This window comes from Streptomyces sp. NPDC086519 (genome assembly GCF_040686075.1).
GTDB classification, from domain to species: domain Bacteria; phylum Actinomycetota; class Actinomycetes; order Streptomycetales; family Streptomycetaceae; genus Streptomyces; species Streptomyces shenzhenensis.
In genome coordinates, this window is sequence record NZ_JBFBJL010000037.1 from 1 (window position 1) to 91010 (window position 91010).

General features: G+C 71.5%; 75 protein-coding genes, 2 pseudogenes, 1 CRISPR repeat array and 1 riboswitch. Of the genes and pseudogenes, 35 read left to right on the plus strand and 42 right to left on the minus strand.

The window, feature by feature from the left end:
- Together AB0P24_RS29905 and AB0P24_RS29910 are read right to left on the minus strand one after the other, a co-directional pair.
- On the minus strand, nt 1–5049 hold a 5049-nt coding region (locus tag AB0P24_RS29905), incomplete at its 3' end, for an AMP-binding protein (RefSeq protein ID WP_365799356.1).
- Between the two features lie 135 nt (nt 5050–5184).
- On the minus strand, nt 5185–6012 hold the full coding sequence (locus AB0P24_RS29910) for a shikimate dehydrogenase (protein WP_365799358.1): 828 nt from the start codon (nt 6010–6012) through the stop codon (nt 5185–5187).
- Between the two features lie 134 nt (nt 6013–6146).
- Between AB0P24_RS29910 and AB0P24_RS29915 the strand changes: the two genes are divergently transcribed.
- Nucleotides 6147–6557, plus strand: coding sequence for a helix-turn-helix domain-containing protein (locus AB0P24_RS29915; protein ID WP_365799360.1), 411 nt, complete (start codon nt 6147–6149; stop codon nt 6555–6557).
- On the opposite strand, the gene AB0P24_RS29920 is transcribed toward AB0P24_RS29915, so the two are convergent.
- The 4 genes from AB0P24_RS29920 to AB0P24_RS29935 form a co-directional block, all read right to left on the minus strand.
- Complete coding sequence (locus tag AB0P24_RS29920) at nt 6524–9358, minus strand: AAA family ATPase (protein ID WP_365799362.1); 2835 nt, start codon at nt 9356–9358, stop codon at nt 6524–6526. The two genes, AB0P24_RS29915 and AB0P24_RS29920, sit on opposite strands and share 34 nt — an antisense overlap.
- Before the next feature lie 269 nt (nt 9359–9627).
- Nucleotides 9628–12807, minus strand: a complete 3180-nt coding sequence (locus AB0P24_RS29925) for a BTAD domain-containing putative transcriptional regulator (protein ID WP_365799364.1) — start codon at nt 12805–12807, stop codon at nt 9628–9630.
- Nucleotides 12808–13102: 295 nt separating this feature from the next.
- Nucleotides 13103–14869 carry an HAD-IA family hydrolase gene (locus AB0P24_RS29930; protein ID WP_365799366.1) on the minus strand — a complete coding sequence of 589 codons (1767 nt, stop codon included), beginning with the start codon at nt 14867–14869 and terminating at the stop codon, nt 13103–13105.
- A complete protein-coding gene (locus AB0P24_RS29935) occupies nt 14866–16029 on the minus strand; it encodes a DegT/DnrJ/EryC1/StrS family aminotransferase (RefSeq protein WP_365799368.1) in 1164 nt (387 codons plus the stop codon). Before AB0P24_RS29935 ends, AB0P24_RS29930 begins: the two co-directional genes overlap by 4 nt.
- Nucleotides 16030–16230: 201 nt before the next feature.
- On the opposite strand from AB0P24_RS29935, the gene AB0P24_RS29940 reads away from it, so the two are divergent.
- A complete protein-coding gene (locus AB0P24_RS29940; RefSeq protein ID WP_365799370.1) occupies nt 16231–16665 on the plus strand; it encodes a type II 3-dehydroquinate dehydratase in 435 nt (144 codons plus the stop codon).
- A 66-nt stretch (nt 16666–16731) separates the two neighbouring features.
- Here the strand turns inward: AB0P24_RS29940 and AB0P24_RS29945 are convergent, their stop codons facing one another.
- Nucleotides 16732–17805 (minus strand): 3-dehydroquinate synthase family protein, encoded by a 1074-nt coding sequence (locus tag AB0P24_RS29945; protein WP_365799372.1) that lies wholly within the window; start codon nt 17803–17805, stop codon nt 16732–16734.
- Nucleotides 17802–18584, minus strand: coding sequence for a hypothetical protein (locus AB0P24_RS29950; protein ID WP_365799374.1), 783 nt, complete (start codon nt 18582–18584; stop codon nt 17802–17804). Before AB0P24_RS29950 ends, AB0P24_RS29945 begins: the two co-directional genes overlap by 4 nt.
- A gap of 223 nt (nt 18585–18807) precedes the next feature.
- Between AB0P24_RS29950 and AB0P24_RS29955 the strand changes: the two genes are divergently transcribed.
- Both AB0P24_RS29955 and AB0P24_RS29960 read left to right on the plus strand, forming a co-directional pair.
- Complete coding sequence (locus AB0P24_RS29955; protein WP_365799501.1) at nt 18808–20016, plus strand: 3-deoxy-7-phosphoheptulonate synthase class II; 1209 nt, start codon at nt 18808–18810, stop codon at nt 20014–20016.
- 176 nt (nt 20017–20192) lie between these two features.
- On the plus strand, nt 20193–21602 hold the full coding sequence (locus AB0P24_RS29960; RefSeq protein WP_365799376.1) for an MFS transporter: 1410 nt from the start codon (nt 20193–20195) through the stop codon (nt 21600–21602).
- 140 nt (nt 21603–21742) lie between these two features.
- On the opposite strand, the gene AB0P24_RS29965 is transcribed toward AB0P24_RS29960, so the two are convergent.
- Nucleotides 21743–22519, minus strand: a complete 777-nt coding sequence (locus AB0P24_RS29965; RefSeq protein ID WP_365799378.1) for an alpha/beta fold hydrolase — start codon at nt 22517–22519, stop codon at nt 21743–21745.
- A gap of 180 nt (nt 22520–22699) precedes the next feature.
- Between AB0P24_RS29965 and AB0P24_RS29970 the strand changes: the two genes are divergently transcribed.
- Nucleotides 22700–24232: an FAD-dependent oxidoreductase gene (locus tag AB0P24_RS29970; protein WP_365799380.1), complete on the plus strand. Its 1533-nt coding sequence runs from the start codon at nt 22700–22702 to the stop codon at nt 24230–24232.
- 29 nt (nt 24233–24261) lie between these two features.
- Nucleotides 24262–25212 (plus strand): ROK family protein, encoded by a 951-nt coding sequence (locus AB0P24_RS29975; RefSeq protein ID WP_365799382.1) that lies wholly within the window; start codon nt 24262–24264, stop codon nt 25210–25212.
- Nucleotides 25213–25327: 115 nt separating this feature from the next.
- On the opposite strand, the gene AB0P24_RS29980 is transcribed toward AB0P24_RS29975, so the two are convergent.
- The 17 genes from AB0P24_RS29980 to AB0P24_RS30060 all read right to left on the minus strand — a co-directional run bounded on the left by AB0P24_RS29980 (nt 25328) and on the right by AB0P24_RS30060 (nt 42306).
- On the minus strand, nt 25328–25537 hold the full coding sequence (locus AB0P24_RS29980) for a DUF5988 family protein (protein WP_365799384.1): 210 nt from the start codon (nt 25535–25537) through the stop codon (nt 25328–25330).
- 107 nt (nt 25538–25644) lie between these two features.
- A complete protein-coding gene (locus AB0P24_RS29985; protein ID WP_365799386.1) occupies nt 25645–26862 on the minus strand; it encodes a cytochrome P450 in 1218 nt (405 codons plus the stop codon).
- 172 nt (nt 26863–27034) lie between these two features.
- Nucleotides 27035–27745 carry a DsbA family oxidoreductase gene (locus AB0P24_RS29990; protein WP_365799388.1) on the minus strand — a complete coding sequence of 237 codons (711 nt, stop codon included), beginning with the start codon at nt 27743–27745 and terminating at the stop codon, nt 27035–27037.
- A 78-nt stretch (nt 27746–27823) separates the two neighbouring features.
- Entirely contained in the window at nt 27824–28195 is a 372-nt protein-coding gene (locus AB0P24_RS29995; protein ID WP_365799390.1) for a MarR family transcriptional regulator, read from the minus strand.
- Nucleotides 28196–28327: 132 nt separating this feature from the next.
- Entirely contained in the window at nt 28328–29752 is a 1425-nt protein-coding gene (locus AB0P24_RS30000) for an MFS transporter (protein WP_365799392.1), read from the minus strand.
- Nucleotides 29753–29895: 143 nt separating this feature from the next.
- Nucleotides 29896–31164 (minus strand): acyltransferase, encoded by a 1269-nt coding sequence (locus AB0P24_RS30005; protein ID WP_365799394.1) that lies wholly within the window; start codon nt 31162–31164, stop codon nt 29896–29898.
- Between the two features lie 45 nt (nt 31165–31209).
- Nucleotides 31210–32193 (minus strand): PDR/VanB family oxidoreductase, encoded by a 984-nt coding sequence (locus tag AB0P24_RS30010; protein WP_365799396.1) that lies wholly within the window; start codon nt 32191–32193, stop codon nt 31210–31212.
- Complete coding sequence (locus tag AB0P24_RS30015) at nt 32190–33080, minus strand: fumarylacetoacetate (FAA) hydrolase (RefSeq protein ID WP_365799398.1); 891 nt, start codon at nt 33078–33080, stop codon at nt 32190–32192. The genes AB0P24_RS30010 and AB0P24_RS30015 overlap by 4 nt, the downstream gene beginning before the upstream one ends.
- Before the next feature lie 110 nt (nt 33081–33190).
- Nucleotides 33191–34498: a pyridoxal phosphate-dependent aminotransferase gene (locus AB0P24_RS30020; protein WP_365799400.1), complete on the minus strand. Its 1308-nt coding sequence runs from the start codon at nt 34496–34498 to the stop codon at nt 33191–33193.
- 165 nt (nt 34499–34663) lie between these two features.
- Nucleotides 34664–36343, minus strand: a complete 1680-nt coding sequence (locus AB0P24_RS30025; protein ID WP_365799402.1) for an AMP-binding protein — start codon at nt 36341–36343, stop codon at nt 34664–34666.
- Entirely contained in the window at nt 36340–37482 is a 1143-nt protein-coding gene (locus AB0P24_RS30030; protein ID WP_365799404.1) for a Glu/Leu/Phe/Val dehydrogenase dimerization domain-containing protein, read from the minus strand. The genes AB0P24_RS30025 and AB0P24_RS30030 overlap by 4 nt, the downstream gene beginning before the upstream one ends.
- Before the next feature lie 77 nt (nt 37483–37559).
- The gene (locus AB0P24_RS30035) at nt 37560–38123 is read right to left on the minus strand and encodes a gamma-glutamyl-gamma-aminobutyrate hydrolase family protein (protein WP_365799406.1); all 564 of its coding nucleotides are present in this window, start codon (nt 38121–38123) and stop codon (nt 37560–37562) included.
- A 33-nt stretch (nt 38124–38156) separates the two neighbouring features.
- The gene (locus AB0P24_RS30040; protein ID WP_365799408.1) at nt 38157–38957 is read right to left on the minus strand and encodes an acetylglutamate kinase; all 801 of its coding nucleotides are present in this window, start codon (nt 38955–38957) and stop codon (nt 38157–38159) included.
- Nucleotides 38954–40021, minus strand: coding sequence for an N-acetyl-gamma-glutamyl-phosphate reductase (argC, locus tag AB0P24_RS30045; protein WP_365799410.1), 1068 nt, complete (start codon nt 40019–40021; stop codon nt 38954–38956). The genes AB0P24_RS30040 and argC overlap by 4 nt, the downstream gene beginning before the upstream one ends.
- Complete coding sequence (locus AB0P24_RS30050; RefSeq protein WP_365799412.1) at nt 40018–40866, minus strand: RimK family alpha-L-glutamate ligase; 849 nt, start codon at nt 40864–40866, stop codon at nt 40018–40020. Before AB0P24_RS30050 ends, argC begins: the two co-directional genes overlap by 4 nt.
- A gap of 31 nt (nt 40867–40897) precedes the next feature.
- Complete coding sequence (locus AB0P24_RS30055; protein WP_181806726.1) at nt 40898–41083, minus strand: lysine biosynthesis protein LysW; 186 nt, start codon at nt 41081–41083, stop codon at nt 40898–40900.
- A 68-nt stretch (nt 41084–41151) separates the two neighbouring features.
- Nucleotides 41152–42306 carry an isopropylmalate synthase gene (locus tag AB0P24_RS30060; RefSeq protein WP_365799414.1) on the minus strand — a complete coding sequence of 385 codons (1155 nt, stop codon included), beginning with the start codon at nt 42304–42306 and terminating at the stop codon, nt 41152–41154.
- A 296-nt stretch (nt 42307–42602) separates the two neighbouring features.
- Between AB0P24_RS30060 and AB0P24_RS30065 the strand changes: the two genes are divergently transcribed.
- Both AB0P24_RS30065 and AB0P24_RS30070 read left to right on the plus strand, forming a co-directional pair.
- Nucleotides 42603–43379: an arylmalonate decarboxylase gene (locus AB0P24_RS30065; protein WP_365799416.1), complete on the plus strand. Its 777-nt coding sequence runs from the start codon at nt 42603–42605 to the stop codon at nt 43377–43379.
- Complete coding sequence (locus AB0P24_RS30070; protein ID WP_365799418.1) at nt 43376–43852, plus strand: nuclear transport factor 2 family protein; 477 nt, start codon at nt 43376–43378, stop codon at nt 43850–43852. The genes AB0P24_RS30065 and AB0P24_RS30070 overlap by 4 nt, the downstream gene beginning before the upstream one ends.
- A gap of 290 nt (nt 43853–44142) precedes the next feature.
- Here the strand turns inward: AB0P24_RS30070 and AB0P24_RS30075 are convergent, their stop codons facing one another.
- The gene (locus AB0P24_RS30075; protein WP_365799420.1) at nt 44143–44778 is read right to left on the minus strand and encodes a TetR/AcrR family transcriptional regulator; all 636 of its coding nucleotides are present in this window, start codon (nt 44776–44778) and stop codon (nt 44143–44145) included.
- A gap of 526 nt (nt 44779–45304) precedes the next feature.
- Between AB0P24_RS30075 and AB0P24_RS30080 the strand changes: the two genes are divergently transcribed.
- From AB0P24_RS30080 to AB0P24_RS30095, 4 genes are all read left to right on the plus strand, one after another.
- Entirely contained in the window at nt 45305–46489 is a 1185-nt protein-coding gene (locus AB0P24_RS30080) for a transposase (protein WP_365799422.1), read from the plus strand.
- A gap of 311 nt (nt 46490–46800) precedes the next feature.
- Nucleotides 46801–47736 carry a response regulator transcription factor gene (locus AB0P24_RS30085; protein ID WP_365799424.1) on the plus strand — a complete coding sequence of 312 codons (936 nt, stop codon included), beginning with the start codon at nt 46801–46803 and terminating at the stop codon, nt 47734–47736.
- Between the two features lie 208 nt (nt 47737–47944).
- On the plus strand, nt 47945–48547 hold the full coding sequence (locus AB0P24_RS30090; RefSeq protein WP_365799426.1) for a sigma-70 family RNA polymerase sigma factor: 603 nt from the start codon (nt 47945–47947) through the stop codon (nt 48545–48547).
- A 101-nt stretch (nt 48548–48648) separates the two neighbouring features.
- Nucleotides 48649–49860 (plus strand): MFS transporter, encoded by a 1212-nt coding sequence (locus AB0P24_RS30095; RefSeq protein ID WP_365799428.1) that lies wholly within the window; start codon nt 48649–48651, stop codon nt 49858–49860.
- A 150-nt stretch (nt 49861–50010) separates the two neighbouring features.
- Here the strand turns inward: AB0P24_RS30095 and AB0P24_RS30100 are convergent, their stop codons facing one another.
- The 3 genes from AB0P24_RS30100 to AB0P24_RS30110 form a co-directional block, all read right to left on the minus strand.
- Nucleotides 50011–50781, minus strand: coding sequence for a glucose 1-dehydrogenase (locus AB0P24_RS30100; RefSeq protein WP_365799430.1), 771 nt, complete (start codon nt 50779–50781; stop codon nt 50011–50013).
- 210 nt (nt 50782–50991) lie between these two features.
- Nucleotides 50992–51777: an SDR family oxidoreductase gene (locus AB0P24_RS30105; RefSeq protein WP_365799432.1), complete on the minus strand. Its 786-nt coding sequence runs from the start codon at nt 51775–51777 to the stop codon at nt 50992–50994.
- A 185-nt stretch (nt 51778–51962) separates the two neighbouring features.
- Nucleotides 51963–52592 (minus strand): ScbR family autoregulator-binding transcription factor, encoded by a 630-nt coding sequence (locus tag AB0P24_RS30110; RefSeq protein WP_365799434.1) that lies wholly within the window; start codon nt 52590–52592, stop codon nt 51963–51965.
- 120 nt (nt 52593–52712) lie between these two features.
- Here AB0P24_RS30110 and AB0P24_RS30115 point away from each other — a divergent pair, with 120 nt between their 5' ends.
- Together AB0P24_RS30115 and AB0P24_RS30120 are read left to right on the plus strand one after the other, a co-directional pair.
- The gene (locus AB0P24_RS30115) at nt 52713–53660 is read left to right on the plus strand and encodes a ScbA/BarX family gamma-butyrolactone biosynthesis protein (protein ID WP_365799436.1); all 948 of its coding nucleotides are present in this window, start codon (nt 52713–52715) and stop codon (nt 53658–53660) included.
- A gap of 242 nt (nt 53661–53902) precedes the next feature.
- Entirely contained in the window at nt 53903–54043 is a 141-nt protein-coding gene (locus AB0P24_RS30120) for a hypothetical protein (protein ID WP_365799438.1), read from the plus strand.
- Nucleotides 54044–54120: 77 nt separating this feature from the next.
- On the opposite strand, the gene AB0P24_RS30125 is transcribed toward AB0P24_RS30120, so the two are convergent.
- The 6 genes and pseudogenes from AB0P24_RS30125 to AB0P24_RS30150 form a co-directional block, all read right to left on the minus strand.
- A complete protein-coding gene (locus AB0P24_RS30125) occupies nt 54121–54516 on the minus strand; it encodes a hypothetical protein (protein WP_365799440.1) in 396 nt (131 codons plus the stop codon).
- 53 nt (nt 54517–54569) lie between these two features.
- Nucleotides 54570–55460 (minus strand): IS5 family transposase, encoded by an 891-nt coding sequence (locus AB0P24_RS30130; protein WP_365799442.1) that lies wholly within the window; start codon nt 55458–55460, stop codon nt 54570–54572.
- A gap of 99 nt (nt 55461–55559) precedes the next feature.
- Nucleotides 55560–55997: a cytidine deaminase gene (locus tag AB0P24_RS30135; protein ID WP_365799445.1), complete on the minus strand. Its 438-nt coding sequence runs from the start codon at nt 55995–55997 to the stop codon at nt 55560–55562.
- 21 nt (nt 55998–56018) lie between these two features.
- On the minus strand, nt 56019–57152 hold the full coding sequence (locus tag AB0P24_RS30140) for an IS630 family transposase (RefSeq protein WP_365799447.1): 1134 nt from the start codon (nt 57150–57152) through the stop codon (nt 56019–56021).
- Between the two features lie 83 nt (nt 57153–57235).
- A pseudogene (locus tag AB0P24_RS30145) lies at nt 57236–57448 on the minus strand (IS5/IS1182 family transposase); the annotation flags it as partial.
- Nucleotides 57449–57513: 65 nt separating this feature from the next.
- Complete coding sequence (locus AB0P24_RS30150) at nt 57514–58233, minus strand: hypothetical protein (RefSeq protein ID WP_365799449.1); 720 nt, start codon at nt 58231–58233, stop codon at nt 57514–57516.
- A 122-nt stretch (nt 58234–58355) separates the two neighbouring features.
- Nucleotides 58356–59544: direct repeats of the CRISPR family, unit length 29 nt; unit sequence GGGAACATCCCCGCGGGTGCGGGGAGCAG.
- Between the two features lie 369 nt (nt 59545–59913).
- Between AB0P24_RS30150 and cas3 the strand changes: the two genes are divergently transcribed.
- Genes cas3 through cas2e form a run of 8 tightly spaced genes read left to right on the plus strand, consistent with a single transcriptional unit; the run spans nt 59914 to nt 69130 of the window.
- Nucleotides 59914–62718 (plus strand): CRISPR-associated helicase Cas3', encoded by a 2805-nt coding sequence (gene cas3 / locus AB0P24_RS30155; RefSeq protein WP_365799451.1) that lies wholly within the window; start codon nt 59914–59916, stop codon nt 62716–62718.
- A gap of 16 nt (nt 62719–62734) precedes the next feature.
- Nucleotides 62735–64453, plus strand: coding sequence for a type I-E CRISPR-associated protein Cse1/CasA (casA, locus tag AB0P24_RS30160; RefSeq protein ID WP_365799453.1), 1719 nt, complete (start codon nt 62735–62737; stop codon nt 64451–64453).
- Nucleotides 64450–65127, plus strand: coding sequence for a type I-E CRISPR-associated protein Cse2/CasB (gene casB, locus AB0P24_RS30165; RefSeq protein ID WP_365799455.1), 678 nt, complete (start codon nt 64450–64452; stop codon nt 65125–65127). The genes casA and casB overlap by 4 nt, the downstream gene beginning before the upstream one ends.
- Nucleotides 65124–66317, plus strand: a complete 1194-nt coding sequence (gene cas7e / locus AB0P24_RS30170; protein WP_365799457.1) for a type I-E CRISPR-associated protein Cas7/Cse4/CasC — start codon at nt 65124–65126, stop codon at nt 66315–66317. Before casB ends, cas7e begins: the two co-directional genes overlap by 4 nt.
- A complete protein-coding gene (cas5e, locus tag AB0P24_RS30175) occupies nt 66314–67033 on the plus strand; it encodes a type I-E CRISPR-associated protein Cas5/CasD (protein ID WP_365799459.1) in 720 nt (239 codons plus the stop codon). The genes cas7e and cas5e overlap by 4 nt, the downstream gene beginning before the upstream one ends.
- A complete protein-coding gene (gene cas6e / locus AB0P24_RS30180) occupies nt 67033–67821 on the plus strand; it encodes a type I-E CRISPR-associated protein Cas6/Cse3/CasE (RefSeq protein WP_365799461.1) in 789 nt (262 codons plus the stop codon). Before cas5e ends, cas6e begins: the two co-directional genes overlap by 1 nt.
- Nucleotides 67821–68798, plus strand: coding sequence for a type I-E CRISPR-associated endonuclease Cas1e (gene cas1e, locus AB0P24_RS30185; protein ID WP_365799463.1), 978 nt, complete (start codon nt 67821–67823; stop codon nt 68796–68798). The genes cas6e and cas1e overlap by 1 nt, the downstream gene beginning before the upstream one ends.
- Nucleotides 68795–69130 (plus strand): type I-E CRISPR-associated endoribonuclease Cas2e, encoded by a 336-nt coding sequence (cas2e, locus tag AB0P24_RS30190; protein ID WP_365799465.1) that lies wholly within the window; start codon nt 68795–68797, stop codon nt 69128–69130. Before cas1e ends, cas2e begins: the two co-directional genes overlap by 4 nt.
- A 1310-nt stretch (nt 69131–70440) precedes the next feature.
- On the opposite strand, the gene AB0P24_RS30195 is transcribed toward cas2e, so the two are convergent.
- The 4 genes from AB0P24_RS30195 to gcvT form a co-directional block, all read right to left on the minus strand.
- Nucleotides 70441–71808: an L-serine ammonia-lyase gene (locus tag AB0P24_RS30195; RefSeq protein ID WP_365799467.1), complete on the minus strand. Its 1368-nt coding sequence runs from the start codon at nt 71806–71808 to the stop codon at nt 70441–70443.
- Nucleotides 71809–71864: 56 nt separating this feature from the next.
- Nucleotides 71865–73127 carry a serine hydroxymethyltransferase gene (gene glyA, locus AB0P24_RS30200; protein ID WP_365799469.1) on the minus strand — a complete coding sequence of 421 codons (1263 nt, stop codon included), beginning with the start codon at nt 73125–73127 and terminating at the stop codon, nt 71865–71867.
- A 39-nt stretch (nt 73128–73166) separates the two neighbouring features.
- The gene (gcvH, locus tag AB0P24_RS30205) at nt 73167–73544 is read right to left on the minus strand and encodes a glycine cleavage system protein GcvH (protein WP_365799471.1); all 378 of its coding nucleotides are present in this window, start codon (nt 73542–73544) and stop codon (nt 73167–73169) included.
- A gap of 123 nt (nt 73545–73667) precedes the next feature.
- The gene (gene gcvT, locus AB0P24_RS30210; protein WP_365799473.1) at nt 73668–74795 is read right to left on the minus strand and encodes a glycine cleavage system aminomethyltransferase GcvT; all 1128 of its coding nucleotides are present in this window, start codon (nt 74793–74795) and stop codon (nt 73668–73670) included.
- Nucleotides 74796–74953: 158 nt separating this feature from the next.
- A riboswitch (glycine riboswitch) is annotated at nt 74954–75052 on the minus strand.
- 189 nt (nt 75053–75241) lie between these two features.
- Here gcvT and AB0P24_RS30215 point away from each other — a divergent pair.
- The 3 genes from AB0P24_RS30215 (at nt 75242) to AB0P24_RS30225 (ending at nt 77796) form a co-directional block, all read left to right on the plus strand.
- Complete coding sequence (locus tag AB0P24_RS30215) at nt 75242–75910, plus strand: AAA family ATPase (protein ID WP_365799475.1); 669 nt, start codon at nt 75242–75244, stop codon at nt 75908–75910.
- A 117-nt stretch (nt 75911–76027) separates the two neighbouring features.
- Nucleotides 76028–76819 (plus strand): enhanced serine sensitivity protein SseB, encoded by a 792-nt coding sequence (locus AB0P24_RS30220; protein ID WP_365799477.1) that lies wholly within the window; start codon nt 76028–76030, stop codon nt 76817–76819.
- 179 nt (nt 76820–76998) lie between these two features.
- The gene (locus AB0P24_RS30225) at nt 76999–77796 is read left to right on the plus strand and encodes an enhanced serine sensitivity protein SseB C-terminal domain-containing protein (RefSeq protein WP_365799479.1); all 798 of its coding nucleotides are present in this window, start codon (nt 76999–77001) and stop codon (nt 77794–77796) included.
- A 66-nt stretch (nt 77797–77862) separates the two neighbouring features.
- Here the strand turns inward: AB0P24_RS30225 and AB0P24_RS30230 are convergent, their stop codons facing one another.
- Nucleotides 77863–78186: a hypothetical protein gene (locus AB0P24_RS30230; protein ID WP_365799481.1), complete on the minus strand. Its 324-nt coding sequence runs from the start codon at nt 78184–78186 to the stop codon at nt 77863–77865.
- Between the two features lie 655 nt (nt 78187–78841).
- Here AB0P24_RS30230 and AB0P24_RS30235 point away from each other — a divergent pair.
- From AB0P24_RS30235 to AB0P24_RS30265, 7 genes are all read left to right on the plus strand, one after another.
- Entirely contained in the window at nt 78842–79849 is a 1008-nt protein-coding gene (locus AB0P24_RS30235; RefSeq protein ID WP_365799483.1) for an ABC transporter permease, read from the plus strand.
- A 71-nt stretch (nt 79850–79920) separates the two neighbouring features.
- Nucleotides 79921–81714, plus strand: coding sequence for an ABC transporter substrate-binding protein (locus tag AB0P24_RS30240; protein ID WP_365799485.1), 1794 nt, complete (start codon nt 79921–79923; stop codon nt 81712–81714).
- 110 nt (nt 81715–81824) lie between these two features.
- A complete protein-coding gene (locus AB0P24_RS30245; protein WP_365799487.1) occupies nt 81825–82823 on the plus strand; it encodes an ABC transporter permease in 999 nt (332 codons plus the stop codon).
- Complete coding sequence (locus AB0P24_RS30250) at nt 82820–83917, plus strand: ABC transporter ATP-binding protein (RefSeq protein ID WP_365799489.1); 1098 nt, start codon at nt 82820–82822, stop codon at nt 83915–83917. Before AB0P24_RS30245 ends, AB0P24_RS30250 begins: the two co-directional genes overlap by 4 nt.
- Complete coding sequence (locus AB0P24_RS30255; protein WP_365799491.1) at nt 83914–85191, plus strand: dipeptide ABC transporter ATP-binding protein; 1278 nt, start codon at nt 83914–83916, stop codon at nt 85189–85191. Before AB0P24_RS30250 ends, AB0P24_RS30255 begins: the two co-directional genes overlap by 4 nt.
- A gap of 847 nt (nt 85192–86038) precedes the next feature.
- Complete coding sequence (locus AB0P24_RS30260) at nt 86039–87430, plus strand: M1 family metallopeptidase (RefSeq protein WP_365799493.1); 1392 nt, start codon at nt 86039–86041, stop codon at nt 87428–87430.
- 47 nt (nt 87431–87477) lie between these two features.
- Entirely contained in the window at nt 87478–88137 is a 660-nt protein-coding gene (locus tag AB0P24_RS30265; RefSeq protein WP_365799495.1) for a trimeric intracellular cation channel family protein, read from the plus strand.
- Here AB0P24_RS30265 and AB0P24_RS30270 read toward each other — a convergent pair.
- Complete coding sequence (locus AB0P24_RS30270) at nt 88046–89281, minus strand: alpha/beta hydrolase-fold protein (protein ID WP_365799503.1); 1236 nt, start codon at nt 89279–89281, stop codon at nt 88046–88048. The two genes, AB0P24_RS30265 and AB0P24_RS30270, sit on opposite strands and share 92 nt — an antisense overlap.
- 164 nt (nt 89282–89445) lie before the next feature.
- On the opposite strand from AB0P24_RS30270, the gene AB0P24_RS30275 reads away from it, so the two are divergent.
- The 3 genes and pseudogenes from AB0P24_RS30275 to AB0P24_RS30285 all read left to right on the plus strand — a co-directional run.
- Nucleotides 89446–90324, plus strand: a complete 879-nt coding sequence (locus AB0P24_RS30275; RefSeq protein WP_365799497.1) for a thioesterase family protein — start codon at nt 89446–89448, stop codon at nt 90322–90324.
- A gap of 203 nt (nt 90325–90527) precedes the next feature.
- Nucleotides 90528–90917 carry a hypothetical protein gene (locus AB0P24_RS30280; RefSeq protein ID WP_365799499.1) on the plus strand — a complete coding sequence of 130 codons (390 nt, stop codon included), beginning with the start codon at nt 90528–90530 and terminating at the stop codon, nt 90915–90917.
- Nucleotides 90916–91010: pseudogene (locus AB0P24_RS30285) on the plus strand (tyrosine-protein phosphatase); the annotation flags it as partial. The gene AB0P24_RS30280 and the pseudogene AB0P24_RS30285, both read left to right, overlap by 2 nt.

Sequence of the window (91010 nt, forward strand, 5' to 3'; positions counted from 1 at the left end):
GATGCGGGCGGCGTCGGTCAGGGTGAGGGCGCCGGCGATGTGGGCTGCGGCGATTTCGCCTTGGGAGTGGCCGATGACGGCGTGGGGGGTGATGCCGTGGTGTTGCCAGAGGCGGGCGAGGGCGATCATGAGGGCGAAGGTGGTGGGTTGGACGACGTCGACGCGGTCGAGGGTGGGTGCGCCGGGGGTTTGGCGGATGACGTCGGTCAGGGACCAGTCGACGTATGGGCTCAGGGCTTGTTCGCAGGCTTCGATGGCTTGGGTGAAGACGGGTGAGGTGTCGAGGAGGCCTGCGCCCATGCCGGCCCATTGGGTGCCCTGGCCGGGGAAGACGAAGACGAGTTTGCCGGTGGTGAGTTGGCCGTCTCCGGTGATGAGGGATCGGTCGGGGGTGTGGTTGGCGAGGGCGGTGAGTCCGCGTGTGAGTTCTTCTCGGTCGGTGCCGATGATGACGGCGCGGTGTTCGAGTCGGGCGCGGTGCAGGAGCGAGCTGCCGATCTGGGTGGGGGTGTGCTCGGGGTGGGCCTCGGCGTGTTCGGCGAGTCGGCGGGCCATGTCGGCCAGTGCGGCGGGTGTCTTCGCCGAGAGCACCCACGGGACGATCGCGGGCTCCACGGCGGTGTCCACCGAGCCGTCCGCCGAGTCGGTCTGAGTGTCCGTCGTATCGTCGTCAGCGGGTGCCTCTTCGAGGATCACGTGCGCGTTCGTGCCGCTCACCCCGAACGCCGACACGCCGATCCTGCGGGGCCGCCCGTCACCCGGCCACGGAACCGGTTCCGTCAGCAGCTCGACGCGGCCGGAGGACCAGTCGACGTGGGGGCTGGGCTCGTCCACGTGGAGGGTGCGGGGCAGGGTGCCGTGGTGCAGCGCCAGGATCGACTTGATGACGCCGGCGACTCCCGCGGCGGCCTGGGTGTGGCCGATGTTGGACTTCAGGGAGCCGAGCCACAGCGGCCGTTCGGGGGAGCGGTCCTTGCCGTAGGTGTTGATGAGGGCCTGGGCCTCGATCGGGTCGCCGAGCACCGTGCCCGTGCCGTGTGCCTCCACGGCGTCGACATCGGCGGGGGACAGCCCGGCGTTGGCGAGGGCCTGGTGGATGACGCGCTGCTGGGAGGGGCCGTTGGGGGCGGTCAGGCCGTTGGAGGCGCCGTCCTGGTTCACGGCCGTACCGCGCACCGTGGCGAGGACGGTGTGCCCGTTGCGCCGGGCGTCCGACAGGCGCTCGACGAGCACCACGGCGACCCCCTCGGACCAGCCCGTGCCGTCCGCCGCCGCCGCGAACGGCTTGGGGCGTCCGTCCGGGGCCAGCCCGCGCTGTCGGGAGAACTCCACGAACGAGGACGGCTGGGCCATGACCGCGACGCCGCCGGCCACCGCGAGGTCGGACTCGCCCGAGCGCAGCGACTGGGCGGCCAGGTGCAGGGCGACCAGGGAGGAGGAGCAGGCCGTGTCGATGGTGACGGCCGGGCCCTCGAAGCCGAAGGTGTAGGCGACCCGGCCGGAGACGACGCTCGCCGCCGTGCCGGTGCTGCGGTAGCCCTCGGTGTCCTCCGCCGCCCGGGCGAGACCGAGGTTGTAGTCCTGGTTCATCACGCCGGCGAACACGCCGGTGCGGGTGCCGTGCAGGGCCGTGACGTCGATGCCCGCCCGCTCGAACAGCTCCCAGGACGTCTCCAGGAACACCCGCTGCTGCGGGTCCATGCCCAGCGCCTCGCGCGGTGAGATGCCGAAGAAGCCCGCGTCGAACCCGCCGGCGTCCTGGAGGAAGCCGCCGTCCCGGACGTAGGTGGTGCCGCTCTGCTCGGGGTCGGGGTCGTAGATGCCGTCGATGTCCCAGCCGCGGTCGGCGGGGAACGGGGTGATCGCGTCCAGGCCCTGGTCCACGAGGGCCCACAGGTCCTCGGGGGAGGCGACGCCGCCGGGCAGCCGGACGGCCATGCCGACGATCGCGACCGGGTCGTCGTCCACGGGCGCCGTCGCCACCGGCGCGGGGTCGGACCGGTCCTGGCCGCCGGTCAGTTCGCCCAGCAGGTAACCGGCCACGGCCCGCGGGGTCGGATGGTCGAAGGCGAGGGTGGCCGGGAGCCGGAGGCCGGTGGTCTCCATCAGACGGTTGCGCAGCTGGACGGCCTGGACGGACGTGAAGCCCATCTCCTTGAAGGCCCGCTCCGGTACGACACCGTTCGGCGCCGCGCCCGTGACGTCCGCGGCCGCCGCGCCGACCGCGTCCAGCAGCCGGGGCAGCCGGTCACCGTCCGCCAACGCGGCTATCTCCGCGCGCAGTTCGTCGGCCCGTCCGGCGTCCGCGGAGACCTCCGAGGCGTCGATGAGTCCGCGGAGCACGGCGGGCACGGTGTCTCCGTACAGGGTGATGGTGTCCAGCCGCAGTGCGGTGGCCGCCGGCTCGTCCGTCATCAGGGCGGCGTCGGTGGTGGCGAGCAGGTCCCGGCGGGACAGCGTGCCCACACCCGCGGGCAGCGGTCGTACGGACGAGGTCGGGGTGTCGTCCTCGGCCCACGGCCCGACCGACAGCGCGACGGCGGGCAGTCCGCGCTCCCGGCGTCGCAGCGCCAGGGCGTCGCAGAACGCGGCGAACGCCGCCTCCTCCGGGTCGCCCGCGGTGCCGAGGGTGCCCGACGCCGTGGTGAGCAGGAGGTAGGCCGCCGGGGTGGTGAGGGTCCCGTCGTCGAGAAGGTCCTCCACGGCGAGGGCGCTCGCCGCGGCGGAGGCGAAGGACCCGGCGGCGGCGTGCACGACCGCGGAGACGGGACGCCGTACCGCGGAGACTGCCGCACCGAGGGCGGGGCGGTCGCCGGCGGTGACCGCCGCCACGGTGACGGACGCGCCCGACTCCCGTGCCTCCGCGGCGAGTTCGGCGACCGACGGGTCCTCCTCGCCGCGGTGGCCGACGAGCAGCAGGTGCCGGGCGCGGTGTCCGGCGACGAGGTGCCGGGCGACAGCGGCTCCGGCCGCGGTGTCGGCGCCGACGACGACCACGGTGCCCGAGGCGGGCAGCGCGGCATCGGCGCGGTCGACGATCGTGAGCCGTTCCAGGGCCGGCGTCAGGAGGCTGCCCGACCGGACGGCGAGCTGCGGGGCGTCGGCGGCCACCGCCGCGCCCAGCAGCCGGCCGGCGGCGTCCGCGGGGTCGTCCGTGTCGAGGTGCACCAGCCGGTCGCCGGTCTCCGCGCGCAGCCCCCGGACCAGTCCGGCCACCGCGGCCTGCGCCGGATCGGGGCGCTCGTCGGGCCGTACGGCCGCACCGTCCCGCGTGACCACCACCAGCCGTGCGGCCGACGGGTGTTCGGCGGCGGCCCAGGCTCGCACGCGTGCGGCCACCTCGGCCACCAGCGCGGCCGGGTCCGCCGACTCGGCGGCCCGGGAAGCGGGTGCCACGGGCAGCACCGTCACGTCGGCGGGCGCCGAGGGGGCGTTCCGGCTCCCCACCGACGGCACCGGCGTCCACTCCGTGCGGAACAGGCTCTCGTAGGTGCCGCTGCCCGCCGCGCGCAGCCGGGCCGGCCCGTCGAGGAGGACATGGCGGGTGACCTTGCCGGAGCGGGTGCGGGGGATGCGGGCCACCTCGTAGAGCTCCTCGGGGACCTTGAAGTAGGCCAGGCGCTCCCGGCACGCGGCGAACAGCGCGTCGGTGTCGAAGCCGTCCGGGCCCGGCACGAGGAAGGCGACCGGGACCTCGCCGAGCACGTCGTGCGGGCGGCCCGCCACGGCGACGTCGGCCACACCCGCCACCGAGCGCAGCACCTCCTCGATCTCGCCGGGGTGGATGTTCTCGCCGCCGCGGATGATGAGGTCCTTGATCCGCCCGGAGATGGTGAAGTAGCCGGCCTCGTCGCGGCGGGCGAGGTCACCGGTGCGGTACCAGCCGTCGCGCAGCGCCCGCTCCGTCTCCTCGGGGCGGTTGTGGTAGCCGGCCATCACGTTGGGGCCGCTGACCCAGACCTCGCCCTCCGCGCCGGCCGGCACGTCCTGGCCGGTCTCCGGGTCGACCAGCCGTACGTTCAGGCCGGGCACCGGCAGCCCGCACGAGCCCTCGACGCGGACCCCGCCGGGCCAGTTGACGGTGATGGAGCCGCAGGTCTCGGTGGACCCGTAGGCGTCCAGCAGCGGAACGCCGAAGGTCTCCTCGACCGAGCGGTGCAGCGCCGCCGACGTCACCGCGCCGCCGACCAGGCCGATCCGCAGGTCCGGCGTCCGCACCCCGCGCTGCCGCGCGGCCTGCACCAGCTGGTGGTACAGCGTGGGCACGCCCGCGAGGACCGTCGGGGACTCCTCCCGCAGCGCGGCGAGGACCTCCTCCGCGGACCAGCCGTCGATGATCCGTGCCGAGGCGCCGACCGCGGTCACCGTCAGCACGCACGCGATGTGCGACAGACTGTGGAACAGCGGCAGCGGCCACAGCACGCGGTCCTCGGGGGTGAGCTCCGTGACCGGCGCGTAGCAGGCGGCCACCGACCACAGGCAGTTGCGCTGCGTGGACAGCACGCCCTTGGGCTTCCCGGTGGTCCCGGAGGTGTAGAGCATCCAGGCGACGTCGTCCAGGTCCAGGCTGTCCCGGGCCGCCGTGACCGGCTCGGTGCCGGCCAGGGTCTCGAAGGACACGGCCCCGGCCGGCGGACGCTCGGCGCCGGTGACGACCAGCCGCGGGTGGTCGGCGCCGCCGAGCACCCGGGTCACCTGCCCGGCGTGCGCCGGGTCCGTGATGACGACCCGCGCGCCGCTGTCGGCGAGGAAGAACGCGAGCTCCTCGTCGGAGGAGTGCGGGTTGAGCGGTACGCCGATCGCGTCGGCCCGGGTGACGGCGAGATAACTCTCCACGGTCTCGACCCGGTTTCCGAGATGGATCGCGACCCGGTCGCCCGGATGCACGCTCAGCCCGGCCAGATGCCCCGCGAGGCGCCGGGTCCGCAGTTCCAGTTCCGCGTAGGTGACCTGACGCTGGGCATCGGCGAAGGCGGTCTTCCGGCCGAAGCGTTCCGCGTGTTCGACGAGAATCTCCGGCAACGGCCTGATGAGTTCCGTGCGCAGCATCCGATATCACTCCTCGGGAAAAGGCGAGCCGTGTATGAAAGCGCCTCAGAAATTCTTGCGTGCGTACCGGAGCCGGGATCCCCTATCAAATCCCCTATGCCATCCCTGAGTTATGGGTCGCTCGGCCGGTGCGGATCAGCGCCGGCCGAAGAATTCGCGATAACCGGGCACCTGTTGTTCGAGCATGTGGATTCCGTGGTGGACGGGCCGGCCGAGCGCGGCGGCGGTGCGCAGCAGCGCGGTCTCGTGCGGCTTCATGACGACGTCCGCGACCACGGCGTCGGCCCGTACGTCCGCCGGATCGAGCGGCAGCGGATCCGCCGGGCGCATGCCGAGCGGGGTGGCGTTGACGACGACGTCGGCGCCCGCGAGGTCCTCGGGTCCCGCGGTGTGCGCCCTGCCGGGCCGGCGGGCCGCCAGCCGGGAGAGCAGCCCGGACAGCCGGGCCGCGTTCGGATCGCGCAGGGCGACGCGGGCCGCCCCGGCCGCCAGCAGGGCCGCCGCGACGGCGCCGCCCGCGCCGCCCGCACCGGCCACGAAGACGTGCGCGTCCCGCACCGGCCGGCCAGCGGCCGCCAGGCCGCGGACGAAACCGAGCCCGTCGAAGTTCTCGGCGTGCAGCCGGCCGTCCGCGTTCTCGGCGTACAGCCGGCCGTCCGCCCGACGCCGTACCGCGTTCGCGGTCCCGGTGACCGCGGCGGTCGGCCCCGGCTCGTCGACCAGGGCGCAGACGGCCGCCTTGTGCGGCACGGTGACCAGCAGACCGTCCACGTTCCCGGCCCGCATCAGCCCGCGCACCACCTCGGCGAGCCCGTCGGGCCGCACCTGCACCGGGACCACCACGGCGTCCGTGCCGAGCCGGGCGAACAGGGGGTTGAGCAGGCCCGGCGCCCGCGCCTGGGCCACCGGGTCACCGAGGACCGCGTTCAGCCGCGTCGTCCCCGAGATGTCCGGGCCGGTCATGAGGCGCCCCCGCACGCCGCCCCGAACGGGGTGCCCGTGCCGGGACGGACCCCCGGCCCCACCCTCCATGGGTAACTTCTTGTAACAGAGGGAACGGCAGTGGCACCATGGAGGGGCCGAGAAGGAGGCGGACCATGCCGCAGACGAAGACACGGGAGCCGGGTGGCGTCGACACGGTCGACGACATCGTGGTGGAGGCCTGCCCCGTCCGTGAGGTGCTGGACCGGGTGGCGGGCAAGTGGAGCATCCTCATCATCGTGGCCGCCGCGCGCGGCCCGGTGCGCTTCACCGAGCTGGAGCGCTCGATCGACGGCATCAGCCGCCGGATGCTCACCCTCACCCTGCGCAACCTCGAACGGGACGGCCTGCTCAGCCGCACCGTGTTCGCGACGGTGCCGCCGCGGGTGGAGTACGAACTCACGGACATCGCACGGGAACTGCATCAGTCGCTCCTCTCGCTGACGGACTGGGCGGAACGCCATCGCGCGACCATCTCCGCCGCGCGGGTCGCCTACGACGCGGAGCGCCTCACCGAGGAGGGCTGAGTCCGCCGCCGGCGCCGGTGCAGCGTCATGGTCCCGAGGTCGGCCGGGAGGTCCCTGCGGCGCTTTACGTCGAGCTTCCGGTAGACCCGGGTCAGGTGCTGCTCCACGGTGCTGGAGGTGACGTAGAGCTTCGCGGCGATCTCCCGGTTGGTGTAACCGAGCACCGCGAGGTGCGCGACGCGCCGCTCCGACTCGGTCAGCCGCGGCTCGTCCGTCGCCCGGGGTTCGGCGGGAGGCGCGGGGTCCGGTACGGCGAGCAGTTCCTCGCCGAGCGGCGCGGCCCCGCAGGAGACGGCCAGATAGCGGGCCCGGCGCAGGGTCGTCCGGGCCCGGGAGCTGTCCCCGAGCGCCGAGTAGGCCCTGCCCAGATCGGCCAACGCCCGCGCCTGCGCGTACTGGTCGCCTGTCTCCTCGAACAACTCCAGTGCCTCCAGCAGGAGTTGGGGCCGCCGCTCGGGAGCGCTCACCGCGGCCAGCATCCGCAGGCTGCGGCCCCGGCCGCTGCCGTCGGCCGCGTCGGAGCGGGACAACTGGTCGCGTACCAGCCGACGGGCCCGGTCCTCGTTGCCGAGCCGCAGCCAGGCCTCCGCGGCGCTGGTCCGCCATGGCACCGGCGCGGCGATCTCCAGACCCAGGGACTGCACGAGCTCCCCGCAGGCCAGGAAGTCCGACAGTCCGGCGTACGCCCGTTCCGCCGCCAGATGGTGCAGGCCGCGGGCGTGCAGGTAGTACAGGCCGTAGCGGCTGGCGAACATCGCCTCCGGCGGCGCGAACGCCAGCTGCCGCCGGCCCTCCTCGAAGGCGCCGGACCGTATCGCCGCCGTGATCAGCGTGCCGAGCGGCAGCCCGACCGCCACGCCCCACGCGTGCGCCGGCAGCAGCGTCAGCGCCTCCCGGGCGCCGCGCAGCGCCCCGGTCAGATCGCCGCGGTGCAGCAGCGCCTCCGCGCGCAGCGCCCCCAGCAGGGCGTGCCACACCGGAGCCGCGGCCGGATCGCCCTCGGCGAGCACCGCGCAGTGCTCCAGTACCGCGTCCGGCAGGCCGGCGTCGAGCAGCGCGAGCAGCGCCAGGCCCGCGGACTCCTCGGCCCAGGGGCCGCCGCCGTGCGGGCGCAGATTGCGCAGGGTCTGCTCCACCCAGTCCGTCCGGTCGCCGACCCGGCCGCTCAGGAACAGCTCGGCCAGCGCGCCCGCGGTGGCGAGCCACGGATCGCCGCCGGACAGCGCCACCGGGCCGCGCTCCGCCGCCGACGGACCGCCGGGCGCCCACACGGGCGCCGACGCCGGGCCGCGCCGGGCCAGCCGGGGGTGCGTGAACGCCAGCCAGGAGTCCAGGTCCCGGCTCTCCGCCCGCAGCGCCGGATCGGCCGCGGCCGCCTCCCGCAGCCGGGCGAGCGCCGCCTCGGCGTCGGCCTGCCGGCCGTGCCAGAGCAGCCGTCGTATCAGACCGGGCAGCCGGTCGGGGCGCAGATGCCCGGCGCGCATCGCGGTGAGCAGCGCGGGCAGCCGTCGCTGGGCGAGGGACGGGTTGAGCCGCCACTCCGCCTCGGTGAGCCGGTCCAGTACGGCGGCACGGTCGGCCGGGTCGGCGGGACCCGCCTCGTGGGCCAGTTCGCCGTACCGGGCGGCCTGTTCGTAGCGGCCCGCCAGCAGTTCGTGCTCGGCGGCCTCCGCCAGCACCGGCACCGCCCACTGCGCCACCTGCTGCCGGGACCCGGCGAGGTGCCGGGCCACGGCCGGTGCCGGCTCGCCCAGGGCGTGCAGCAGCCCGGCCGCCCGGAGGTGCAGGGCCGCGCGCTCGGCGCCGCCGGCCGTGCCCGCCACGACCGCGGCGGCGACCGGGTGCGGGAACCGGCCCTCGCGCAGCACCCCGGCCGCGGTCAGCCGGGCGAGGGCCCGCTCCACCTGGCCGGTGCCCGGCTCCCGGCCGAGTCCGGCGAGCTCGGCCACCCGGTCCGGGCTGCCGTGCTCGCCGAGCACCGCGAGCGCACGGGCGATCCGCGCCACCTCGGGGTCCCAGCGCCGCAGCAGATCGACCACGGCGGTGCCGTAGCCCTGTTCGGTGACGGGGGCGGGGGCCGAGGCGGGGTCCGGCCCGGCCGCCGTGCCCGACACCGCGGCGAGGTCCGCCGTCCCGCCCCGCCGCCAGTCCTCCGCGAGCGCCTCCAGCAGCAGGGGGATCCCGCCGCTGAGCCGGTGGAACTCGGCGGCGATCCGCGGGGCCCGCGCACCGGCCGCGAGCCGCTCCTCGACGAAGCGGAGCGTGCCCGCGGCCGACAGCGGCCCCACCTCCAGCCGGTGCACCCGCGGATCGGCCACCAGCTCCGCCGCGAACGGCGACGGGGAGCCGCTGTCGTCCCGGCGGGCGGTGGCCACCAGCAGGACCGGCGAGGCACCCAGTCGGCGGGCCAGATACGACAGTGCCTGCACGGAGGCCGGATCGGCGTGGTGCAGATCGTCGACCGCGATCATCAGCGGGGTCCGCGCCGCCGTCCGCAGGATCCACCGGCAGAACACGTGGAAGTCGGGCACCTGGTCCTCGCCCGGTGCGTCCGGCACCGGCAGGCTGTGCGCCAGCTGGCTCAGCATGCCGCCCGGGACCTCGCTCTCCGAGGGCGCGCAGGCCGCCCGCAGCGTGACCATCCCGGCCCGCTCGGCCTGCGCCACCGCCTCACCCAGCAGCGCGGTCCGCCCCCCGGCTGCCACTCCCTCCAGGAGCAGCACCTGGCCCCGCCCGGCCAGGGATTCACCGGCCAGGGACCGGATCAGTGCCTCGTGGTCGTCTCGCTCGAACAAACGCATGAGTATCTCCACAGCAATCCAGGTACGGGGCCGCGGGGGCCGCGCCTGCCGGCCACCCCAGAGGTTCGACGCCTGTCAAACTAGGGAGCGGCGAGGTGCTGTTTCAAAGGGCTCTGAGCGAGGAGTGGACCGGCGATTACCGGCCGATTGGCAGGGGTGCCCGGCGTCGTCGGACAGTGGGCGACAGCGGACACCGGCCGCAGACGGACCCCAGGAACACGGCGGACTTCGCGAGGAACGGACCCGGGAAGGGGCCGCCACGGCACCTGTCAGGCCGGTGACTTCGCCTCGTGCGGCCGACGCAACGGCAGCAGCCACCGCGGCCGGCCCGAGGGCGAGAACTCCTGCGCCACACGGTAGTAGTACTCCGCGGCACCCGTGGCGCCCCGCTCGCGGGCCCGCTGCCCCGCGTCGAGGAGCAGGGCGCCGACGCGGCCGGAGACATCGCCGTCGGGACGCCGGGCCACCGTGGCGTGGTGCACCGCCCGACGGCAGTGGTGCAGCACCAGCGCCGGCGACCGGTCCGGCTCCCGGGCCAGCCAGCCCGCGGCCCGCAGGTGCTTGTCGGCGCGCACGGCGTGCGGCAGCCGGGCGTACGCGGTCTCGGCTACCAGGTCGTGCACGAACTGGTACTCCACGGCGCCGAGTTCGGGGCAGCGCCGGCAGCGCCGCACCAGCCCCCGGCGCTCCAGCGCGTCCAGGCCGTCCCGGACCCGGCGCTCGTCCGTGTCGCCCAGCGCGGCCAGTTCTCGGTCCAGGAAACTGCCCTCGAACAGCGAGGCGTCGTACAGCAGGGCCTTCTCCGCCTCGCCCAGGGTGTCGAGCCGTGCCGAGACGATCGCGTGCACCGCGGGCGGCACCGGGACCCGGCCGCCGGAGGTGCCGGCCCGCGCGGACCCCGGCTCCGCGCCGTCGCCCGTGACGGCGCGCGCGAACTCCAGGGCGAACAGCGGATTTCCGCCGGAGCGCTCCGCGAGCGTCGCGTGCAGTTCGGCCGTCCGGCTGTCCCGCGGCGCCGGCAGCACCTCCTCCAAGAGGGCGTCGACGGCGGGGCGCGGCAGCGGTTCGAGGGTGACGGTGGTGGCGTTGCGCCGGCCGCCGGACCGGTAGGCGGGGCGGTCGGCCAGTTCGAGCCGACCGGTCAGCACGACCAGCAGCGGTACGTCGTCCACGGCCTCGGCCAGCTCCACGGCGAAGGCGAGCAGCGCGTCGTCGACCCGTTCGAAGTCCTCCAGGACGACCACGAGCGGCTCCCGGGCGGCGAGTTCCGCCACGAACCGGCGCCAGGCCACCAGCATCGAGTCGCCCTCGGCCGAGGGCAGCGGCCGGCACGCCTCGCCGCCGGGCAGGCTGATCAACCGCCTCAGCCCGTCGGCCAGCTGAGCGGCGACGGGGCCCGGTCCGACGAGTTCTCTCACCGCGTCCCGCAGCCGGCGGTCCCGGCTCAGCGCCGGATCGGCGTCGGCGACACCGGCGTACGCGCGGACCGGTTCGGCCAGCGAGACGTACGGCTCCTCGGGGCGCAGCGCCCGATTGGTGCCCACCAGGCAGCGCGGCCCGCCGCCGGCCGCCAGCCGGCGTCGGAACTCGGCCATCAGCCGGCTCTTGCCGATGCCCGGCTCGCCGAGCACGGTCACCAGGTGCGGCCGTCCGCTGCGCCGGACCTCCTCCGCCCACCAGGCGAGTTGCTCCAGCTCCCGGTCGCGGCCGACGAACGGCGGCTCGCCGCGGGGGGCCGGCGCGGCGGGGGCGGACATCGTGACGTCATGGCCGCCGGCGGTCGTACGGGAGACCTCGAAACCGAAGCGGTCGCCGCACAGCCGGCGCGTGGTCCCGCACACCCGGACCGCGCCCGGAGGCGCCTCGAAGAGCATGTCGAGCCCGGTCTGGAACAGCTGCCCGGTGACGCCGAACGGCGAACCGGCCGTCGCGGCCCCGGACATCGGCGTCCGGCCCGAGGACCCGGCCACCTGTGCCTCGCCGGGGCCCCCGGCCACCCGTCCCTCGCCAGAGCCCGCGGCCACCTGTGCCTCGCCAGGGCCCCCGGTCACCTGTGCCTCGCCAGGGCCCCCGGTCACCTGTGCCTCGCCGGGCGCCCCGGCCACCCGTGCCTGGCCCGAGGTGCCGGACACCAGTGCCGGGTCCGCTGCCGCGGACGTCAGCGGGTCACCCGTGGCGCCGGTCACCAGTGCCTCGCCGGAGGCGACCGCGACCCGCAGCCGGAAGCCGGCGCCGGTGTGCCCGGCCAGCTCCACGGCGGTGCGGACCGCGCGCAGCGCGTCGTCCTCGCGGGCCCGGTCCGCCCCGAACACGCACACCGTCAGCGGCCCCAACTCGCCCTGGCCGCGCCCGCCGGCGCGGACGGCGCGGTTGCGGACGACGGCACGGGCCTGCGCGAGCACCTGCTCGACCACCTCGGGGGTGGTGGTGCCGGCCGGGATCTCGGCGCGCACGAAGACGGCCGTCACCAGCTTCTGCTCCTCGCCGCCGACGGGAGCGGCGGGCGGTGCGAAGGCCGCGGCGGCGGTGGTGCGGGGCCGGGGCGGCTCCGTCTCGGGGCGGCCCGCGGCCGTGCGGCGGGCGAGCGCGGGGGAGGGGGCCGCGCCCTTCGGCGGGGGTGCCGTGCGCGGGCCGGGGGCGCGCGGCGGCGCCGGGGACGTGGCGAGGCGGACCGCGGCACCGCCGGTGGGCAGCAGCGCCGGGTCGTGGTCGAGGATCGCCCGCTCCAGCTCCTGGAGCTCGGGCCCCGGGTCCAGCCCCAGCTCCTCCACCAACGCGGCCCGGGTGCGGCGGTACGCGCCGAGCGCCTCGGCCTGACGGCCCGAGCGGTACAGCGCCATCATCAGTTGCCGGCACAGGCGTTCGCGCAGCGGCTCGGCGCTGACCACCGCCTCCAGCTCGCTGAGCACACCGAGATGGTGACCGGCGGCGAGCGCCGCCTCCATGCGGTCCTCCAGCACGGTGAAGCGGTCGTTCTGCAGGGCGGTCAGCTCCGGCCAGTCGTAGCCGCCCTCGGCCAGGTCCGCCAGCGCCGGCCCGTTCCACAGGGCGAGGGCCCGGCGCAGCTGGTGGTCGGCCTCGTCCCAACGGCCGAGCGCCAGCGCCGTCTGGCCGCGCCGGGCCAGCTCCCGGAACTCGCACAGGTCGACCACGGCCGGATCGGCCCGAAGCACATAGCCGGGCGCGTGCGTGACCAGCAACTGCGAGCCCTCGGCGCCCAGTCCCTCGGCCAGCGCCCGGCGCAGCCCCGACACCGCGTTCTGCAGGATCTTGCGCGCGGTGGGCGGCGCCTCCACGCCCCACAGGGCCTGTAGCAGCCGGCCCGTGGAGATCACGTCGTTGGTGTGCAGCAGGAGATAGCCGAGGGTGGCGCGCCGGCTGATTCCCCCGAGCGGGATCGGGGTGTCGTTCCGCAGCACGTGCAGGGGGCCGAGCAGGCGAAACCTCATCGGAGACCGAACTTTCCTCGCGCTCACGGTTTTTCCCTGGTTATCCGGATCACGGTGACTGTAGCTGGCACGAGTTGTTTCCTCAACGGCCGGACAATGGCGTGGTCCGACCTCGGGAAATTCGCCGATCATTTGCTTCAGAATTTGTAAAGCGCTGACATTCCTCTGAGATTGCCGACGGCTGTCGGGGCTCCCCGAGGAATGCCGGCGCCGCACACCGGGCGCCGGACAGGGTCCTCAGGCGCCGGCCCGTGTCCTGAGCGCGGGAGAGCATCCTCAGCGCGGGAGCGCGTCCTCAGCGCAGGACCGCGTCCGAGGGCAGCACGCTCTCGGACAGTTCCGCGGGCTTGCGCACCGCGAGGTCCGGCTCCGCCGCCAGCAGCGCCGCCTCGTCGGTCTCGCCCCACAGCGCGGCCACCGCCGTGACGCCCGCGCCGCGGGCCGCCGCGAGGTCCGTCACCGCGTCCCCGACCATCACGGCCTCGCCGGGGCCGACCTCCAGCAGACGCAGGGCGCGCAGCACGATGTCCGGGGCCGGCTTGGCGCGCGGGACCTCGTCCGAGCCGATGACGTGGTCGAACAGGTCCAGCACACCGAGCCGCGCCAGCAGCGTCCGAGCCCGCCAGCCCGCCTTGCCGGTGGCCACCGCGGTGCCGATGCCGCGCTCGCGCAGCTGCCGCAGCAGCTCCTCCACCCCGGGGAACAGCGTGACCTGGTCGGCGAGGCGGGTGCTCTCCCGGACGAAGGGCTCCTCCATCTCCGGCGGCAGACCCATGATCCGCATGATGTCCGGGAAGTAGCGGCCCAGATGGCGGTTGTACTCGGCGAACGGCGGCTCACCGGCCCCGACGACTTCGCGGTAGGCGTGGGTGAACGCCTGCCGCATCACCCCGAAGCTGTCGACCAGGACCCCGTCGAGGTCGAAGACGACCGCCCGCGGCGGCGTGGGCAACGGCCGCTCCGGCAGCCGGTATCCGGACGGGCCCGGTGCGGGCAGCGCCCGGGGGGTCGCCGAGGCGTAGAGCCGCTCGATGGCGTCCACGGTCCGCCGCGCCTCGCGGATCGCCGCGCCGCGTGCCCCCGGGTCCGCCCAGCGCGTCGCCAGGTCGTCGAGCAGCCGGTCGTACTCGGCGCCCACCGGCTCCTCGCCGACCGGCACCGTCTCGACCTCGCCGTCGCGGGTCAGGGTCAGGACCGGGCCGCCCTCGCGGTCGGGGCTGAAGCCGAAGGTGCAGGTGAGGCTCACCGTGCCGGCGCTGCCCTCCACGACGACGGTGGTGACGTCGCTCGGCTGGTGCGAGGCCCAGCTCGCGGTGAGGGACACCGACAGGCCCGGGTCGGTCACCAGGAAGCCGCGGGCGGTGTCCTCGACGTCGCCCCGGCCGCCCAGGGGGGCGTCCCGGCGCCAGCCCGCGCGCAGCCGGGGGTCGTTGATGAAGTCGTCCGAGACCGACCCGACGACGTGCCGGAACGGGCCGGGCGGCAGCAGCGGCGCCACCACGTCCAGCAGATGCCAGCCGAGGTCGACCAGCGCTCCGCCCCCGGACAGGCTGCGCCGGGTGAACCAGCCGGCGCCGTCCGGGATGCCGCGCGCCCGCACCCAGCCGACGGACAGGTGCCGCAGGTCGCCCACGGTGCCCGCCAGGTCCAGCAGGGCCCGCACGTCGGCGCGGAACCGTGCGGCGCTGCCGGCCAGCAGCGGCGCACCGCCCACCGCCTCCGCCGCGGCCAGCCGGTCCACCTCGGCCGAGGTCAGACAGACGGGCTTCTCCACGAAGGCCGGGACCCCGGCCCGCAGGACCGTCTCCGCGACCGGCGCGTGCAGATGGTTCGGTACGGCCACGACGGCCAGGTCCACCGCGTCGGCCGGCAGGTCCGCGACCGAGGCGAACGCCGGCAGGGTGCCCCCGCCGGCCGCGGCCCGCGCCCGCGGGTCGGGGTCGACCACACCCGCGACGGTGAACGCCGGGTGCGCGGTGAGCCGGGGCAGCCAGATGGAGCGCGCCGCCCAGCCCGAGCCGATCACCGCCACCCGGACCGGGGGCGCGGTCCGCCCGGTCACAGCGAGCCCACCGTGTCGGCGACGATCTCGGCGATCCGGTGCATCTGGTCCTCGGTACCGAGCAGCGTGCGGTGGTGCAGCCAGACGGTGTCCGCGTAGACGGCCTCCGTGACGGGGCACAGGGCGGCGAGCTCGTCGACCGAGGCCCGCGGGGCGCCGGTCTCCCAGAAGCCGGGGCAGCGGTAGATCGCGCGGAACGCGGCGAAGGCCGGCAGGCCCCGCTCGATCAGCTCGTCGACCAGCCGGTTGCGGCGCTCCTCGGTGATGCCGGGGACGCGGAACATCATCATGTAGTGCGGGTCGCGGTCGCAGCGCTCGTCGCGGCTCTGCGCCACCACGCCGTCGATCTCGTTCAGCAGCCCGGTCAGCAGCGGCGCCCGCTGCTCACGGGTCTCGATCTGGCTGTCGAGCCGGGCCAGCTGGGCACGCAGCACGGCGGCGGAGAACTCGTTCATCCGGAAGTTGGAGCCGGAGGTCTGGTGGAAGTAGCCGCGGTCCGTCGGCGGACGGCCGCAGCTGTGCCGCAGGAAGGCCTCCTCGTAACGGCCCTGATCGGGGAAGGTCACGGCGCCGCCCTCGCCGGCCGTCATCAGCTTGCCGTTCTGGAAGCTGAACGCGGCGACCGAGCCGAACTCGCCGACCCGGCGGCCCCGCCAGCGGGCGCCGTGCGCGTGCGCGGCGTCCTGGATGATCGGCACCCCGCTGTCCGCGGACAGCTTCTCCAGCGCGTCCATGTCCGCGACGTGCCCCGCCATGTGCACGGGCATGATCGCGGCGGTCTTCGAGGTGACGGCCCGCTCGGCGGCGGCCGGGTCGATGCACAGCGTGCCGGGGTCGATGTCGACGGGCACCGCGACCGCGCCGAGGCGCTGCGCGGCCTGGGAGGAGGAGATGAAGGTGAAGGCCGGCACGATCACCTCCGTGCCGGGGCCGACGCCGAGGATCTGGAGGGCGAGCTCCAGGGCGTGCGTGCCGTTGGTCACCGCCAGCGCGTGCTCGGCGCCGTGGTACGCCGCGAACTCGCGCTCGAACGCCGTGACTTCCCCGCCGCCCATGCGCCACCACTGCCCCTGCTCCAGGGCCCGGCCCAGGGCGACGCGCTCGGCGTCGTCGAACTGTGGCCACTCCGGGAATTTCGGAAGCTCTCGGGAAACGTTCACAGTCCCAGTCCTTCTGCTCGCTTCAGACGCGTTCGGTGCAGAAAAGCTAACGCGGGAATTCAATACGCCCCCACCCCTACCACCCCCCTGAATTACCGCGACTTGTCCCCGGTTCCGGCGTGATGGCGGCTGCCGCCGACAATAATGAATTCACTGGAGCATGCAAAGTCCGTGGACGTGTCGATCGAAATGGGTGATGTCATGAGCCGACTGCTGCTGGTCAACGGCCCGAATCTCGGCATTCTCGGACGCCGTGAGCCGGAGATCTACGGGACCGACACCCTCGTGGACGTCGAGAAGGCGGTCGCCGAGGAGATAGCCGTCAAGGGCTGGACGCTCACCAGCGTCCAGGACGACTCCGAGGGCGCGCTCGTCCGGGCGGTCAACGACCACCCCGACACCGTCGGGGCGATCGTCAATCCCGGGGCCCTGATGATGGCCGGCTGGAGCCTGCGGGACAGTCTCGCCGCCTATCCCCGCCCCTGGATCGAGGTGCACATCTCCAACATCTACGCCCGGGAGAGCTTCCGGCACGACTCCGTCCTCGCCCCGCTGGCCCGCGGGGTGATCGTCGGCCTCGGCACCTACGGATACCGGCTCGCGGCGCGGGCCCTCCTGGAACTGGCCGAGGCCTGAGCACAGACGGCGGCCGGGACCCTGACGCGCTGTCAGGACCCCGGCCGCCGTGGTGTTCCCGCCCGCTCAGTCACGCGGCATGGCCGCCAGGCAGTCCCTTACGGCCCCCTCCGGCACGTCGTCCACGAGCTCCGCGCCGGCGGGCCCGTCCAGCACGAACGCCAGCCGGCCCGGCGCACCGGCCGCGGCCTTCTTGTCCCGGCCCATCAGGGCGACCAGCCGGTCCGCGTCGACGGCCGCGGGCAGCCGCCACGGAAGCCCGTAGTGCCGTACGACATCGAGGTGTTCGTCCACCCGGGCCGCGCCGATGCGGCCGAGGGCGCCCGCGAGCCGGCCCGCGAACACCGTGCCGACGGCCACGGCCTCCCCGTGCCGCAGGCCGAACCCGGTCTCCGTCTCCAGGGCGTGGCCCAGGGTGTGGCCGTAGTTGAGCAGATGCCGCAGGCCCGTGTCGCGCTCGTCCGACGAGACGATCTCGGCCTTGCGGCGCACGCTCGCCGTGATCTGCTCGACCGTGCCCAGGCCGCGCAGGTCGCCGGCGCCGATGAAGTGGCAGCGGGCGATCTCGCCGTAGCCGTTGCGCCACTCACGCTCCGGCAGGGTGCGCAGATGGTCGGTGTCGCACAGCACGGCCAGCGGCTGCCAGTACGCGCCGACCAGGTTCTTGCCCTCGGGCAGGTTGACGGCCGTCTTGCCGCCGGTGCTCGCGTCCACCTGGGCGAGCAGCGAGGTCGGCAGGTGGATGACGGACACGCCCCGGTGATAGAGGGCGGCCGCCAGACCGACGGTGTCCGTGGTGGTGCCCCCGCCGCAGGAGACCACCACGTCGTCACGGGTGAGCCCCGCGTCGGCGAACTGCCGGCACAGTGCCCCGACCGTCGCGAGCGTCTTGTTCTCCTCGCCGTCCCGCGCCTCGACCAGCCGGTACGGCACGCCCGGGTCCGGCACCAGATCCGCCGGCCGCGCCGAGACGATCACCGCCCGTCGCGCCCCGGACCGCGCGACCACCTCCGGCAGCCGCTTCCGGACCCCCGCTCCGATGCTCACGTCGTAGGAGCGCGGCCCCAACTCGACGCGGACCACCGCGGCGTCGGCGCCCTCGGCCTTCGGCTGCGTGCCGTTCACCGTTCCCGTGCTCATGCGCGCTCCCCGGCGGTCGTGGCCGGCACCTGGCCCGCGGTGAGCCGCGCGCGGACCGTGAGCGCCGCGGCGGCGCTCTGCGAGACGGGGATGCCGAGCCGGTCGTGCACGGCGGCGGACTGGGCGAAGACGAGATAGCGCTCCGGCAGGCCGCATCCGGGCCGCTGCCGCCGTATCGTCTGCCGGGTGCGGTGCACGTACCTCTCCAGCGCGGCCGTCAACCGCGGTGCCGGCGGCTCCGGTTCGGCCGGGTCCGCGCCGGCCGCCAGCTCCACCCGCCGCCCCGCGGACAGCCCGGCCGACCAGCGCTCCCAGCACTGGAACAGCAACCCGGCCCGACCGGACGGCTCGACCAACTCGGCCAGCGCCCGTAGATGGGCGACCGCGAGGTCGTAGGCCTCCCGCGGTCCGGGTGCCCCGTCCGGCCGTACCGAGAGGGCGAACTCGCTCGCCACCGCGGCCAGTTCGTCCGTCACATCCCGTTCGCTCTCGTGCGGATGGTGCACCGGGCGGTCCACCAGCCGCTCGGCGGACACCTGCCAGCCGGAACCCGGGGCACCTGCGCGCAGCAGGTCCGTCACCTCGCGCCGGGTACCGGCCCCGGCGTCGACCCACAGATCGACGGAGCGGCCCGCCGGGTGGTCGTCGCGGGAGAAGAAGAAGCACGCGTCAGGGTCGCTCACCCGGACGTGCCGGGCCACGCGCGAGACCACCGGGGGCAGGTCACCGGGGGCGTCGACGCCGCCGTAGAGGGAGACGGACAACCATTGCCGAGCCATAGCGGAATTCACCTCGACCATCATGTCGGGTCATCATGCGGGTTCGGATCCGCCGCCGACAGTAATAATTCCAGGGACGGGTGCGCAATTGAGGACCGGAGAGATCGGCGCACCCGCGGAAACTGAGGGAGTTGTTAGGGGTACGGGTAGGGGATCCCTCCGGAGTTCTAATGGCCGTGTGCATTCGACACTTTCCTTGCCAGCCGCCCCGCAGGCCGCCGACCTGCCGCGGGAATGGTCCGAGAAGGTCGCGGCGGCCCTGAGCCGGCCGGCGGCCCAGCAACCGCCGTGGCCGGACTCCGGACAGGTACGTTCCGTGTCCGCCTTCCTGGCCACCCTGCCCCCGCTCGTCACCCCCGAGGAGATCCGGGCACTGCGCCGGCAGACCGCCCGGGCCACCCGCGGGGAGGCCCTCGTCCTCCAGGGCGGCGACTGCGCGGAGACCTTCGACGCGACCCCCGAGCACATCGCGGGCAACGCCACCACCCTGCTCAGGATGGCTGCCGTCGTGACCGGGGGCAGCGGGCTGCCCGTCGTCCCCGTCGGGCGGCTCGCCGGCCAGTACGCCAAGCCGCGCTCCGACTCCGTCGACGGCCTCGGGCTGCCCGTCTACCGCGGCGACATCGTCAACGCCGCCGCCCCCGACCCCCGGGAGCGCGTCCCGGACCCGATGCGGATGATCGAGGCCCACCGCACCGCGCGCGCCACCCTCGACCAGCTTCGCGGCCGCTTCGCCGGCATCCACACCAGCCACGAGGCGCTGCTGCTCGACTACGAACGCCCCCAGCTGGCGGTGGACCCCACCGACGGGAAGCTGTACGGCACCTCCGCGCACTTCCTGTGGATCGGCGAGCGCACCCGTCAACTCGACGGCGCGCACGTCGCGTTCGCCGAACTGCTCGCCAACCCCGTCGGCGTCAAGCTCGGTCCGGGCACCACCCCGGCGCTCGCCGCCGAGTACGTCGAGCGGCTCGACCCGCGCGCCGAGGCGGGCCGGCTCACCCTGATCAGCCGCATGGGCAGCGTCCGCGTCCGGGACACCCTGCCCGCCCTCGTCGACGCCGTCGCCGCCACGGGCCGGCAGGTGGTGTGGATGTGCGACCCGATGCACGGCAACACCCGTGTCTCGGCGATGGGATACAAGACCCGGCACTTCGACGACGTCATGGACGAGCTGGAGGGCTTCTTCCAGGTGCACCGGGCGCTCGGCAGCCATCCCGGCGGGGTGCACCTGGAATTCACCGGCGACCGGGTGACCGAGTGCCTGGGCGGACCGCGCGCGGTCACCGAACCGGGACTCAGCGGCCGGTACGAATCCACCTGCGACCCCCGGCTCAACGCCGAACAGGCGCTGGCGCTGGCCGACCGTATCGCGCGGTTGTCCGGGAACCAAAGCGGTTGCCGGGCCACGGGAACAAAGGTGTTCCCGTAAAAGGAACACCGATGTGCCCGTGTCACAAGAAAGTGCCTTCTTCCGTGCCCGCACTGAGGCACGCATCATGGCTTCTGTAACAAACAATGCCCTATTGGAGGCGAACGGAAATGGGCCAGCCCGCCCCCCGTACGAACAGTCCCTGGCTGACCATTGCCTTACTGTGCATCGGTCAGATGATGATCGTCATCGACCAGAACATCGTCAATGTGGCGTTGCCGGCCGTCCAGAAGGGCCTCGGGTTCTCCGAGGCGAACCTGGTCTGGGTCGTGAACGCCTACGTCATCCCGTTCGGCGGCCTCCTGCTGCTGGCCGGACGGCTCGGTGACCTGGTCGGCCGCAAGACCGTCTTCCTCACCGGGGTCGCGCTGTTCGGCGCCTCCTCCCTGCTGTGCGGCTTCGCGGCCAACGAGAGCTCGCTCATCGCGTTCCGCTTCGTCCAGGGCGTCGGCGGCGCGATCGCGTCCGCCTGCATCCTCGGCATGGTCGCGACCATGTTCGCCGAGCCGCGCCAGCAGGCCCAGGCCATCGGCGCCTACAGCTTCGCCTCCGCGGGCGGCGGCGCCGTGGGCCCGCTGCTCGGCGGTGTGCTCACCCAGTTCCTCAGCTGGAACTGGATCTTCTTCATCAACGCCCCGATCGGCGCGGTGCTCGTCCTGGCCGGCCTGCGCTCGATCCCGAAGGACAAGGGCCAGGGCCTCGGCAAGGGCACGGACTTCCTGGGTGCCGCGCTGGTCACGGCCGGCATGATGCTCCTCGTCTACACCATCGTCGACGCCGAGAAGGTCGGCTGGACCTCCGCCCGGACCCTCCTGCTGCTCCCCCTGGCCCTGCTGCTGCTCGTCGGGTTCGTGGTCCGCCAGGCCACGGTCGCCAACCCGCTGCTGCCGCTGCGGCTGTTCCGCTCGCGCGGCCTGACCGCCGCGAACATCGTGCAGTTCATGATGATCGCGGGCATGTTCGGCCTGCTGTTCTTCGGCACGCTCTACGTCCAGCGGGTGCTCGGCTACAGCCCGCTCCAGGCGGGCCTCGGCTTCGTGCCCATCGCCGTGGTCATCGCCGGAGTCTCCCTCGGGCTCTCGGCCCGGCTCATCACCCGGTTCGGCCAGCGGCCCATGCTGTACTCCGGGATGGTGCTGATCGTCGTGGCGTTCCTGATGCTCTCCTTCGCCCGCGTCGACGGCACGTACGTGGTGGACTTCCTGCCCGCCAGCCTGGTCATGGGCCTCGGCTTCGGGCTGGCCGCCCCGGCGATGATGGGGCTCGGCATGTCGGCCGTCACGCCCGAGGAGTCCGGCATCGCGTCCGGTCTGTTCAACACCACGCAGCAGATCGGCGGCGCGATCGGCCTCACCGTGCTCAGCGCCTTCGTCTCCTCCCGCACGAACTCCCTCACGGCCGCCGGCAAGGACGAGGCGAGCGCGCTGCTCGGCGGCTACCACGTGGCGTTCCTGCTGGCCGCCGGGTTCGTCCTGCTGGCCCTGCTCATCGGCGCGGCGATGCTGCGGACCGGCCCGCGGACCGCCGAGGCCGGGCAGCCCGAGCGGAACGCGGCGACGGACAGCAAGGACGTCCCCGTCCTGTGACCCCCGGATGAGAGCGGCGGAGCCCGGTGACAGCGCGGGCTCCGCCGCTCTCGCACGCCCCGCACGGCGCACCCGGGAACGACGGGAGCTCCTGGCAGGCGGGTTGTCCCGCACGCCAGGAGCTCCCGCTACGGCGGCCCTCAGGCACCGGCGACGTCGCGCAGCACCTCCGCGAGTGCCGCCGTGACGGCCCGCTGCTGGTCCTCCAGGTAGAAGTGACCGCCGGGGAACGTGCGCACCTCGAAGGGGCCGGACGTATGGCTCCGCCAGGCGCGGGCCTCCTCCGGCGTGGTGTGCGGGTCGGCGTCCCCGACCAGCACGACGACCGGCGCGGCGATCGCGGCGTCCGCGGCCGAGCGGTAGCCCGCGACCGCCCGGTAGTCGCTGCGCAGCGCGGGCAGCACCATGCCGAGCAGCTCGGGATCCTCCAGGAAGCGCGCGTCCGTGCCGCCCAGTGCCCGGATGTCGGCGACGATGCTCGCGTCGTCGCGCGGTATGCCCGTCCCGGCGCGCACCCGGCTCGGCGCGCGCCGGCCGGACGCGAACAGCACCGCGGGGCCGCCGTCGCCCCGCTGTTCCATCAGCCGGGCGACCTCGAAGGCGACGAGTGCGCCCATACTGTGCCCGAACAGCGCGAGCGGCCGGCCCGTGCCGTCGAACCCGGCCTCGGCGAGGGCGTCGTAGGACTGCCGGGCGAGGGCGCGGACGTCGTCGACGGGTGGCACCCGGCGGCGCTCCTGGCGTCCCGGGTACTGCACCGCCAGTACGTCGACGGACGGCGCGAGCGCGGCGGCCAGCGGTGCGTAGTAGGGTGCCGAGCCGCCCGCGTGCGGAAAGCACACGAGGCCGACCCGGGCGGCGGGCGCCGGGTGATACCGGCGAATCCACTGCTGTGAGGCGGGCGTTGAAACAGGCATGCGTCGTCCCTCCGCGGACCGGGCGTATTCACCGCCAAGATGGCCCGGGAAAGAGGGGCCGACAACCCCTGAATGTCCCGGGCCCGGACAACTCCCGGAAGGACAAGGGGGAATTAGGGGTTATCCGCGCCGAATCCCGCTCCTTACGTTGGCCGTACAGCGACGAGAGAGCGGGAGAAAATGGCTACGCGCAGAGCATTCCTCACGTCCGCCGGCGGTCTCGCACTGGCCGCCGTGGGTGCGACGTCCGCAGGGCCGATCGCGTCCGCGCTGTCCACGACCGTGGGGGACGACGCCTGGGACCGACTGGCGGAATCGCTCGCCGGAGACCTGGTCCGCCCCTCCGACGCGGGCTACGCCCGGGCGAGGACCGTCTACCTCGGCGAGTACAGCGCGCTGCGGCCGCAGGCCGTGGCCCGCTGCCGTACGGTCTCGGACGTCCGGGCCTGTCTGCGGTTCGCGCGGGAGCAGGGCATCGAGCTGCGCACCCGCAGCGGCGGCCACAACCTGGCCGGCTGGTCGACCGGCGAGGGACTCGTCGTCGACGTGTCGGCCTTCAGGCAGGTGCGCACCGACGGCCGGACGGTCCATCTCGGCCCCGGTGCCATGTCGATCGAGGCGCTCACCGCGCTGGAGCCGCACGGCGTCCAGATCGTCACCGGCACCTGCCCGACCGTCTGCCCCGGCGGCTTCGTCTCCGGGGGCGGCATCGGCCACCAGACACGCAAGTTCGGCACCGCCTCCGACCGGCTGGTCTCGGCGCGGGTCATGCTGGCCGACGGCCGGCTGGCGCATGTCTCCGAGACCAGTGAGCCCGATCTGTTCTGGGCGCTGCGCGGCGGGGGCGGCGGCACCTTCGGTATCGTCCTCGACTTCGAGGTGGTCCCCGTCGACCAGCCGGGCGGGGTGTTCTTCGACACCGAATGGCCCTGGGACAAGGCCCAGGAGGTCATCGAGACCTGGCAGCACTGGAGCGTCGCAGGCCCCCACGACCTCGGCTCCGCGCTGCTCGTGGCGCTGCCCGACGCCGCCCCGGGCGCCACGCCCACCGTGCTGCTGTCCGGCACCTTCTGGGGCGACCCCCGCGACCTGGAGAGCGGCCTGGCCGAGCTGGCCGCGCAGTCGGGTGCCCGCCCGGTCCGCCGGGAGACCACCGAGCTGGCGTACGGCGACGTGATGCGCCGGGTGTACGGCTGCGGGCAGCTGACCGTGGACGAGTGCCATCTCACCGGCCAGAACCCCGACGCCAAGCTGCCCCGCAACGGTGTGCTGCGCGAGCGCACCAGGATCTTCGACCGCGCCGTCACCGGCTCCGTCCTGTCCGACTCGCTCGCCGCCTACGACCGCGACCGGCAGGCCGGGCAGACCCGTTTCCTGTCCTTCACCGCGACCGGCGGCCGGGCCAACGAGGCGGGCCGCACCGACACCGCGTACTGGCACCGCTCGGCCCAGTTCATGACCGGCTTCGCCGCCATGACGGCCGACGCGGCACCGCCCGCGGCCGTGGCGGCCGCCATGACGGACTGGGTGGACCAGGGCTCCGCGCTCCTCGCGCCGGCCTCCACCGGGGAGGCGTACGTCAACTTCCCGGACCCGCGGCTGACCGACTGGCGGCGCGCCTACTTCGGCGACAACTACACCCGCCTCCTCGAAGTCAAGCGCCGCTACGACCCGGCCGACGTCTTCCGGCACGCCCAGAGCGTCGGCAGCTGACCGCGCACGGGGGAGAGGCGAACAGTCACATGGGCATCTCGTCGTATTCCGGATACCTCGGCATCGACATCGGTGGCACGAAGGTCGCGCTGCGCGCCGTCGGCGACTCGGGTCAGGGCCCGGCCGACTCCGTCGAGGAGACCTTCCGCTGGCCGCCCGACGGCGACCCCGCCGCCGACCTCATCCTGCTCGCGGATCGCCTGCGGTCCCTGCTGCGCCGCCTGCCGGGCGGTGCCGGCGGTCTGCGGGGCGTGGGCGTGGCGCTCCCGGCGAGCTGCGACGCCGACGGCACGGTGCTCACCTGGCCGGGACGGCCCGGCTGGGTGGGCCTGGGCCTGCTCCCGGCGCTGCACCGGATGCTCCCCGGCGTCCCGCTGGTGCACGCCGACGACGGCGACCTCGCCGCGCTCGCCGAGGCGCGCGCGGCGGCCCGTGCCGACGTGGTGTACCTCGGGGTCGGCACGGGCGTGGGCGGGGGAGTGGTGCACGAGGGGCGGCTGTGGCCGGGCCCCGGGCGCGGCTCCTGCGAGATCGGCCATCTCGTCGTCGACCGGTCGGGACCGCGCTGCGACTGCGGACGCGCCGGCTGCGTCCAGGCCCTCGCCTCCGGACCGGCCACGCTGCGGCGGGCCGCCGAACTGCGCGGCGCGCCCGTCGACTTCACGGGTCTGACCACCGGGCTGCGGGCGGCGGAGCGGTGGGCCGTGGACGCGGTCGAGGCGAGCGCCACCGCCGTCGCCCTCGCCGTCGTCGGCGTCGCCGAGCTGGCCCATCCCCGACTGGCCGTCGTGGGCGGCGGGTTCGGCACCGGCGTACCGGGCTATGTGGCCCGGGTCGCCACCCGGGTACGGGAGTTGACCCGTCCCGGCGTGGCGCCCGTGCCGGTGGCGCCGGCCGCGCTGGGCGGACTGTCCTCGCTGGACGGGGCGGTGCTGCTGGCGCGGCAGACGTTCGGGCGGCGGGTTCCGGCGCCGCTGTGAACCGGCGGACGGCGACAGCTCCCCGACGACCACGCGAAGGTCCCGCGGCCCGGAAGTCCGGGGCGCGGGACCTTCGTTCGGTGCTCGGTGCGCGCCGTACCCGACGGCGTACGGGTCACTCGGCGATGGCCGTCCGCATGGTCCAGTGGAAGACCGCCAGCTCCTCGCCGTCGACGGTCCGGAACTCGCCCTGGTGCGCGAAGTGTTCGTACCCCGCCTCGAAGCGGTGCTTGACCTTCTCCGCGAGGGTGGGGACGAGCTGGACGCGATCCGTGGCCGGAAGAGCGGACGGGCCGCCGACCAGCAGAGCCTTGAAGTTCGGCACGGGATACCTCCGGTGTACGAGTCTGCAGGACTGCCATGATGGTCACCCGGCGGACGAACTCTGAACAACCCCTATTTATCCCGTTATTTCTGACCGGATCGAGGCGGTCAGCCGAAGCGCAGGGGCAGTTCGTTCGGACCGGTGATGCCGATGGCCGGACGCCAGGTGATCGGCCCGGCGACGGACGGTGGGCCGAGTCGCTCGGCGAGCGCCGGCAGCGCCTCGCTGAGCTCCATACGGGCCAGCGGGGCGCCCAGGCAGTAGTGGGGTCCGCCGCCGAACTGCAGGACCTGGTTCGGCCGGGCGACCGTGATGTCGAAGACGTCGCCGCCGGGGAAGGCCAGCGGGTCGCGGTGCACGGCCTGCACACCGATCGCGAACATGGTGCCCGGCGCGAACGTCTCGTCCCGGAAGCCGAAGCTGTCGCCCGCGTAGCGGTAGACGGCGTTCGACGAGGGGGACCAGCGCATGACCTCCTCCACGGCCTGCGCGGTGAGGCCGGGGGTACGGCCGAGCAGTTCCCACTGGCCGGGGTGCTCGGAGAACGTCACCATCGCGTTGGACAGTTGCAGGCGGGTGGTGTCGTGGGCGGCGAAGACCATGGTGACGATGAGATTGCGCAGCTCGTCCACGGTGACCGTGCCCTCCGCGCGCTGCACGGCGACCAGGGCGGAGATGAGGTCCTCGCCGGGGTTCTCGGCCTTGGCGGCCATCAGGCCGTCCACGTAGGCGTACAGGCCCGACACGGCGGCCTCCACGCGCGCGGGGATGTCGCCGCCGAGGGCCAGGCTGAAGACCAGACCGATGTCCGAGCTCCAGGTGCGGAAGGTCGGGAAGTCCTCGGCGGGCACCCCGAGCAGCTCGGTCATCACGACCAGCGGCAGGGCGTCGGCGAACTCCTCGAAGAAGTCGACCTCCTCGCGTCCCGCGAGCTCCTCGGCGAGCCGCCGCGAGGTGGCCCGGATGAGCGGGCGCAGGCCCTCCACCATGCGGGGCGTGAAGGCCTTGTTGACCAGGCCGCGCATCCGGCGGTGATCGGCGCCGTCGTGGTTGACCAGGGCCGGCACGAACCAGTCGTATATCGGCCCGTCCACGATGCCGTTCTGCTCCATGAAGCCCTTGCCGTTGTGGGTCAGCCGGCCGTCGCGCACGAGTTCGCTCGCCTCGGCGTAGCGCAGGACCAGCAGCCCGACCGGGGTGCGGGCGTACCAGTTGGCGGCGCGGGCGTCGGCCACGTCCGGGGTGTCGAATCGGAATGCGGGATCGAGGACGTCGAGAAACGGGATCTCCGGGGAGACCGTTGCGGCATCCGTGGGGGCTGTCATGTCTCATCCTCTCGTCGCGCCATGGTTTTCAAGGGACTTTATGAGCGGTGAATTGGACGGCCAAGAAAAGGCCGGGTATTGCGTTCGACCTCGCCAAGTCGGAATTCATGTCACGCCGGAAAAGGGCGGGAGGGCCATGCTGTTTCCTCCCGCCCGGGCCCGGCGGCGCCGGTCAGTGCGGGACCGGGCAGCCGTCCGGGCCGCAGGCGTCGCCGTGCGCCGCGCCGGCCACCACCGGGAGGGACGAGCGGCTCTCCCAGGCCTTCGTCAGCGCCTGGGTGAACACCTCGGGGCGCTGGGCGCCGGACACCGCGAACCTGCGGTCCAGGACGAAGAACGGCACACCGGTGGCGCCGACCGCCGCGGCCTCCCGCAGGTCGGCGTGGACGTCCTCGGCGTGGGCCGACGGGTCGGCCAGGACCTTCCGTGCCGCGTCGGCGTCCAGCCCCGCCTCGGCCGCGAGGTCGACGAGGCGCTCGTCATCGTCGTAGACCGAACGCTCCTCGGCGAAGTTCGCCCGGTAGAGCAGGGTGAGCAGTTCCCGCTGGCGGCCCTGTTCCTTCGCGAAGTGCAGGAGGCGGTGCATGTCGAAGGTGTAGCCGTGGTCGCGGCCCATGACGTACTTCAGCCCGAGCGCCGCCGACTGCCGGCTGAGGGTGTCCTCGTTGGCCTGCGCCTGTTCGCGGGTCCAGCCCTTGCCCCTCATCAGGAAACCGATGATGGGCTCGGCGTCGCCCTTGGTGCGGTGCGGGTCCAACTGGAAGGAACGGTGCACCACTTCGACGTCGGCGCGGTGCGGGAACGAGGCCAGTGCCTTTTCGAAGCGGGCCTGACCGACATAGCACCAGGGGCAGCTGATGTCGGTCCAGATCTCCACGCGCATGTGGGGGTTCTCCTTTCGAGGCAGGGAATCCGAGGAAGAGGGAATGCGGAGGTGACGAGCGGGGGAAGCCGCCGCGCGTCAGCCCTGGGCGGCCGGTACGAGGCCCAGGTGCGCGTCGAAGGTCGACGTGGCGGCGCGGGCCGTGCGGCTGCCGGACTCGGTGACGGTCAGATAGAGCGCGCGGCGGTCGTCGGTGCTGAACCGCCGTGTCAGCAGACCGTGCTGCTCAAGGCGGACGAGCATCCGGCTGACGGCGGAGGGGGACAGGCCGACGGCGTCGGCGAGGTCCTTGGCCCGCAGCCGGGTGCCCGCCCGGTCGAGCGCGCACAGGGCGAGGAACTCCGACAGGCTGATCCCGTGCGCGCGCACCAGGGCGCGGTCGAGTTCCTGTGTGATCCGTACGTGCTCCACGATCCGCTCGCGCCAGCGTGCCGACTCGATCGGCGTCATGAACTCGGGCTCCTCGCCTGTGGCGTTCCGACAGGACCGGGCAGCCGTAGGGCGGGTGCGGTGCCCCGGCTCCCCGGCCGGCGAGGCCGCCCGCTGTCGGCGGGGGGTACCGGCTCGCCGGCCGGGGTCCGGTCAGCCCAGCGCGTGCTCGCTCTCCGCCTCGGCGTGCACCGCGGCCTCCGGGGCGGAGGCCGCCTTCACCGAGGGCTGCCTCTTGATGGCCAGGGCGAGGAAGCCGCCCAGGACCAGGAGGCCGGCCCCGATCAGACCCGCGAGCCGCAGGCCCTCCACCACGTCCGCGGGGTTCGCGTCGGTGTAGCTGCCGGTGAAGGTGGAGTTGGCGACGGCGACCAGGACCGCGAGGCCCACGGCGCCGCCGACCTGCTGGGCGGTGGAGGCCATGGCGCTGGCCACGCCCTGCTCCTCCGCGTCGACGCCGGAGCCCGCCGTGGCGAACACCGAGACGAAGACCAGACCGCCGCCGACACCCCAGACGAACGAGCCCGGCAGCAGGGCCCAGAAGGACCCGCCGGTGGTCATGACGACGGCGGTGAGCCCGATGCCGATGCCGTTGACGATCATGCCGGTGAACAGGGTGATGCGCGGCCCGAAGCGCTCCATCATCTTCGGCGCCAGCCGGCCGGAGCCGATGATCGAGAACAGCGTGAGCGGCAGGAAGGCCAGACCCGCCTGGACGGGCGAGTAGCCGAGCACCGGCTGCACGTACGTGGTGAAGACGTAGTACGCGCCTGCCAGCGCCGTCTGGAACACCAGCAGGACGGCCATGGCGACCACCAGCGGCCGGTTCTTCAGCAGCCGCAGCGGCATGAGCGGGTTGCGGGTCTTCGCCTCGGTGACGAAGAAGGCCGCGAGCAGCAGGACACCGAGGATCAGGGACGTGGCCGGCAGGCTCGCCGTCCAGCCGTGGTCCGGGCCGGTGACCAGGCCGGTCACGATCGCGGAGACACCGACGGTGGCCAGCAGCGCCGCCGGCACGTCGAAGCCGCCGGAGGTGTTGACCGGGCCGTCGGGGCGCACCGCGCGCGGCGCCGGGATCAGGATGACCAGGGCCAGCGGGATGTTGACCAGGAACACCCAGCGCCATGACGCCAGGTCGGTCAGCACTCCGCCGAGCAGCGCGCCCGCGGCGAGGCCGAGCGAGCCGGCCGCACCCCAGACGGCGAACGCCTTGGTGCGCTGCTGCCCCTCGAAGGAGGTGGCGATCAGGGCGAGGACGGCGGGGAAGAGCAGCGCGCCGCCCATGCCCTGCACCAGGCGCGCCCCGATGAGCAGCGCCTGGCTGTTCGCCAGACCGCCGACCAGGGACGAGACCGCGTAGAAGGTCAGGCCGGTCATGAAGAGCCGTCGGGCCCCGAGCCGGTCGACCGCGCGCCCGCCGAAGAGCAGCAGGCCGCCGAAGGAGACGGCGTACGCCGACACCACCCACTGCAGGGACTGCTCGGAGAAGCCGAGGGCCTCCCCGATGTCGGGCAGCGCGACGTAGACGATGTTGAGGTCGACGGAGATGATGACCTGGGAAAAGGCCAGCAGGAACATTACAAGTCCCGCCTTTTTGGCCGGTGTTGCTGTCGTCACGAGACCCTCCTATAGGCCTGACGGTTAGTCAGCTTTCAAGGCTGTGCGTCGAGCTCCAACTGGGATCGCGAGGCCCGTCCTTCCCTTCGTCCGTGTGGCCTGGGTCACATTCGCGCGGGTTCGGGCACCCGCGCCGCGCTGCGCGCACGCGCCCGCCGCGAGCGGGAGAACCTGCGGGTCACCGGACGCTCGACGGTGACGTACAGCCCCCAGGCCAGCAGCACCGACACGACCAGCTGCCCGGCCAGCAGCGCGATCGTCGCGGGGGTGGTGAAGAGCCGGTCGCCGAGCAGCCGGCGGGTGAACTCCAGCACCGTGAAGTGCACGCAGTAGAAGGAGAAGGAGATGTCCCCGAGCCACACCGCGAACCGGCTCCGGAAGACGCTGGGCCGGTTCTCGCTGTCCGCCGTTGCCCCCGCCGCGATCAGCATCACGGCCGGCAGCAGGCAGGCCACCCGGAGGCCCCACAGCATCGGCACGTTCAGCGCGACGACGTACGACACCGCGAGCAGGACCCCGGACCACACCATGCCGACGTTGCGCCAACGGCCCAGCAGGACCGCGCGCGCCACCAGCATGCCGAGCACGAAGTCCAGCAGCCGGGTCGGCGGGAAGATGTACGCGAACCAGAAGTAGTTGGCCGAGTGCTGGGGCTCGTTGGGCACCACGGCCGAGCCCACCGGGACGATCGCGTACGTCAGCAGCGGCACCGCGCCGACGGCCAGCACCACCCCGCCGATCCAGTACTTGAGGCGCGCCGCGGGGATCCGGCGCATCAGCGGGTACAGCGCCGGGAACACGAGGTAGAAGAACGCCTCCGTGGACAGCGACCAGCCGACGTTGTTCACCGCGAAGTTGGTGGGCACGTCCGGCACCCACGACTGAAGCATGAAGAAGCTCAGGAAGCCCTGGGTGAGGGTGGTGTGCGAGCCGTCGACGCCCTCGACCAGCACCCGGGCGAGGATCCAGCCGGCGATGTACGGCGGCACGATCTTGACGTAGCGCCGCCGCCACCAGGCCGTCGCCTTCTCGTTCCCGCGGTACGACCACACCAGGATGAAGCCGCTGAGCGCGAACCAGAACGGCATGGTCAGGCCGCCGACCTGCGCCACGGCCCGGTAGAAACCGTGCGCCAGGGAGTCGTCGGCGAACAGCCGGATGCTCGCGAAGGGCAGCGCCGCGTGGAAGAGGAACACCGCCAGCGCGATCGGGGCGCGCAGCCCCGTCAGTGAGGGCAGCCGGGAGGCCGCGGCGGGAGAGCCGGCGGCCGCCCCGCCGGGTGTCCGGGACGGGACGTCCGCGCCGGCCGCCGCGGGCGTCACGGCGACCGGCGGCCCGGACTCGATCCGGCCGGTGAACTGTTCGGTGGTCATGGTCTGTCACTCCTAGTCAGGTCGCCGGGACTCGGCCCGGCCGCGTCAGAGATCGAGCACGAGACGCCGCGAGGTGCAGCGCGAGACGCAGATGAGCATCAGGTCTCCGGCGGCCTGCTCCGCGTCGGTGAGGACCATGTCCCGGTGATCGAGCTCGCCCTCGATGACCGGGACCTCGCAGGTGCCGCAGACGCCGTCGCGGCAGGAGGCGTCCACGACAACGCCCACGTTCTCCAGGGCGTCGACGATCGACTCGTCGGGGCCGACCGTCACGGTGACCCGGGACTTCGCGCACTCCACCTCGAACGCCGTGCCGCCGTCCGCGCCCGCGCCCGTCCCCGTGCCCGGGGCTGTGGCCGCGGCGAAGTGCTCGACGCGCAGCCGGCCGAGGATGCCGAGCGCCGCGCAGCCGGCGCGGACGGCCGCGGTGAGCCGCTCCGGGCCGCAGCAGTAGACCAGGGCGCCCTCCGGGACACCGGCGAGCACCCGGTCCAGGTCGAGGCGGCCGTCCTCGTCCTTCGGCCGCAGGACCACCGTGCGGTCCGCGGCGGCCAGTTCGCCGAGCTCCTCCGCGAACGCCATCGACGCCCTGGAACGGCCGCCGTACCAGAACTGCCAGGGCAGGCCGCGCCCCGCGGCCTCCCGGGCGTGCGTGAGCAGCGGGGTCACTCCGATGCCGCCCGCGACGAAGACGTACGACGCCGCGTCCGCGAGCTCGAAGTGGTTGCGCGGGCCGCCCACGGTGACCAGCGCGCCGGGCCGCAGCCCGCCGTGCACGAACGCCGAACCGCCCCGCGACGCGGGGTCCTTGAGCACCGCGACCCGGTAGCGGTCGGAGTCGGCCGGGTCGCCGCACAGGCTGTACTGCCGTACCAGACCGTCCAGGTGCAGGTCGATGTGCGCGCCGGGTGTCCAGGCCGGCAGCGGCTTGCGCTGCGGGTGCACCAGGTCGACGGAGAGCACGTCCGCCGCCTCCCAGGTCATCCGGTGCACCAGCAGGGCGGACTGCTCCTTGGCGGTCCCGCTCATGACGTGACCGCGCCGCCGAACCGGACGTCGTTGGCGAACATCACGTCGTGGCTCTTCACGTCGATCGTGATCCGGTCGCCGTCGGCGATCCGGAAGCCGTCGTGGTAGCTGGCCTCGTCGGCGCCCAGCAGCACGTAGTTCACCAGGCCGGGCCGCCGGACGGCCGGGAAGGAGAACAGGTGGTCGACCATGTCCCGCACCCGGAAGTACAGGGCGTCCTCACCGCAGTCGAAGCGGCCGTCCCACGCGGTCACCCCGTCCCGCTCGATGGTGACCCGGCCGGTCACCGACGCCGGCGGTTCGTCCAGGAACAGCCAGGGCGTGATCGCGGTGTCGCACAGCTTGCAGTACGGGTTCCAGCCCGGGTTCTCCCGGTGCAACCCGATGTCGCACAGGTCGTTGCCGAAGGTGTAGCCGGCGTAGTGCGGTTCGCCGTCGGCGTCGTTGACGTAGACGAGCGCGACCTCCGGCTCCTCGATCAGCGCGACCGGCTTGCGCGGCACGACGAGCGGCTCGCCCGGCAGCCGCAGCCAGGCGCCGAGGCCCTTGAAGAACCAGTTCGGCGGGACGAACTCCTCGTCCTCGCGCGGCGCGGTGTCGAACTTCGACCGGTGGGTCCGCATGAAGCCGCTGACCAGCGCGTTGCCGGTGGTCGTGGGCAACAGCGGGGGCAGCAGCCGCAGCTGCGGGTCGTCGGCGGCGACCGACACGGACGCGGCGCCCTCGGTGACGGCCGCGACGACGTCCGCCGGGCGGCCGGCCGTGACGAACTCCGTGCTCAGCCGGTTCTCCTGGACCTTGTACAGGGTCAGGGGCTCGCCCGGCGCCGGCTTGCCGATGCCGACGTGGCGCTCGCCGCGGTACTCGCTCTCGAACAGGATGGTCATGCTGACGGCCCTCCCAGGGGGCGACTCGGGCCGTAGACCGCGCGGAACCCCTGCGGCATACGGCGGTTGATGGTGCGTCAGTTACGGTTGTGGGGGTCTCCGGCGGCGCCCTACGCGGCCGGGTCCCGCCCCGCGGCCCACGCGTCCCGGCCGCCGGTCAGGTCGGCCAGGGCCTCGGTGACGCGGTCCAACGACGCCTGGATCCACGGCAGTCGCAGCGGGTCGGCGGCCGACAGGGCGGTCTCGCGTTCGCTGTCGCTGTCGCCGTAGAGCCGGCTGGTGGCGGCCCGCAGCCGCAGGGAGCGCTCGGGCTCGCCGAAGGCGCTCGCGGGCAGCAGTCCCACCCCGTGCCGGGTCACCAGGAGTTCGGCGATCCCGGCCCCGGAGCGCACCCCGTGCGCCCGCGCCAGGTGGGCGCGGAGGGGCTCGAAGTCCGGGTACACGTAGCAGGTCGCGCGGACGGGCGGCACGAGGGCGCCGGCCGCGGCGAACCGCCCGGCGACGGCGCGCACCACCGCCCCGTGCAGTCGGCGGCAGGCGGCGAGGTGCGCGACCACCTCCGGCGGTTCCTCGAAGGCGTAGGCCACCGCCTCCTGCACCGGCGCGGCGGCGCTGGACCAGATCTGGCTGGCGACGACGGTGAGCCGGTCGGCCAGCGAGCGGCCGGTCTCGCCGGCGGGCAGCCGGGCCGCGCCGAGCCGCCAGCCGCCGAGCGCCAGGTTCTTCGTCGGGCCGGTGGTGACGACCGTGCGCTCGGGGGCGTGCAGCGCCGGTGACTCGGCACGCACGTCCGGGTCGAGGACCAGGTCGCGGTAGATCTCGTCCGAGACGATCACGAGGTCCAGGTCGCGTGCCGCCCGCGCGAGCCGGCGCACCGTCTCCGGCTCGGCCACCGCGCCGGTCGGGTTGTCCGGCAGGGTGACCACGACCGAGCGCGGGTCGCGGCCCGCGGCCCGGGCGGCGGCGACCGCCGTGCGCAGCCGGTCCGGGTCCGGGAGCCCGCCCTGTCCGGGCGGCACCGGAACCGGCAGCGGGTGCGCGCCGGCCAGCCGGGCCTGCGCGGCGTAGCTCACCCAGCTCGGGCTGGGCACGACCACGTCGCCGCCGATGGCCAGCAGCAGCGCGAACAGCAGGGGCTTGCTGCCCGGACCGCACACGATCTGCCCGGGGTCGGTGTCGAGCCCGCGCCGGCCCCAGTACCCGGCGACCGCCGCGCGCAGCCGGGGACTGCCGGCCACCGGGCCGTAGGAGTTGAGGCGCGCCGCGGCGGCGAGCCGTTCCCGCAGCTCCGGCAGGACCGGCAGCCCGATCTCCCCGCTCGTCATCGGGATCACCCGCTCCCCGGCCGCCCGCCGGCGCGCGAGCGCCTCGTCGGCGGCCAGCGTGGCCGACATGGTCACCGAACCGGGCTGTGGCATGACTGACTCCCAGAACTTTGGAGGGTGAGAGGGGAGGTACGCGGGAGGGGGAGAACCGGGCCGGTGAGGGGAGCGAACACGGTGTGGGGGAAGGGGGCGCGGAGTGGGGGGAGCCGGCCGGAGCGGGGGTGCGGGAGCGCCGTCCGCTTCCGCACCCCCGCCGTCTCACGCGTCGCCGAACCGCTGCCGCAGGCTCGCCTTGCGGACCTTGCCCGTCAGCGTCTTGGGCAGGGCGTCGAGCGACTCCAGCCGGTCGGGCAGGAAGCGCTCGTCGATGTCGGCGGCCCGCAGGTGGGCGCGGACCTCCTCCAGGGACGGCACCTGGGTGCCCTTCGGCACGATCACCGCGAGGATCGGGTCGGAGACCCGGCCGGCGGGCCCGACCAGCGCGGCCTCGGCCACGTGCGGATGCCGGGCGATGATCGACTCCAGCTCTGCCATGGGGACGACCATGCCGTCCCGCATGATGGCGTCCTTGGCCCGGCACAGCACGCGGATGCCCCCGCGCCCGTCGTCCCGCGCCACGTCGCCGGTGTCGAACCAGCCGTCGTCGATCATCTGCTCCTGGAACACCGCGTCGCGCCGGTAGTACGTCAGCGCCTGCGACGCGCCCCGCACCCGCAGCCGGCCGACAGGGGCCCGCTCGGTGGGGTTCAGGCACTTGTCGATCCGGATCTCCATGGCGTCGATCGGCCGCCCGTTGCTGTGCGCCGCCCAGTCCTGGTTGTAGTCGAGGCGGGTGATGGTCACCGGACCGTTCTCCGACATCCCCCACAGCGAGTAGGTGCGGGCACCGAGGGTCTCCCGGAGCTCGTCCACCAGGGGCTGGAGCACCGGCGCCGAACCGGTCACCACGTGCCGCAGGGTGCTCACGTCACGGGGGTCGCGGCGCTGCGACTCGGCGATGTCGGTCAGGGTCGGTGGCGGGCCGTAGACCAGCGTGCCGCCGTAGCGCTCCACCAGGTCCAGCAGGACGTCGTTGCTGCGCTTGTCCTGGAAGACGATGGTGCCGCCCAGCATCACGCCGGCGAGGATGCCCTGCGCGAACCCCGAGTAGTGCACGAGCGGGGTGGTCACCACGGCGACCAGGCTGTGGTCGAGCAGGAAGGTGTCGGCGTAGCCGCGGATCGCCGCGTGCACGGTGTTCTGGCTGTGCAGCACGCCCTTGGACTCGCCGGTCGTGCCCGAGGTGAACAGCACGACGAACGGCTCGTCGGGCCGCAGTTCGAGGCCGGCCAGCTCGTCGTCGCCGTGCACGTCCTCCCAGGGGGCGGCGACGAAGTGGTCGTGGAAGTCGATCGCTCCCTCGGGCGCGTGCCCGTCGACCACGACGACGTGATCCAGGGTGGGCAGTTCGTCCCGCAGCCCGGTGACGATCTTGCCCAGCGGGGTGCCGTCCCACTCCGGGACCGTCACGCACACCCGCGCCTCGGTGAGCCCCAGCCGGTGGCGCAGCTCCTCCTCAGGGCAGATCGGCGAGATCGGGCAGATCACCGCGCCGATCCGGATGCAGGCGTAGATCAGCGGCACCATCTCCCACAGGTTGGGCAGCTGGACCGCCACGAAGTCGCCCCGGCGCACGCCCAGTTCGACGAGCGCGCCGGCGAACCGGTCGGTGATGCGGGCCAGTTCCGAGTAGTCCAGCGTGTCGGTGCGGGCCTGGGTGATCCGGCGGCCGGCCAGCGCCATCTTGTGCGGGCGCAGCCGGACCTGACGGCGCAGGTCGTCGAGGAACGTCTCGTCCCGCCACCAGCCGCGCTGCCGGTACAGCGCCTCACGGCTGGCCCGGTCGTGCGGCAGCGGTGTGGTGATCGCGACGGTCTCCAACGGCGGGGCGGTGGTCATCGGTGCTCCTTCCGACGTGCGGATATCAGGGCCGGCAAGGGGTCCTCGTGCGGGGCCGCGGCGGCGATCTCCAGCAGGTCCAGGGTGTTGCGCCGGACCCGGGTGCCGACCCAGTCGAAGACCCAGTTCTTGCGCTGGTCGCCGGGCAGCTCGAAGGGCACCACGCGGGCCAGCGCCAGGCCCGCCGCCGCGGCCCCGCCGACGTTGGCGACCACGTCCGGGACGAGCGTGGCGCCCGCGACGGCGAGCTTCAGGCGCGCCTCGGGGCTGACGGTGATGTTGCCGCCCTCGACCACGAGCCCGGCCCGCAGCCGGTGCACGTTGCCGGAGTTGACGGCGTTGTGGTTCGCGGCCAGCACCAGCACGTCGGCGTCGAGGTCCAGCCACGCCTCCGGCTCCTCGGAGACGGTGACGCCCTGCGGCAGCCGCGAGCGGTCGATCCGGCCGAAGCCGTCGGTGAGTTCCAGCAGGTCCTCGACCGGCAGCCGGTCCGCGCTGATGGTGCCCTGGATGTCGGCGACGCCGACGATCCGGTGCCCGCGGTGCTCCAGGAACCGTGCCACCGCCCGCCCGACACTGCCGAAGCCCTGGATCACCACCCGGCGCGCGCCGCCCGAGCCGTGCACCTGCTCCAGCGCGGTGACGGCGGCGACACCGACACCGTGGCCGGTGCAGTCCACCAGCGGCTCGTAGTACGTGCGCCAGTCGTACGGCATGTCGACGGCGCGGTTCTTGCGGCGCGGGTCGTAGCCCGCCTCCGCGAAGAAGACCTTGCGGTCGGCCGGCGTGACACCCATGTCGCAGCCCAGGTGGATGCCGCCGTGCAGCAGCGGCGCGACCGTACGGCCGAAGGTGCGCAGGGTCTCCTCACGGTCGCCGCCGTCGGCGACGATGCCGGCCTTGGCGCCGCCGATCGGCAGGCCGACCAGGGTGAGCTTGTGCGTCATGCCGCGGGCCAGCGCGCGTACCTCCGCCTCGGTGACGTCGGGGGTCATCCGGGTGCCGCCCATGGCCAGCGAGTCGACCAGGGAGTCGACCACGACCCAGCCCTTCAGCGGGCCGCGGGCGCCGTTGAGGGAGACCGTGAAGGCGGGCTCGCCGCCGCCCTCGCGCGCCGACCCGTCGTCCAGAACGCTCATTACGTGAACCTCACGATCGATCCGGTGGGAAAAGGAAGTTGGCCCGGCCACGGCCCCTCGCGGCGGCCTTCGGGCCTTCAGCGGTAGAGATCGGCGAATCCGCGCAGGATGTCCTTGCCGTCCTGGCGGAACTCGAGATGGGCCTGCGCCCCGTGGATGCGCCCGTCCTCGGAACGCAGGAACTCGACCGGAGCGAGCCTGGACCGCCCGATCGCGCGGAACCCGTCCGGGGCGGCACGCAGATACAGGGTGTGCCGTTCGAAGACCGTGACGGTCGGCTTGACGTAGGAGAAGAGGGGCTCCTCCGTGTCGACCTGGACGTCGAACCCGCCGACCCGCTGCGGCCCCTCGACCAGTTCCGCACCGTTCGCCACGGCGATGATCTGCATGCCGCCGCAGATCCCGAACACCGGGACGTCGGCGGTCATGACCAGGTCGATCAGCGGCCGGTAGTGGTCGCTGTCGTAGGCGCGGACCTTGGTGCCGCTCAGCACGATCGCCTGATAGCGCCCGGCGATCGTGTGCGGCACCGAGGCGGCGTCGACGGCGTCGGTCTCCGATCCCAGCTCCTCGAAACGCCTGCGCAGTTGCTTCAGCGACAGGGTTCCGTTGTTCACCACGAGAACCCGCGATGTGGCCACGAGTCGTCGCTCCTCTCGTCTCGTCCCGGGCGGTCAGGCCCGGGTGATGACCGTGCCGGTGCGGCCGGCCAGCAGTTCGGTGACCGGCGCGCTGCCGATGACGACCCGTTCGACACCGCCGTCCAGTGCCTCCCCGGCCGCCCGCAGCTTCTTGCGCATGCCACCGGTCGCCCCGCGGTCGCGGAAGCCGGCCGCCGCCTCGGCGGTGATCGAGGACACCGGTTCGCCGTCGATCAGCAGGTGCGTGACGTCGGTGACGAGCACCAGGTCGCCGGCTCCGGCCGCCGCCGCGACGGCCGCGGCCGCCCGGTCGGCGTCGGTGTTGACCTCCTGTCCGGCGCCGTTGCGGGCCAGCGGGGTGACCAGGTGGCTGTGGCCGGGCCGCAACTCGCCGAGCAGGCTCGCGTCGACCCCGGTGATCGGGCCGACGAGGTTCTCCAGCTCCACCAGCTCCTTGCCGCGCCACCACCAGCGCTCGCCCTCGCTCGCGCCGACCAGCCCGTCGCTGCCGATCAGCCGCTCGGCCGTCAGGCCCCGGGACTCCAGCCGGGCGATGACCTCCTTGCCGAGGTCCGCGCTGACGGTCTTGATGTCCTCGATGACCTCGGGCGTGGTCCACCGGCTCTGGTTGCCGTAGCGGTCCCGCAGGATCGCCGAGGGGTCGGTGTACCGGGAGCTGAGCCGCTTGAGCGGCTTCGACCAGCCGTGCACCAGGACCAGCGGGCGGACCCGGCCGTGCCCGGCCAGGTCGTCCCACCAGTCCTCGGCGAGGGTGTCCAGGCAGCTGCCGCCGAGCTTGACCACCAAGGGCGCGACCCGGTTCGCGGTGCTCATGCCGGCATCACGGGCTGCATGGTCAGCCCCGTCTCCTCCGGCAGCGCGAACCGCTTGTTGAGGGCCTGCACGGCCTGCCCCGCCGCGCCCTTGACCATGTTGTCCAGCGCGGCCAGCACGACGATGCGCCCGCCGTCCGGGTCGTGCAGCACGGTCACGTCGCAGTAGTTGGAGCCGAGCACCGCCTGCGGGTCCGGCACCGGGATCAGCGTCTCGGTGTTGCGCCGCACCCGCACGAAGCGGTGCCCCTTGTAGAAACGGAGATACGTCCGTTGCAGCGTGCGCGCGTCCACCTCGTCGTCGGTGAACACATAGGCGCTGGCGAGCAGTCCGCGCACATGCGAGACGCCGTACGCGGACATGGTCAGCGACTGCACGTGGCCCGGCTTGCCGCGCTCGAAGAAGTCGCCGACCTCGGCCGCGTGCCGGTGCCCCACCGGTGCGTACGGCGCGATGGCACCGTTGCGCAGCGGGTGCAGATCGGCGGTACGCAGCTGGAGGCCGCCACCGCTCGACCCGCTCTTGCCGTCCACGACCACCGTCCTCAGGTCCAGACCCAGCTCCAGGACCAGCGGGGCGAGCCCCAGGGTGATGGCGGTGGCGTAGCAGCCCGGCAGCGAGATCAGCGAGGCACCGGCCAGCTCCTCGCCGACCAGCTCGGGGACGCCGTAGACGAATCGATCCGCCAGGTCGGTCGCGCGCCGCACCTTCGGGTACCAGCGGTCGTGCAGCTCCGGGGTGCGGATGCGGAAGGCGCCGCTCAGGTCGAGCACACAGGGCACCCGGTCCGCGAGCCGCCCGGCCAGCTCGGCCGAGACCGGCGCGGGCGTCGCGAGGAACACCGCGTCGCACCGCTCGGCGAGTTCGGCGGGGTCCTCCCCGACCGGCTCGACCGTCAGTCCGCCGAAGTCGAGGCGCAGCCCCGGGTGCAGCTGCGCGGGCCGCTTGCCGGCGCTGGACGAGCCGCCGAGGAAGGTCAGTTCCAGCTCCGGATGCTGGACGATCAGCCGGATCAGCTCGCCGCCGGCCAGCCCGGAGGCGCCGACGACACCGACGCGGATCATCCGAGGACCTCCCGCACATGACGGCCGACCGCCGACGTGACGTCCACGCCGGTCGCCGTGGCCACGCCCCGGAAGGCCGGCGCGTGGTTGACCTCGTTGACGACGTAGCCGGACGCCGTCTCGAACAGGTCGACGCCGTAGATTCCGCTGCCGAGGACGTCCACGACGCTGTCCACGATCTTCAGCAGCTCGGGCTGCTGGTCGACCGACTGCGTGCGGTTGCCGAGCGCCGCGTTGTTGCGCCAGTCGGCGCCGCCGCTGACGAACCGCGCGGCGGCCACCAGCTCACGGCCCACGACCAGGCAGCGGACCGAACCGCCCTCGACGAACGGTTCGAGCAGACAGGCCTGCTCGAAGGCGTGGCCGAGGTCCTCGACGTAGTCGTACACGGATTGCGCGGTGTCCGAGTGCCGCAGCAGCGTCACCCGCTTGCCCATGCCGCCGAAGACGGGCTTCAGCACCAGCGGCAGCGAGAACTGCTCCAGCGCCTTCTCGAAGTCCCGGCGGGAGAGCACCAGCCGGAAGTCGGGCACCGGCACCCCCGCCGAGCGCAGCAGCGTGCGCAGCTCCAGCTTGTTCTCACACGCGTGGATCGCCGACGCCGAGTTCAGCGTGGGGATCCGGGAGGCCTCCGCGAGGCTCGCCAGCAGTCCGCCGCGGGTGTAGCTGCGGCTGCGGACGAGTACCGCGTCGTAGTCGCTGATCGAGTCGGCGTCCGGGTCCCCGAGGCACAGGGACTCGTCGTTGACCCACTCGATGTCCAGGTCGAATGCGCTCGCGGCCTGCATCAGCTGGCGTTCCTCCCAGCCGACGCGATCCGCGACGATGGCTACCTTGCCGCCCATGACAGGTCACTCCTCCATGCGCCGGGGGCGCTCACTGGCCCCAGTCGCGGAGCTGGACCTCGACCATCTGGAGGGAGAGCGCGCCGTCGTCGATGTCCTCGACCCGGAGCGTGAGCATGCACTCTGGGCAGGCGAGGGTCTCGCCCTTGACCATCGGAGGGGTGGTCAGATCCGTCTCGCACTCGGGGCAGGCACCGGTGAGGGTGGTGGTGGACATGTGTGGTCTCCAGAACGGTTGGCCGGGCCCGTGCGGCCCGGATGCGGTTCGCGGTGTGCCGAGCGGACTCACAGGGCCCGGAACTCGACGGCGGACTTGCGGACGTCGTCCGCGTTGAGCAGGGGGTTGCCGCGCTCTTCCTGACGGGACGTCAGCCACGCCGTGAAGGCGTCGAGGTCGAGGTCGTCGGCCTCGCCGGCCAGCGCCCACCTGACCAGCGCCGAGGTGAGCCGGGAGCGCACGCGCAGCTCGCGCGCGTTGCCGACCAGCTCGGCGGGCAGGGTCTCGTAGGCCTCCGGGTGGCTGAGCTGGCCGGGCAGCTCGTACGCGAAGGCGTGCGGGGTGGTCGGACCGGACTGGAAGGCCTCGCCCAGCCCCGACCCGGCCAGCGCGACCCGGGACAGCTCGGTGAGGTGGCTGAGGTCGAAGCGGGTGTCGCGGTGCACGACCCGCAGCGAGGTGAGCAGTTCGGCGAGCGGCGCGTTGCCGCCGCGCTCGCCGATCCCGCCGACGGTGGCGGAGATCCACCGGGCGCCGGCCCGCAGGGCGGCCAGCGAGTTGGCGACGGCCATGCCCAGCATGTTGTGCGAGTGGATCTCGATCTCGGAGCCGTCGATGGCGGTGAGATCGGCGATCTTCTCCTCCATCTGCCAGGGGGTGAGATACGCGACCGTCTCCGCGAGCCGGAACCGGTCGGCCCCGGCCTCGAAACCGGCGGTGACATACGGCACCAGCCGCTCCCGGGGCGTACGGGCGCCGTCCTCACCGCTGAAGGTGACGTGGAAGCCGCGGTCCTTGGCGGCCTGGACAGCCGCCCTGGCCACCGCGGTCAGCAGCTTGGCGCTCGGCGTGCCCAGTTTGAGCCGGGCGTGCTGCTCGGACGTCGGGATCGAGAACATCACATGGGTCACCCCGAGCCGCAGGGCCTCGTCGAGCGCCTTGACGACCTGGTGCCGGTCCCGGACCACGACCAGGGACATGCTGCGCTCGGGTCCCACGGACTCGTGAACGGCGAGGATCAGGTCCGCGCCCTTCGACGAGGGCCCGGAGATCATCCCGACCTCGACCAGGTCCACGCCCGTCTTCACCAGCAGGTCGGAGATGACCGCGGCGTCCTTCGGGCCGAACTCCACGCCGGCCATGTGCGCGGAATCCCGGAGGGTCGCGTCGGAAATGTGGGGAAGCCCCTGAGGGAGGCCCCCGTCCTGTGTTGATACCGCCATCGCATTCACTCCTTTGGAATTCGCAGAGAAGCGGAAATCCGGTAAGTGGACGCAGCAGACGCTGAAATGCGAGTGCTGCGGTGGCTGTGCGAACAGCCTTCCGAAAGCGGGTATCGTGCGTCAAGGATCCGCGTGTCAGGGGTATGTGAGATATCGTCAAGCGGACGTGAGCGCAGGAAAGCGGCTCGGAAAGCAGGTCAGAATCCGGGTAATTCATCGCGGAATTACTGACGCGGCCGCCCGGACCGGATTAGCGTCGGCCCCGAGCGGCAGATACGGCAGATTGGTGATCCGTCATGAGTCTTCCCGGCATACCCCGGCTCGGTGTCGTCGTCCCTCCGGAGAACCCGACGGCCGAGCCCGAGTTCCACCGCCTTGTCGGCGACCGGTTGAACGTCTTCGCGGCCCGCTTCCCGGTGACACCGGGCATGGGGCTCCGCGAGATGCTCGACACCTACAACGCCGTCCTGCCGGAGACTCTCGGCAACTTCGGCGGTATGCGCCTCGACGCCGCGGTCGTCGCCTGCAGCGCCTCGCACTATCTGCTCTCGCCCGAGGGCGACCGCAGGTTCTGCGCCGAACTCAGCGAGCGGGCCGGGTATCCGGTGCTGTCCTCGACGCGGGCGATCCTGGCGGCGTGCGCGGCACTGGGGCTCACCCGGCTCACCCTGGTCTCGCCCTACGAGCCCTGGCTGACCGAGACGTCCCGCGGTTACTGGGAGAAGGCCGGCCTGACGGTCGTCCGCACCGTCCTCGTCCCGGCGGGCGCTCCCGGAACGGCCGAGGAGCGCTTCAACCCCTACGAGGTGACCACCGAGTCCCTCCTGGAGCGCGTCCGCACCCAGGCGTTCGGGGACGACGACTCCGCGCTGCTGTTCACCGGCACGGGCATGTACACCCTGGCCGCGCTGGACGAACTCGCCCGCGAGACCGGCCGGGTGCTGCTGACCTCCAACCTGGCCTGCGCCTGGTGGGCGTTGCGCACCCTGGGCGCGGCCGACCCGGAGGAGGCGGGCCACCACCTGCTGCAACGGCTGGCCCGGCGGCCCGGCCAGGCGGTGAGCGCGGCATGAACCGGACCGCGTCCCGTCCCGCGGCCGCCCGGCACCCCCAGGGTGCGCCCGCCCGGCTCACCGGGAGCGCGGTGGTGAAGCTCGCCGAGGACTGGTTCGCCGCCCTCGACCGGCGCGCACCGGTGGCCGACCTGCTGCCCCTGCTCGTCCCCCGCGGCCTCGTCCTGCACCTGCCCGAAGGCGTCTTCCACGAGCGCGAAGGCTTCTGTACGTGGTACGCCGCCGCGAGCCGCGGGCTTGCCTGCGGCGTCCACACCCTCGCCTCCGTCGACGTACGCCTCAACGACGGCCCCAGTGCCGAGGTCCGGCTGGGCGTCGGCTGGCGCGGGACGCGGCGGGACGGTCTGGGACGACGCCGGGCGCCGGCCCATGACGTCCAGCAGATCTGGACCGTGGTGCGGGAAGGGGGCGCGGTGCGGATCCGGACGTGTTCGGTGACGGGGCTGTCGGCGACGTTGCACGTGCTGGCTTGAAGGGGTGCGAGCGCCCCTGCCCCGGTGATCCCCGTACTCCCCGGAATTCCGTTCTTCTGAGACCAGCCGTCCCGTCACCCCCCTCCCGGGACGGCACCCCAGGGCACGGCCGCGACGTCTGGGCGGGCGTCGCGGCCGTGCCTTCTCGCCGGCGCCGGACGTGGGCGGCAAGCCGGAGGGGGTGCGCGGGGCCGGCCGGTGCGAGTCGGCTGTCGGCCCGTCGCGCGGTTTCCCACGGCCCCTGCGGACGTATGGCAGGGACCCCGCTGCCCCAGTGGCGGGGCGGTGTCTCAGGACGTCAGTTCGTCCTCTCCGCGGGCCTGGGGGGCGGTGCGGGTCTGGTCCGCCACTCCCCGGAGGACCACATGCCAGATGTCGGAGAGCTGGGCCTCGGCACCGTCGGTGTGGTCCTTGGCGTGGGCCGACGTGCAGCGCATCTCGGCCTCTGCGCCGGTGATGAGATGGACGACGAGGGCGCGGACGGCCTTGAGGTCGATGCCGTGGCGCAGATCGCGTTCCGTGGCGCTCTCGAGGAGGCGTTCGACGGCGGGCAGCCAGGTGCCCGGCCAGTCGGCCGAGGTGCTGCGCCGCTCACGGCTCAGGCGTGCCGCCGCGCGCACTATCGCCTCCTTCTCCAGCAGCCGGGCGAGCTCCAGTGTCACGCCGACCAGCATCTGCAGCGGCTCGTCGGCGGTGTCGGTGACCCGGTCCAGCGCCGCACGCGTTATCGAGCCACCGCGCACCTGGACCGCGTCGGCCAGGTCGTCCTTCGTGGGGAAGTGGAACGTCAGCGCGCCCATGGAGATGCCGGCCGCCTTGCTGACCCGTGACAACGTCGTCAGGCCGTATCCGTCGCGATCGAAGAACTCGGCCGCCGCCTGCATCAGGGTCTCCCGCGTGCGCGCGGCTCGCTCCTGCTTCACCATGGTCCGTCTCCAGAGATTCGCCCACTGTGGGGCCGTCGCACGGTCCGATGGGGACCGGGCACCGCAGGCCCGTCCAACTCATCGGCAGTCGGCGTTCCTTCCCGTTCCACGCATGTGTTCACATGGCGGACCACGTCCATTGCGACAGCGAATTCTCGCCATGTGTCGCGAGGCCGCCCATGGGTAGCGGAATCTGATCGCACGTGCGTGCGTGAGCACGTATGTCCTTCACTCGCTCGGACGCCCAAGTAACCCGTTCCCTCACGCCGATTAGCTTATGCATAACATCAACACCGGGTAGGTATGCGTGGCTTCGCCTTCTTGGCGCGATCACGCCCCCTCCGGGGATGGCCGCTTCCGGCTCCCCGCGACTCCTGTGAGGTCACCGGCCGACTTGGCAAAGGTGCTGACAACTCCCACAATAACAAAGAGAACGTTCGTTATGGTTTTGGGGTCGCCGTCGCACCGGTCGAGCCGAAGCCGTCACGCGACCACGGGGGTGCGCCTTGCCAGGAGGGAACGCAACATGACGGAGCGCCATACCACTCCGGATCCTCGACCGACCCTGTTCGTCGAGCCGGTGTCGGAGTTCGCGGAGACCCTGTTCGGGTACCTCCCGCGCGCCGACCAGCGCCGCTGGGCCCGCGTCTACCTGCAGGGCCTGCTGGTCGCACCGGGCCGTAAGTCGATCCGGCACCTGGCCGCGGCGGTCTCCGGTTCGCCCACCGCGCCGCAGTCGCTGCACCAGTTCGTCAACGCCAGCCCGTGGGACTGGGCGCCGGCCCGCCGGGAACTGCTCGGCTGGGCGGAGCGGCGGACCGCCGTCCGGGCCCTGTCGATCGGCATGGCCATCCTGCCCAAGCGCGGGGAGCACAGCTGCGGGGTGCACCGCCGGTTCGTGCCCACGCTCGGCCGTACCGTGAACTGCCAGCTGGGACTCGGCCTGTTCGCCTCCTCGGAGGTGGGTGACCTGCCGGTGGACTGGCGGCTGGTGCTGCCGCCGCCGTGGGACAAGGACGCCGGGCTGCGCGAGCGGACCCGGATCCCGGAGTCCGTACGCCATCAGCCGCTGTGGGCCCACGCGGTGTCCCTCGTGGAGGCCGCGGCGGCCGACGGGGTGCGCTTTCCCGTCGTCGCCGACCTCGGGGACTGCCCGGACGCCGGTCCGCTGGCGATCGTGCTGCGCCGGCGCGGGCACGACTTCGTGACCTCGGTCCCGGCGAACCTGCGCGTGCTGCCGGCCGACGCCGACCCGGGCACCCCGTCGGCCGTCCGCCGGACCGACGTGCCCCCGCAGGGCGGCACGTCTGCGCTGGCGCTGCTGCACCGGCGGGGTGGGCGCGGTCCGGTACCGGTCCGGCCGCTGGGGCCCGCCCGCCCCAGGGCCGCCCAGGCCCGGTCCGCGCTGGCCCGGTTGCCGGGTACGCGTCAGGTTTTCCGCCTGTTCACCGAGGTTCACCCGGCCGAGGACCAGCGTCCGCAGGTCTGGATCACCAACCTCCTGGACCGCCCCGCGGACCACCTCCTCGGCCTGGCCCGTCTGAGCCGCGGCACCCATCTCGCCCTCGACCGCCTGGAACAGGACTTCGGCATGCTCGACTTCGAGGGCCGCTCCTACCCCGGCTGGCACCACCACATGACCCTGGTCTCCGCGGCCTGCGCCTATGCCACCACGACGCGGTCCCGCGACCCGGCTCGGGAGATCGCGTGACCGCCGTGACCCACCAGGGGCGGCACGGGTGGGCTCCGGGGGTCCCCGCTGCGGGAGGCGCCCCGCCGGCGCCTTGCCGCGCGATCCCTTCCCGCCGGGGCCGCGGCCCCGCTCGGTGACCGGAACACCGCCCCGCGCACCCGCCCCGGCCCCGCCCCGCGCACCCGCCCCGGCCCGGTCGCCACTCCGACCGCAACCTCCTCGCACCGGCCCGCGCAACACCCTCCGCGTCACCGCACCCCCGACCCCGCCGGCGCCCGATCGCAACCCAACCCCACCGTCCGGTCCGTCCGAGGGAGTCAGTGAGCCCCATGGTCAACGTCCTTGTCGTCGACGAGCACACCGCCGTGGCCGAATCCACCGTGCACGACCTGCGCCGGCAGGGCTACGACGCGCAGAGCGTCGGCACCGGAACAGCCGCCCTGAAACTGCACCTGGCCGCCGACCTGGTGCTGCTCGATCTCGAACTGCCCGACATGGACGGCCTGGAGGTCTGCCGGACCATCAGATCGGTCAGCGACACCCCGATCATCTCGGTCACCGGCAGGGACACCGAACTGGACCGCGTCCTCGCCCTCCAGGCCGGGTCCGACGACTGCGTGCCGAGGTCCTGCGGCTCCCGCGAGATCACGGCCCGCATCCAGGCCGTGATGCGCCGCGCCCGCCCGCGCTCGGCCGGCGCACGGACCCTGACGGTCGACGGTCTGCGCATCGACGGAGGCTCGCGCGAGGTGCGCCTGCACGGCGGCACGGTCGACGTGACCGCCAAGGAGTTCGACCTGCTCTATCTGCTGGCCTCCTGCCCGGCCACCGTGGTCTCCCGCCGGGAGATCATGACTCAGATCTGGGAGAGCGACCGAGTGGCGTCGAGCCGCACCCTCGACACCCACGTCAGCAGCCTGCGCGCGAAGCTCGGCAGCGACTGGATCGTCACGGTGCGCGGCGTCGGCTACCGCATCGGCCGCGGCCGGCCGGGCTCGGGCGCCTCCGACGACCTCGCGGGCCCACCCACCGGCCCGCCGCCGCACGCCCGGTCCGTCGACCGGCCGCCGGAGCCGATACCCACCGGCCCGCCGCCACCGCACTCCTCGCCCACCGACGTCCTGCCGGACCCCACCGCTCCCGTCACCGATTCCCTACCCGCAACCCCGCACCGGGCGGCACCCCGCCCTGCCTCCCGCGGCTACTTCGCCAACTTCCCGAGGTCGCTCCCGGAACCGAGCCCCATCATAAAAACCGAACGGTAGCTATGTAATCTCGGTGACCAGATCGCCCGATCACCGGGGTGGCCCACGCCCCGCCGTCGGAGGCACCCGCTCCGCAGCGGCCCCGCCCCACCCTCCTCCCGAGCGCCGTCCAGTGCTCACCGGTCCCGTCGTACGCGTGCGGTAGCCGCAGGCCGCGTCACGCCCGGAGACGCAGGACGTACCGATCGCAAGGACTGTGATGACGGACATGACCACGGCACCCGCGGCCGAGACGGACGAGCAGCGCTCGGCCCGCTTCGAGCGGGACGCACTCGTCCTGCGGACCCCGCTGTACGCCCAGGCCATGCGATTGACCCGGAACCCCGCGGACGCGGAGGACCTGGTGCAGGAGACGTACGCACGGGCCTACCGGGGCTTCCACCGCTTCCATCCGGGTACCAACCTGCGGGCCTGGATGTTCCGGATCCTGAAGAACACCTATCTGACGTCCTACCGCAGGAAGCAGACGGAGCCGCGCTGCACGCCCACCTCCGAGTTCGAGGACTGGCAGCTCGTGAACGTCGCCTCGCACACCTCCCGCGGGCTGCCGTCGGCCGAGGCCCAGGTCATGGATCTGATCCCGGATCCCGAGGTGAGCCGGGCGCTGATGGCCATCCCGGACGGCTTCCGGGTCGTCGTCTACCTGGCCGACGTCGAGGGACTGCCGTACGAGGAGATCGCGACCCTGGTCGGCATCCCGGCCGGCACCGTCAACTCCCGCCTGCACCGCGGCCGCAGGCGCCTGCGCATGCTCCTGGAGGGCCACCACGGCCTGACCGCACGACCGTTGGCCTCCGAGGAGACGAACTAGGACCCGCCCGAACCCCCTCGGGCGGGTCCTTCCGCTACCGACCGCCATTCCGACCGGTGCCGCAGCGCGGCCAGACGTACGAAGGTGTGAGTGACACCCCCATGACGACCCAGACACCCACCAGCGCCGCGCCGGTCGCCGAACCGGCCAGGAGGCTGCCGCTGTCCGCGCTGCTCGCGCTGGCCACGGCCGTGTTCATCACCAGCCTCACCGAGACGCTGCCGGCCGGACTGCTGCCCGCGATCAGCGCCGATCTGCACGTGAGCGAGTCGGCGACCGGGCAGACCGTGACCGTGTACGCGGTCGGGACGGCGCTCACCGCGATCCCGCTGACGGCCGCCACCGCCGGCTGGCGGCGCAAGCTGCTGCTGCAGAGCGCCGTCGCGGGCTTCGCCCTGGCCAACACCGTGACGGCGCTGTCCTCCGACTATCCGCTCACCATGGTCGCCCGGTTCGTCGCGGGCGTGGCGGCGGGCCTCGCCTGGGCGCTGCTCGCCGGATACGCCCGGCGCCTCGCCCCGCCGCATCTGCAGGGCCGGGCCCTGGCCATCGCGATGGCCGGCATCCCCGTCGCGCTCTCCCTGGGCGTGCCCGCCGGAACCTTTCTCGGCACCGCGGTCGGCTGGCGCACCGCGTTCCTGACCATGACCGGGCTCACCGTCCTGCTGATCGGCTGGATCGCCGCCGCGGTCCCCGACTTCCCCGGGCAGCGGCGCGGCGCCCGCGTCCCGATGCTGCGCTCCCTCACGGTTCCCGGCGTCAGCCCGGTGCTCTTCGTGACCCTGGTCTACGTCCTTGCTCACACCCTCCTGTACGCCTACATCGCGACGCTCCTCGACGACCTCGGCCAGGGCGGCGCCACCGATCTGGTGCTGCTGGTGTTCGGCGCGGCCTGCCTGCTGAGCATCTGGGTCGTCGGCGCGTACATCAGCCGCCGGCTGCGGGCCCTGACCGTGGGGTCCGTGCTCCTCATCGCCGCGGGCGCCGCGCTGTTCGCGGTGCCGGCCGAGCAGCCGGCCCTCGTCTGCACCGCCGCCGCGCTGTGGGGTCTGGGCTGGGGCGGTGTCCCCACGCTGTTGCAGACCGCCGTGGGGAACGCCGGCGGCGACCAGGCGGACGGCGCCCAGGCGATGCTCGTGACCCTGTGGAACGTGGCCATGGCCGGCGGCGGGGTGGCGGGCGGCATCCTGCTCGACACGCTCGGCGCCGTCTCCCTGCCGCGCGGCCTGCTCCTGCTGCTGGTCCCCGTGCTCGTGACGGTCGTCGCGGCCCGCACCCACGGGTTCCCGGCGGCGCGCCGCGACGGCGCCTGAGAGCGGCGGGCGGAAGCGGGCGGGCCCAGGAGAGCGGGCCGGGCCGCCAGAGAGCCCTCGCCCGCGAGGACACCGGACCCCACGGCCGGGAACGGCCCGTGGCGTCCGGTGTCCTGCGGTCGTTTCCGGATGCGTGTCACACCCGTCCGGTCACCGCCCGGTCCATCCCCCGTCCACCGCCATCGCGGCGCCGGTGACGAACGAGGACCGGTCGCTGCACAGCCACACGGCGGCCTCCGCCACCTCCTTGGGTGCCGCCATCCGCCGCTGCATGGAGCGGGCGACGAAGGGCTCCTCCAACTCGGGCTGCTCGTCGAGCACGTCGTTCATCAGTTCGGTCCGGGTGCTGCCCACGATCAGCGAGTTCACCCGTACCCCTCGCTGTCCGTACTCGTCCGCCGCGGCCCGGCTCAGCCCCACCACCGCGTGTTTGGCGGCGATGTAGGGGGAGGCGGTCCCGGTGGCGATCACCCCGGCGACGCTGGCGGTGTTGACGATGGAACCGCCCCCGCCCGTCGCCAGCATGGCCGGCACCTCGTACTTGAGGCAGTTCCACACCCCTCGCAGATTGACGTCGATGATCTGGTCGAACACGGAGTCCTCGGTCTCGTGCAGGGGAGTCCCCGCCGTCGCCCAGCCCGCGTTGTTGAACGCGCCGTCCAGCTGTCCGTACGTGTCGACCGCGGTGTCCACCGCGCACCGCACGTCGTCGGGCCGGACGACGTCCCCCGCCACCGCGGTGGCCCTGCCGCCCTCGGCGACGATCTCCTTGACGAGCACCTCCAGCATGTGGGCGCGGCGTGCCAGCAGCACCACCGCGGCTCCCTCGGCGGCGAACAGCCGGGCGGCGCCCGCCCCTATGCCGCTCGACGCCCCGGTGACGATGACGACTTTTCCGTCCAGCATTCCTCGTACGCTCATTCCCCGTCCTTAGGCCGTACCGCGAGCCCATGACGCCTCGATGCGTCGTGTGCCGCGATGATGTGCGCAATTCGGATGTTGTGCGGATCCTCATGGGTGATGCGGTACTTCACCGGTGCGTCGTTGCACCGGTCTGCCGGAGCGGCGAGGTGATTCCTCGGGCCTCGCGCCCCGGAGCTCCGTGCCGGGCCCGGCGGCCCGGCCGCCGGGTCAGGCCAGGGACTGTCCTCCGTCCACGGTCACCACGGTCCCGGTCACATAGGCGTTGGCCATCACGAACACGGCGGCGGACGCGGCCTCCTCGGCGGTCCCGTAGCGCCCGAGCGGCAGATGGCTGCCGGCGGCGGCGACCGCGGCGTCCGCCTCGGCGGGGTGCGCCTCGGCCACCTTCAGCCGGCGGCGCAGCGGCGGGGTGTCGACCATGCCGGCGCGGATCGCGTTGACCCGGACGCGGCGGGCCGCCAGCTCGACGGCGAGTGCCCGCACCAGACCCTCGCAGGCCGCGGCTGAGGCGATCGCGGCGGCGGCGCCGGTCACCGGACGCACGGTGTAGATACCGGACGTCAAAGTGATCGACCCGCCGGCCGGCAGCCGTTCGGCGGCGACCCGGGCGGCGGCGTAGCCGCCCCAGAACCGTACGTCGAAGGCCCCGTGCGCCCGCTCCCGGTCCGCGTCCGCGAGCGGGGCGCGGGTCGCGGCGCCCGCCGTCACCAGGACGTGGTCCAGCGGCCCGGCCCGGTCGAAGACCTCGATGAGGCGCGCCTCATCGGTCACGTCGGCCGTCCAGGACGTCGCCACGGTCCCGTCGGGCAGGTCGGCGGCGGCCGCCTTCAGCCGTGGTCCGTCCCGGGCGACGAGGTGCAGTCGCGCCCCGCTGCCGGCGAGCAGGCGTGCGGCCGCCAGGCCGATGCCCGAACTGCCGCCGAGGACCAGGACGTTGTGCCCGCAAAGGGCCGTGGGCAGAGGAGTACGGAACGGGACGGGCCTCGTGGTCACACCGACCTCCGGGACGCAGGGACGTACATGCCGGGACGAGCGGTTTCGGCCATGCCCGGCAGGTCACCGGGCGCGATGGTGCGGCTGTTCAGGGCGCACGGCCCCTTTGCCGGCCCACCTGCCGCTGTGGGGGCGGCAGATGGGCGGACGGTGTGCGCGGCTGCGGGGAGAAGGACCCCCGCGGCTCACGCGGCGAGCGCCGTGGCGCGCCGGACGCTCACCTTGATCTGCTCCGCCGTCCGCGTGACGGCGAGGCCGGGGATCAGCAGTTCCCACATCTTGACGGTCCGCTGCGGCAGGTCGGACCGGCGGTACAGCAGGTCGGAGTAGAGCTGGACGCCGGTACACGCCCCGACCAGGAACTCGGCCACGTCACGCGGGGAGACGTTCTCCCGCAGCTCGCCCTTCTCCTGAGCGACGGTCAGACACTCCTCGAAGATCTTCTCCCATGCCGAGTACGACGAGGCGTCGCGGAACTCCAGGTTGGACTGCTCGACGGCGAGCCGGACGCCGGCTCGGAGCATCGGATCCCGCTGGAGCTGGCGCGACCAGGCGAGCGTGATGTCCACTGCCCGTTGCAGCCCCGTGGACTCCAGGAGCGGGACGATGGTGTCCGGTTGGCCGTTCATGACCTCCCGGGCGATGGCTTCCTTGTTCGTGAAGTGGAAGTAGACGGCGCCGAGGGTGACCCCTGCCCGTTTCATGATCTCCCGCATGCTGGCCCCGTTGTACCCGCGTTCGTCGAAGACCTCGGCGGCGGCGCGGATGATCTCGTCTCGTGTCCTGATGGCTCGATCCTGCTTGGGTTCCGGCATCGAACATCCGGCCTCTCTCGACAAACAAAAAGAACGCACGTTATGTTACTGGCCTCGGGCCTGCTTGGCCAGCGTCCGAGGCATTCGACGTGGCTGAAGTCACCGTTTCTGGGGAGCCTGATGACTCACACCGCCCAGCTCAGCTCTGCCCTGCCCGCGTTAGCCCACACGGTCGCCAAGGAGGACGTCCACAAGCGCGACGGCGACGAGGTCCTCCTGGTCTGCTGGGAGCGCACCGGTTCGGACACCTTCACCGTGATCGCCGTATGGCCGTCCGACCACTGCTTCTACCAGACCGTGAACGGCCTCTACGACCCGCTGCTGTTCATCGAGACCGTCCGGCAGAACGTCCCGCTGATCTCGCACGTCGGCTACGAGGTCCCGTTCGGACACCATCTCATCTGGCAGGACCTGACCTGCGAGGTCAGCCCGGCGGCCCTGCAGGTCACCGACGCTCCCGCCGTCATCGAACTGCGCATCTCCTGCTCCCAGGTGACCCGGCGCGGCCCCCGCATGGCCGCGCTGACGATGGATCTCGTCGCCCTGCGCGACGGGGTCCACCTGGGCACCGCCCGCGCCCGCTTCACCAGCAACCCGCCCGGGGTCTACCGGCGGCTGCGCGGTTCCCACGCCGACCTGCAGCAGTCCGTCGCCGCGGCCCTGCCGCCCGCCGCGCCCCTCGACGCCGGACGCGTGGACCGAGCACGGGAGTCGGACGTCGTGCTGTCCGACGGCGACTTCCCCGGCCGCTGGCTGCTGCGCGGGGACACCTCCCACCCAGTCCTTTTCGACCACCCCGTCGACCACGCCCCCGGCATGCTGCTGCTGGAGGCGGCCCGCCAGGCGGCGCACGCGATGTCCACGACGCCGGGCCTGGCCCCGGTGCGCTTCGACGCGAAGTTCTCCCGCTTCGTCGAACTGGACGTCCCCTGCTGGATAGCGACGGAGACCACCGTCCCGGACCTGACCGGGCGGCCGAGTGTCTCGATCACCGCCGTGCAGGCAGGCGAGGCCGCCTTCACCTGCTCGGTGGCCTGCCACACCTCGTCGCTGTCGCACGCCGCCTGAACAGCGCCGTCCCGTACGAAGAGGTGGACCGATCCCGTCGGCGCGTCCACCGGTGCGGCCAGCGCGGAGGGGGTCCACCGGGGGTGTGGCGACGGGATCGGGGGCAGGGCGCGACCGTGCGTATGCGCCCGCGCGGGCCGGGAGTACCGGGGCGCTCGTACGACCCGCCGCCCGCCCGGGTTGGTGTCCGCAGGAGATCCGCCGGGCCTGAGCCCGAGACCAGCCGCACCCACCTCGACGCCGTGACCGCCCCTGCGGACGGGACGACCCGCCCCGGCATCGAGCAGGGCCTGATCGCACTCGGCTTCGACGCCGCGTTCGCCCGCACCCACCTGGCGCGACGGAGCCGCGCGGTCAGGGCCGAGGGCACCACTCACCACTGAAGGCGGCATCTCTCTCGTGACACTTCGGGCCGCGTCGAGCCACTGACTCCTAGGACCTGTCCGGCGGATCTTGCTGGTCACGTGGTCTCGGCGCCAGGCATGATGCTGGAGTGGATGAGTGGGCAGATTTCTTCATTGCGCCTGATGACGAGTCGGCGGCTGCGGTCAAGGGCTTCAGCCCGCGCCCAGCGTGCAAGATCGTTCCTGTGGATATCTACGATCCTGCGGATGCCGTAGTCGAGTGGGAGAGCCTCTTCACCGGAGACAGTCCGCAAGAGCTCATGCGGGCCGGCGAGCCGCAGGTACTGACTGAGATCACGAACGATGGCTGCTACGTCTTCGTGATTTCGGAGCGGCTCCAGGCCTTGCTCGCGACTGAAGATCCGCTGCGACTTGAAGATGTTGCTCGTAAGTGGTCGCACCTGCGGCGGGTTGATGCGGAGTTCGTCGAGGAAGGCGAGGCTGTCAGCCACCTTGCCGAGCTGGCATCCTTGGCCCGCACTGCCACTGGCCGGGGAGCCCGGCTTTACTGTTCCGTGCGGTAGCGGTCTGGGAGGCACCACAGCCTGATCGAAGCGAGGGTGATTGTGCCGTGAAACACGTATGCGCGCTTGTCGTAGCGCGTGGCAACGGCCCGGGACTGCTTGAGTCGATTGATCGTCCGCTCGACTTCGTTGCGGCGCTTGTACATCTCCTTGTCGAATCCAGCGGGCCGGCCTCCCCGGCTGCCGCGGCGTCGGCGGTTGGCCTGCTGGTCCCTCGGCTCGGGGATGGTGTGCTTGATCTGGCGTCGACGCAGGTAGCGGCGATTGCGGCGAGAGCTGTAGGCCTTATCACCGCCCAAGTGGTTGGGACGCGTACGCGGGTGCCCTCCGCGGGGGCGCTTGACCCGGATACGTTCCAGGACGGGGATCATCTGCGGGCTGTCGCCCCACTGGCCGGGGGCCAGCGGCCGGCAACCGCCCTCCCCGGCAAGGTGGATCTTGCAGGTCAGACCGCCCCGGGAACGGCCGAGACCCTCGTCGGGGCGGTGCTGCCGAGGTAATGACTTCCTCTTCGGGATCCGTGGCGCTCTGCGCGGCGCCCCGGCCGCGTGCTGGTCGGCCCGACACGAGGTGGAGTCCACGCTCACCATGCTCCAGTCGATCCGCCCCTCGGCGCCGGCATCCGCCAGGACGGCCTGGAGGATCCGGTCCCAGGTGCCGTTTGCGGACCACCGGCGATGGCGCTCATAGACGGTCTTCCAGCTCCCGAACCGCTCCGGCAGATCCCTCCACGGGATGCCGGTGCGGACCCTGAACAGGATCCCGTTGATCACCGTCCTGTGGTCGTTCCATCGCCCGCCCCGGCGACCGGACTTCGGCAGATACGGCGCGATCCGCGCCCACTCGTCGTCTGTCAGATCGCCCCGCCCCACGAGCGAAACGATGACCCCCCAAGCGAGGCGGTCACATGATCCGCCGGACAGAACCTAGTGCCGTAGCAGGCAACGTTTGCCCTGTAACCGCCTGGGGCGTCAGCTCGTGCTGAGTGGTGCGCTCTCCTCAGCGTCGAGCTGGTGGTCCGCCCAGATGTAGCTTTCGGGAAGCAGGTTGGTGACGGGCGCCATCCGGAGGCCGTCGCTTGTCCCGACGATGACCTTCAGCGCTGGGAAGTAGTCAAGTAGGACCTGTCGGCAGCGGCCGCATGGGGACACGACGCCTCGGTCGCGGTCGCCCACGGCGACGATGGTGTCCAGGTCGTAGGCGCCCTGGGCGGCAGCAGCGCCGATGAGGACCAGCTCCGCGCAGGGTCCTCCGGTGAAGTGGTAGGCGTTCACCGCGGTGATGATCCGGCCGTCTCGGGTGCGGGCCGCAGCCGCCATGGTGTGGTTGTCGCCCCGGCAGCGTGTGGCCGCGACGTGCGCCGCTGCCTGGATCAGCTCGTGGTCGACACGGTCGGTCTGTGTGGTCATCTTCTCTGCCTTCATGCGGTTTCAGGCGATGTTGGCCCTGTCGACGACGGCGCGTAGACGCTGGTCGTCGGCGTGGCGGTTTCGCCAGATGATGTAACGGCGGATCATGCTGCCCTGCTCCTTGTGGCTGGCGTGGTCGGTGCCGTCGAGGGTGAAGTAGCGCAGGGCGGTGAACTGGGCTTCTATGCGGTTGAGCCAGGAGCTGTTGGTCGGGGTGTAGGCGATCTCGACATTGTTCGCCGCGGCCCAGGTGCCGACCTGCTGGCACTTCTTCGTGGTCAGGTGCGGGGAGTAGTTGTCACAGATGATCGCGATACGGACCTGGGGCGGGTAGAGGGTGCGCAGGTAGCGGCAGAACTCCAGGAACTGGGTGCGCTTCTTGACCGGCTTGATGTGGCCGTAGAGCTTGTCCTTGGCCAGGTCCAGGGCGGCGAACAGGTGCCGTACTCCGCCGTAGCGGTTGTAGGTCGCCCGCCGTCTGCGGCGTGGTTCGCGGTCGGGGTCCTTGTGTTTGCCGGAGCGTTCGGCCCACTGCCGGCCCGGGTGGGGCATCAGGTTGAGTGGTCCGAACTCGTCCATGCAGAAGACGGCTTCGGGTTCGTCCGCCTCGGGTATGACCTCGCCGTCGGCGATCGCGTAGAGGTGTTCGACGCGGGCTTTCTTGGCCGCGTAGTCGGGGGCGCGGGAGGTCTTCCAGGTCTTTATGCGTTGAAAGGAGACGCCTTCCTCGCGGAGCAGGATGCGCAGGCCCTCGTGGCTGATGTCGTCGACCACCCCCTCGGCGACCAGGAAGTCCGCCAGCTTGGTCAGGCTCCACGTCGAAAAGGGCAGGTCGTGTTCGGTCGGCTTGGACTTCGCGATCTTCTTGATCTCGCGCCGCTCGGGCAGGGTGAATGTCTTGGGCCGGCCGCCCTTGTACTTCGGATACAGCGAGTCGAAGCCGTCGGCGTTGAAGTTGTGGATCACGTCCCGGACCCGGTCCGCGCTGGTGAACGTCACTTCGGCGATCTTCGCCACCGGCATGCCCTGGGCGGACAGCAGGACCATCTGGGCGCGCCGCCAGGTCACCACCGACCCGGTTCCCCGGCGGATGATCCGAAGCAGCCGCCTGCCTTCGTCATCGTCGACCTCGCGTACACGTACTCGTTCTGCCACCCGGACAGGGTGACGGTCACGCGCCGCCCGGCACAGCACCGGGACGGCGCGTCACATCACAACAGGGCAAACGTTGCCTGCTACGGCACTAGCTGCCGCAGGGTCAAGTTCGTGCGCCAGTAGGTTGTCACCAGCAGCACACGGTCCTCCAAAGACAGACTCCAAGGGCGGCCTTTACGTATCGGGTCCGCGCCTTCCCGGCGTAACGCGGTGATCAGCTTGTGGAAGCCGCGCGGGCTCAGTCCGCTGAACGGGGCTATCCAGGAAGGCTCCGACGCCGTGATCACACCAGTCACAGCGTGATCATGGCATCACACTGGCTGGGGAGAAGTGATCACCCTCTCCTCCGTGGAGATCGCGGTCAAAAGGGCGGTTCGCTGCTGCAGCCACCCGCCCACAGATCTGCGTCTTGCTCGTCAGACAGCGCACCTGTGTCTTCTCCCCAGGACTTGAGACCACGGCCAGCAATAAAGCGATACGAACGGTTGTCGCTGGAGACCAACACATCACGGACCAGCGGCGTAAGAAGGGCACGCTGCTGAAGGAGCTCCGGGGCGTCCAGGAGCGAAACAGCCGCAGCAATGGCCGCTTCCTGAACAGCAAGGTCCGGAGCGTGGAGGAAAGCAGAGACAGCCTGGAAGAGCCCGGGACGCAGCGCCCGGACCTGGACGGACTCTGAATGCTCCTCCAGGCAAAGCCCTACGCCTGCCATGTGCGCCTCTGCCTCGCTGCCGACCTCGATGGCCACCGACGTCACCCAGTCCAGCAAGGCAGCGCGCAGCGGAAGGACTCGGCCGTCACGGTCGATCACAAAGGTGCCCGTGTGCGGGTCGCTGAGGATCGCCGCCACATACAGTGCCGCAGGCACGGTCGCGGAGTAGATCGTGTTCTGGTGATGCACCGGGTCGTTGAGGTGCCGCAGAGCCCTGGCCTGTGCGCCGGCGTCGTCCGCCAACAGTCCGGCCAGCAGAGCAGGGGTTCCTGCGGCCGACCCACAGGCATGCTCGAGTGAAGCCCAGTCGGTCCCCGCCAACAGATCCCACGGGTCTGGCAGCAGATCGTCAACATCCGTGATCGTCACACGTTGAGTATGGCTGTTGCTCCCACGCCTGACCCTGCCACCTCATGCGCATAGCGGGACAACCCTTAGCTCCTCGGGTGCGAGGAGCAGACCCTCGCCTCCGGCGCGCAGGTCCGGCTGCCGGGAACATCTCCGCGGGTGTGGGGAGCAGTGGGCGTCGGGGTGCCCCCCGGCGGCGGCGTAGGGAACATCCCTGCGGGTGCGGGGAGCAGGCGTTCCCATTCTCCATCGGGGTGATCAATACGGGAACATCCCCGCGGGTGCGGGGAGCAGACCACCGGTACCCAGACCCTCACGCCGTACGAGGGAACATCCCCGCGGGTGCGGGGAGCAGATGGGTTCTCCTCCTGCTCCGGTCCGGAGCGGGGGAACATCCCCGCGGGTGCGGGGAGCAGGGCTCGTACAAGCTGGCCAAGGTCCCCAAGTCGGGAACATCCCCGCGGGTGCGGGGAGCAGCCATCCTCGTTCGGCCCGCGCCCGCCATCGGCAGGAACATCCCCGCGGGTGCGGGGAGCAGGGCGCCGCTGACGGTGACACCGTGGGCGGCCGGGGGAACATCCCCGCCGGTGCGGGGAGCAGTGTCGTTGTAGGTCTCCTCGGGCATCCAGTTCGGGAACATCCCCGCGGGTGCGGGGAGCAGAGGGCCTGCGCGTTCTTGCCGATCGCCACGGCGGGAACATCCCCGCGGGTGCGGGGAGCAGGGAGACGGCGACCGCCACGGCCTCCGAGTGGGAGGAACATCCCCGCGGGTGCGGGGAGCAGGCCGCGGTCCGCTCGGCGCCCTGGATGTCCTTGGGAACATCCCCGCGGGTGCGGGGAGCAGCTGTGGAATCTTCCGATTCCCTTCGCACGTCCGGGAACATCCCCGCGGGTGCGGGGAGCAGATCCAGGGCACCGCGGGCACCCCGGACACTCTGGGAACATCCCCGCGGGTGCGGGGAGCAGATCAAGCCCGAACTGTCCCGCCGCATGGGTACGGGAACATCCCCGCGGGTGCGGGGAGCAGGCGCCGTCGGTCCAGGCTCGCCTTCCATTCATGGGAACATCCCCGCGGGTGCGGGGAGCAGAGCACCGGCCCCAGCCGCAGCGCGCCATCCTCGGGAACATCCCCGCGGGTGCGGGGAGCAGATTCGCGGGTCGAAGGCGGCGCCAACGACGAGGGGAACATCCCCGCGGGTGCGGGGAGCAGTCCGTCTCCATCAGTTCGCCGTCGGTCGCACAGGGAACATCCCCGCGGGTGCGGGGAGCAGTTCGTGACGTACAGGTTCGTGGTCTGCGCGCCGGGAACATCCCCGCGGGTGCGGGGAGCAGACTGGATGAGCTGCGAGTTTGCCGCTGATCCTGCAGTGGATTGGTCACTTTCAACGGTGCCGGCAATTCACCTATAGTGGACATATATGGATTCATAACCATGAAATGCCTTGAATTGCAGCCGACTTCAAATTCTTTCAGCTTACGGCTCGTGGGTGTTGCTGTTGGTGTTGTGCTGCGGTTTCGGACCTGAGGGCGGCCTGATTTGGGGAACGGGCATGGGCGGTGGCTGGTTGGCTGTATGTCTCTTGTATGAGCGGTGGGGGAGTTGGCGGTTCGGGTCTTCTGTGTCGTCTTGATGCGCGGGCAAGGAGCGTGTGGGCGAAGCATGATCGTGATGGGGATGGGTGGCTGCCGTTGTGGCGGCATATGGAGGACAGCGCGTGGGTGGCGGGTCGGCTTTGGGATGAGTGGTTGCCGGCCGGTGTGCGTGGGCTGATCGCTGAGGTTTTGCCGGGTGAGGAGGCAGATGGGCGCCGGCTGGTGGTGTGGCTGGCGGGGGTGCATGACATCGGTAAGGCGACGCCGGCTTTCGCCTGTCAGGTGGAGTTTCTGGCTGAGGCGATGCGTGATGTGGGGCTGGTGATGCGTTCGCGGCAGGGGATGGGGCCGGATCGGCGGCTTGCGCCGCACGGGCTGGCCGGGCAGGTGTTGTTGGGGGAGTGGCTGGTGGAGCGGTATGGGTGGGCGGCTGGTGAGACGGGGCAGTTCACGGTGGCGGTGGGTGGGCATCACGGGGTGCCGCCGGAGCGGGGGCAGATCAAGGCCTTGTACGAACATGAGGAGTTGCTGCGGGCGCCTGGCCGCGGGAGCGGGGTGTGGCGGCAGGTGCAGGGCGGGCTGCTGGATGCCTGTGCTGCGGAGTTCGGGGTGGAGGACCGGTTGGAGGCGTGGCGGTCGGTGCGGCTGCCGCAGCCGGTGCAGGTGTTGCTGGGTGCCGTGGTCATCGTCGCTGACTGGATCGCCAGCAACCCGGACCTGTTCCCCTACTTTCCGGATGCCGCTGGTCAGAGTGGTGAGGAGCGGTGTGCGGCGGCGTGGCAGGGGCTGAATTTGCCGGCGCCGTGGCGGCCTGAGGAACTGGCGGGCGATGCACAGGGATTGTTTGCTTCGCGGTTCGGGCTGCCGGTGGGTGCGAAGGTGCGGCCGGTGCAGGAGGCGGCGTTTGAGCTGGCCCGGGAGATGGATGCGCCGGGGTTGATGGTGATCGAGGCGCCGATGGGGGAGGGGAAGACCGAGGCGGCGCTGGCGGTGGCCGAGGTGTTCGCGGCACGGTCGGGAGCGGGAGGCGTGTTTTTCGCGCTTCCCACGATGGCTACCGGGAACGCGATGTTTCCGCGGCTGCTGGAATGGCTGGACCGGCTCCCGTCTGCCGGCGGGGTACGGCATTCCGTGCACCTGGCGCATTCGAAGGCCGCGCTCAACGACGAATTTGCCGGACTGATGGCACGTGGTGGGTGGGTCCGTGCCGTTGACCTGGATGCCCCTGAGCCGTCCGGGCACCGGTTGTCGGGGGACGCCCGGCGGGCGGGCGCGGAGTTGGTGGCGCATGCGTGGTTGCGTGGCCGTAAGAGGGCGATGCTGGCCTCGTTCGTGGCGGGCACGATTGATCAGTTGCTGTTCGCCGGGTTGAAGAGCCGGCATCTGGCGCTGAGGCATTTGGCGGTGGCGGGCAAGGTCGTCGTCATCGACGAGGCGCATGCGTACGACACGTACATGAGTGTGTATCTGGATCAGGTGCTGTCGTGGCTGGGGGCGTATCGGGTTCCGGTGGTGGTGCTGTCGGCGACGTTGCCGGCCGGGCGGCGCCGTGAGCTGGTGGCCGCGTATGCGGGACGTGCCGAGGCGGACGCCGAAATGGACTTGGACGCAGAGCCTGGGGCGTATCCGGTGCTGACGGCGGTGGTTGCGGGCGGTGTGCCGGTGGTCCGGTGCCCGGCGGCCTCCGGCCGGGGCGTGGACGTCTGTTTGGAGCGGTTGCCTGACGGTCTGGATGTTCTCGCCGACCGGCTTGAGAGGGAGCTTGAGGGCGGCGGCTGTGTGCTGGTGGTGCGCAACACGGTCAAGCGGGTGCTGGAGGCTGCGTCGGTGCTGCGGGCCCGGTTCGGTGAGGGTGCGGTGACTGTCGCGCATTCGTGCTTTGTCGATGTCGACCGTGCGGCCAAGGACCGTGATCTGCTGGAGCGGTTCGGCCCGCCGGGGAAGGCGGTGGGACGGCCGGAGAGCGGGCACATCGTGGTCGCCAGCCAGGTGGCCGAGCAGTCCTTGGACGTGGACTTCGATCTGCTGGTCTCTGACTTGTGCCCGGTGGACCTGTTGCTGCAGCGGATGGGGCGGCTGCACCGCCATCAGCGGGGCAAGGAGCAGGGGGAGCGGCCGGTTCGACTGCGGACGGCGCGATGCCTGCTGACCGGTGTCGACTGGCAGGGGGACGTACCGGTGCCGGTCCGCGGGTCGGTGGCGGTGTACGGGGCGTATGCGCTGCTGCGGTCGGCCGCGGTCCTGCTGCCGCATTTCGACGGCGGGGGTGAGCGGCCGGTGCGGCTGCCGGCCGACATCAGCCCGCTGGTGCAGGCAGCGTACGCGGACGCATCGGCCGGACCCGATGCCTGGGCTGCAGCGATGGCTGAGGCGCGGGCCGGGTTCGAGCGGCATCATGCGGACCAGGCCGATCGTGCGCGGGTGTTCCGGCTGGGGGACGTCGGCCGTCCGGGGCGGCCGCTGTTCGGGTGGGTGGCCGCCGGAGTGGGGGACGCGGACGACACCCGCGCGGGGCGGGCGCAGGTCCGCGACAGCCGGGAGAGCCTGGAGGTCGTCGTCGTGCAGCGCCGCGCCGACGGGAGCCTTGCCACGCTGCCGTGGCTGACGCCGGACAAGAAGGGCCGGCAGCGCGGCGGCCTGGAACTGCCGCTGGAACAGGTACCCCCGACGTTCACCGCACGGGTGGCGGCAAGCTGCGGGCTGCGGCTGCCGTTGCAGTTCTCCTACGCCGAGACTATGGACCGGGCGATCGCGGAACTGGAGCAGCTGTATGCCCGCGCGTGGCAGGGCAAGGACAGTCCTTGGCTGTCCGACCAGCTGATTCTGGCGCTGGACGAGGATTGTCAGACCCGGCTGGCAGGATTTTCGCTCCGGTACAGCCAACGTGACGGACTGGAGGTGACCCGTGATTGAACCGGATGGTGCACCGGTGTTAGGCGCGCCCAGCTTTGACCTGATCACGCAGCCCTGGATCGAGGTGCTGAGAGACGACGGCAGGCAGGACGAGCTGTCGCTGCATCAGCTCTTCGTTCAGGCCGGCGAACTGCGTCGTTTGGTGGGCGACCTGGCCACGCAGGAGTTCGCGTTGCTTCGGCTGCTGTTGGCCATCGCCCACGACGCCCTGGACGGGCCGCGTGATGCCGGTGAGTGGAGTGACCTGTGGAGGGACGACCGGTGCTTCGACCCGGTCGGAAGCTATCTGGAGGCCCAGCGGGAGCGGTTCGACCTGCTCCACCCGACCGCGCCGTTCCTCCAGACCGCAGGGTTGCGTACGGCGAAGGACGAGGTGTTCTCGCTGAACCCTCTGGTGGCCGATGTGCCCAACGGCGAACCGTTCTTCACGTCCCGCATGCCCACCGTCGACCGGCTCACGTTCGCGGAGGCCGCCCGCTGGGTCGTTCATGCGCACGCCTTTGACACGTCCGGGATCAAGTCGGGGGCGGTGGGGGATGAGCGGGTGAAGTCGGGGAAGGTGTATCCGCTGGGCACTGGCTGGTTGGGCAGTCTGGGCGGGGTCTTCGTGGAGGGCGTGACGCTGCGGGAGACGTTGCTGCTGAATTTGATCGCGGCCGAGACCGAGGCGATCGAGGAGGCAGCGACGGGGGACCGGCCGGCCTGGCGGGCCGAGCCGTCCGGTCCCGGGGGCAGCGAGCGCACGGCGACCGGACTGCTGGACCTGTACACCTGGCAGACGCGGCGGGTGCGCCTGCACTACGACGGCGACGGTGTCCATGGTGTGGTCCTCGGCTACGGTGACCCGCTTTCGTCGCGGAACATGCACCGCCGGGAGCCGATGACGGCGTGGCGGCGGAGCCTGGCGCAGGAGAAGAAGCTGGGCCAGTCGCCGGTGTATCTGCCGCAGGAGCACGATCCGTCCCGGGCGGCCTGGCGCGGGATCGCCGCGCTCGTCGCCGACCGCACCGACAGGGAGCAGGGCACGGAGGCGGCATCGCATCGGCGTCCGGGCATCCTGGAGTGGATCGCCGAGCTGGTCACCGACGAGGTGTTGCCGCGTGGCTTTCTGGTGCGGGCCCGTCTGATCGGAGCCGCGTACGGGACTCGGCAGTCCGTGATCGACGAGGTCGTTGACGACGACCTCGCCATGCCGGTCGTGCTGTTGCACCGGCACGACCGCACGTGCGCACGGCAGGCCATTGGTGCAGCCGAGGACGCCGACCTGGCCGTACGGGCCCTGGGAGACCTCGCCACCGACCTGTTCCGTGCCGCCGGAAGCGAAGGGGAAGGGGCCCGGTCGGCGGCCAGGGAGCTCGGGCTCGCGGCTATGGAACACCCCTATCGCACCTGGCTCGCCACGCTGGGGGACACCGACGATCCCTTCGAGAGCCGGCGTGACTGGCAGCGGCAAGCACACCGCATCCTCAGCCTGCTCGGTGATCGCCTCATCGCCTCGGCCGGGGACGCGGCCTGGCAGGGCAGGACCATGACCGGCAAACAGGGCACGTACTGGCTGAACACGGGTCTTGCCGACACATGGTTTCGCACTCGCCTGTCCAAGGCGCTCGGCCACCCTTACGCCACCGAGGAACGCCCCGACAGCGGCCCGTCGGATGTCGAACCACCTGGCCATCCGGGACCGGGCAGCACCGATCCCCAGCAGCCGTCGACCGACACGAAGGTGCCCGCATGACCACCACCGTAGCTTTGCCGACGGTCCGTGACCGGGTCAGTGCAACTGCTCACTCGCTGATCGTCATACGGCAGAAGGGCTATCTCCGGGACGTCCCCAAGGACGTTGCCGCGCTCGCCCGACTGCGCCGCGGAGCAGGCAGGAGCGCCGGCGAGGTCCCCGACCTGTGGGATCTGATCGACACCGGGCGCCTGCACCAGACCGTCGAGGGCCAACAACCGCTGAACGAAGGCGCGTTGGGCCGCGCGGAGGAGGCAGTGCATGCCTCGCTGACATTGTGGGCGCTGCACCAGCAGTCCCGCGGCGGATCCATGCACCGTCCGACCGAGCGGATGCGGCCGACCGGGCTGGGCGCGTCGGTACGGCGCCTGATGCCGGTGGGCGAGATCGACGAACCCGTCCGCAAGCGCCTCGTGCGCGCCGGCACGGCGCCCGATCTGGCGACTTTGGCCCAGCGCTTGCGGGATCTGGTCGTCCTGCTGCGCGGGGCGGACATCCCGCTGGACTACGGCCTGCTCGCCGGCCAGCTCTACACCTGGCAGTGGCCCGACGGACCCTCGAGCGTCCGCCGTGAATGGGGCCGTTCCTTCCACGCCCGCCCGTCGGCCGCCGGGCAGGACGCGCCGCTCGCCGACACCACCAGCCTCCCGGACACCGACAAGGACGCCTCGTGAACCGCATCTTCTTGGACGTGCACGCCCTTCAGACCGTCCCGCCCAGCAACCTGAACCGGGACGACACCGGCGCGCCGAAGACCGCCGTGTACGGCGGTGTGCCGCGGGCCCGGGTCTCCAGCCAGGCCTGGAAGAGGGCCACTCGCACCCACTTCGCCGACGAACACCTGCTGGATCCCAGCGAACTCGGTGTGCGGACCAAGAAGGTCGTGGAGGTGGTTGCCTCACGGATCACCGCGCTGGATGCCTCCATCGACGACGAGACGGCGCTGCGGCTGGCGGATGAGACCGTCAAGGCGGCCGGCCTGAAGACGGAAGTCCCCAAGCGGAAAGCGGACGCGGCCAAGGAATCCGGCGCCACACCGGCCCCGGAGGCGAAGTACCTGGTCTTCCTCAGCGCCCGGCAGCTCGACGGGCTGGCCCGGCTCGCCGTCGACGGCGCCGGCGACATCACGGCGCATTTGAAGGACAAGCAGAACAAGGAGCGCGTCAAGGAGATCGCGGACAGCCGTCACTCCGTCGACATCGCCCTGTTCGGCCGCATGGTCGCCGATGCCGCCGACTACAACGTCGACGCGGCGGTCCAGGTCGCCCACGCCATCAGCGTGCACCGGGCGGACACCGAGTCCGACTACTACACCGCGGTCGACGACGAGAACACCGACGAGGAGACCGGCGCCGGAATGATCGGCACCGTCGACTTCAACTCCGCCACCCTCTACCGCTACGCCGCCCTCAGCGTCCACCAGCTCGCCGACAACCTCGGCCAGGGCCTGCGCGAGGACGAACCGCGCACCGAGCCCGTCCGCCGCGCCGTCGAGGCCTTCGTGCACAGCTTCGCCGCTTCCCTGCCGACCGGGAAGATCAACACCTTCGGGCACCACACCCTGCCCGACGCCGTCGTCGTCAAGCTGCGCACCACCCGCCCCATCAGCTTCGTCGCCGCCTTCGAGGACCCCATCCGCGGAGACCAGGGCGGCCACGTACGGGAAGCGTCCGACCGGCTCGCAGCCTACGTCCCCGACATCGAACGGGCCTACGGCCATGGAGACTCCACCCTGACCTGGGTGCTGCGGGTCGGCCCCAACACCCTCAAGCTCGCCGACCTCGGCACTGAGTCCGACAGCCTCACCGAGCTGGTCGCAGCCGTCGGCCGGGCTGTCACGGACCGGCTGGAGAAGCCCGCATGAGCGTGCTCCTGCTCCGCCTGGCCGGCCCCCTGCAATCCTGGGGGGCCTCCTCCCGGTTCGCCCGCCGCACCACAGAGTCCGCACCCACCAAGAGCGCCGTGATCGGACTGCTCGCTGCCGCCGCCGGCATCGAACGCGGCGACGACACTCGCCTTGCTGCTCTGGCCGCGCTCCGCTTCGGCGTCCGCATCGACCAACCAGGCACCCTCCTAAGGGACTTCCACACCGCCCACCACGCCGTCACCGGCAAAGCGATGCCGTTGTCCGAGCGGTACTACCTCGCCGACGCCGTCTTCGTCGCCGCCATCGAAGGCGACCCTGCCCTGCTCACCCGGCTTGATGCCGCCCTGAGGACGCCGATCCATCCGCCGTTCCTGGGCCGCCGCTCCTGCCCGCCGGCCGCGCCTGTCGAGCTCGGCCTGCACGAGAAGGGGCGGCTGGAGGACGCTCTCGCGACCGTGCCCTGGCAGGCATCCGCCTGGTACCGCAAGCGCTACCGCGGCCGCACCCCCGACGATCTGATGGTCCTGAGGGAAGCGGCAGCAGGCGAAGAGAGCGGCGCGGACAGTCTGCGTGACCAGCCGGTCAGCTTCGACGCCGCCCACCGCCAGCACACCTGGCGCACTGTCGTCACTACCAGGGTGCCCGTCCCCGGGCTCCCGGCCGCTCCTGCGCGGCACGAACCGTTCGATGCCCTGGAGGAGGAGAGCGCCTGATGTCGTTCCTCACCCGATTCCGTGTGAACACCGCGCGCCCCGGCGCCCGGCGCCTGCTCTCCTCACCGCAAACCATGCACGCGGCGGTCATGGCCTCCTTCCCCGACCTGCTGCCCAGCGACGGCCCCCAACGGGAGGAGCCGCGGGTGCTGTGGCGCCTGGACCACCGGGCACGCGCCGAGGTCCTGCTCTACATCGTCAGCCCGCACCGGCCCGACCTGACCCACCTGGTCGAACAGGCAGGCTGGCCCGCAGCCGCCGTCCCGGACAATCCCGGCTGGCAGACCAGGCCCTACAGCCCCTTCCTTGAGCGGCTTGCCGACGGCGACCGCTGGGCCTTCAGGCTGACCGCCAACCCGGTCCACACCATCCGGCGCACCGCCGACGAACCCCGCAAGATCACAGCCCACCTGACATCCGTTCACCAGATGCGTTGGCTCATCGACCGGCAGGAAAAATGCGGCTTCCGCATCCTGGAGAAGACCGACGACAAACGACTGCTCCCAGGCGGCACCACCCACCACGGCAAGCACGAACACCACGGCGACCGCTACGAACTCTCCGTCGCCAACCAGCACAACCTGGCCTTCGACAAATCACGCGACGCAGACGGCAACCGGCGCGGCAAACCGGTCACCCTCGTCACCGTCACCTACGACGGCCGTCTCGAAGTCACCGACCCCGCACTGCTGCGCCGCACCCTCACCCAGGGCATCGGCCGCGCCAAAGCCTACGGATGCGGCCTGATCACTCTGGCCCCCCTCGCCACGGCACCCCAGCAGGCGTGATGAGTACGGTTTCCCAGCGCACCGCACTGACCCCGCGGCAACTCACCCGTACCTCAGAACGCCTGTCCTTCATCTACCTGGAACGCTGCACCGTCCACCGCGATGCCAACGCCATCACCGCCCAGGACGCCGAAGGCACCACCCACATCCCCTCCGCCACCATCGGCACCCTCCTCCTCGGCCCCGGCACCCGCATCACCCACCAGGCAATGAGTGTCCTCGCCGAAACCGGCGCCGCCGTGTGCTGGGTCGGCGAACGCGGCGTGCGCTACTACGCCTCCGGCCGCGCCCTCAGCCGTTCCTCCGCCCTCGCCGAAGCCCAAGCACGCCAGTGGGCCAACCCCCGAAACCGCCTCGCCGTAGCCCGCGCCATGTACCGCATGCGGTTCCCCGACGAAGACCCCGCCGGCCTGACCCGCCAGGAACTCCTGGGCCGAGAAGGGCGACGCGTCAAAGACTGCTACCGCGCCCAGGCGGCCCGCACCGGTGTGCCCTGGCGCGGCCGCCGCTACACGCCCGGCGACTTCGCCGGCGGCGACGCCGTCAACCAGGCCGTCACTGCCGCCGCGCAGTGCATGTACGGCATCGCCCACGCCGTCGTCACCTCACTCGGCTGCAGTCCCGGCCTCGGGTTCATCCACTCCGGCCACGAACTGTCCTTCGTCCTCGACATCGCCGACCTCTACAAAACCGACATCGGCATCCCGCTCGCCTTCGACGTCGCTGCGGACGACGACGGCGACAACACCGACATCGGCGGCCGCACCCGCCGCGCCCTGCGCGACCGGATCCACGAGACGTCCCTCCTGGACCGCTGCGTCCACGACATCAAGCGCCTGCTCCTGCCCGCCGGTACCCCTGACGAGCCCGCGAACAACGACAGGGACATCGTCATGCTCCAGAGCGATGGCAACCAGCAGGTCACCGCCGGCATCAACCACGACGGGCCCGACGACTACGAACAGGTGAGCTGGTGACCGTCATCGTCCTCACCAACTGCCCACCCGGCCTACGAGGATTCCTCACCCGGTGGCTCCTGGAAATCTCCGCCGGCGTCTTCATCGGCAACCCCTCGGCACGCATCCGCGACGTCCTGTGGGACGAAGTCCGACAGTACACAGGCCAAGGACGCGCCCTCCTCGCACACACCACCAACACCGAACAGGGCTTCACCTTCCGTACCCACGACCACGCCTGGCACCCCATCGACCACGAAGGCGTAACGCTGATCCAACGCCCCAGCCCCACAGAGACTCCACCTGTCGGCTGGAGCAGGGCGGCAAAGCGCCGCCGCTTCGGAGGTCCTTGATACCTTTCCTGCCCGCTCGGCTGAATTGTCGGAATCAATGAACGTCATGGGAATCCCCACGCTGCCGGAGTAAAAGCCCAGTTCAGTGAGTCTGCTCCCCGCGCCCGCGGGGATGGTCCCTCACCTCTCGTACGGCGTCCTCGTCGGACTCCCTGCTCCCCGCGCCCGCGGGGATGGTCCCTGAGCGGTGCACATACAATCCTCACACTCTGTCTGCTCCCCGCGCCCGCGGGGATGGTCCCACGTCCGGCTGGCCGACTACACCGACGACCGGCTGCTCCCCGCGCCCGCGGGGATGGTCCCAGGAACACCCGGTCTGCCTGGCCGTAGGTGAGCTGCTCCCCGCGCCCGCGGGGATGGTCCCTGCCGGCCGTCGCGCGTCACCGTGACCCGGTACTGCTCCCCGCGCCCGCGGGGATGGTCCCAACCGGCCCGGTCCGCTACATGCAGGGAATCGCTGCTCCCCGCGCCCGCGGGGATGGTCCCACGTCCGCCATCGCGGCCAACACGTACCCGGTCTGCTCCCCGCGCCCGCGGGGATGGTCCCCGCTTCACGTCGGACTGCACCAGGGGCGGGAACTGCTCCCCGCGTCCGCGGGGATGGTCCCTGCGGCCCAACGATCCTGCCGGATGACGGCTACTGCTCCCCGCGCCCGCGGGGATGGTCCCGTTCGATTCGGTTCGAACGGCGGGAGGTGCGCCTGCTCCCCGCGCCCGCGGGGATGGTCCCGCGCCGGTCGTGAGGTTGATCCAGCCCTCGGACTGCTCCCCGCGCCCGCGGGGATGGTGCCGGCACCCACGCCGACAGGAACGTCACCACCCCCTGCTCCCCGCGCCCGCGGGGATGGTCCCCCGACACCGATCGAGTCCACCTTCACCGCCGTCTGCTCCCCGCGCCCGCAGGAATGGTCCCCGTGCCAGCCCTGAAGGACGCCCGCGCCGACCTGTTCCCCGCGCCCGCAGGGATGTTCCCGTGATCGGTTCGCCGAGATCGGCGGGTCGGACTGTTCCTTGAACCCGCGGGGGATGGCCGTGGCTTTGATCGAGACCCTCTGGTTGTTCTCGCCTCTCACCTGCTCCGCGCCCGCAGGGCCGGCGCCGATCGGGCAGCGCTTGAGACCCGCCAGCCAGTATCGGTGGATGTCCCGCATACGCGACCGCTCATGACCGTCGGGTATCCAGGATCCCTGGGGACTTTTCGGGGACTTTCAAGCCTGTCCCAGGGACTTTCCGGGGACTTTCCGCCGCGTAAGCAGGGAAGGCCCCGACAGCGCTGAAAGACACGGACACGCTGGTCCGGGCATGTCTCCCTAGCACTCGATGATGTTCACCGCGAGCCCGCCCCGCGCCGTCTCCTTGTACTTCACGCTCATGTCGGCGCCCGTGTCCTTCATGGTCTTGATGACCTTGTCCAGGGACACCTTGTGGGAGCCGTCGCCGCGCATGGCCATGCGCGCCGCGGTGACCGCCTTGACCGCGGCCATGCCGTTGCGTTCGATGCAGGGGATCTGGACCAGGCCGCCGACCGGGTCGCAGGTGAGGCCGAGGTTGTGCTCCATGCCGATCTCGGCGGCGTTCTCGACCTGTTCGGGGGAGCCGCCGAGGACCTCGGCGAGGGCGCCCGCCGCCATCGAGCAGGCCGAGCCGACCTCGCCCTGGCAGCCGACCTCGGCGCCGGAGATGGACGCGTTCTCCTTGAAGAGCATGCCGATCGCGCCGGCGGCGAGGAGGAAGCGGACGACTCCGTCCTCGTCGGCGCCGGGAACGAAGTTGATGTAGTAGTGGAGGACGGCCGGGATGATGCCGGCCGCGCCGTTGGTGGGGGCGGTGACGACCCGGCCGCCGGCCGCGTTCTCCTCGTTCACGGCCATCGCGTAGAGCGTGATCCACTCCATCGCGTGCGCCAACGGGTCGCCCTCGGCCCGCAGCTGGCGCGCGGTCACGGCGGCCCGGCGCTTCACCCGGAGCCCGCCCGGCAGGATGCCCTCACGGGACATACCGCGCGAGACGCAGGCCCGCATCACCCGCCAGATGTCCAGCAGGCCCTCGCGGATCTCCTCCTCGGTTCGCCAGGCCCGCTCGTTCTCCAGCATCAGCGCGGAGATCGACAGCCCCGTGTCCTTCGTCAGGCGCAGCAGCTCGTCGCCGGTGCGGAAGGGGTACTTCAGGACCGTGTCGTCCAGCACGATGCGGTCCGCGCCGACCGCGTCCTCGTCGACGACGAACCCGCCGCCGACCGAGTAGTACGTCTTGGAGAGGAGCTCGGCGCCCTGCGCGTCGTACGCCCAGAGGGTCATGCCGTTCGCGTGGTACGGGAGCGCCTTGCGGCGGTGGAGTTTCAGGTCGTCGTCGAAGGAGAACGCGATCTCGTGCTCGCCGAGCAGCGACAGGCGCCCCGTGCTCTTGACCGTCTCGATGCGGTCGTCGGCCGTCTCCACGTCCACCGTGCGCGGCGAGGCGCCCTCCAGGCCGAGCAGCACCGCCTTCGGGGTGCCGTGGCCGTGGCCGGTCGCGCCGAGGGAGCCGTACAGCTCGGCGCGTATCGAGGTGACGGGCGCCAGCAGTCCCTCGTTGCGCAGCCGGCGGGCGAACATGCGGGCCGCGCGCATCGGCCCGACGGTGTGGGAGCTCGACGGGCCGATGCCGATCGAGAACAGGTCGAAGACCGAGATGGCCACGGGAACTCCTCGGGAAAGAGCGGGGGCACACGCCATCGGGTGCCCCCACCAGGGAACTACTTGTCGAGACCGGGGTACAGCGGGTACTTGTCGGTCAGGGCCGCCACCCGGGCCCTGAGCGCCTGGGCGTCGAAGGACGGCTTCAGCGTCTCGGCGATCACGTCCGCGACCTCGGCGAAGTCCTCGGCCGTGAAGCCGCGGGTGGCCAGCGCCGGGGTGCCGATCCGCAGACCCGAGGTGACCATCGGCGGCCGCGGGTCGTTCGGGACGGCGTTCCGGTTGACCGTGATGCCGACCTCGTGGAGACGGTCCTCGGCCTGCTGTCCGTCCAGCTCCGACTCGCGCAGGTCGACGAGGATCAGGTGCACGTCCGTACCGCCGGACAGGACGTTCACCCCGGCCTCGCGGGCGTCGGCGGCGGTGAGCCGCTCCGCCAGGATGCGCGCCCCGTCCACCGTACGGCGCTGGCGCTCCTTGAAGTCCTCCGAGGCCGCGACCTTGAAGGAGACCGCCTTCGCCGCGATCACGTGCTCCAGGGGACCGCCCTGGAAGCCCGGGAAGACGGACGAGTTCAGCTTCTTCGCGAAGTCCTTCTTCGCCAGGATGATGCCGCCGCGCGGGCCGCCCAGCGTCTTGTGGGTGGTGGAGGTGACCACGTCCGCGTACGGCACCGGGTTCGGGTGCAGCCCCGCCGCCACCAGGCCGGCAAAGTGGGCCATGTCGACCCACAGGTACGCCCCGACCTCGTCGGCGATCCGCCGGAACTCCGCGAAGTCCAGCCGGCGCGGGTACGCCGACCAGCCCGCGATGATCACCTTCGGCCGGTGCTCCTTGGCGAGCCGCTCCACCTCGGCCATGTCGACCAGACCGGAGTCGTCGACGTGGTAGGCGACCACGTCGAACTGCTTGCCGGAGAAGTTCAGGCGCATGCCGTGGGTCAGGTGGCCGCCGTGGGCGAGGTCCAGACCCAGGATGGTGTCGCCGGGCTGGGCCAGCGCGAACAGAGCCGCCTGGTTGGCGGAGGCACCGGAGTGCGGCTGCACGTTGGCGTACTCGGCGCCGAACAGCTCCTTCACCCGGTCGATGGCGATCTGCTCGGTGACGTCCACGTGCTCGCAGCCGCCGTAGTAGCGGCGGCCCGGGTAGCCCTCGGCGTACTTGTTGGTGAGGACCGAGCCCTGCGCCTCCATGACCGCGAGCGGAGCGAAGTTCTCCGAGGCGATCATCTCCAGGGTGGACTGCTGGCGCTCCAGCTCGGCGTCGACCGCGGCGGCTACCTCCGGGTCGAGCTCGTGCAGGGGCGTGTTCAGAACGGACATCTGTTTCTACGACTCCTTGGCCGGGGTCTGCTGCGGCTCTCAGCCGGCGGTGAAGGCGGTGTACTCGTCGGCGGAGAGCAGGTCGCCCGGCTCGTCCGTGACGCGCACCTTGAACAGCCAGCCGCCCTCGAAGGGGGCCGAGTTCACCAGGGACGGGTCCTCGACGACGTCCTCGTTGACCGCGGTGACCTCACCGGTGACCGGCGCGTACAGGTCGGACACCGACTTGGTCGACTCCAGCTCGCCGCAGGACTCGCCCGCGCTCACCGTGTCGCCGACCGCCGGGAGCTGGACGAAGACGACGTCACCGAGCGCGTTGGCCGCGTGCTCCGTGATGCCGACCGTCGCCACGCCGTCCTCGGCGGCCGTCAGCCACTCGTGCTCCTTGCTGTAACGCAGCTGCTGGGGGTTGCTCATGGCCTGAATTCTCCTGTACGCGGGGGAGTGCTGGTGAATGGGGGACTGCTGGGACCGTGCGTGATCAGCGGCGATGTGGGCCGGATCACGCCCGGTGGCCGTTGCCGACGCTCGTGGCGGCGATCACTTCTGGCGCTTGTAGAACGGCAGCGACACGACCTCGTACGGCTCGTGACTGCCCCGGATGTCCACGCCGACGCCCGCCGTGCCCGGCGCCGAGTGCGCCGCGTCGACGTACGCCATGGCGATCGGCTTGCCCAGGGTCGGGGAGGGGGCACCGGAGGTGACCTCGCCGATGACCTCGCCGCCGGCGACCACCGCATATCCGGCGCGCGGCACCCGGCGGCCCTCGGCGACCAGGCCGACGAGCACCCGCGGCGGGTTCTGCTCCGCACGCCCGGCGGCCTCGGCGAGCGCCGCGCGCCCCACGAAGTCGCCCTCCTTCTGGAACTTGACCACCCGGCCGAGCCCGGCGTCGAAGGGGGTCAGCTCCGTGCTCAGCTCGTGCCCGTAGAGCGGCATGCCCGCCTCCAGGCGCAGGGTGTCCCGGCAGGACAGCCCGCACGGCACCAGGCCCACCGGGGAACCCGCCTCGGTCAGCGCCTGCCACAGCTCCACCGCGTGCTCCGGCTTCACGAACAGCTCGAAGCCGTCCTCGCCTGTGTAGCCGGTGCGCGCGATCAGCGCCGGGACGCCGGCGACGGTGCCGGGCAGCCCCGCGTAGTACTTCAGGCCGTCCAGGTCGGCGTCGGTCAGGGACTTCAGGATCCCGGGCGACTCGGGCCCCTGGACGGCGATCAGGGCGTACGCGTCCCGGTCGTCGCGCACCTCGGCGTCGAAGCCGGCGGACCGCTCCACGAGCGCGTCGAGGACGACCTGGGCGTTGGAGGCGTTGGCGACGACCAGGTACTCGGTCCCGGCGAGCCGGTAGACGATCAGGTCGTCCAGGATGCCGCCGTCCTCGCGGCAGATCATGGTGTAGCGGGCGCGGCCGACGCCCACGGAGGCGATGTCACCGACCAGGGCGTGGTTCAGCAGCTCGGCCGCCTGCGGGCCGGTCACGGTGATCTCGCCCATGTGGGAGAGGTCGAAGAGCCCGGCCCTGGTCCGTACCGCGACGTGCTCGTCGCGCTCGGAGCCGTAGCGCAGGGGCATGTCCCAGCCGGCGAAGTCGGTCATGGTGGCGCCGAGCGAGCGATGCAGGGCATCGAGCGCGGTGCGGCGCGGTGCGGCGGAATCGGTACTGCTCATCGGTCGGTCGTCTCCCGGAGGTCCCAAGGGCATGACAGGCGAGGTCTGTCCTCCCCATCTGTCATCGGAACCTGAGAGGTTCGCCCTGACCACGCATGTGATCACGGCTTGCACCTTGGGTGGAGCCACTGACACAGCGGCCCGCTTTTCAGATGTGCCTCGCCCGCGCGGTAACGGGGGCCTGAGAGATTCAAGGGAGGGACTTGCTCCTTCGGCGCCCCAGCGAAGACGGCTGGGGACTCTCCCGCGCGGATTCAAGCGGCCGGTATGCAGTTGGCGCGGACATCATTGCACGCCGTCCGGACGCACGGCAGGCCGGACCCGGCTCCTGGCTCTGTGACGCGGCTGTGGCAGGACGGGCACGGAATCGCGAGACACCATGCATTACCTTCTCTTTACATTAAGCGGGGAGAACCTTTCCTGAGCCCCCAGGGAGGACGGTCACGGTGACAAGGACCACGGCATACGCCACGACGACGGGCGTCGCCCTGCCCCAGCAGCCGACGGCCCTGGCCCGCGAGCGGTGCGGCGAGCCCCCCGCGCCGGTCGTCCGCGACCTGCGCGACCGCGCCGGGCGCAGCCCGCACGGCCTGCTCTTCGGCCCCCGTGACCTGGTGGTGGTCACCGGGCTGCCCGGCAGCGGCAAGTCCACCCTGATGCACCGCACCGTGCAGGGGATACGGATCGACTCGCAGGACACCCGAGACCGCTGGGACGCCCGCCTGGCCCGCCTCCTGCCGTACGCCGTCTACCGCCCACTGGTCCGCCTCGCCCACTACGCCGGGCTGCGCCGGGCCCTTCGCGCCGGCGAAGGCGTCGTCGTGCACGACTGCGGGACCCAGGCCTGGGTCCGCGACTGGCTGGCCCGCGCGGCCCGCCGTCGCGGCGGCACCCTGCACCTGCTCCTCCTGGACGTCACCGTCGGCACGGCACTGGACGGGCAGCGCGAGCGCGGCCGGGGCGTCTCCCGGTACGCCTTCCTGCGCCACCGCCGGGCGGCCGGCCGGCTGCTGCGCGCGGTGGAGAGGGGCGAACTGCCCGAGGGCGTCGGCTCGGCGGTCCTGCTGGACCGGGACGCGGCGGACGTACTGCGCCGGATCGCCTTCGCGAACTGATCCGCCGGTGCGGGTATCCCCTTTCCGGGCCGAATCGGCTGGTGGGGTGGCTTTGTCGGTGTCACCCGCTAGCCTTTCCAGCCTCAGCAGCAGTGGTTTCCAGCAGGCGGTAGGCAGATGGACTTCCCGGCGGACGTTCCCGCGGACTTCCCGGCACAGGCACACCCCCACCCACACGGCGGGTGGCCCGGCAACGAACTGGAGGAGGTCCTGTCGGCCTCCCTCGGCGTACCCGCGGCGGCGGGCCGGCTCATCGAGGTACTGGGCCGGAGCTTCCTGTGGATCCCGCTGCCGGAGGGCGGCGGCCCGCACAGCGGCCCGCTGGACCTGCCCACGACGGAGATAGCGGGCCAGGTGTACGTGCCGGTCTTCAGCTCCGAGGAGCAGTTCCGCCTGGTGGCCGGCTCCCACCTGTCGTACACGATCGCCCCGGCCGTCGAGTTCGCCCGCGGTCTGCCCCCGCAGGTCGGCATCGCGGTCAACCCCGGCGGGGTGGTCGGCGTCCCGCTGCCGCCGGAGGCGGTCGCCCAGCTGTGCCGGGTCGGCCACACCGAGCTGGACGGCCCGTCCTCCGGCGGCCGGGTCCGCCTCTTCGAACCGGACTGGCAGGACGACCCGGTGGACTTCCTGGCCGCGGCGTCGGCCGAGTTCGCCCAGACCGGCGTGGTCGCCACGGCCCGCCGCTGCCTGGCCGCGATCGAGACGGCGGACCCCGTGATGTTCGTGGGCGTCGAGCTCTCCCAGTGGGAGGGCGACTTGCGCGCCCTGCCCCTGGAGGCCCTGGGCAAGGCGCTGGGCCGGGTGCCGGTGCGATGGCCGGTGAACCTGGTCCTGCTGGACGTCGCGGACGACCCGGTGGGCCACTGGATGCGGGACCACGTGCGTCCCTTCTATCAGGACGGTCACTAGCAGCGCCCCAGGGGCGCGGGGCCGTGCCGATCCGCGGCTCCGCCGCCCGGGCGCGCTCAGCCACGACGAAACCCGCACCCGCCGACGGACAATCGGCGCCACCTCCCCTGGCGCTTAAGCTGTCTCCAAACGCGGGGCGGCCTCCATACGCGGGCCACCAGATGAAGGGGCGGTAACACGTGAGCGCCAGCGGCACCGCGGCGACCGGACAGGTCGAGCACATGCTGCGCCAGGTAACCCCCGGGCGCTACGACGCCTACGAGGCACTTCTCCGCGCCCTCGCCACGCCCTCCTCCGGCCAGATCTGGATGCTGCTCTGGCATGGCCAGGCCGGCTCCCCCGACGCCCAGTACGGGAACATGGAGGTCGACGGCCACGGTTACGCCCCCTGCGTGACCTCGGCCCAGGAACTCTCCGCGAGCGGCTGGAACCGGTCGTACGAGGTGGTCGACGGCCTCGACGTGGCCCGCACGCTCTACCCCGACCACTTCGGCCTCTGGCTCAACCCGCACGCCCCGGGCGGCGGCGTCGGCATCCCCTGGCTGGACCTGCGCCGCATCGCCACCGGCCTGGACCGCCAGCCGGCCGGCCCGCTGCGGCTCACCGAACCCGCCATCGAGGTCCCGCAGTTCTACGCCCTGCTGACGCAGAACGCCCACCGTACCCCCGCGGTCCGCTCCCTGCGCCGCGCCTGGGTCCAGCCGGCGCTCGGGGCGCCGTACCTCGCGATCGGCCTGGACGTGTACGACACGTCGCCGCCGGCCGTGGACTCGGTGCGGGCGATGATGCAGCAGTCGATCGGCGCGGCGCCGGACGGACTGCCGGTGTCGACGGTGGCGATGACCGACGAGTACGACCCGGTCGTGATGTGGATGCGGGCGACGGCACGCCCCTTCTACGACCGCGAGGCCCACGCGGCACTGCCACCGGCGCCGGCTTCGGGGTACGGGTATCCGCCGGTGTCCGGAACCTACTGAACACGGCTGCGCCCGCCTCTCGACCGAGAGGCGGCCACAGCCGTGTCATGCGGCGCCGTCACCGGGTCACGGCTCCGGTGTGCACGCGTGCTTCGAAACGCACGTGGAGCAGAAGAGCTTCGCGGTGACGGCGTGGAACACGCCGTAGTCCTTGTCGACGGCGATCTTGCAGTTCGCGCCGTAATGCGCTTTCTCGATGTGGAACTTCTGGAATTCCGCCTCGGGCGTCACATAGCCGTAGCGCTTTCCGGGCACACTGAGGTCGTGCTCCACCGAGACGCCCTTGGTGTTCGCCTTGAAAACGTCGTACTTGACGTTCCCTGAAATCTCGGCCAGCGTGAACTTGACGGACCGGCCGCCGCCGCAGGTCCAGCCGGACGTCCGCGACATGGTGATGCTGAGCTGAGGGTGTACTTCAGGGTCGCGGCCTTCGTGCTGTCGTCGTACCCGCCCACCGTGCCACCCGACGCCTTTTTGTAATTGCCCGTTTCCCCTTGGTGCAGCGGGTTTCGCTGACGGGGCATGAAGTCATCGCTGTGGCGTGTGCGCATCAACCAAGAAAAATCGGGAGGGTCGGCCCTTCCTCAAGGAACCCTCGATTCTGTTTGTCGGAGCCTTTGTTCCGGTTGTCGAATGCCTTGATTTTGTTTTCTGTGAGGGGGTGGGAATGGCTCATGGCCGAGCAAGGTGGGGCAAGTATCGCCCGGGGGTGTGACGCGGGTCACGCGGTTGCTGGTGATGGTTGAATGGTGAGGCGTGGCTCGGGTGGGTCTCTGCGCGTAGATGGGGGGCTTTGGGTGACAGGTGTGATGTCTTGTCGCCTTTGTCCCCTGTCCGACAGGCGTTACCCGTCGTTCGGATAACGAAACGCCATGCTCGTATCACGGTTGCGCATCCATTCACCGTCAACTCTGGTAACCGGTCGCCGCAGCGTTGAAGACTCGCGCTCCAAGGGGTGTTCATCCCTGCCCAGGAGAGAGTGATCATGCCGCTACCAGCGGCAAGTGCAAGCCGGCTACCGCCGGTTGAGAGGGGTCCCTGCCAGATGACGGCACCATTGCACGAGCCGACCGCGGAAGCGGCCCCGAGTGCGGCCGAAGAAGCGGCGGCTGCCACCGCCGGCGACAAGGCCGTGCAGGGACGTTCCCTGGGCCGGATCGCCTGGGAGCGCCTCAAGCGAGACAAGCTCGCCCTCGCGGGCGGCATCGTGGTGCTCCTCCTGGTCGTGGTCGCCCTGCTCGCCCCAGTGATCGCCAACCTGATCGGGCAGGACCCGGACACCTTCCACGAGAACCTGATCGACCCGCTGTTCGGCACGCCCACCGGGTCGTTGGGCGGCATCAGCGGTGACCACCTGCTGGGCGTCGAGCCCGTCAACGGCCGCGACATCCTCGCCCGAATCCTCTACGGCGCACGGATCTCGCTCCTCGTCGGCTTCCTGTCCGCGATCGTCGCCGTCGTGTTCGGCACCGTGCTCGGCATCCTCGCCGGCTTCTTCGGCGGCTGGATCGACTCGGTCATCAGCCGCGTCATGGACGGCCTGCTGGCCTTCCCGCAGCTGCTCTTCATCATCGCGCTGGTCTCCGTCATGCCGGACGCGATGCTGGGCCTGTCCGGCTCCAACGTGCGGGTGTTCGTGATGATCCTGGTCATCGGCTTCTTCGGGTGGCCCTACATCGGCCGCGTGGTGCGCGGCCAGACCCTCTCGATGCGCGAGCGCGAGTACGTCGAGGCGGCCCGGTCCCTGGGCGCGGGGCGGTTCTACATCCTGTTCAAGGAACTGCTGCCCAACCTCGTCGCGCCGATCATCGTCTACACGACGATGATGATCCCCACCAACATCCTGACCGAGGCCGCGCTCAGCTTCCTCGGTGTGGGCGTCAAGCCGCCCACCTCCTCGTGGGGCCAGATGCTCTCGACCGCGATCGACTACTACGACTCGGACCCCATGTACATGGTCGTCCCGGGCGTGGCCATCTTCATCACCGTTCTGGCCTTCAACTTGTTCGGCGACGGCGTGCGGGACGCGCTGGACCCCAAGGGCTCCCGCTGAACCGCCTCACCCAAGCGTCCCGTGGCACACACAGCACGGGGTCTCTCATCAAAACCGGAGGATCCGAGATCGTGACTACCCAACGCACCTCAGGGCGGCGTAAGCAGGCGCTGGCCGCCGCTGCGGCGGTCGCCGGCATGCTGGCCATGGCCGCGTGCGGAGGCGGTGGCAATGACGACGGGGGGTCGAAGAACGGCGCCGCCGGCTTCAACGCCGCGAACAACAAGGTCGCCCAGGCCGCGCAGGTGAAGAAGGGCGGCACCCTGAAGTTCGTGAGCCCCCAGGACGCCGACTCGTGGGACACCACCCGCGGTTACTACGGCTTCATGTGGGACTTCGCGCGCTACTACAGCCGCCAGCTGCTCACGTACAAGACCGAGCCGGGCGCCAAGGGCGCCGAGCTCACCCCGGACCTCGCCACGGACGAGGGCACGGTCTCGGCCGACGGCAAGACGTACACCTTCCACCTGCGCGACGGGATCACCTGGGAGGACGGCAAGGCCATCACCTCCCAGGACGTCAAGTACGGCATCGAGCGTGTCTGGGCGCAGGACGTGCTGTCCGGTGGTCCGATCTACCTCCAGCAGATGCTCGACCCCAAGGGCACCTACAAGGGTCCGTACAAGGACACCTCGAAGGACAAGCTCGGCCTGAAGGCGATCTCCACGCCCGACGCCAAGACGATCGTCTTCCACCTGCCCACCGCCAACTCCGACTTCCGTGAAGTCCTGGCGATGGTCACGGCGTCCCCGGTCCGCCAGGACCAGGACACCAAGTCCAAGTACGGCCTGCACCCGTTCTCCTCGGGCCCGTACAAGTTCCAGTCGTACACCCCGAACAAGGGGCTGGTCCTGGTCCGCAACACCAGCTGGAAGGCGTCCTCGGACCCGGTCCGCAAGGCGTACCCGGACAAGATCACTCTGGACATCTCCACCAACCAGAGCGACATGGACCAGCGCCTGATCAACGGCGACTACGACATCGACGCCAGCCAGACGGGCCTCGGCCCCCAGGGCCGCACCATCGCCCTGAAGGAGCACAAGGACAACCTGGACAACCCGGTGTCCGGCTTCATCCGCTACGCGGTCTTCCCGCAGAGCGTCAAGCCGTTCGACAACATCCACTGCCGCAAGGCCGTCGTCTACGCCGCCGACCACGTGTCGCTGCAGACGGCCCGCGGTGGCCCGGTCGCCGGTGGTGACCTCGGTACGAACATGCTCCCGCCGTCCGTCGCGGGTGGCGAGGGCCAGAAGTACGACCCGTACGGGATCGCCGGCGCCAACAAGAACGGCAACGTGAACCTGGCCAAGCAGGAGCTCAAGGCCTGCGGTCAGCCGAACGGCTTCAAGACCACGATCGCGGTCCGCAGCAACAAGCAGCAGGAGGTGGCCACGGCCACGTCCCTGCAGGAGTCGCTGAAGAAGGTCGGCATCCAGGCCGACATCTACCAGTACGACGGCTCGCAGATCTCCGGCATCATCGGCAGCCCCAGCAACGTGGCGAAGAAGAAGCTCGGCATCATCATCATGGGCTGGGGTCCGGACTTCCCGACCGTCCAGGGCTACGGCATCCCGCTGTGGGACAGCAGCTACATCCTGCAGAGCGGTAACAACAACTTCGCCCTGATCAAGGACAAGACGATCGACGGGCTCTTCAGCCAGTACAGCACCACGCTGGACGAGGCGAAGAAGACGCAGATCGCCACCCAGATCAACCACAAGGTCATGGAGGGCGGCTACTACCTGCCCTTCGTCTTCGAGAAGCTCCTGAACTGGCGTTCCTCGCGGATCGCCAACGTCTACACGACGGACGCGTTCAGCGGCTACTACGACTTCGTCAACATCGGCCTGAAGTCCACGAAGTAATCCCGGTACACCCGCCGTACGGCACGAAAGGCAGGTGAAGGCCGGCGCGGCGAGACCGCGGGCCGTCTGAAGACCTCAGGCGGCCCGCGGTCCGCGGCGGGCCGTTAGCTGTGCTCGCTTACCTCATCAGGCGGCTGTTCGCCGCCGCAGTGATGCTGGTGGTCATCATCCTGGTGGTCTTCTGCATCTTCTTCCTCGTCCCCAAGTGGGCGGGCGTGGACATCGCCACGAGCTTCGTGGGCAAGCAGGCGGACCCCGCGTCGGTGGAGGCCGTGCGGACGAAGCTGGGTCTGAGCGACCCGATCTTCGTGCAGGTCTGGCACTTCTTCAAGGGCATCTTCGTGGGCCGCACCTACGCGGCCGGCGGCGATGTGACGCACTGTGCCGCGCCCTGCTTCGGCTACTCCTTCCGCAGCGAGCAGGCCGTCTGGCCGGTGCTCACCGACCGCTTCCCGGTGACCCTGGGTCTCGCGCTCGGTGCCGCCGTGCTGTGGCTCGTCTTCGGCGTCGCGGCGGGTGTGCTCTCCGCGCTCAAGCGGGGCAGCATCTGGGACCGCGGCGCGATGGTCGTCGCGCTCGGCGGAGTCTCCCTGCCGATCTACTTCACGGGCCTCCTCTCGCTCGCGATCTTCAGTTACGGACTGAACTGGATCAACGGCAAGTACGTGCCCCTCGACCAGAGCTTCAGCGGCTGGCTGGGCGGCATGATCCTGCCCTGGATCACCCTCGCCTTCCTGTACGCGGCGATGTACGCCCGGATCACCCGCGCCACCATGCTGGAGATCCTCGGCGAGGACTACATCCGCACGGCCCGCGCGAAGGGCCTCAAGGAGCAGGTCGTCATCGGCAAGCACGCCATGCGCTCCACGATGACGCCGATCCTGACCATGCTCGGCATGGACCTCGGCGCCCTCATCGGCGGCGCGATCCTGACCGAGTCGACGTTCAGCATCCCGGGCCTGGGCCAGGCGGTGCTCACCGCCATCAAGAACCAGGACCTGCCCGTCATCCTGGGCGTCACCCTGATCACTTCTCTCGCGGTGCTGATCGCCAACCTCGTGGTGGACATCCTGTACGCCGTGATCGACCCCCGAGTGAGGCTCTCATGACGGAACTGAGCAAGAGCGGAGCGGCGGTGGGCGAGCCCACGAGCGGCTCGCCCGCTCCGACGGCCTTCCTGGAAGTGCGCGACCTGAAGGTGCACTTCCCCACCGACGACGGTCTGGTCAAGTCCGTCGACGGGCTCTCCTTCCAGCTGGAGAAGGGCAAGACCCTCGGCATCGTGGGCGAGTCGGGTTCCGGCAAGTCGGTGACCTCGCTCGGCATCATGGGCCTGCACACCGCCGGGCAGTACGGCAAGCGCAAGGCGCGGATATCCGGTGAGATCTGGCTGGACGGCACCGAGTTGCTCGGCAGCGACCCGGACGACGTGCGCAAGCTCCGCGGCCGCCAGATGTCGATGATCTTCCAGGACCCGCTGTCCGCGCTGCACCCGTACTACACGATCGGCCAGCAGATCGTGGAGGCGTACCGCATCCACCACGACGTCGACAAGAAGACCGCCAAGCGGCGCGCCGTCGAGATGCTCGACCGGGTCGGCATCCCTCAGCCGGACAAGCGGGTCGACAGCTACCCGCACGAGTTCTCCGGCGGTATGCGCCAGCGCGCGATGATCGCGATGTCGCTGGTCAACAACCCCGAACTGCTCATCGCGGACGAGCCGACGACCGCCCTGGACGTGACCGTCCAGGCGCAGATCCTCGACCTGATCCGGGACCTTCAGAAGGAGTTCGGCTCCGCGGTCATCATCATCACCCACGACCTGGGCGTCGTCGCCGAACTCGCCGACGACATCCTGGTGATGTACGGCGGCCGCTGTGTGGAGCGCGGCCCGGCCGAGAAGGTGTTCTACGAGCCCAGGCACCCCTACACCTGGGGTCTGCTGGGCTCGATGCCGCGTCTCGACCGTGACCAGCAGGAGCGCCTGATCCCGGTGAAGGGCTCCCCGCCCTCGCTGATCAACATCCCGTCCGGCTGCGCCTTCAACCCGCGCTGTCCGTACGCGGACGTCCCCAAGGACAACGTCACCCGCACGGTCCGTCCGGAGCTGACCGAGGTCGGCGGCCGGCACTGGGCCGCCTGCCACATGACGCAGGAGCAGCGGGAGCGGATCTGGACCGAAGAGATTGCGCCGAAGCTGTGAGCGAGAACCCCAAGGACACCGCGGTGACCATCCCCGCGCAGAGCGACGGTGCGGTCTCCACCCGGGGCGCCGCCCAGGGCGAGACCCTGCTCAAGGTGACCGGCCTCCAGAAGCACTTCCCGATCAAGAAGGGCCTGCTCCAGCGGCAGGTCGGCGCCGTGCACGCGGTCGACGGGCTCGACTTCGAGGTCAGGGCCGGTGAGACCCTCGGTGTCGTGGGCGAGTCCGGCTGCGGCAAGTCGACGATGGGCCGGCTGATCACCCGGCTGCTGGAGCCGACCGGTGGCAAGGTCGAGTTCGAGGGCGAGGACATCACGCACCTCAGTGTCAGCGGTATGCGTCCGCTGCGCCGCGACGTGCAGATGATCTTCCAGGATCCGTACTCCTCGCTGAACCCGCGTCACACCATCGGCACGATCATCGGGGCCCCCTTCAAGCTCCAGGGCGTGACGCCGGAGGGCGGCGTCAAGAAGGAAGTGCAGCGGCTGCTGTCAGTGGTCGGTCTCAACCCCGAGCACTACAACCGCTACCCGCACGAGTTCTCCGGCGGCCAGCGCCAGCGCATCGGCATCGCACGCGCGCTGGCCCTGAAGCCGAAGCTGGTGGTGGCCGACGAGCCCGTCTCCGCGCTGGACGTCTCGATCCAGGCGCAGGTCGTGAACCTCATGGACGACCTCCAGGAGGAACTGGGCCTGACCTATGTGATCATCGCCCATGACCTCTCCGTCGTCCGGCACGTCTCGGACCGCATCGCCGTGATGTACCTCGGCAAGATCGTCGAGCTCGCCGACCGGGACTCGCTGTACAAGGCGCCGATGCACCCGTACACCAAGGCGCTGATGTCGGCGGTGCCGATCCCGGACCCGAAGCGCCGGGGCCAGAAGAGCGAGCGCATCCTGCTCCAGGGTGATGTGCCGTCGCCGATCTCCCCGCCCTCGGGCTGCCGCTTCCACACCCGTTGCTGGAAGGCGACGGAGATCTGCAAGACGACCGAGCCGGCGCTCCTCGAACTCCGTCCGGGCCAGCAGGTCGCCTGCCACCACCCGGAGAGCTTCGCCGACCAGGCCCCGCAGGACACGGTCCTGCTGGCCGCGGCGAAGGAAGCCTCGGAGTTGGTGGGCGAGGCGGTTCTGGAAGAGTCGGCGGAGACCTCGGCGGCGGTGGCGGCGGTGGCTTCTTCCAAGCCGGCCGACGACTCTGCTGAGACCGCCGATGCCACTGGTACCACTGAGACAGAAGCCGGTGGTCAGGAGTCAACTGACGGACAGAACTGATCAGTTGCCACACGACAGTCGCAAGGACCGGCAGGGGCGCCCTGCCGGTCCTTGCTTGTTCGACGCCGTGTGCGGGAGGTCGCCTGGACTATCCCCAGACCAGCAGCCGCCATTTCACGGAGGGCTGCACCGCGAGCCGCATCACCCGGTCACTCTCCGCGCCGGTGAATCCCGCCGGATCCGTCGGTCACCTCCGCGTCACCGGGCCCCAGGCAGATCAGGCGCAGGGTGACAGTGGGACCCTCCTTCGCCAAGGGCACGTCGAACCGCTGGGCACCCCGCCCGCTCTGTGCCGGCAGCAGCCTCCCGGGCGGAACCGGTGTCCTCAGGGAGTCCAGCGTCGGCAACCCCGTTTCCGCGGTCGTCGAGGCGAGCGCTGCCGTTCGTGGCGTCGGCTGCCGCGCTGACGAATCCGCGGCACCGCAGCCGGCCACGGATATCAATGTGGCGGAGAATACGGCCACACGTGCCGCGCATTGCAGGAAACGGCCTCCGGCGAGCAAAGTCATCCCCGGGTGCTCCAGAACGCCGGGATGTGGTACGGGAATTCATAGACCGAGTCCGTGCCGCAGTTGTTCCCACGGCGATCAAAGAGAGCAACGCCGCGCCGACGGTCATGGTCCTCATGTATTGCGTCAAGATTCTGGTCCCTGGTCGAGGGGCGAGGGAGCCCCGTCAATCGCCCCGTGTGGCGACTCCCCCGTAAGTGTGAATTTAGCGCCCGGATCAGTCGATTCGGCGGGACCGCTGATTTATGACAGGTTGGTAAAGTCATGTACATGTCTGGGTGGGAGGGTGCAGGTTGGGCGTATCCGTCTGATCGGACCACGCACCGAAGGGACGACCCATGCGCCTCTCCCGTTCGGCACGTCTGGCGGCCGTCGCAACTGCGGCGGCCGCCTCCTTGGTCGTCGCGGCCGCCCCCGCCCCCACCCCGGGCGCCGACGGCATCGGCGACCCCTACTTCCCGCAGCTGGGCAACGGCGGCTTCGACGCCCGCCACTACGACCTCGATGTGGCCTACGCCCCGGACACCGGCCGCCTGGACGGCCGTACGACGATCACCGCGCGCGCCACCCAGAACCTCTCCGCCTTCGACCTCGACCTACAGAAGCTGGAGGTCACGAAGGTCGAAGTGAACGGCAGACGCGCCCCGTTCACGCGCTCCGGCGACGAGATCACCGTCACGCCGAGGGACGCGCTCGCCAAGGGCCGGGACTTCACCGTCTCCGTCACCTACGGCGGGATACCCGTACCCCTCAACGGGCCCATCGTCTTCGGCTCCGACTACGGCTGGATGAAGACCCCCGACGGCGTCTTCGTCGCCTGTGAACCCAACGCGGCCTCCACCTGGTTCCCGTCCAGCGACCACCCCGCGGACAAGGCCACCTACGACATCCGGATCAAGGCGCCCGAGGGCCTGACCGCGGTCTCCAACGGCCGGCTGGTCTCGACGTACGACAAGGGCGGTTCGACGTACACCCACTGGCGCGAGGGCAGGCCGATGGCGACCTACCTCGCCACCGCCACCATCGGGAAGTTCGACGTGCGGACCGGGAAGACCCCCTCCGGCATCCCGGTCTACGTCGCCATCGACCCGGTCCTCGCCAACAGCAACAGCGTCGACGTGTACGCCGTCACCGCCGCCGCCACCGACTACTGGTCGCAGGTCTTCGGGCCGTACCCGTTCGAGGAGACCGGGGCCATCGTCGACGACATGCCGCAGGCGGGGTTCTCGCTGGAGGTGCAGAGCAAGCCGGCCTACTCGGCGGTGCGCAGCGAGACGACGATCGTGCACGAGCTGGCCCACCAGTGGTTCGGCGACTCGGTGAGCGTGGCGCAGTGGAAGGACATCTGGCTCAACGAGGGCTTCGCCACCTACGCCCAGTGGCTGTGGGCGGAGCACCAGGGCACCAGGTCCGCCCACGACTCGTTCCTCGCCGCCTACAACGCCCGGGCCGCCGACAACCCCTTCTGGCAGATCACCGTCGCCGACCCGCAGCGCGACACCATGTTCGCCTCGGCCGTCTACCAGCGCGGCGCGATGACGTTGCAGATGCTGCGCGAACGGATCGGCGACACGGCGTTCTTCAAGCTGCTCCCGGCCTGGACGAAGCTGCACCGCTACGGCAACGCGGACACCGCCGACTTCATCCGCCTCGCGGAGAAGGTCAGTGGGCGGCAGCTGGACGACCTGTTCCAGACCTGGCTGTTCACCACAGGGAAACCCGCCCTGTGAGCCTGGGTTTGTAAGGTTCACGCACCCTGACAGGACACAATGTCAGGGTGCAGCTCCAGCAACTCTTCTCCCCCTCCGTCCAGCACACGCTCGACGTCATCGGCATCTTCGTGTTCGCGATCTCCGGCGCGCTGCTGGCCGTCCGCAAGAACTTCGACGTCTTCGGCATGGCCGTGCTCGCCGAGGTCACCGCGCTGGGCGGGGGGATCTTCCGGGACGTGATCATCGGCGCGGTGCCCCCGGCCGCCTTCACGGACCTGGGGTACTTCATCACCCCGCTCCTCGCCGCGCTCGTGGTGTTCTTCCTGCATCCGCACGTCGAGCGGATCCAGTCGGCGGTGCTGGTCTTCGACGCGGCTGGCCTCGGCCTGTTCGCCGTGAGCGGGACGACGAAGGCGTACTCCTACGGACTCAACCTGTTCGCCTCCGCCGCCCTGGGCCTCGCCACCGCCGTCGGCGGCGGGGTGCTCCGGGACGTGCTCGCCAACGAGATTCCCTCGCTGCTGCGCTGGGACCGCGACCTCTACGCGGTCCCAGCGATCGTCGGGGCGACGATGGTGGTGCTGTGCATCCGTTACGACGCGCTCACCCCGTTCACCAGCGGGCTCGCGGTCGTCACCGCCTTCGTACTGCGCCTGCTCGCGATGCGGTACCACTGGCGAGCGCCGCGTGCGTGGAACCGGCGCTCGACGGTACGAGAGGAGTAGTACCGGTACCGGCCCTGACGTGGCTCTGCCCCATGTTGACCGTGAGCCACTCGAAGACCGTCGGCACCTGGGGCCGCCACAGCGCCATGTTGTGGCCGCCCGCGCTGTGCGGCAGGTACACCACGTGCACGGTGGTCGGTGCCTTGGCGACCTGTTCCAGCGCGACTCCGGCCTGGTAGCCGTCGCCCGACTCGCCGGAGATGTAGAGGGCGATCCGGGGCGGGGTGGCCGCCTTCCGCAGCAGCAGGTAGGGGTTGTTCTGCTCGCGCAGGGTCACGCTCTGCGCGGCCAGCGAGTTGCGTTCGCCGATCGGGTCGTTGTAGCCGGACAGGCTGACGGCGGCCCGGTAGCGGTCCGGGTGGGCGACCGCCAGCTTGACCGCGCAGTGCGCGCCCGCCGAGTAGCCGGCCACGGCCCAGTCGGCGGGGGCGGCCGCGGCGCGGAAGTTGTCGGTCACCATCTTCGGCACGTCGATGCTCAGCCAGCTGTCCGCGTTGACCGTGCCCGGGATGTTGGCGCAGCCCGTGTCCACCCCGGCCAGCAGGTTGGTGCGCGGCGCGACCAGGATGAAGGGCGCCACCTTGCCGCTCTTCATCAACGGCTCCAGTTGCTCGGTCACCTTCAGCGAACCGAACCAGGCCTTGGCCGAGCCGGGGTAGCCGGGCAGCAGTTCCACGACCGGGAAGCGGTGGTGGCGGTAGGCGGGTTCGTGGTACTGGGGCGGCAGCCAGACGTAGACCTCGGCGTCGACGCCCGAGACCCGGCCCTTGAGCTGGGTGACCTCGACCCCGCCGGCCGCCCGCATGCCCGGTCCGTCGGCCGCCGTGAAGGTCTGCTTCACCTTGGGCAGCCGCTTCAGCGCTATGCCGCCGGTACCGTCCTGCCCGAGGTTCGCGGCCTGCTGGACATGGTTGCCGGTACCGAGCAGGTCGGCCCAGTTGTCGTACAGGTTGTTCTGGTTGTTGACCAGCACGAAGATCAGCGTCACCGCCGTGGCCTGGGCGAACAGCAGCATCAGGACCCGGGCCGCGGCCCGCAGGGCCTTGGGCCCCCGCAGCCTCGACCACAGGAAGAGCGGCAGTATGAGGGCGACCAGGGACAGGACGATGGTCGTGTAGAGGAACGGAGTCCCGGTGAGGCTCATGTCCCCATAGAGGGGAATCACGGTCCCCGGGTTACGGACGTGTCCGGACACTTACCTAGAAATTGCCGGAACCTCACTCGACGGAGGGATCCCTTACCGGTCGGGCGGCTGATGGCGAATCAGAAAAGCTACCGCTTAGTAATCACTTCTTGTACTGTTCAGGCATGCCAGAAGCAGCATCCACGCGGGCCGTGATCGGCGACAGCGAGTTCGACCGCGACACCGCGGTCACCCGGCGCGCCCCCGGGCTCTACGACATCGACCTCTCGGCCGGCTGGACCATCATCAGCGCCGTCAACGGCGGCTATCTGCTGGCCGTGCTCGGCCGGGCGCTCGCGGACACGCTGCCGCATCCGGACCCGTTCACCATTTCCGCGCACTACCTGACCGCGTCCCGGCCGGGCCCGGCCGTGATCCGCACGGACACCGTCCGCACCGGCCGCACCCTCTCCACCGGCCAGGCCTCGCTCTTCCAGTACGACGAGGAGGGCAACGAGGTCGAACGCATCCGCGTCCTCGCCTCCTACGGCGACCTCACCGACCTCCCCGACGACGTCCGCACCACGGCGACCCCGCCCGCGTTCCCGCCCATGGCGCACTGCTTCGGCCCCGCGACCGCATCAGAGGTCCGACTGCCGTCGGGTGCTCCGGCCCCGGTCGACGGCAGCTCCGCCATCGCCGAGCGCCTGATGCTCGGACTGGACCCCGCCACCCTCGGCTGGGCCCTCGGCGCCCCCTCCGGCAAGGGCGAGATGCGTGCCTGGTTCGGCCTCGCGGACGGCCGTGACCCCGACCCGCTCTCCCTCCTGCTGGCGGTGGACGCGCTGCCGCCCACCGCGTTCGAGATCGGCCTCAAGGGCTGGGTCCCCACGGTCGAACTGACCGTCCACGTCCGTCACCGCCCCGCCCCGGGCCCGCTGCGCGTCTCCATCACCACCCGGAACCTGGCGGGCGGCTTCCTGGAGGAGGACGCCGAGGTCTGGGACAGTGCCGACCGCCTGGTCGCCCAGTCACGGCAGTTGGCCCGGGTTCGTCTCGGCTGACCTCGCGACAACCCTGTTCTGTCACGGACCTGTACCGGTGCGTACAGGGTGATCGTTCAGGAAAGCGCAGGCCGGAGCCGTTTCTTGGGCTTCCCATGACCCGAATCACAGGCTGCGGACAGGGCGGACCGAAGAACGCCCTAAACGCCGTTGGTTGAGTGCCACGCCTCAGGACTCCCTCATCCTTTACGGAGTTGTCTCTCATGAAGCGTGCGCGCCTCGTCCCCGCCGTCGCCCTGCTCGCCGTGTCCCCGCTGCTGCTCACCGCGTGCGGTTCGAGCGACTCGTCCTCCTCCGGCAGCGGCGACTCCGGCCAGACGCAGTCCTGCCGACAGCCGTCCGGGATGCCGTCCGGTATGCCGACCGGCAACGCGTCGGGCCGTCCGAGCGGCGCCCCCTCGGGTGCTCCCACCGGGACCGTCAAGCCGACCGGCACCCCCACCGGCATGCCGAGCGGCGCGCCGGGCGGCGGCGGTCAGGGCGGCGGCCCCGGTGGCGCCATGGGCGGCGGCTGCGGCGGCGGCCAGGGCGGACCCGGCGCCGGTGGCGCCGCCCCCAGCGGTGCGCCGACCGCGCAGGCGACGAAGAGCTGACAGCGTCCCGGCGCTGATGCACTGCGCGGCCGGCAAGGACCGGGCCGGTGTCTCCATAGCCGTGACGCTGCTCGCGGTGGGCGTGGAGCGGGA

Coding starts and splice junctions, on each gene's coding strand:
- AB0P24_RS30050 (WP_365799412.1), bottom strand. CDS start 40,866: ATGGGCGGCAAGGTAGCCATCGTCGCGGATCGCGTCGGCTGGGAGGAA.
- AB0P24_RS29945 (WP_365799372.1), bottom strand. CDS start 17,805: ATGAGCACGGGAACGGTGAACGGCACGCAGCCGAAGGCCGAGGGCGCC.
- gcvH (WP_365799471.1), bottom strand. CDS start 73,544: ATGAGCAACCCCCAGCAGCTGCGTTACAGCAAGGAGCACGAGTGGCTG.
- AB0P24_RS30015 (WP_365799398.1), bottom strand. CDS start 33,080: ATGACCATCCTGTTCGAGAGCGAGTACCGCGGCGAGCGCCACGTCGGC.
- AB0P24_RS30220 (WP_365799477.1), top strand. CDS start 76,028: ATGGACTTCCCGGCGGACGTTCCCGCGGACTTCCCGGCACAGGCACAC.
- AB0P24_RS29995 (WP_365799390.1), bottom strand. CDS start 28,195: ATGACGCCGATCGAGTCGGCACGCTGGCGCGAGCGGATCGTGGAGCAC.
- AB0P24_RS30100 (WP_365799430.1), bottom strand. CDS start 50,781: ATGAGCGTACGAGGAATGCTGGACGGAAAAGTCGTCATCGTCACCGGG.
- cas5e (WP_365799459.1), top strand. CDS start 66,314: ATGAGCGTGCTCCTGCTCCGCCTGGCCGGCCCCCTGCAATCCTGGGGG.
- AB0P24_RS30000 (WP_365799392.1), bottom strand. CDS start 29,752: ATGTTCCTGCTGGCCTTTTCCCAGGTCATCATCTCCGTCGACCTCAAC.
- AB0P24_RS30065 (WP_365799416.1), top strand. CDS start 42,603: ATGAGTCTTCCCGGCATACCCCGGCTCGGTGTCGTCGTCCCTCCGGAG.
- AB0P24_RS29985 (WP_365799386.1), bottom strand. CDS start 26,862: ATGACAGCCCCCACGGATGCCGCAACGGTCTCCCCGGAGATCCCGTTT.
- cas6e (WP_365799461.1), top strand. CDS start 67,033: ATGTCGTTCCTCACCCGATTCCGTGTGAACACCGCGCGCCCCGGCGCC.
- AB0P24_RS29975 (WP_365799382.1), top strand. CDS start 24,262: ATGGGCATCTCGTCGTATTCCGGATACCTCGGCATCGACATCGGTGGC.
- AB0P24_RS30280 (WP_365799499.1), top strand. CDS start 90,528: ATGAAGCGTGCGCGCCTCGTCCCCGCCGTCGCCCTGCTCGCCGTGTCC.
- AB0P24_RS29950 (WP_365799374.1), bottom strand. CDS start 18,584: ATGGCTCGGCAATGGTTGTCCGTCTCCCTCTACGGCGGCGTCGACGCC.
- AB0P24_RS29915 (WP_365799360.1), top strand. CDS start 6,147: ATGCCGCAGACGAAGACACGGGAGCCGGGTGGCGTCGACACGGTCGAC.
- AB0P24_RS30090 (WP_365799426.1), top strand. CDS start 47,945: ATGACCACGGCACCCGCGGCCGAGACGGACGAGCAGCGCTCGGCCCGC.
- AB0P24_RS30260 (WP_365799493.1), top strand. CDS start 86,039: ATGCGCCTCTCCCGTTCGGCACGTCTGGCGGCCGTCGCAACTGCGGCG.
- AB0P24_RS30135 (WP_365799445.1), bottom strand. CDS start 55,997: ATGACCACACAGACCGACCGTGTCGACCACGAGCTGATCCAGGCAGCG.
- AB0P24_RS30070 (WP_365799418.1), top strand. CDS start 43,376: ATGAACCGGACCGCGTCCCGTCCCGCGGCCGCCCGGCACCCCCAGGGT.
- argC (WP_365799410.1), bottom strand. CDS start 40,021: ATGATCCGCGTCGGTGTCGTCGGCGCCTCCGGGCTGGCCGGCGGCGAG.
- AB0P24_RS30250 (WP_365799489.1), top strand. CDS start 82,820: ATGACGGAACTGAGCAAGAGCGGAGCGGCGGTGGGCGAGCCCACGAGC.
- cas1e (WP_365799463.1), top strand. CDS start 67,821: ATGAGTACGGTTTCCCAGCGCACCGCACTGACCCCGCGGCAACTCACC.
- AB0P24_RS30030 (WP_365799404.1), bottom strand. CDS start 37,482: ATGAGCGTTCTGGACGACGGGTCGGCGCGCGAGGGCGGCGGCGAGCCC.
- AB0P24_RS29965 (WP_365799378.1), bottom strand. CDS start 22,519: ATGCCTGTTTCAACGCCCGCCTCACAGCAGTGGATTCGCCGGTATCAC.
- AB0P24_RS29940 (WP_365799370.1), top strand. CDS start 16,231: ATGAGCCGACTGCTGCTGGTCAACGGCCCGAATCTCGGCATTCTCGGA.
- AB0P24_RS29925 (WP_365799364.1), bottom strand. CDS start 12,807: ATGAGGTTTCGCCTGCTCGGCCCCCTGCACGTGCTGCGGAACGACACC.
- AB0P24_RS30110 (WP_365799434.1), bottom strand. CDS start 52,592: ATGCCGGAACCCAAGCAGGATCGAGCCATCAGGACACGAGACGAGATC.
- glyA (WP_365799469.1), bottom strand. CDS start 73,127: ATGTCCGTTCTGAACACGCCCCTGCACGAGCTCGACCCGGAGGTAGCC.
- AB0P24_RS30025 (WP_365799402.1), bottom strand. CDS start 36,343: ATGACCACCGCCCCGCCGTTGGAGACCGTCGCGATCACCACACCGCTG.
- AB0P24_RS30235 (WP_365799483.1), top strand. CDS start 78,842: ATGACGGCACCATTGCACGAGCCGACCGCGGAAGCGGCCCCGAGTGCG.
- AB0P24_RS29920 (WP_365799362.1), bottom strand. CDS start 9,358: ATGCGTTTGTTCGAGCGAGACGACCACGAGGCACTGATCCGGTCCCTG.
- AB0P24_RS30075 (WP_365799420.1), bottom strand. CDS start 44,778: ATGGTGAAGCAGGAGCGAGCCGCGCGCACGCGGGAGACCCTGATGCAG.
- AB0P24_RS30040 (WP_365799408.1), bottom strand. CDS start 38,957: ATGAGCACCGCGAACCGGGTCGCGCCCTTGGTGGTCAAGCTCGGCGGC.
- casB (WP_365799455.1), top strand. CDS start 64,450: ATGACCACCACCGTAGCTTTGCCGACGGTCCGTGACCGGGTCAGTGCA.
- AB0P24_RS30060 (WP_365799414.1), bottom strand. CDS start 42,306: ATGGCGGTATCAACACAGGACGGGGGCCTCCCTCAGGGGCTTCCCCAC.
- AB0P24_RS29990 (WP_365799388.1), bottom strand. CDS start 27,745: ATGCGCGTGGAGATCTGGACCGACATCAGCTGCCCCTGGTGCTATGTC.
- AB0P24_RS30080 (WP_365799422.1), top strand. CDS start 45,305: ATGACGGAGCGCCATACCACTCCGGATCCTCGACCGACCCTGTTCGTC.
- AB0P24_RS29910 (WP_365799358.1), bottom strand. CDS start 6,012: ATGACCGGCCCGGACATCTCGGGGACGACGCGGCTGAACGCGGTCCTC.
- AB0P24_RS30270 (WP_365799503.1), bottom strand. CDS start 89,281: ATGAGCCTCACCGGGACTCCGTTCCTCTACACGACCATCGTCCTGTCC.
- AB0P24_RS30055 (WP_181806726.1), bottom strand. CDS start 41,083: ATGTCCACCACCACCCTCACCGGTGCCTGCCCCGAGTGCGAGACGGAT.
- AB0P24_RS30230 (WP_365799481.1), bottom strand. CDS start 78,186: ATGTCGCGGACGTCCGGCTGGACCTGCGGCGGCGGCCGGTCCGTCAAG.
- AB0P24_RS30085 (WP_365799424.1), top strand. CDS start 46,801: ATGGTCAACGTCCTTGTCGTCGACGAGCACACCGCCGTGGCCGAATCC.
- AB0P24_RS30020 (WP_365799400.1), bottom strand. CDS start 34,498: ATGCCACAGCCCGGTTCGGTGACCATGTCGGCCACGCTGGCCGCCGAC.
- AB0P24_RS30005 (WP_365799394.1), bottom strand. CDS start 31,164: ATGACCACCGAACAGTTCACCGGCCGGATCGAGTCCGGGCCGCCGGTC.
- AB0P24_RS29960 (WP_365799376.1), top strand. CDS start 20,193: ATGATGATCGTCATCGACCAGAACATCGTCAATGTGGCGTTGCCGGCC.
- AB0P24_RS30115 (WP_365799436.1), top strand. CDS start 52,713: ATGACTCACACCGCCCAGCTCAGCTCTGCCCTGCCCGCGTTAGCCCAC.
- AB0P24_RS30275 (WP_365799497.1), top strand. CDS start 89,446: ATGCCAGAAGCAGCATCCACGCGGGCCGTGATCGGCGACAGCGAGTTC.
- AB0P24_RS30010 (WP_365799396.1), bottom strand. CDS start 32,193: ATGAGCGGGACCGCCAAGGAGCAGTCCGCCCTGCTGGTGCACCGGATG.
- gcvT (WP_365799473.1), bottom strand. CDS start 74,795: ATGAGCAGTACCGATTCCGCCGCACCGCGCCGCACCGCGCTCGATGCC.
- cas3 (WP_365799451.1), top strand. CDS start 59,914: ATGGAGGACAGCGCGTGGGTGGCGGGTCGGCTTTGGGATGAGTGGTTG.
- AB0P24_RS30095 (WP_365799428.1), top strand. CDS start 48,649: ATGACGACCCAGACACCCACCAGCGCCGCGCCGGTCGCCGAACCGGCC.
- AB0P24_RS29970 (WP_365799380.1), top strand. CDS start 22,700: ATGGCTACGCGCAGAGCATTCCTCACGTCCGCCGGCGGTCTCGCACTG.